Annotated in this window: 101 protein-coding genes, 1 tRNA gene and 1 pseudogene (1 of these 103 running past the window's edge); 52 read left to right on the forward strand and 51 right to left on the reverse strand. The window is 64.3% G+C overall.

Going from position 1 to position 115,343, the window contains the following annotated elements; genetic code table 11:
- Positions 1-131: 131 nt before the first annotated feature.
- Positions 132-1,331, reverse strand: a complete 1,200-nt coding sequence (gene tyrS, locus AC6H0R_RS00005) for a tyrosine--tRNA ligase (RefSeq protein WP_497579861.1) — start codon at positions 1,329-1,331, stop codon at positions 132-134.
- A gap of 109 nt (positions 1,332-1,440) precedes the next feature.
- Here tyrS and AC6H0R_RS00010 point away from each other — a divergent pair, with 109 nt between their 5' ends.
- Positions 1,441-2,781: a peptidoglycan DD-metalloendopeptidase family protein gene (locus AC6H0R_RS00010; RefSeq protein ID WP_497579291.1), complete on the forward strand. Its 1,341-nt coding sequence runs from the start codon at positions 1,441-1,443 to the stop codon at positions 2,779-2,781.
- Positions 2,782-2,841: 60 nt separating this feature from the next.
- On the opposite strand, the gene erpA is transcribed toward AC6H0R_RS00010, so the two are convergent.
- From erpA to rplM, 4 genes are all read right to left on the reverse strand, one after another.
- On the reverse strand, positions 2,842-3,192 hold the full coding sequence (erpA, locus tag AC6H0R_RS00015) for an iron-sulfur cluster insertion protein ErpA (RefSeq protein WP_497579292.1): 351 nt from the start codon (positions 3,190-3,192) through the stop codon (positions 2,842-2,844).
- Between the two features lie 118 nt (positions 3,193-3,310).
- Positions 3,311-4,339, reverse strand: a complete 1,029-nt coding sequence (argC, locus tag AC6H0R_RS00020; RefSeq protein ID WP_497579293.1) for an N-acetyl-gamma-glutamyl-phosphate reductase — start codon at positions 4,337-4,339, stop codon at positions 3,311-3,313.
- A 95-nt stretch (positions 4,340-4,434) separates the two neighbouring features.
- Positions 4,435-4,827, reverse strand: coding sequence for a 30S ribosomal protein S9 (gene rpsI, locus AC6H0R_RS00025; RefSeq protein WP_497579294.1), 393 nt, complete (start codon positions 4,825-4,827; stop codon positions 4,435-4,437).
- Positions 4,828-4,840: 13 nt separating this feature from the next.
- The gene (gene rplM, locus AC6H0R_RS00030; protein WP_497573997.1) at positions 4,841-5,269 is read right to left on the reverse strand and encodes a 50S ribosomal protein L13; all 429 of its coding nucleotides are present in this window, start codon (positions 5,267-5,269) and stop codon (positions 4,841-4,843) included.
- A 418-nt stretch (positions 5,270-5,687) separates the two neighbouring features.
- Between rplM and AC6H0R_RS00035 the strand changes: the two genes are divergently transcribed.
- Entirely contained in the window at positions 5,688-6,107 is a 420-nt protein-coding gene (locus tag AC6H0R_RS00035) for an OsmC family protein (protein WP_497579295.1), read from the forward strand.
- Between the two features lie 6 nt (positions 6,108-6,113).
- Here AC6H0R_RS00035 and coq7 read toward each other — a convergent pair whose 3' ends face one another.
- From coq7 to AC6H0R_RS00050, 3 genes are all read right to left on the reverse strand, one after another.
- On the reverse strand, positions 6,114-6,737 hold the full coding sequence (gene coq7, locus AC6H0R_RS00040; RefSeq protein WP_497579296.1) for a 2-polyprenyl-3-methyl-6-methoxy-1,4-benzoquinone monooxygenase: 624 nt from the start codon (positions 6,735-6,737) through the stop codon (positions 6,114-6,116).
- A 4-nt stretch (positions 6,738-6,741) separates the two neighbouring features.
- Positions 6,742-7,269, reverse strand: coding sequence for a CNP1-like family protein (locus tag AC6H0R_RS00045; RefSeq protein ID WP_497579297.1), 528 nt, complete (start codon positions 7,267-7,269; stop codon positions 6,742-6,744).
- 99 nt (positions 7,270-7,368) lie between these two features.
- Positions 7,369-7,899: an RNA pyrophosphohydrolase gene (locus AC6H0R_RS00050; RefSeq protein ID WP_497579298.1), complete on the reverse strand. Its 531-nt coding sequence runs from the start codon at positions 7,897-7,899 to the stop codon at positions 7,369-7,371.
- 149 nt (positions 7,900-8,048) lie between these two features.
- Here AC6H0R_RS00050 and AC6H0R_RS00055 point away from each other — a divergent pair, with 149 nt between their 5' ends.
- Positions 8,049-9,758 carry a proline--tRNA ligase gene (locus AC6H0R_RS00055; RefSeq protein WP_497579299.1) on the forward strand — a complete coding sequence of 570 codons (1,710 nt, stop codon included), beginning with the start codon at positions 8,049-8,051 and terminating at the stop codon, positions 9,756-9,758.
- Between the two features lie 14 nt (positions 9,759-9,772).
- Complete coding sequence (locus AC6H0R_RS00060) at positions 9,773-10,399, forward strand: lytic transglycosylase domain-containing protein (RefSeq protein ID WP_497579300.1); 627 nt, start codon at positions 9,773-9,775, stop codon at positions 10,397-10,399.
- On the opposite strand, the gene AC6H0R_RS00065 is transcribed toward AC6H0R_RS00060, so the two are convergent.
- The 4 genes from AC6H0R_RS00065 to AC6H0R_RS00080 all read right to left on the reverse strand — a co-directional run bounded on the left by AC6H0R_RS00065 (position 10,400) and on the right by AC6H0R_RS00080 (position 17,428).
- The gene (locus tag AC6H0R_RS00065) at positions 10,400-10,993 is read right to left on the reverse strand and encodes a bactofilin family protein (protein WP_497579301.1); all 594 of its coding nucleotides are present in this window, start codon (positions 10,991-10,993) and stop codon (positions 10,400-10,402) included. It abuts the gene before it with no gap.
- A 258-nt stretch (positions 10,994-11,251) separates the two neighbouring features.
- Positions 11,252-12,697 (reverse strand): metalloprotease TldD, encoded by a 1,446-nt coding sequence (gene tldD / locus AC6H0R_RS00070; RefSeq protein ID WP_497579302.1) that lies wholly within the window; start codon positions 12,695-12,697, stop codon positions 11,252-11,254.
- Positions 12,698-12,761: 64 nt separating this feature from the next.
- On the reverse strand, positions 12,762-13,589 hold the full coding sequence (locus tag AC6H0R_RS00075) for a carbon-nitrogen hydrolase family protein (RefSeq protein WP_497579303.1): 828 nt from the start codon (positions 13,587-13,589) through the stop codon (positions 12,762-12,764).
- Entirely contained in the window at positions 13,586-17,428 is a 3,843-nt protein-coding gene (locus tag AC6H0R_RS00080; RefSeq protein WP_497579304.1) for a YhdP family protein, read from the reverse strand. The genes AC6H0R_RS00075 and AC6H0R_RS00080 overlap by 4 nt, the downstream gene beginning before the upstream one ends.
- A 217-nt stretch (positions 17,429-17,645) precedes the next feature.
- On the opposite strand from AC6H0R_RS00080, the gene glnE reads away from it, so the two are divergent.
- From glnE to AC6H0R_RS00105, 5 genes are all read left to right on the forward strand, one after another.
- On the forward strand, positions 17,646-20,342 hold the full coding sequence (gene glnE / locus AC6H0R_RS00085; protein ID WP_497579305.1) for a bifunctional [glutamate--ammonia ligase]-adenylyl-L-tyrosine phosphorylase/[glutamate--ammonia-ligase] adenylyltransferase: 2,697 nt from the start codon (positions 17,646-17,648) through the stop codon (positions 20,340-20,342).
- Positions 20,332-21,864 carry a CYTH and CHAD domain-containing protein gene (locus AC6H0R_RS00090; protein ID WP_497579306.1) on the forward strand — a complete coding sequence of 511 codons (1,533 nt, stop codon included), beginning with the start codon at positions 20,332-20,334 and terminating at the stop codon, positions 21,862-21,864. Before glnE ends, AC6H0R_RS00090 begins: the two co-directional genes overlap by 11 nt.
- A gap of 59 nt (positions 21,865-21,923) precedes the next feature.
- Positions 21,924-22,376: a SixA phosphatase family protein gene (locus tag AC6H0R_RS00095; protein ID WP_497579307.1), complete on the forward strand. Its 453-nt coding sequence runs from the start codon at positions 21,924-21,926 to the stop codon at positions 22,374-22,376.
- Between the two features lie 95 nt (positions 22,377-22,471).
- Positions 22,472-23,026 carry a DUF2062 domain-containing protein gene (locus tag AC6H0R_RS00100; protein ID WP_497579308.1) on the forward strand — a complete coding sequence of 185 codons (555 nt, stop codon included), beginning with the start codon at positions 22,472-22,474 and terminating at the stop codon, positions 23,024-23,026.
- 67 nt (positions 23,027-23,093) lie between these two features.
- Positions 23,094-24,023, forward strand: coding sequence for a hypothetical protein (locus AC6H0R_RS00105; protein WP_497579309.1), 930 nt, complete (start codon positions 23,094-23,096; stop codon positions 24,021-24,023).
- A gap of 74 nt (positions 24,024-24,097) precedes the next feature.
- Here AC6H0R_RS00105 and mnmA read toward each other — a convergent pair whose 3' ends face one another.
- The 3 genes from mnmA to AC6H0R_RS00120 are packed head-to-tail and all read right to left on the reverse strand — an operon-like array spanning position 24,098 to position 26,212.
- Positions 24,098-25,198: a tRNA 2-thiouridine(34) synthase MnmA gene (gene mnmA / locus AC6H0R_RS00110; RefSeq protein WP_497579862.1), complete on the reverse strand. Its 1,101-nt coding sequence runs from the start codon at positions 25,196-25,198 to the stop codon at positions 24,098-24,100.
- Between the two features lie 16 nt (positions 25,199-25,214).
- Positions 25,215-25,745 (reverse strand): hypothetical protein, encoded by a 531-nt coding sequence (locus AC6H0R_RS00115; protein ID WP_497579310.1) that lies wholly within the window; start codon positions 25,743-25,745, stop codon positions 25,215-25,217.
- Between the two features lie 14 nt (positions 25,746-25,759).
- A complete protein-coding gene (locus AC6H0R_RS00120) occupies positions 25,760-26,212 on the reverse strand; it encodes an NUDIX hydrolase (RefSeq protein WP_497579311.1) in 453 nt (150 codons plus the stop codon).
- 301 nt (positions 26,213-26,513) lie between these two features.
- Here AC6H0R_RS00120 and AC6H0R_RS00125 point away from each other — a divergent pair, with 301 nt between their 5' ends.
- From AC6H0R_RS00125 to AC6H0R_RS00180, 12 genes are all read left to right on the forward strand, one after another.
- A complete protein-coding gene (locus AC6H0R_RS00125; protein WP_497579312.1) occupies positions 26,514-27,878 on the forward strand; it encodes a Na(+)-translocating NADH-quinone reductase subunit A in 1,365 nt (454 codons plus the stop codon).
- Entirely contained in the window at positions 27,878-29,089 is a 1,212-nt protein-coding gene (locus AC6H0R_RS00130) for an NADH:ubiquinone reductase (Na(+)-transporting) subunit B (RefSeq protein ID WP_497579313.1), read from the forward strand. The genes AC6H0R_RS00125 and AC6H0R_RS00130 overlap by 1 nt, the downstream gene beginning before the upstream one ends.
- Entirely contained in the window at positions 29,076-29,906 is an 831-nt protein-coding gene (locus AC6H0R_RS00135) for a Na(+)-translocating NADH-quinone reductase subunit C (protein WP_497579314.1), read from the forward strand. Before AC6H0R_RS00130 ends, AC6H0R_RS00135 begins: the two co-directional genes overlap by 14 nt.
- Positions 29,907-29,909: 3 nt before the next feature.
- Entirely contained in the window at positions 29,910-30,569 is a 660-nt protein-coding gene (locus AC6H0R_RS00140; RefSeq protein ID WP_497579315.1) for an NADH:ubiquinone reductase (Na(+)-transporting) subunit D, read from the forward strand.
- Positions 30,569-31,177, forward strand: coding sequence for an NADH:ubiquinone reductase (Na(+)-transporting) subunit E (gene nqrE, locus AC6H0R_RS00145; RefSeq protein WP_497579316.1), 609 nt, complete (start codon positions 30,569-30,571; stop codon positions 31,175-31,177). Before AC6H0R_RS00140 ends, nqrE begins: the two co-directional genes overlap by 1 nt.
- 19 nt (positions 31,178-31,196) lie before the next feature.
- Entirely contained in the window at positions 31,197-32,417 is a 1,221-nt protein-coding gene (gene nqrF, locus AC6H0R_RS00150) for an NADH:ubiquinone reductase (Na(+)-transporting) subunit F (RefSeq protein WP_497579317.1), read from the forward strand.
- Between the two features lie 54 nt (positions 32,418-32,471).
- The gene (gene nqrM / locus AC6H0R_RS00155) at positions 32,472-32,666 is read left to right on the forward strand and encodes a (Na+)-NQR maturation NqrM (RefSeq protein ID WP_497579318.1); all 195 of its coding nucleotides are present in this window, start codon (positions 32,472-32,474) and stop codon (positions 32,664-32,666) included.
- Between the two features lie 21 nt (positions 32,667-32,687).
- Entirely contained in the window at positions 32,688-33,083 is a 396-nt protein-coding gene (locus tag AC6H0R_RS00160; protein WP_497579319.1) for a CBS domain-containing protein, read from the forward strand.
- A 155-nt stretch (positions 33,084-33,238) separates the two neighbouring features.
- Entirely contained in the window at positions 33,239-34,159 is a 921-nt protein-coding gene (locus AC6H0R_RS00165) for a branched-chain amino acid transaminase (protein ID WP_497579320.1), read from the forward strand.
- Between the two features lie 16 nt (positions 34,160-34,175).
- Complete coding sequence (locus tag AC6H0R_RS00170; protein WP_497579321.1) at positions 34,176-35,135, forward strand: hydrolase; 960 nt, start codon at positions 34,176-34,178, stop codon at positions 35,133-35,135.
- Positions 35,136-35,182: 47 nt separating this feature from the next.
- Positions 35,183-36,565: a phosphomannomutase/phosphoglucomutase gene (locus tag AC6H0R_RS00175; protein WP_497579322.1), complete on the forward strand. Its 1,383-nt coding sequence runs from the start codon at positions 35,183-35,185 to the stop codon at positions 36,563-36,565.
- A 14-nt stretch (positions 36,566-36,579) separates the two neighbouring features.
- Positions 36,580-37,830, forward strand: coding sequence for an EAL and HDOD domain-containing protein (locus AC6H0R_RS00180; protein WP_497579323.1), 1,251 nt, complete (start codon positions 36,580-36,582; stop codon positions 37,828-37,830).
- A 36-nt stretch (positions 37,831-37,866) separates the two neighbouring features.
- Here AC6H0R_RS00180 and alaS read toward each other — a convergent pair whose 3' ends face one another.
- Complete coding sequence (gene alaS / locus AC6H0R_RS00185) at positions 37,867-40,491, reverse strand: alanine--tRNA ligase (RefSeq protein WP_497579324.1); 2,625 nt, start codon at positions 40,489-40,491, stop codon at positions 37,867-37,869.
- A 169-nt stretch (positions 40,492-40,660) separates the two neighbouring features.
- Here alaS and AC6H0R_RS00190 point away from each other — a divergent pair, with 169 nt between their 5' ends.
- The 5 genes from AC6H0R_RS00190 to AC6H0R_RS00210 all read left to right on the forward strand — a co-directional run bounded on the left by AC6H0R_RS00190 (position 40,661) and on the right by AC6H0R_RS00210 (position 46,569).
- Positions 40,661-41,347 (forward strand): response regulator transcription factor, encoded by a 687-nt coding sequence (locus tag AC6H0R_RS00190; RefSeq protein WP_497579325.1) that lies wholly within the window; start codon positions 40,661-40,663, stop codon positions 41,345-41,347.
- Positions 41,344-42,630, forward strand: a complete 1,287-nt coding sequence (locus tag AC6H0R_RS00195) for a HAMP domain-containing sensor histidine kinase (protein ID WP_497579326.1) — start codon at positions 41,344-41,346, stop codon at positions 42,628-42,630. The genes AC6H0R_RS00190 and AC6H0R_RS00195 overlap by 4 nt, the downstream gene beginning before the upstream one ends.
- Positions 42,631-42,656: 26 nt before the next feature.
- The gene (locus tag AC6H0R_RS00200) at positions 42,657-43,214 is read left to right on the forward strand and encodes a cob(I)yrinic acid a,c-diamide adenosyltransferase (RefSeq protein WP_497579327.1); all 558 of its coding nucleotides are present in this window, start codon (positions 42,657-42,659) and stop codon (positions 43,212-43,214) included.
- 115 nt (positions 43,215-43,329) lie between these two features.
- Entirely contained in the window at positions 43,330-45,513 is a 2,184-nt protein-coding gene (locus tag AC6H0R_RS00205) for a TRAP transporter permease (RefSeq protein WP_497579328.1), read from the forward strand.
- 48 nt (positions 45,514-45,561) lie between these two features.
- Positions 45,562-46,569, forward strand: coding sequence for a TAXI family TRAP transporter solute-binding subunit (locus AC6H0R_RS00210; protein WP_497579329.1), 1,008 nt, complete (start codon positions 45,562-45,564; stop codon positions 46,567-46,569).
- A gap of 104 nt (positions 46,570-46,673) precedes the next feature.
- On the opposite strand, the gene aroG is transcribed toward AC6H0R_RS00210, so the two are convergent.
- From aroG to yjgA, 3 genes are all read right to left on the reverse strand, one after another.
- Positions 46,674-47,762 carry a 3-deoxy-7-phosphoheptulonate synthase AroG gene (gene aroG, locus AC6H0R_RS00215; RefSeq protein ID WP_497579330.1) on the reverse strand — a complete coding sequence of 363 codons (1,089 nt, stop codon included), beginning with the start codon at positions 47,760-47,762 and terminating at the stop codon, positions 46,674-46,676.
- Between the two features lie 85 nt (positions 47,763-47,847).
- A complete protein-coding gene (mog, locus tag AC6H0R_RS00220) occupies positions 47,848-48,435 on the reverse strand; it encodes a molybdopterin adenylyltransferase (RefSeq protein WP_497579331.1) in 588 nt (195 codons plus the stop codon).
- Positions 48,432-48,998, reverse strand: coding sequence for a ribosome biogenesis factor YjgA (gene yjgA, locus AC6H0R_RS00225; protein ID WP_497579332.1), 567 nt, complete (start codon positions 48,996-48,998; stop codon positions 48,432-48,434). The genes mog and yjgA overlap by 4 nt, the downstream gene beginning before the upstream one ends.
- Positions 48,999-49,058: 60 nt before the next feature.
- Between yjgA and pmbA the strand changes: the two genes are divergently transcribed.
- The 10 genes from pmbA to ribD all read left to right on the forward strand — a co-directional run bounded on the left by pmbA (position 49,059) and on the right by ribD (position 59,961).
- The gene (gene pmbA / locus AC6H0R_RS00230; RefSeq protein WP_497579333.1) at positions 49,059-50,399 is read left to right on the forward strand and encodes a metalloprotease PmbA; all 1,341 of its coding nucleotides are present in this window, start codon (positions 49,059-49,061) and stop codon (positions 50,397-50,399) included.
- 139 nt (positions 50,400-50,538) lie between these two features.
- Positions 50,539-51,621 carry a TRAP transporter substrate-binding protein gene (locus AC6H0R_RS00235; protein ID WP_497579334.1) on the forward strand — a complete coding sequence of 361 codons (1,083 nt, stop codon included), beginning with the start codon at positions 50,539-50,541 and terminating at the stop codon, positions 51,619-51,621.
- A gap of 82 nt (positions 51,622-51,703) precedes the next feature.
- Positions 51,704-52,294, forward strand: coding sequence for a TRAP transporter small permease subunit (locus AC6H0R_RS00240; RefSeq protein ID WP_497579335.1), 591 nt, complete (start codon positions 51,704-51,706; stop codon positions 52,292-52,294).
- A complete protein-coding gene (locus AC6H0R_RS00245) occupies positions 52,294-54,078 on the forward strand; it encodes a TRAP transporter large permease (protein WP_497579336.1) in 1,785 nt (594 codons plus the stop codon). The genes AC6H0R_RS00240 and AC6H0R_RS00245 overlap by 1 nt, the downstream gene beginning before the upstream one ends.
- A 31-nt stretch (positions 54,079-54,109) precedes the next feature.
- Entirely contained in the window at positions 54,110-54,757 is a 648-nt protein-coding gene (locus tag AC6H0R_RS00250) for a histidine phosphatase family protein (RefSeq protein ID WP_497579337.1), read from the forward strand.
- Between the two features lie 73 nt (positions 54,758-54,830).
- Complete coding sequence (locus AC6H0R_RS00255) at positions 54,831-55,916, forward strand: TRAP transporter substrate-binding protein (RefSeq protein ID WP_497579338.1); 1,086 nt, start codon at positions 54,831-54,833, stop codon at positions 55,914-55,916.
- Between the two features lie 7 nt (positions 55,917-55,923).
- Entirely contained in the window at positions 55,924-57,009 is a 1,086-nt protein-coding gene (locus tag AC6H0R_RS00260) for a TRAP transporter substrate-binding protein (RefSeq protein WP_497579339.1), read from the forward strand.
- 80 nt (positions 57,010-57,089) lie between these two features.
- Positions 57,090-58,337: a serine hydroxymethyltransferase gene (gene glyA, locus AC6H0R_RS00265; protein WP_497579340.1), complete on the forward strand. Its 1,248-nt coding sequence runs from the start codon at positions 57,090-57,092 to the stop codon at positions 58,335-58,337.
- A gap of 24 nt (positions 58,338-58,361) precedes the next feature.
- Entirely contained in the window at positions 58,362-58,883 is a 522-nt protein-coding gene (gene nrdR / locus AC6H0R_RS00270) for a transcriptional regulator NrdR (protein WP_497579341.1), read from the forward strand.
- Entirely contained in the window at positions 58,864-59,961 is a 1,098-nt protein-coding gene (ribD, locus tag AC6H0R_RS00275; RefSeq protein ID WP_497579342.1) for a bifunctional diaminohydroxyphosphoribosylaminopyrimidine deaminase/5-amino-6-(5-phosphoribosylamino)uracil reductase RibD, read from the forward strand. The genes nrdR and ribD overlap by 20 nt, the downstream gene beginning before the upstream one ends.
- A gap of 9 nt (positions 59,962-59,970) precedes the next feature.
- On the opposite strand, the gene AC6H0R_RS00280 is transcribed toward ribD, so the two are convergent.
- Positions 59,971-60,846 carry an MBL fold metallo-hydrolase gene (locus AC6H0R_RS00280; RefSeq protein WP_497579343.1) on the reverse strand — a complete coding sequence of 292 codons (876 nt, stop codon included), beginning with the start codon at positions 60,844-60,846 and terminating at the stop codon, positions 59,971-59,973.
- 93 nt (positions 60,847-60,939) lie between these two features.
- On the opposite strand from AC6H0R_RS00280, the gene AC6H0R_RS00285 reads away from it, so the two are divergent.
- From AC6H0R_RS00285 to AC6H0R_RS00310, 6 genes and pseudogenes are all read left to right on the forward strand, one after another.
- On the forward strand, positions 60,940-61,257 hold the full coding sequence (locus AC6H0R_RS00285) for an ArsR/SmtB family transcription factor (RefSeq protein ID WP_497579344.1): 318 nt from the start codon (positions 60,940-60,942) through the stop codon (positions 61,255-61,257).
- A 2-nt stretch (positions 61,258-61,259) separates the two neighbouring features.
- Complete coding sequence (locus AC6H0R_RS00290) at positions 61,260-61,700, forward strand: YeeE/YedE family protein (RefSeq protein WP_497579345.1); 441 nt, start codon at positions 61,260-61,262, stop codon at positions 61,698-61,700.
- A 10-nt stretch (positions 61,701-61,710) separates the two neighbouring features.
- Positions 61,711-62,124 carry a DUF6691 family protein gene (locus tag AC6H0R_RS00295; protein WP_497579346.1) on the forward strand — a complete coding sequence of 138 codons (414 nt, stop codon included), beginning with the start codon at positions 61,711-61,713 and terminating at the stop codon, positions 62,122-62,124.
- Position 62,125: 1 nt separating this feature from the next.
- Positions 62,126-63,841: a SulP family inorganic anion transporter gene (locus AC6H0R_RS00300; protein ID WP_497579347.1), complete on the forward strand. Its 1,716-nt coding sequence runs from the start codon at positions 62,126-62,128 to the stop codon at positions 63,839-63,841.
- Between the two features lie 362 nt (positions 63,842-64,203).
- Positions 64,204-64,866: pseudogene (locus AC6H0R_RS00305) on the forward strand (DEAD/DEAH box helicase family protein); the annotation flags it as partial.
- Positions 64,867-65,236: 370 nt separating this feature from the next.
- Positions 65,237-65,572, forward strand: a complete 336-nt coding sequence (locus tag AC6H0R_RS00310) for a YegP family protein (protein WP_497579348.1) — start codon at positions 65,237-65,239, stop codon at positions 65,570-65,572.
- Positions 65,573-65,878: 306 nt separating this feature from the next.
- Here AC6H0R_RS00310 and AC6H0R_RS00315 read toward each other — a convergent pair whose 3' ends face one another.
- The 9 genes from AC6H0R_RS00315 to AC6H0R_RS00355 all read right to left on the reverse strand — a co-directional run bounded on the left by AC6H0R_RS00315 (position 65,879) and on the right by AC6H0R_RS00355 (position 74,907).
- Complete coding sequence (locus AC6H0R_RS00315) at positions 65,879-66,082, reverse strand: cold-shock protein (RefSeq protein ID WP_497574059.1); 204 nt, start codon at positions 66,080-66,082, stop codon at positions 65,879-65,881.
- 320 nt (positions 66,083-66,402) lie between these two features.
- A tRNA-Ala gene (locus tag AC6H0R_RS00320) sits at positions 66,403-66,478 on the reverse strand.
- Positions 66,479-66,526: 48 nt separating this feature from the next.
- Positions 66,527-67,513, reverse strand: coding sequence for an L-threonylcarbamoyladenylate synthase (locus AC6H0R_RS00325; RefSeq protein ID WP_497579349.1), 987 nt, complete (start codon positions 67,511-67,513; stop codon positions 66,527-66,529).
- The gene (locus AC6H0R_RS00330) at positions 67,510-68,649 is read right to left on the reverse strand and encodes a 5-(carboxyamino)imidazole ribonucleotide synthase (RefSeq protein WP_497579350.1); all 1,140 of its coding nucleotides are present in this window, start codon (positions 68,647-68,649) and stop codon (positions 67,510-67,512) included. Before AC6H0R_RS00330 ends, AC6H0R_RS00325 begins: the two co-directional genes overlap by 4 nt.
- Complete coding sequence (gene purE / locus AC6H0R_RS00335) at positions 68,646-69,143, reverse strand: 5-(carboxyamino)imidazole ribonucleotide mutase (RefSeq protein ID WP_497579351.1); 498 nt, start codon at positions 69,141-69,143, stop codon at positions 68,646-68,648. Before purE ends, AC6H0R_RS00330 begins: the two co-directional genes overlap by 4 nt.
- Before the next feature lie 2 nt (positions 69,144-69,145).
- Entirely contained in the window at positions 69,146-70,018 is an 873-nt protein-coding gene (gene folD / locus AC6H0R_RS00340) for a bifunctional methylenetetrahydrofolate dehydrogenase/methenyltetrahydrofolate cyclohydrolase FolD (RefSeq protein WP_497579352.1), read from the reverse strand.
- A gap of 82 nt (positions 70,019-70,100) precedes the next feature.
- On the reverse strand, positions 70,101-71,834 hold the full coding sequence (locus AC6H0R_RS00345) for a potassium/proton antiporter (RefSeq protein WP_497579353.1): 1,734 nt from the start codon (positions 71,832-71,834) through the stop codon (positions 70,101-70,103).
- An 81-nt stretch (positions 71,835-71,915) separates the two neighbouring features.
- Positions 71,916-72,554, reverse strand: a complete 639-nt coding sequence (locus AC6H0R_RS00350; protein WP_497579863.1) for a response regulator transcription factor — start codon at positions 72,552-72,554, stop codon at positions 71,916-71,918.
- Positions 72,547-74,907, reverse strand: a complete 2,361-nt coding sequence (locus AC6H0R_RS00355) for a PAS domain-containing sensor histidine kinase (protein ID WP_497579354.1) — start codon at positions 74,905-74,907, stop codon at positions 72,547-72,549. The genes AC6H0R_RS00350 and AC6H0R_RS00355 overlap by 8 nt, the downstream gene beginning before the upstream one ends.
- A 246-nt stretch (positions 74,908-75,153) precedes the next feature.
- Here AC6H0R_RS00355 and aceE point away from each other — a divergent pair, with 246 nt between their 5' ends.
- Genes aceE through lpdA form a run of 3 tightly spaced genes read left to right on the forward strand, consistent with a single transcriptional unit; the run spans position 75,154 to position 81,314 of the window.
- Entirely contained in the window at positions 75,154-77,835 is a 2,682-nt protein-coding gene (aceE, locus tag AC6H0R_RS00360) for a pyruvate dehydrogenase (acetyl-transferring), homodimeric type (RefSeq protein WP_497579355.1), read from the forward strand.
- A gap of 13 nt (positions 77,836-77,848) precedes the next feature.
- Positions 77,849-79,525 (forward strand): dihydrolipoyllysine-residue acetyltransferase, encoded by a 1,677-nt coding sequence (aceF, locus tag AC6H0R_RS00365; protein ID WP_497579356.1) that lies wholly within the window; start codon positions 77,849-77,851, stop codon positions 79,523-79,525.
- 13 nt (positions 79,526-79,538) lie between these two features.
- Complete coding sequence (gene lpdA / locus AC6H0R_RS00370) at positions 79,539-81,314, forward strand: dihydrolipoyl dehydrogenase (RefSeq protein WP_497579357.1); 1,776 nt, start codon at positions 79,539-79,541, stop codon at positions 81,312-81,314.
- A 56-nt stretch (positions 81,315-81,370) separates the two neighbouring features.
- Here lpdA and AC6H0R_RS00375 read toward each other — a convergent pair whose 3' ends face one another.
- The 12 genes from AC6H0R_RS00375 to ppsA form a co-directional block, all read right to left on the reverse strand.
- The gene (locus tag AC6H0R_RS00375; RefSeq protein ID WP_497579358.1) at positions 81,371-82,813 is read right to left on the reverse strand and encodes a 4Fe-4S binding protein; all 1,443 of its coding nucleotides are present in this window, start codon (positions 82,811-82,813) and stop codon (positions 81,371-81,373) included.
- Between the two features lie 11 nt (positions 82,814-82,824).
- Positions 82,825-84,741, reverse strand: coding sequence for a TonB-dependent receptor plug domain-containing protein (locus tag AC6H0R_RS00380; RefSeq protein WP_497579359.1), 1,917 nt, complete (start codon positions 84,739-84,741; stop codon positions 82,825-82,827).
- 195 nt (positions 84,742-84,936) lie between these two features.
- Positions 84,937-85,326, reverse strand: coding sequence for a DUF2946 family protein (locus AC6H0R_RS00385; protein WP_497579360.1), 390 nt, complete (start codon positions 85,324-85,326; stop codon positions 84,937-84,939).
- 29 nt (positions 85,327-85,355) lie between these two features.
- Positions 85,356-85,847, reverse strand: coding sequence for a copper chaperone PCu(A)C (locus AC6H0R_RS00390; RefSeq protein WP_497579361.1), 492 nt, complete (start codon positions 85,845-85,847; stop codon positions 85,356-85,358).
- A 117-nt stretch (positions 85,848-85,964) separates the two neighbouring features.
- The gene (locus AC6H0R_RS00395) at positions 85,965-86,348 is read right to left on the reverse strand and encodes a DUF2946 family protein (RefSeq protein WP_497579362.1); all 384 of its coding nucleotides are present in this window, start codon (positions 86,346-86,348) and stop codon (positions 85,965-85,967) included.
- A gap of 115 nt (positions 86,349-86,463) precedes the next feature.
- Entirely contained in the window at positions 86,464-86,628 is a 165-nt protein-coding gene (locus AC6H0R_RS00400; protein ID WP_497579363.1) for a DUF1328 domain-containing protein, read from the reverse strand.
- Positions 86,629-86,640: 12 nt separating this feature from the next.
- Positions 86,641-86,925: a hypothetical protein gene (locus AC6H0R_RS00405; RefSeq protein WP_497579364.1), complete on the reverse strand. Its 285-nt coding sequence runs from the start codon at positions 86,923-86,925 to the stop codon at positions 86,641-86,643.
- Positions 86,926-87,025: 100 nt separating this feature from the next.
- Complete coding sequence (gene purL, locus AC6H0R_RS00410; protein WP_497579864.1) at positions 87,026-90,955, reverse strand: phosphoribosylformylglycinamidine synthase; 3,930 nt, start codon at positions 90,953-90,955, stop codon at positions 87,026-87,028.
- A gap of 119 nt (positions 90,956-91,074) precedes the next feature.
- Positions 91,075-91,671 (reverse strand): bactofilin family protein, encoded by a 597-nt coding sequence (locus tag AC6H0R_RS00415; RefSeq protein ID WP_497579365.1) that lies wholly within the window; start codon positions 91,669-91,671, stop codon positions 91,075-91,077.
- A 23-nt stretch (positions 91,672-91,694) separates the two neighbouring features.
- On the reverse strand, positions 91,695-92,072 hold the full coding sequence (locus AC6H0R_RS00420; protein ID WP_497579366.1) for a hypothetical protein: 378 nt from the start codon (positions 92,070-92,072) through the stop codon (positions 91,695-91,697).
- A gap of 6 nt (positions 92,073-92,078) precedes the next feature.
- Positions 92,079-93,056 (reverse strand): M23 family metallopeptidase, encoded by a 978-nt coding sequence (locus AC6H0R_RS00425; protein ID WP_497579367.1) that lies wholly within the window; start codon positions 93,054-93,056, stop codon positions 92,079-92,081.
- A 236-nt stretch (positions 93,057-93,292) separates the two neighbouring features.
- Positions 93,293-95,659, reverse strand: a complete 2,367-nt coding sequence (gene ppsA / locus AC6H0R_RS00430; protein ID WP_497579368.1) for a phosphoenolpyruvate synthase — start codon at positions 95,657-95,659, stop codon at positions 93,293-93,295.
- Between the two features lie 120 nt (positions 95,660-95,779).
- Between ppsA and ppsR the strand changes: the two genes are divergently transcribed.
- Genes ppsR through msrB form a run of 3 tightly spaced genes read left to right on the forward strand, consistent with a single transcriptional unit; the run spans position 95,780 to position 98,257 of the window.
- Entirely contained in the window at positions 95,780-96,613 is an 834-nt protein-coding gene (gene ppsR, locus AC6H0R_RS00435; protein WP_497579369.1) for a posphoenolpyruvate synthetase regulatory kinase/phosphorylase PpsR, read from the forward strand.
- Positions 96,614-96,670: 57 nt separating this feature from the next.
- Positions 96,671-97,840 carry a DUF2863 family protein gene (locus tag AC6H0R_RS00440; RefSeq protein WP_497579370.1) on the forward strand — a complete coding sequence of 390 codons (1,170 nt, stop codon included), beginning with the start codon at positions 96,671-96,673 and terminating at the stop codon, positions 97,838-97,840.
- Positions 97,841-97,852: 12 nt separating this feature from the next.
- Positions 97,853-98,257, forward strand: a complete 405-nt coding sequence (gene msrB / locus AC6H0R_RS00445) for a peptide-methionine (R)-S-oxide reductase MsrB (RefSeq protein ID WP_497579371.1) — start codon at positions 97,853-97,855, stop codon at positions 98,255-98,257.
- Between the two features lie 15 nt (positions 98,258-98,272).
- Here the strand turns inward: msrB and AC6H0R_RS00450 are convergent, their stop codons facing one another.
- Positions 98,273-100,603 (reverse strand): DNA internalization-related competence protein ComEC/Rec2, encoded by a 2,331-nt coding sequence (locus AC6H0R_RS00450; RefSeq protein ID WP_497579372.1) that lies wholly within the window; start codon positions 100,601-100,603, stop codon positions 98,273-98,275.
- Between the two features lie 66 nt (positions 100,604-100,669).
- On the opposite strand from AC6H0R_RS00450, the gene AC6H0R_RS00455 reads away from it, so the two are divergent.
- Entirely contained in the window at positions 100,670-101,218 is a 549-nt protein-coding gene (locus tag AC6H0R_RS00455) for a DUF2062 domain-containing protein (RefSeq protein ID WP_497579373.1), read from the forward strand.
- Here AC6H0R_RS00455 and lolD read toward each other — a convergent pair.
- Positions 101,209-101,898: a lipoprotein-releasing ABC transporter ATP-binding protein LolD gene (gene lolD, locus AC6H0R_RS00460; protein ID WP_497579374.1), complete on the reverse strand. Its 690-nt coding sequence runs from the start codon at positions 101,896-101,898 to the stop codon at positions 101,209-101,211. The two genes, AC6H0R_RS00455 and lolD, sit on opposite strands and share 10 nt — an antisense overlap.
- Positions 101,891-103,144 carry a lipoprotein-releasing ABC transporter permease subunit gene (locus AC6H0R_RS00465; RefSeq protein WP_497579375.1) on the reverse strand — a complete coding sequence of 418 codons (1,254 nt, stop codon included), beginning with the start codon at positions 103,142-103,144 and terminating at the stop codon, positions 101,891-101,893. Before AC6H0R_RS00465 ends, lolD begins: the two co-directional genes overlap by 8 nt.
- A gap of 162 nt (positions 103,145-103,306) precedes the next feature.
- On the opposite strand from AC6H0R_RS00465, the gene recJ reads away from it, so the two are divergent.
- Entirely contained in the window at positions 103,307-104,998 is a 1,692-nt protein-coding gene (gene recJ, locus AC6H0R_RS00470) for a single-stranded-DNA-specific exonuclease RecJ (protein ID WP_497579376.1), read from the forward strand.
- Between the two features lie 85 nt (positions 104,999-105,083).
- On the forward strand, positions 105,084-105,746 hold the full coding sequence (locus AC6H0R_RS00475; RefSeq protein WP_497579377.1) for an OmpW family outer membrane protein: 663 nt from the start codon (positions 105,084-105,086) through the stop codon (positions 105,744-105,746).
- 64 nt (positions 105,747-105,810) lie between these two features.
- Here AC6H0R_RS00475 and AC6H0R_RS00480 read toward each other — a convergent pair whose 3' ends face one another.
- A complete protein-coding gene (locus AC6H0R_RS00480) occupies positions 105,811-107,442 on the reverse strand; it encodes a methyl-accepting chemotaxis protein (RefSeq protein ID WP_497579378.1) in 1,632 nt (543 codons plus the stop codon).
- A gap of 174 nt (positions 107,443-107,616) precedes the next feature.
- On the opposite strand from AC6H0R_RS00480, the gene prfB reads away from it, so the two are divergent.
- A protein-coding gene (gene prfB, locus AC6H0R_RS00485; protein WP_497579379.1) for a peptide chain release factor 2 occupies positions 107,617-108,721 on the forward strand; the annotation gives its coding sequence in 2 pieces (ribosomal slippage) (positions 107,617-107,697 and positions 107,699-108,721; 1,104 coding nt in all).
- Positions 108,722-108,789: 68 nt separating this feature from the next.
- Here prfB and AC6H0R_RS00490 read toward each other — a convergent pair.
- The 6 genes from AC6H0R_RS00490 to AC6H0R_RS00515 all read right to left on the reverse strand — a co-directional run.
- Complete coding sequence (locus AC6H0R_RS00490) at positions 108,790-109,068, reverse strand: hypothetical protein (RefSeq protein WP_497579380.1); 279 nt, start codon at positions 109,066-109,068, stop codon at positions 108,790-108,792.
- A gap of 176 nt (positions 109,069-109,244) precedes the next feature.
- Positions 109,245-110,624, reverse strand: coding sequence for a DEAD/DEAH box helicase (locus AC6H0R_RS00495; RefSeq protein ID WP_497579381.1), 1,380 nt, complete (start codon positions 110,622-110,624; stop codon positions 109,245-109,247).
- Between the two features lie 780 nt (positions 110,625-111,404).
- The gene (locus AC6H0R_RS00500) at positions 111,405-111,842 is read right to left on the reverse strand and encodes a hypothetical protein (protein ID WP_497579382.1); all 438 of its coding nucleotides are present in this window, start codon (positions 111,840-111,842) and stop codon (positions 111,405-111,407) included.
- 160 nt (positions 111,843-112,002) lie between these two features.
- Complete coding sequence (gene yoaA / locus AC6H0R_RS00505; RefSeq protein ID WP_497579383.1) at positions 112,003-113,982, reverse strand: DNA repair helicase YoaA; 1,980 nt, start codon at positions 113,980-113,982, stop codon at positions 112,003-112,005.
- 114 nt (positions 113,983-114,096) lie between these two features.
- Positions 114,097-114,810 carry an SDR family NAD(P)-dependent oxidoreductase gene (locus AC6H0R_RS00510; protein ID WP_497579384.1) on the reverse strand — a complete coding sequence of 238 codons (714 nt, stop codon included), beginning with the start codon at positions 114,808-114,810 and terminating at the stop codon, positions 114,097-114,099.
- A gap of 107 nt (positions 114,811-114,917) precedes the next feature.
- Positions 114,918-115,343 carry the 3' portion of an L-histidine N(alpha)-methyltransferase gene (locus tag AC6H0R_RS00515; protein WP_497579385.1) on the reverse strand. It continues 549 nt past the right edge of the window, so the window shows 426 of its 975 coding nt (coding positions 550-975); its start codon lies off the right edge, out of view; the stop codon is at positions 114,918-114,920.

Consider the following 115,343-nt stretch of genomic DNA (forward strand, 5'->3'; position numbering starts at 1 on the left):
AAGCACTTCAGCGAAAAATCTTAAACCGCCGAAACACCCCTCAAATCTCCTCAACCCCGCTAAACACAACACTTCCAGCGGCGAAGAGGGGCGCAGTATATAGACCAAAAAGCGCGTGTCAATGGGCAAGCTCAAACAATTTCAACCGCGGCAAAACGGCGCTTCCCCACTTGCAGGACAACCTTGCTGCCAACCGCCACGATCACCCCGCGATCTTCGACCTTGTCTCCATTCAGACGCACGCCTCCCTGCTCGATCATGCGAATCGCCTCGGACGTACTGGCAGTCAGCCCGGACTGCTTCAGCACCTGAACGATTGCAAGACCGCCACCCTCGCCCTGCAACACAAGCTCCGGCATGTCTTCAGGCAAGGCTCCGCGACGGAAACGCGCATCAAACTCTTCAAGTGCATCCTCCGCAGCCCGGCGGTCGTGGAAGCGTTCAACGAGTTCCTGCGCAAGCAGCACCTTGACGTCGCGCGGATTGCGACCACCCGCCACCTCTTCTCGCAAACGGGCTATTTTCTCGGAGGAGCGGAACGACAGAAGGTCGTAGTAGCGCCACATCAAGTCATCAGAAACTGACATCAGCTTGCCGAATATCTCGCGCGCCGGCTCTGCGATCCCGATGTAATTGCCAAGCGACTTGGACATTTTGTTCACGCCGTCCAGACCTTCAAGCAGCGGCATCGTCAGGACACACTGAGGCGCAACACCATAGTGGCGTTGCAACTCCCGCCCCACTAGAAGATTGAACTTCTGATCGGTACCGCCCAGCTCTACATCGGCCTTCATGGCAACGGAGTCATAACCCTGGCACAACGGGTACAGGAACTCGTGAATCGCAATCGACTGACCACCGGCGTAACGCTTCGAGAAATCATCCCGCTCCAGCATCCGGGCAACGGAATAGTGGGACGCCAACCGAATCATCCCGGCGGAACCAAGCTGCTCCATCCAGGTGGAGTTGAAACACACCTCGGTTCGATCAGGATCCAGAATCTTGAAGACCTGGTCGCAGTATGTACGGGCGTTGTCCTCGATCTGCTCGCGCGATAGCGGCGGACGCGTCGCGTTCTTCCCGGACGGATCACCGATCATTCCGGTGAAGTCGCCAATCAGGAACATGACGTGATGCCCCAGCTCCTGAAAGTGTCTGAGCTTGTTGATCAGCACCGTATGACCGAGGTGAAGATCCGGCGCCGTAGGGTCAAAACCCGCCTTCACCCTGAGCGGACGACCACTCTTGAGCTTGTCCACCAACTCACTCTCGACGAGCAATTCTTCCGCCCCACGCTTGATGTAATCGAGCGAGGCTCCGACATCGACCATGAAAATCTCCGATTTACCTTCTGAAACGCCGCGAACGACTTGATTGCTTTGTACTTTTAGCCATGCGTTTGCTAGACTGCACAAAATTTTTTTGCCTGAAAGGATTCTCATGCGGCTCGAGAAAGACGGGATTCTAACGGAATCGACCCAACTGCCCAGCAGACCCAAGCGGATTCCACTCTCGATCGCGTTTTTCATCGCTTCCGCACTTGCCGTCGTTGCGGCAACAGCCGACCCTACGGGCGAAGGCACCCTGCCCTTTGAGCCGAAAACAATTGTCGAGCAGCTCGGTGCTCCGGGCACCGAAGCAATTGCCGTCAGCTCGACCCTCCCGTATGTCTACAACGAACGGATTTTGCCGGGTGACACGCTTCAGTCCATCTTCCGCCGTCTCGGAGTGGATGACAGCGAAGCCTGGACCTTCCTCAACAACAACAACGAAATGCGCAGCGTGCTGCGCCAGTTGCGCGCCGGCCGATCACTGGTCGCAATGGTCGCCGCTGACGGCGGGCTCGTCTCGCTGAATCTGCCGATCTCGCGCGGCAGCGAGCGTTTCATCGTAAAGCGCGACGACACGGGCTTCAGCGTCTCGGGCGGAGAGGCCATCGAAGTCGAGACGCTGGTCGAAATGCGCTCCGGCATGATTACGCACTCGCTTTTCGGGGCCACCGATGCTGCTGGCGTCCCGGATAGCGTCGCCGGCCGCTTTGCGGAAATTTTCGGCACCCAAATCGACTTCTCCCGCGACATCCGCAGCGGTGACCAATTCAGCGTGGTCTACGAAACGGTCTACGACAACGGCGTTCCGATCCGGACAGGCCGTATTCTTGCCGCAGAGTTCAGGAACCAGGGCAAGGCACACCGGGTGATTCTGCATCGCGAGGCTGATGGCAACGAGGCGTACTACACACCTGACGGACGCGGCCTGAACCAGGCTTTCCTTCGTTATCCGCTCGAATTCACGCGCATCTCGTCGAACTTCGGGCGCCGCATGCACCCAATTCACAAGCGCTGGCGCAGTCACAACGGGACCGACTTCGCAGCCCCGACCGGCACGCCGATCATGGCCTCATCGGACGGGCGAATCCGCTTCGTCGGCAACCAGAACGGCTACGGCAAGACGATCATCGTCGAACACCGCGACGGTTATTCCACGCTGTACGCACACCTCAACGGCTTCGCACGCGGCCTGAAAAGCGGGCAGCGGGTCCGGCAAGGCGACATGATCGGCTATGTCGGCATGACCGGCTGGGCCACAGGCCCTCACCTGCACTACGAAATCCGAGTCAACAACGTGCCGCGCGACCCCTTGAAGGTCGCCCTCCCCCCGGTCAAACCGCTCGAAAAGAAGGAGCTTGCCGCCTTCAAGCGAGAAGCCCAACTGATGCTCTCGCGCCTTGACCTGCTCAACCACGAGCCAACGCGAGTTGCAGCAAACAGCCCTCGCTGAAATCGAAGGGCAAAAAAAAGAGGGCCTAGGCCCTCTTTTTTTTGTACTAGCGCGGAACGCTCACACCGAAAATGACGAACCGCAGCCGCAAGTACTCGTCGCGTTAGGATTGCGGATCACGAACTGAGCACCCTCCAGACCCTCCGAGTAATCAATCTCGGCACCGGTGAGATACTGATAGCTCATCGAGTCTATCAGCAGGGTCACGCCATTCTTCTCCAGCGCTGTATCGTCTTCAGCCACTTCCTCATCGAAGGTGAAGCCGTACTGAAACCCAGAGCAGCCGCCCCCCGAAACGAAGACACGCAGCTTGAGATCCGGGTTGCCTTCCTCGTCAATCAATTCACGAACCTTGTTGGCAGCGCTATCGGTGAATACCAGCAACTCCGGCATGTCGGTCGTCGTACTCATATGCTCTCCTGGGGAACCACGGCGTCGCGCAAATTCGCAGACGCTCTGTTTGTGCTTTCGATACTGACCACGGCGGCAAGTTCCTGGGCCGCTCATCAATGCGTCTAGCTTACGCTTGTCAGGGACTGACGGGAACCACTTCCAGCCCGCTTCGTTCATCAAAGCCGAACATGATGTTCATGTTCTGCACCGCCTGCCCTGCTGCGCCCTTGACCAGGTTATCGATCACTGCCAACACCACCACCACGTCACCACCCTGAGGACGATGGACGGCAATTCTGCAGATGTTGCTCGCACGCACGGAGCGGGTTTCTGGGTGCCGCCCCGCTGGCAGCACATCCACAAATGGCTCGTCCCGGAAGCGCTCTTCGAACAGCGCCTGCAGGTCGACATCGCGAGTCAGACGGCCATAGAGGGTGGCATGAATACCTCGAACCATCGGAACAAGGTGGGGCACAAAAGTAAGCCCAACCGAGGCTCCTGCGGCCGCGGCGAGCCCTTGACGAATCTCTGGCAGATGTCTGTGCCCGGCAACCCCGTATGCCTGGAAGTTGTCAGCCGCCTCGGCAAACAAGGTACGCACTTCAGCCTTTCGACCCGCCCCTGAAACTCCCGACTTTGAATCTGCTACCAGGCTTCCAAGCTCGATCACACCGTTCTCAACGAGAGGCAAAAACCCGAGCTGAACAGCGGTCGGATAACAACCGGGATTCGCGAGGACTCGCGCAGAGCGAATGGCCTCGCGGTTGACTTCGGGCAGACCATAGACCGCTTCGGCCACAAGGTCCGGCGAGGCATGCTCCATGCCATACCACTTCTGCCACTCAACCACATCACGAATCCGGAAGTCGGCAGCCAGGTCAATGACACGCACCCCCGCGGCAACCAACTCGGCCGCCTGCTGCATTGCAATTCCGTTTGGCGTCGCGAAGAACACCACATCACAACGATCAAGCCGAGCTTCCTGAGGTGTTACAAAAGCCAGATCGACCCGCCCACGCAAACTCGGGAACATGTCCGCTACAGGCATCCCCGCCTCGCCACGCGACGTGATCGCGGTGAGCTGAACGTCCGGATGCATGCTCAGCAACCTGAGCAGCTCCACACCGGTGTAGCCCGTACCCCCGACAACCCCAACCTTGATCATTGCCCCTCCTGTCTTCGCTTAAAGCGGAAACTACGCAAATCCGAAAAGACAAAGGCCGCCCACAGGGGCGGCCTTTGACAAGCATCCAGACGCGATTATCGCTTGGAGAACTGCTTGCGGCGACGCGCCTTGCGGAAGCCGACCTTCTTACGCTCAACCTCACGCGCATCACGCGTAACGAAACCAGCCTTGCGCAGCACCGACTTGAGCTCCGCATCGAACTCGATCAGTGCGCGAGTGATGCCGTGGCGAACGGCACCCGCCTGCCCGGACTCACCACCACCGGTGACGTTCACCATGATGTCGAAACGCGTAGCGTTGTCAGTCAGCACCAGCGGCTGACGCACAACCATACGACCGGTTTCGCGCGAGAAGAATTCATCAACCGGCTTGCCGTTGACAACGATGCTGCCGGAACCCGGCTTCATGAAAACACGCGCTACCGCAGTTTTGCGGCGACCGGTGCCGTAATTGTAGCTCACAGCCATTTATGGGCTCCTGTCAGATCTCGAGAACTTTGGGCTGTTGCGCGGCATGCGGGTGCTCAGCACCGGCATAGCACTTCAGCTTCTTCAGCATGGCGTAGCCCAGAGGGCCCTTCGGCAGCATGCCTTTGACAGCTTTCTCAAGCGCACGGCCGGGGAAACGCTGTTGCATCTTCGCAAAAGTGGTTTCGTAGATACCGCCCGGGAATCCACTGTGGCGGTAGTACTTCTTGTCTTGGGCCTTGTTGCCGGTCACGCGCAGCTTGTCCACGTTTACGACGACAATGAAGTCACCGGTATCAACGTGAGGCGTGTAGATCGCCTTGTGTTTGCCGCGCAGGCGACGAGCAACTTCAGCCGCAAGACGACCAAGCACCTTGTCTGACGCATCGACAACAAACCAGTCGCGCTTGACCTCATGCGGCTTGGCAGAAAACGTTTTCATTCGAATCCTCGATTCTTGTCCGGCCACGCGAGGGCCATCAAACGGAAAGCACGGGATGATATAGGACTCTGGAGCCTGATGTCAAACCACTCCTGCGTCCGAACACAGGTAAAAAAAACGCAGTCCGGAGTTTACCGGACTGCGTAAATCCACACCAAAGGAGGAGGGTGGAGGAGACACCGATCGAGACGGGACGAACCCGATCTCACTGGGACCGATTATCCGCACTCCACCGACCGGTAGCAAGCGAAATTTGTGCAATGCACAACAAATGTTCTGATGTAAATATAAGAGATATTTATTGAACCCACAAACACCCTCCGTACCGTCGCCGTCCGTAGCCATACACCCGTCTTCCGCTAGAATTGCACCCCTCAAGAGCCCTCCTTCAGGGCGCACAACCAAAGAGGAAGCAGGAATGGAGTGCACGATCAAATGGCTTGATGGCGCGAGTTTCATCGCCGAGACCGGCTCTGGCCATCTTGTCACGATGGATGGCGCGCCAGACGCAGGGGGGCGCAACCTTGCCCCCCGGCCGATGGAGATGATGCTGGTTGGTGCAGGCGGCTGCAGCGCTTTCGACGTCGTAATGATTCTGCGCCGGGGGCGCCACGATATTCGCGGATGCACCGCCAAACTGATCGCCGAACGCGCCGACAGTGATCCGAAGGTCTTCACCCGAATCGGCTTTCACTTCACCATCACGGGCAAGAACCTGAAGCCCGAGGCTGTCGAGCGTGCGGTGCACCTGTCGGCGGAGAAGTACTGCTCCGCGTCGGTGATGCTCGGCAAAACCGCCAGCATCGAACACACATGGGAAATCGTCGAAGCTGACTGATGTAGGTCAGATATGGTGGGCCAAGCTTGTCATGATGCGGCCCATCCAGCGCATCCCGGCCTTCACCGAAGCCGGCAGCTCGGCAGCGCCAAGGCGCGTTGCGGTTTGCGCGTGATTCGCTTCATCCTTGGCCATTTGCTCCAGGATCGCCCTGGTACGACGGTCATCCTGCCGGACACGCCCAAGGTGCCCTTTCAGGTGCGCTTCAACCTGGCGTTCCGTTTCGGCGAGAAAACCAAGGTTCCAGCGATCGCCGGCGCGGCCAGCGAACATTCCCATCGCCAATGACCCCGCATACCAAAGCGGATTCAGCAGGCTCTTGCACCCTCCGAGTTCGGCAATGCGATGCTCGGTCCAAGCCAGGTGCTCCGTTTCCTCTGCAGCAGCCCGCTCCAGCTCGGCACAGATGGACGGGTCGCGGGCGGTCATCGCCTGCCCCTGGTACAAGGCCTGCGCACACACTTCACCACAGTGATTCACCCGCATCAGGGCCGCGGTCAAGGCGCGCTCCTGGTCCGACATCTCGACATCCGGGAACTCCGCTCCTGGCTGCGGGCGTATGCTCGCTGCCGGTGCGCCGAGCGTACGCAGGATCTTGTCAAAATGCAGGATGAAACTGTCGACACCCATGAATTCAGCTCCGCCACCGATCAACGCCATTTCTCAGGCCCCGCAACGCGGCGTCACGCGACCGTGGCGGCGCGACTCCGTCACACAGGTAATTGTGGGCCAGTGCTGCCTGAGGCAAGTGTGAGCGCGCCGAGCGCAATGGCTTCCACTCCGAACGCCGGGGCGGCACCCACTCGCCATCGGCACGCCCATGGGCGTACAGCTTGTACTCCGCGGTTGTACAACGGATACCCTCATAGGTCACCGTCTCTGCACCGCCACTACCCCGGATGAGCATCACAAAACGCACGACATAGTCGGCACCGACATCCAATGAGGATTCATCCACAAAGAACTGGTTCGAGGATGCCGCGCTGACCTCAAACTCTCTCAAATGATCCCGTTGCAGCGGGGGCGGCATCGGCACCTCAGCCTCCTGCCAGTTCTCATCCGGATCGACGAGAAACCCCTGCGCTGACAACGTCAGAGGCAACAACAAACCGCCCACAAGTAACAGGCTTACCAAGCCGCGTTTCGCACTGATAGCCAACATCCACAGCCCCTTTGTTCGCATCTTCGACGCCAGAACGAATCCGCACGCCCTTCTCGTCGTCACAGATCAACAGCCCCCCCTGCCGGGAACCCGGTCAGTTCAGGTCTGCCGTTCGATCGCAAAATCCCTGTACTCGGGCGGCAACTCCGGTACCGCCGGTCGAAACAGGACCGCAGACAGTTCGGACAAAGCCTGCTGATAGACCTGACGCTTGAATTCAATGACGGTATCCAGCGGCACCCAGTAGTCATGCCAACGCCAGGCATCGAACTCCGGGTGCTTGCTGGCTCGCAGCGACACGTCGCTGTCACGACCTGTCAGCCGCAACAGGAACCAGATTTGCTTCTGGCCACGGTAAGAACTACGCCATTCACGGCGTATCCAGTTTTTCGGGACGTCGTACCTCAACCAGCCACGCGTGCGCCCGAGAATCTTCACATGTTCGGGTTTGAGCCCGACTTCCTCGAACAACTCCCGGTACATGGCCTGCTGCGGACTTTCACCGTGCTTGATGCCACCTTGCGGGAACTGCCAGGAATGCTCGCGAATCCGCTTGCCCCAGAAAACCTCGTTACGCCCATTGACCAGGATGATGCCGACGTTTGGGCGATAGCCCTCGCGATCGAGCATGGCGGAACCCTTGATTCGTTCAGTTGGGTTGATTTTTCCACACTTACCGGGGCTTGGAAAGCGCGGAACCGTGCGGGTTCGGGCGATTGCTTCCGGGCCGCTGATAGAATGCCAGCGATTCACATAACCACTTTTTCCGGAAGCCCACGATGTTCGCCAGCAGGTTCTTCATTTCCACCCTCAAGGAAGCCCCTTCAGACGCTGAAGTTGCCAGCCACAAGCTGATGCTGCGCGCCGGCCTGATCCGCAAGGTCGCAGCAGGCATCTACACCTGGATGCCGATGGGTCTGCGCTGCCTGCGCAAGGTCGAGAATATCGTGCGCGACGAGATGAACCGTGCCGGCGCCATCGAGGTCCTGATGCCGGCCGTGCAACCGGCGGAGTTGTGGCAGGAGTCCGGCCGCTGGGCCCACTATGGCCCCGAACTGCTGCGCTTCAAGGACCGTCACGAGCGCGACTTCGTCGTAGGCCCCACGCACGAGGAAGTCATCACCGACATGGCGCGCCGTGAGCTCAAGAGCTACCGTCAGCTGCCCCGCCACTTCTATCAGATCCAGACCAAGTTCCGCGACGAGATCCGCCCACGCTTCGGTGTCATGCGCGGACGCGAATTCCTGATGAAGGACGGCTACTCCTTCCACGCCAACTACGACGACCTGGTGCGTGAGTACGGCAACATGTACGACACCTACCACCGCATCTTCTCGCGCATCGGTCTGCAGTTTCGCGCTGTCGCCGCCGACACCGGATCCATCGGCGGCACCGGCTCGCACGAATTTCACGTCATCGCCGAAACCGGCGAGGACGACATCGCCTACAGCCCGGATTCGGACTACGCCGCCAACGTCGAACTCGCCGAGGCGCTTGCGCCGACCACAGCGCGACCGGCTCCCGGCACAGGTCTCCAGAAGGTCCATACGCCGGGCGTCAAGACCATCGCCGAACTGGCCGACTTCCTCAAGATGCCGGCTGAGCGCACCGTCAAGGCGATTGTCGTTGAAGGTGATGACGAAACCGGCCGCGCCCCTGCACTGCTGCTGGTGCGCGGCGATCACGAACTCAACGAGATCAAGGCGCAGAAGCTCGACGGCATCGCCGACCCGCTAGTGTTCGCCAGTGCCGAGGCCATCCAGGCCGCCTTCGGCGCCGCTCCGGGTTCGCTCGGCCCCATCGGCTTCAAGGGTCGCGTGGTGATGGATCGCAGTGTCGCGCCCATGGCCGATTTCGTCGTCGGCGCCAACGAAGACGACTGGCACTACACCGGCGCCAACATCGGCCGCGACTTCAGCGAACCGGAAGTCGCCGACCTGCGCAATGTCGTGGCCGGCGACCCGTCACCCGACGGCAAAGGCGCACTGGCCATCTGCCGTGGCATCGAAGTCGGTCACATCTTCCAGTTGCGCAGCAAGTACGCTGCGGCACTGGACTGCAAGTTTGTCGATGAAAGCGGTCGTGAGCAGGTCATGGAGATGGGCTGCTACGGCATCGGCGTCTCTCGCATCCTCGGCGCCGCGATCGAACAGAACCATGACGAGCGCGGCATCATCTGGCCGCTCGCCATCGCACCCTTTGAAGTGGTGATCTGCCCGGTTGGTCTGGACAAGTCCGAAGCCGTGCGCGAAACCGCAACCCGGCTGTACGAGGAACTGCTTGCGGCCGGCGTTGACGTCATTCTCGACGACCGTGGCGAACGGCCAGGCGCGATGTTTGCCGACTGGGAATTGATCGGCGTGCCGCAGCGCATCGTCGTCGGTGACCGGGGCCTGAAGGAAGGCGTCGTCGAGGTTCAGGGGCGTCGCGATGCAGAAGCCCGACGCGTAGCGCCTGCCGACGCACTCGGGTGCCTGCGGGGTAACTGATCATGCTCCCGCGCATGCGCAGAGGCCTCCTCACCTTCAGCGCCGCACTGGCGCTGGGGTCAGCGTCTGCGCATGCCGGGCCGCAGATGTACGAGCCGATGTCGGAAAGCGTGCGCGCGGCGTTACACGCCTCGATCAGCGATCAACCCCCTGTCCTGGCGCGCGAGGACGACGACTACCGCCTGTGGCGCGCGGAAATGGCCGAGCGACTCAAACGCTGGCTGCCGGACGAAGCTGACCGGCTGGACCTGCTGGACACCGTGCATTACGAAGCCACGCGGGCCGGACTGGATCCGCAACTCGTGCTCGGCCTGATCCAGGTCGAGAGTGGATTCCGCAAATATGCGGTGTCCAGTGCGGGCGCCAGGGGCTACATGCAGATCATGCCGTTCTGGATAGACGTCATCGGTCGCCCCGCCGACAATCTGTTCCATCGCCGCACCAACCTGCGCTATGGCTGCACCATCCTCAGACACTACCTCGACATCGAGAAGGGTGACCTCTTCCGCGCCTTGGGGCGCTACAACGGCAGCCTCGGCAAGGCCGTCTATCCGAACAAGGTCCGCAGTGCCTGGGAAGGCGACTGGACCTTCGCCGAAGCGCGCGCGCAACAAGCTGCACGCGTTGCGGCCACGCCCTGATCAGACCGCCAGCGCGGCATTCTCCTGCGCATCCTCACGCGCGGCGCTTCGCTCAGCCCCACGCGCCGCGTTCTTCTCGGCTTCGGCCGCCATGATGTCGCCGCAGATCTGACCACCTTCCTCGATAAAAATCGAACCGTAGCGGATCTTGCCGCTGACACGCCCGCTGGCATGGATCACGAGCTGCTCGCGCACGGTCAGTTCCCCGTCGAAGCGACCATGGATCTCAGCCAAATCCACGCCGACCTTGCCTTCGAAAGCGCCCCCCTCTGCAATGCGCAGCACCCGGCTGTCCATCGTGGCATCAACCCGGCCTTCCACGACCAAGGTATCGCAGTCCAGAATCTGGGCACCCTTGAGCTTGACGTCCGGCCCGACGATCAGACGACTGTCGCGCTTGCCCTCGTCGTCACGCACTCGTCCCGAGGCCTCGGCCGCCGCACTGGAGGTCGGCGCGACCGGCGCGGCGGCTGCGCCCGTGGCCGGACGACGCTGCATGGAAGCATCCTGCGCAGGCACCGGATTGCGTTGAGCAGTAGTGCGGCTGGCTGCGCTCTCGGCGGCCTTGGGAAACAGATTGGGCTTGTTGAACATGGCAAACTCCTGACTGCGGTCACAAAGAACGCAGTCTAGAGGCCGCCTTCTGCCCCCAACGCCGTGACTTGTTTCAAGGTGGTAAGCGCTTGTGCAGGGTCAGAGCCGCGCTCGCTCAAGCCACTTCGCCGCCCCGCACCCATAAACACGGTGGATTCTGCCCAGGCAGGAGCCCCTCGGGCAGTCTGAATCAGGACATTGGCCTGACGCTTACAAACATCGGCTTACATCGCCCGTCCAGGCGCCCCGAGCCTTCACTCAGGCCGTGCCGCCCACGGTCAGCCCGTCGATGCGCAGCGTCGGCTGGCCAACACCTACCGGCACGCTCTGCCCGTCCTTCCCGCACGTGCCTACGCCGGGATCCAGCGCCATGTCGTTACCGATCATCGACACGCGCGTCAGCGCGTCCGGGCCGTTGCCGATCAGGGTTGCGCCCTTGACCGGTCGCGTCACCTTGCCGTCCTCGATCAGATAAGCCTCGGAGGCCGAGAACACGAACTTGCCGGACGTGATGTCGACCTGCCCGCCGCCGAAATTCACCGCATACAGGCCTTTCTTGACCGAACGCAGGATTTCCTCGGGATGTTTGTCGCCGCCGAGCATGTAGGTGTTGGTCATGCGCGGCATCGGCAAATGGGCGTAGGACTCGCGCCGGCCGTTGCCGGTGGGCGTGACGCCCATCAGACGTGCGTTGAGCATGTCCTGCATATAGCCGGTGAGGATGCCGTCTTCGATCAACACGGTACGGTTGGTCGGATTACCCTCGTCATCAACGGTCAGCGAACCGCGCCGATCCGTCAGTGTGCCGTCGTCCACCACGGTCACGCCGCGCGACGCAACCTGCTGCCCCATGCGCCCCGAGAAAGCCGAGCTGCCCTTGCGGTTGAAGTCACCCTCCAGCCCGTGGCCGATGGCCTCGTGCAGCAGGATGCCCGGCCAGCCGGACCCGAGCACAACCGTCATCGTTCCGGCCGGTGCAGCCACCGCGTCGAGATTGGTACGGGCCTGATGTACGGCCGCACGTGCGTATTCGCGCAGCCGCTCATCGCTGAAATACGCGTAGTCGAAGCGCCCGCCTCCGCCGGCACTGCCCTGCTCGCGCCGCGCGCCGTCTTCCATGATGACTGACAGCGAAACGCGCACCAGCGGACGCACATCGGCCGCCATGTGGCCATCGCTGCGCGCCACCATGACGACTTCCCACGAGCCGGCAACATGCGCCATAACCTGCGTCACGAGCGCATCTTCGGCGCGCGCAAAGCCTTCCAGCCGCTCCAGCAGACGCACCTTCTCGGTGTCGCCAAGCGACCCCAGCGGGTCGTCACCGCGGTACAGCGGTTGGCGGGCGGCAGCACGCCCCACCGCGATACGCCGCTCCTCGCCCGCATCGGCGATGGCTCGCGTAGCCTTCGCCGCAGCATCGAGTGCCGGCAGGGAAATGTCGTCCGAATACGCGAACGCCGTCTTCTCTCCGCTGATTGCGCGGACACCGACACCTTGCTCGATGTCGAAACTGCCCGACTTGACGATGCCTTCCTCCAGGCTCCAGCTCTCGGCGCGGCGATACTGGAAGTACAGATCTGCGTAGTCCAGGCGGTGGCCCATCAGGCTGTCCAACACGCGCTCGATGTCGCCATCGGCAAGGCCATAGGGTGCGAGAAGATGCTGTTCGGCGACCGCAAGGGCCGGAGTGGCAATGTTCATGTCTGTTCCGTGAAATGAATGCTTCGGCAGTGGACCACGGCGTGGCGCGATCGATCCCGTTGTATCAGTTTTGCGCATTGATCCGGCGGTGCGCCAGCGCCGGCAGCTGCTGACGAACGCTGGCGAGGCGCTGTGGATCAAGATCGGCCACGATCACGCCCGGCCCGTCTTCGGTCCGGCAGGCCAGGACTTCGCCCCAGGGGTCGATGATCATCGTATGCCCCCAGGTACGGCGCCCGCCCGGATGTTCGCCGCCCTGCGCCGGGGCGATCACATAGCACTGGTTCTCGATGGCACGAGCACGCAGCAGGACTTCCCAATGCGCGCGTCCGGTCGTCGCGGTGAAGGCCGAGGGCACAAAGATCATGTCTGGCGTTCCGAGCGAACGATACAGCTCGGGGAAGCGCAGGTCGTAACACACCGACAAGCCCATCCGGCCATGCGGCGTATCGAGTGCCACGCAGCCCGCTCCTGGCTCGATGGTACGCGACTCATCGTAACGCTCACCACCATTGTCAAAACCGAAGAGGTGGATCTTGTCGTAGCGGGCAGCCTGTCGCCCCTGATCGTCGAACACCAGCACGCTGTTACGCACCCGACCCGGCGCTTCAGCGGTCAGCGGCAAGGTGCCGCCAACAATCCACACTCCGTGCCGCTGCGCGGCAGCCGCCAGAAAGCGCTGGATCGTCCCCTGCCCTGGCTGCTCGCAAGCCCGTACCTTGGCCTGCTCGTCAGACGACAGCAGCGCAAAGTACTCGGGCAGAGCGACGACCTGGGCGCCCTGCCCGACGGCTTGCTCGATGAGCACCGCGGCCTGCTCCAGATTCGACCTGACCTCCGGTCCGGAAACGGTCTGCAGTGCAGCCACACGCACGGGATCAGACAAACTCATTCGGTCGCGCTCCCACCCTGCTTGCGTCGCCCCTTGCCGACCGGCAACTCCTCGATCTGCGGATCATCCCAGCGCCCGGTGATCGCATAACCATAGGCAAACATGCGCTCCACCGGGTCATTCATGATCTTCTGGGCAAGATAGGCGATCAGACCCGCCACCGGATTGACCATCCCGGCCGCCGCCCCGATGGCCACGGAGTCGGTCAGCGTCGGCTGCACGACAACCTTCAGATCCTGCGTTTCCGCGAGCACATCGGCCGTTCCGGCAATCCACACTCGCGCGGCCGGCCCCGCGATCTCGAAATCCTCGGACTCGAGAATGCCCGAGCGCAAACTCACGTTGCCGCCGATCCGGTCAAACGCAAAGCCTTCGCTGAAGACATCGCGGAAATCCAGCACCAGACGGCGCGGCAAGGCCTGCAGGCTGAGCACGCCGAGCAGCCGGCCAACGCCCGGCTCCAGCTGCGCAAACCGCCCTTTCTGCGCATCCACACGGAACGCGCCATTCAGGCTGGGGTAATCGATGCGCGTCGGCACACCGCGCCATTCGAGATCCCCGCTGAGCAAAGCCGTACCCTTGCGTACCATGTCCGGATACCCCATACGGCCCAGGAAAGCGCCCAGATCCGGACTCTCCAGCCGCAGCGAAAGCTGCGTCATCGGCTGCTCACCCGGCAACCAACGGCCGCGCGCCACGAGATGGGAATCACCGTTCTCGATGGACGCAGAATCGATCAGCCACTCCCCGCTCTCGTTGCGTGCCTGCAGATCCAGCCGACCCAGATTCCGCTCACCAAGCTGAAAGCGTTCGACAATCACGTCCATGTCAGGCAGCGAAGTCTGCGCGGCCTCTTCTCGCAGCAAGCGGACCAGTTCGGTCTCATTGGCATCCCGACGCCCCAGTTGCAGATGATCCAGGCGCAAAGCGAGCGTCCCCTGAGCGCCGCCATGCCAGGCAAATCCGCCTCTGATCAGATCGCTGGCGACCCGCCCGCCCCAGGCCCCGTCACTGGCACTCGCAGACAACCTGGCATCGGCAAGGCTGTATCCGAAGGCGCGCAAACGCGCCACGTCGATATCAAGCTCCGCCCACGGCAGCGCATCATTCGCGGCTGAATCACCTTGCAGCGCACGCCAGGCGTCAAGGTCGAGCTCATCGAGCTTCACGGCCAGCATCAAACCCTGCTGCGGCATTTTCAACGGCGCGTTGATCGCGACGCCGCCCCGAGACACACGAAACTGCTCCGCAGACCCCTTGCCGGAAATCGAGAACGCCAGCCGGTCGCCAAGGCGTCCGACGAAATCACGCGCCTCGCCTGCGAACCCGACCTCCACCCGCAGCGGCCATGCTTCGTTCGCGCGCTTGTTGAACGGATGCGGCAGGCTGGATGAGATTCCGGACAGATCCGAACGCACGTTCACCCGGGTCGTGCCGTCATCCACCGCCACCTCGGCCTGCCATCGCGTGGTGCCGGAGAGGTGCGACAAGGCCGGCCAGCCATACAGTGTGCCGAGTGAGCGGGACGACAAGCCCCCGTCGACCTTGAAGCGCACCTGACCCGGTGCGACGGTCTGCGCGGCAATGCGGACGGGCTGACCGAAAGCCTGGCCACGGGCGTCTTCGATACCGAACGTGCTCTCGGTAAAACGCACTACGCCGCTGGCGTTCTCGACCGGCGGCAGCCAGTCAGCCACGCCGATGCGGTTGCCCGAAAAACGGAAGTTGCCCTCGACCTGAGTCGCATCGACGTCATGCAGCGGCATGGTCAGCGTGAGCTCCAGCTCACCGTCGCCGTCCGCAGTCATGCCGTCGGTGAAACCATCGACACTCTGGCGCACCGGGCTGGCCGAAACAAAACGCAGGAAATCGGCGGTGGCTCCGCGCGCCACACCACGTATCGTCATCGGCTTGCGATGCCGCATGTCCAGATCCGGCAGATCAGCGACCACGTCGTGCAACTGCACGCCCAGAATGCTCCCCGCACTCGCGGAGATTCGAGCACCGGCCCCTTCGAAGCGCAGCGTCGCCGCAATCCCCTCGATCACCGGCCAGCCGGGCGCGTACTCGAGCAGGCCATCCCGCAGATCGACGGTGACGACAAACTCTCCCGAACCGTCCTCGAACGGAAAATCGGCCAAGCCGCCGCGCAGCGTCAGCCGCGCATCGTCCACCTGCGCTTCGCGAATGGCGCTTTGCAGCCACTCCCGCGTGTACTCGCCGACATAGTCCGGAACGTAGCGCCATACGCTGGGGCCCTCAGCGCGCGTCAAACGCGCAGCGATATCGACCTCGCCATGCTCGCCGACCGCCGGGCGGTAGACGCCGCTCGCCTGGCCCGTCACGTCGGCGTTCTCGAACGCACCGCGTTCCAGACGCACTTCCAGCCCCTGCGCGCCGCGGCTCCAGCCACCTTCGGCATCAAGACGATCAAACGCCAGCCGCGACTCCGAGAAAACCTGGGGAATGTCCAACGCGGCATTGCTGCTTGCCAGCGTAAAACGGCCCTGCTCTCCGTCACCGCGCACCTCGCCGCTGAGCCCCTCACCACCGGGCAGTGCCTCCGTGGGACGCAACGCGAGGTCGATGAAACGCGCTTCGAGTCGCGTCAGCGTCGGCACGCCGGCTTCGGCCCGCCAGTCCAGGCGTAGGTTCTCGACCCGCCCGCGCGGGTCATGGGCCGCAATGTCACGACGCATGTCCTGCGACATCGGCAGGTGCGCCGACAACTGCACAATCACGCCCAAATCGGCACTGCTCGCCTGCAAGGACCCGCCGCCGGACGCGGCCAGATGCAGGTCGACATCCGTCGGGCCGATGCGCAAGCCATCGCCTGCGTCCAGCTCAAATCCACGCACGCCCAGGCTTTGACCGTCTGCAGTTCGCGCACCGGTGAGACGGCCGCGCGCGCCATGCCCCGCAATCTCCGGCAGCTCGTCACTGAGCTGCATGGCGAAGTCCGTCAGCGAAAAGTCGATGGTCGCCGAGCGCAGTGCGCCGCCGGCGATGGACAACCAGGCTTCTACATCGCCGGCGCCGGACAAGGGCAAGGGGTAGTCGACCCAGGGCTTCAAGCCTTCCAGCTGCCCGTCGGCCAGCCGCGCATAGACCTGGCCTTCCCAGCGCGTTGCGTCGGCAGGCTGATCGGAGACCAGATCGCCACGCACATCCATCCTGCTCGCCAGCGAAGCATCCGGGCGCGCCTGCAGGCCGAAACGGTAGCGCCCCCCGGTGCGCTCCACACGCAAGCCAAAATCCTCCAGCTCGAGCACCGGCGCACCGCGCTGACGATCGTCCCAGGCAATGCGGGCATCCAGGATGGCAATTTCGCCCTGGCTGAACAGCCAGGCAAGCGCGCCGTCACCGCCCGCGCCGTTTCCGATGTCGACGTCGGCAATATGGATTTGCCCGTTCGGTTCGCGCACCACGGTGAGTTCGGGCCCGATCAGGGCCAGGCGACGGAAGTACGGCGTCCCGGTGAACAAGGATCTCCAGCCCAGATCGGCTTCGACCTTGTCGAGCCGCAACACCGACGCCCCAGAGCCGATCTCGATTGCACTGACGTGCAACCGCAAGCTCGGTCCCGGCAGTTCGGCGCGGAGCCGACCGATACGAACCTCGGCCCCCACCACCTGCGACAGGCGCTGGGCAATCCATTCGCGATGCTCGTCAATATTCGGCAGCACCAGCTCACGCAACGCCAGCACGGCAATGCCTACGACGAAGAACGCCAGCACCAACAGGCGAAGCAGCCAGCGCCCCGCAACGGCGTGCCGACGCCCGCCGGCGGCAGGAACCGCAGCATCGGGTGGGTCGGAAACAGGGGGACGATCGGTCATGGTCGAAGGGGCTGGCACGGTCCGGCCAATGCAAAAATGTAAGCGGCATCGGCTGCGCCGCTACGAAACGCCAGAAGCGGCCCTGCCCAAGCGTGCGCCATTCTAGCAGCGGTGGTCGCCTCAAGCGCGCGAAAGCCTGTCGGGACGCGCTTGTCGGCGCGACGGGCTAGCTGCATCATGACCGCTGCCCAGGCCCCCATAGCGCAGGATTTGCCCCATGCACGATCACCACATTGCTCACGCCGCCACACTCTCACGCTACCTCGCTCGCATGCTCGACAGCCGCCCGTGGCTGGCGGATAGCCTGAAGTCCTCGGTGAGCGTCGCACTCGACGCCGAGGCAATGCGGACCTTCCTTGGCGAGGAAGCGCGCAGCGAAGAGGCCTTGCCGTGCGCCTTGCGCCGGCTGCGCACCTGGGTGCTCAGCCATCTCGCCGTGCGCGATCTGAACGGACTGGCCGATCTCGCCGAAGTCACCGAAACCATGACCACGCTGGCCGAGATCGCCATCCAGATCAGTCATGAAGTGCATCTCGAAGCCCTCGTGGCGCGCCATGGCCGGCCGCTGTCGTCAGTGGGATGGGAGCAGGAACTCATCATCATCGGCATGGGCAAGCTGGGCGGGCGTGAGCTCAACGTCTCCTCCGACATCGACCTGATCTTTGTCTATCCGGAAGACGGCGATACCGGCGGCACCAAAGTCATCAGCAACTTCGAGTTCTTCGAGCGGCTGGGCAAGCGCATCATCAAGACGCTGGCCGATGTCACCGAGCACGGACAGGTTTTCCGCGTCGACATGCGGCTGCGCCCGAACGGCGACTCCGGACCGCTGGTGTGCTCCTTCGATGCGCTGGAAAACTATTTCATCACCCAGGGTCGCGAATGGGAACGCTACGCCTGGATCAAGGCCCGTGCGCTCAACGGCGAGCGCTTTCTCGAACTCGACGGCGTCGCCCGCCCCTTCGTGTTCCGCAAGTACCTCGACTACGGCTCGTTCAACGCCATGCGCAACCTGCATGCCCAGATCCGGCGTGAGGTCACGCGCCGCGACCGTGCCAACAACGTCAAGATCGGCCCCGGCGGCATCCGCGAGATCGAGTTCATCGCACAGGTCTTCCAGCTCATCCGCGGCGGGCGCGACCGCGCCCTGCAGATCCGCCCGACCCTGCGCGTGCTCGAACGGCTGGCCGAACGCAACATCCTGACGCAGACCACGGTCGACGAGCTGTCGCAGGCCTACGACTTCCTGCGCCGGCTCGAACACCGGCTGCAGTATCTCGATGACGCACAGACGCATGATCTGCCTGACTCTGCCGCAGACATGGAGATCATTGCGCATGCGATGAATTGCGAGTCTGTTTCAGCGCTGATGGCGCAACTGGACGCACACCGACGCATTGTCAGCCGCCACTTCGACGAAGTATTCAGCGACCCGACCGACCGGGAAGAAAAAGACGAACTCGGCGAAGTCTGGGCGTCCGGGCGCGAAGACGCCTTCGATCCCGTGATCGCCCAACTCGGCTATGCCGACCCGCAGGCTATCGCGCACAAACTTGCCGAGATCCATGAAAGCCCGCGCTATCAGCAGTTGCCAAGCGACATCCGCTGCCGACTCGACGCACTGGTGCCCCGCATCGTCGAAATGGCCGCCGGCACTGCGCAACCCGATCAGACGCTCACGCGCTGCCTCAAGCTGCTCGAAACCATCAGCCGTCGTGGCGCTTACCTGGCACTGCTGCAGCAATACCCTCACGCCCTCAAGCGCGTTGCCGACCTGATGAGCGCGTCAAGCTGGGCCAGCGATTACCTCACCCGCCATCCCATCCTGCTCGACGAACTGCTCGATGACCGCCACCTCGACGAGGAGCCCGACTGGCCTGGTTTCACGAGCGAACTGGGCGCAGCCCTCGACGCCATCGAACCGGACATGGAGCATCAGATGGACATGATGCGCGAGCACCACCACGCGCAGGTCTTCCGGCTGCTCACACGGGACATCGCCAGCAAGCTCACCGTCGAACGACTCGCAGACCATCTCTCCGCGCTCGCAGATCTGATCCTCGAACTCAGCCTGCCGCTGGTATGGCGCAAGATCCGCACGCGCCACCGGGACGATCCGGCCTTTGCCGTGATCGCCTATGGCAAGCTCGGCGGCAAGGAACTCGGGTACGCCTCGGATCTGGATATCGTGTTCCTGTTCGACGACGACGCACCCGAGGCCATGGAGGTGTATTCACGCTTCGCCCAGCGCGTGAACACCTGGCTGTCGACCCGCACCGCGGCCGGCATCCTGTTCGAGACCGATCTGCGCCTGCGGCCCAACGGCGACGCCGGACTGCTGGTGACTTCGATCGAGGCCTTCCGCAAGTACCAGCTTGAATCGGCCTGGCCGTGGGAGCATCAGGCCCTCACCCGCGCGCGTTTTTCTGCCGGCGACAAGCGCGTGGGCGAAGCCTTCGAACAGATCCGCTGCGAGGTGCTGCGTCAGCCTCGCGAACTCACCAAGCTGCGCGACGAAGTGCTGACGATGCGCCACAAGATGCGCGACGCGCATTCCGGCAAGGGCGAGGACTTCGAGCTCAAGCACGATGCCGGCGGCCTCGTCGACGTGGAATTCATGATCCAGTATCTGGTGCTGGGCCATGCCCACAAGCACCCGGAGCTCGCCCGCAACCTCGGAAACATCGCGCTGCTGCGCATGTGTGGTGAGCTCGGCCTGATCCCGCCGGAACTGGCCGAGCAGTGCAGCGACAGCTACCGACTGCTGCGCCGCCTGCAGCATCGCCAGCGCCTCAACGACCAGCACTCGCGCGCCAGAATGGCTGAAGTAGCCGATGCGCGCGAACCCGTACTGGCCCTGTGGAAAATCATCTTCGGCGACGCATCGTCGCGAAGCGAGCCCCATGCCGAATGAAATCGAACTCAAGCTGGCCATCCCGCAACGCAGCCTGACGCAGCTGCGACGTCATCCGCTGATCACCGCCTGCGCACAATTGGGCCGCGCCGTGACACTGGATAACGTCTATTTCGACACTCCGGCACTCGAGCTCAAGCAACAGCGCATCGCCGTGCGCACACGCAAGGCGGGTCGTCGCTGGCTGCAGACCGTAAAGGCTTCGGCCGTTTCCACCGGCGGGCTGTCGAGCCGCCCGGAATGGGAGCAGCCTTATGACGGTTCCTTTGATTTTTCGGCGATCGACAACCCGCTTATCCGCAAGCAACTTGCACGTCATGCGGGAGACCTCCAGCCGGTGTTCAGCACGCATTTCCGTCGCGAGACGCGTGTCTGGGCGCCAGACTCCCACACCCGCATCCTGCTCATGATCGACTCCGGCAAGGTCATCGCCGGCGAACATAGCCTGCCGATTTGCGAGCTTGAACTGGAACTGGCCCAGGGTACGCCGCGTGATCTGCTGCATTTCGCACGGCGCCTAGCCGGCGAGCTGTCGCTGCTTCCGGACGACGTCAGCAAGGCAGAGCGCGGCTTCCGGCTGCATCTCGGGCTGCCGCTCAAGGCCATGCGCGCGGCCGCATCGGACATTGCGCCAGACATGACACCCGTCGAGGCTTTCCAGGCCCAGGCTTTTGCCTGCGTACGACAGTGGCAGGCCAACGCCAGCGGGGCCGCACAAGGCGGCGGCGCCGAGTTCCTGCATCAGTTGCGCGTTTCGCAGCGGCGTCTGCGCTCGCTCCTGGGGCTGTTCGAGCCAGCACTGCCGGGCGACTTCGTGGCACGTTGGTCGCGGACGCTCAAGACCAATGCGGAGCGTTTCGGCGACGCCCGTGATCTGGACGTTCTGGCCGGCGAACTGCTGCCCGTGGTGCAAGGCTCCAACGCAGCCGAGAACGCACTGCTCGACCGACTGCGTCAGCGCCTCGACACCGAACACGCGACGGCCAGCAAGCACGTGCAGGCCGCACTCGACACGGCCGAACAGGGCCGGCTGCTGATCGACCTGATGTGCGATCTGTTCGACCTACCCAGCAACGACCTCATCGGCGCCGTCAACCTGCGTACCTTTGCCGCGCTGCAGCTCGAACGGCTGCGCAAGCGCGCCGCGAAGCGCCGGAGCACGGCACGCGATCTGGTACCGACGCACCTGCACGCCTTGCGCATCGCCCTCAAACAGCTGCGCTATGGAGTGGAGTTCTTTGCGCCACTGCTGCCGAAGAAAGCCGCTACCCGCTACCTTGCAAGCCTCGTGGGCACGCAGGATTCATTGGGCTTCGTCAATGATGTCGATGTCGCCCGAGCCCGCCTGAGCGCATGGAGTATCGATGATGCCGCCTTGCGCGAGGCCGCTGCGTTCGTATGCGGCTGGCACGGGCCCCGTTACGCAAAACTGTCCCGCCGCGGCCTGAACCAGGCAACGCCGCTGCTGCAGCGCGCCGATGCACCCTGGGCAAATGCCGTGCCGAAGCGGCGCGCGGCGTAACACCCCTGCAACGACGCTCACGGAGAATCCGCGCTTTGATTGAAACGGATACCTATCGGATGGACCTGCTTCTTTGGCGACACGCCGAGGCGATTGACGGCACGCCAGACCACAGCCGCGAACTGAGCCAGCGCGGACAAGAGCAAGCACTCGCAGTAGCTGCATGGCTCAAGGAACACCGCCCGCGCAAGCTGCGCGTACTGAGCAGCCCGACCACGCGCACGCTGCAAACCGTTCGGGCTTTTACCGACGATTTCGAGAAAGTGGCCGCACTGGGCCCGGACGGCAACGTGGCCGGCGCGCTGGCCGCGGCAGGATGGCCGGATTCCGGGGGCGCCGTGCTGATCGTCGGTCATCAACCCGCCCTCGGCCGTCTGGCCGCCCTGCTGCTGTCGGGCCAGGAAGCAGACTGGACGGTAAAAAAAGGCGCGCTGTGGTGGTTTACCAACCGCGTCCGTGACGGTGAGACACAGACCGTACTGCGCACCGTTCTGCCCGCCGACTTCGCCTGAACGGAACGGCCCGGAGGCCTTGGAAAGTACGTACCGGGAGCGCTGGGGCACGCTGCGTATTACGGGGTAGAATGCCCCACTCCTTGGCCTGCCCGATGATCAAACGTTACCTTCCGACCCGCGAGAGCCTCAAGCAGAACCGGCTGCTGCGCTGGCTCGGACCACGCATTCACGATCCACTGCTGTGGCACGTGAATCGCAACTCGGTAGCGCGCGGCGTGGCCATCGGCGTGTTTTTCGGCTTTCTCGTTCCGGTCATGCAGATTCCGGCCGCCGCCCTGGTGGCGCTTACGGTACGTGCCAACCTGTGGGTGGCCGCCATCGCGACGCTGGTCAGCAACCCCTTTACCTACGGCCCGATCTACATCCTCGCCTACCGCATCGGGGCGAGCATCCTGCCTCCCGTCACCGCCGCGAACCCTGCCTCCGACGACCACGCGACCACAGCACTGCAATGGCTCGTTGAAGCCATCAACTGGCTAACCGGCATCGGGCGTCCGCTGGTGCTCGGCATGCTGCTGATGGCCGTTGTGGGCGCGATCATCGGCTACTTTGGCGTGCTGCTGGGCTGGCGCCTGAACGTAATCCTCAAGCGAGGCCGGCAACGCCGGCAGCGCGCATCCGCACGTCGCGGGCCCGGCGGCTCGTGACTGAGAACCGATCTGTACGCTACCCTTGCCGCAATCTTGCTTGCGGCTCCGTAACATGTCCGACCCGATGAACGAAGCGCTTGAGAACGGCACGCTGCGCGTGATCGACGGCGTACGCCGTGTTTTCTACGACGGCTACTGGATCAAAGCCTATGATCCGCCGGCCGATTCGCTGAAGGAAAAACGTCACCTCATCGAGGCCCTGACGCGCAGGCTGTTCAACCATGTTGAGCATGGCATCAATGTGCCGGGCAACCGGCTGGATGAGGCCCGCGCCGCGTTTGACGCCGAAACGGAGCCGGAGCGCAAGCGCGTCAAGGGCGCGATGCTTGCCGGAGCGCTGTTCAACCGCGCAGCCGACAACTTCACCAAACTGGTGGATCGGCAGGCGAAGGGTCAGGACGCTGCGCAGGACAACGTGCTGATGCGCGAATGCGGCCGGTGCCTGCAGGAAGCGCTGTCGCTGGGACGGATGGTGCTGCACCGCAGCGGCGAGGAAGGTATCGATGAGCTGTGGGGCGAGCCCTTCCGCGCCTTCTCGATTCCCATCGAGGCCTTCTACGAAAGCCGCTACATCAAGATCGCCGAGGCCCTGCGCTGCATCGACCGCATTGCGGCCGCATTGACGGCGACCTTCGGCAACACGCTGCTGTTCCAGGGAATCGAACCGGCAATTGCCGAACTGAGCGCCGCCGCCAAGGTGAAATGCGAAACCCTGCGCACGGACGACGATGTGTTCGACATCTGGACTGACTTTGTCGTGGCCGGGGAACACCTCGCAGCTTTCTCGCCACGCATGATCAATACGCCGACGCTGGAGACCATCCAGTTCGCCGGCGAAGGGCGGCAACTGATCCTGCGGGGCCGCGACCTGATCGGCGACATCACGCGCGCACGCGTCGCCATGCCCAAGAGCACGCGGGATTTCATCGAGCGTTGTGAGCGCTACCGCGAACTGGCTCGCGCGCACCTCAATCCGGCGGTGCTCGGCGCCTGAAGCTTGCGCAGGCATGTGCCGGAGAAGCCTAGCGAGCCGAAGGCAAGGCACGCGCGGACTTCACCGGCGCACTCTCAGGCGATGATGCCGCCGCCCAGACACACCTTCGACTCGTACACCACCACGCTCTGCCCCGGCGTCAGCGCCCATTGCGGCTGCGCGAAGACGATCTCGGCACGCTCGGCATCCACACGATCGATTTCGCACGGTTCGTCCGACGCGCGATAACGCGGCTTGGCCGAATACACCCAGTGCGTGTGCGGGTCGCGCCCGGCAATCCAGTTCAGATCAATGGCGGTCAGACGCTCGCGCAACAAGGCCGGGTGATCGTGCCCCTGCACTACATGCAGCACGTTGGCCGCGACATCCTTGGCCGCAACGTACCAGGCCTCATGCTCTCCGGTGGCGGCATCCTGCCGCCCCTTCACACCGCCAATGCGCAGACCTTTGCGCTGACCGATGGTGTGGTACATCAGGCCATCGTGCTCACCGAGTACGCGGCCGTCGTCGAGCGAACGGATCTCGCCCGGCTGCACCGGCAGATAGCGCATCAGGAAATCGCGGAACGGCCGCTCGCCAATGAAGCAGATACCGGTCGAATCCTTTTTGGTCGCAACGTGCAGACCGGCCTCTACGGCCAGGCGACGTACGTCGCGCTTGTACAGCGCGCCCAGCGGAAACAGCGTCTTCGACAGCTGGGCCTGATTCAGGCGGTACAGGAAGTAACTCTGATCCTTGGTGCCGTCCTCGGCCTTGAGCAGCTGATAGTCGACGCGACCATCATTCTCCCAGCGCCGCACCTGGGCGTAGTGGCCGGTGGCGATGCGCTCGGCCCCCAGGCCCATGGCGTGATCGAGAAAGCAGCGGAACTTGATCTCGGAATTGCACAGGATGTCGGGGTTGGGCGTGCGACCGGCCTCGTACTCGCGCAGGAAATCGGCGAACACGCGCTCCTTGTATTCCTTGGAGAAATTGACCACCTCGAGGTCGATACCGATCACGTCGCACACCGACGCCACGTCGACCAGATCCTGGCGCGACGAGCAGTACTGATCGTCGTCGTCATCCTCCCAGTTCTTCATGAACAGGCCGGTGACGCGGTAGCCCTGCTGCTTGAGCAGCCAGGCCGTAACCGACGAATCGACACCGCCGGACATGCCCACCACAACGTGCATGCCTGCAGGATCTCGATCAATGGACATCCGGCCCCTCCCCACGCAACCAATTTTCCAGCGGCAGGATCACGGCCGCCTTGCCGGAGTCGACAAACCAGCTGTCGACAGCATGGCGCGCTCCGCCCTTCTCCTGAATCACCGCGCTCTTGTGCACAAAGTACATCGTGGACGGGCGTTCCGCGGGCGCTCGAACCACATGGAAACGCAGCCATCCGCGCTGCGCCAGCATTTCGAGCAGCGCGGTCGTGGTGATCGCATGGTCGGTACTGTCCATCCGGCCATAAACCCCCTCGTCGAGCAGGTTGCCGCCGCGATCAGCACCTACCGGCGTCTGCCGGCCTGCCTCCGCGTACAGCGCTCCGATCACGGCAGCGATCTGGGCTCGCTCATCCGCAGCATCGCGCGCACGCGCCAGACGGGCGCTCAATGGCGCGAGCGTCGCGTCCGCAAATCGCACAACCGAACGACTCGCGCAGGCATGGTTGAAGCACACCTCGACGCGGCTCTGCGCAAATGCCGGCACGGCAAGCAACACGCCCAGCAGCAATACGGTGATATGCCTCATGCCTGGTACCACATCAGATCAAGCGCATGGCGTCGCCCTGCGCACCAGTCGTCCAGCGAGCGCAGCACCAGCGGACTGCGATGCCGCGCGGCACTCTCGCGCAACTCGGCCTCGCTCATCCATAGCGCCCGTACGATGCCCTCGTCCAGCCGGGCGTCGGGCAAGGCCTCGCCCACCTGGCCGGTGTAGGTAAAGCGCAGATAGCTCACGTCGGTATCCGGCAGACGCCATTGGTAAATTCCCACCAGAGCTTGGGGCACCAACACGTGCCCGGTTTCCTCGCGCGTTTCACGCACCACGGCCTCAAGCAGCGATTCACCCTGGTCGAGATGCCCCGCCGGCTGGTTGAGCCGCAGGCCATTCTGCGTTTCTTCCTCTACCATCAGGAAGCGCCCCTCGCGCTCGATCACCGCAGCCACGGTGACGTTCGGTTTCCACCTGCCGTCCATACCCACATGCTCACGAAAAAGAGCGTGATTCTACAGCCGCCGCGGGGGTGCATGCGAGCCCGCTTATGCTGCACCGCAAGGGCTTTGGCTCAAATTGACCAAGGTCAAGGATAGGCAAACCTTCTACGACAAAAGTGGCATCAACATTTGATGTAATCAGCCCTAGCCAGTAACATTGATACGTTTTGTTCAGCCGACCAAAAACGCATCCAGACGCTGCCGACAGGCATCAGGGAGACTGGAGGCGTAGCAGTATCACTCGGGGTTCAGGTCGGCACCCGACAACCAGGATCAGACCTCTATGCTTATAAAGATCAAGAAAGGCCTGGATCTGCCCATCAGCGGAAAACCCGAGCAGCGCGTGGAAGACGCTCGGGCGGTCAGGCACGTGGCGGTCATCGGCGTCGATTACGTCGATCTCAAGCCCACCATGCACGTGGCGGAAGGTGACAAGGTCAAACTGGGGCAAGCCCTGTTCGAGCACAAGAAGCTGCCGGGCGTGGCCTTTACCGCACCAGGCGCAGGCGAAATCGTCGCGATCAACCGCGGCGCTCGCCGCATGCTGCAGTCCGTGGTCATTCGTCTCGATGACAGCGAAGAAGCCGTGGATTTCACCGCCTGTGCTGCCGACCAGCTGGCTTCACTGACGCACGAGCAAGTGCGCGAGAAGCTGCTCGCCTCAGGTCTGTGGACCGCGTTCAAGACCCGCCCTTTTGGCAAGATTCCGAACCCCGAGACGCGTCCGGCGTCGATCTTCATCACGGCGATCGACACCAACCCGCTCGCGGCTGACCCGCAAGCCATCATCAATGCCGATGCTGAAGCATTCAGCAACGGCCTGACCGTCCTGGGTCACCTTACCGACGGTTCGCTGTGGGTGTGCAAGGCCGATTCGGCCCGCCTCGACGGCGTTACCGACAGCGCCAAGGTGCGCGTCGTCAGCTTTGACGGCCCGCACCCTGCCGGCCTGCCCAGCACTCACATCCACCACCTTGATCCGGTCAGCGCAACCAAGACCGTGTGGCACCTGAACTATCAGGACGTCATCGCCTTCGGCAAGCTGTTCACCACCGGCAAGCTGCCGACCGAACGCGTCATCTCGGTCGCCGGCCCGCGCGCCAAGAACCCGCGTCTGCTGCGCACCCGTCTCGGCGCCAGCCTCGACGAACTGCTCGAAGGTGAAACCTCCGACGGCAGCAACGTTCGCGTGGTCTCGGGCTCGGTGTGGTCCGGTCGGCGCGTCAATGGCTGGTCGGCCTACCTTGGCCGCCACCATCTGCAGGTCAGTGTGCTGCAGGAAGGCACGCCGCGTGAATTCATGGGCTGGCTCAACCCGGCCGGCAGCACCAAGTTCTCGCTGCTCAACGTGATGCTGTCGAGCTTCTCGCGCAACAGTGACCGCGAGTTCGACTTCACATCCTCGCAGAACGGCAGCCCGCGTGCGCTGGTTCCGGTCACGACGTTCGACAACATCGTGCCGCTGGACATCCTCGTGACCCCGCTGCTGCGCTACCTCCTCGTCAGCGACACCGACATGGCCCAGAAATTGGGCTGCCTCGAGCTGGACGAAGAAGACATGGCACTGTGTTCCTTTGTGTGCGTCGGCAAGCACGATTACGCGCCGGTGCTCCGTCAAAACCTTAGCTTGATTGAGAGGGAAGGCTGATGTCAGGCATTCGACGCTTCCTCGACCGGATCGAACCGCAGTTCCATAAAGGCGGCCGATTCGAGAAGTACTACGCAATCTACGAGATGGTGGATACCTTCCTGTATTCGCCGCCCGATACCACGCGTACTGCGCCGCACGTGCGTGACGGCATCGACCTCAAGCGCATGATGAGCTATGTGGTCGTTGCCCTGCTGCCGTGCATCATCTGGAGCTGGTACAACAGCGGCTACCAGGCCAACCTCGCACTGAACGAGCTCGACATCGTTCGCGAAGACTGGCGTGGTGCCCTGCTCGCCTCCTTCGGCATCGGCTTCAGCCCCGACAGCATCTTCGCCAACCTGGTGCACGGCTTCCTGCTGTTCGTACCGATCTACCTGACGACGCTGATCGTCGGCGGTCTGTGGGAAGTGCTGTTCGCCACCGTGCGCAACCACGAAGTGAACGAGGGCTTCCTCGTCACCTCGATGTTGTACACGCTGACGATGCCGCCGGAAATGCCGCTGTGGATGGTCGCACTGGGCATCAGCTTCGGCGTCGTGATCGGCAAGGAGGCCTTCGGTGGCACGGGCAAGAACTTCCTCAACCCCGCACTGACCGGCCGTGCCTTCCTGTACTTCGCCTACCCGGCTGAAATCTCGGGTGACCAGGTGTGGGTGGCCGTCGATGGCTTCTCCTACGCCACCCCGCTGGGTCTGGGTGAGACCGGTGGCATGGCTGCCATCACGGAGAGCGTGAGCTGGACGCAAGCCTTCCTCGGCGTGATGCCGGGTTCGCTGGGCGAAACCTCGACGCTGGCGATCCTGCTCGGCGCGGCGTTCCTGCTCTACACCCGTATTGCCTCGTGGCGCATCATGGCCGGCGTGGTAGCGGGCGTGATCGCGACCTCGCTGCTGTTCAATGCGCTGGCTGGCGACGCCCGCCCGATGATGACCATGCCGTTCTACTGGCACTTCGTGGTTGGCGGTCTGGCTTTCGGTGCCGTGTTCATGGCCACCGATCCGGTCTCCGCTTCGATGACCAACGCCGGTCGCTGGGCCTTCGGCATCCTGATCGGCTTCATGACGGTCGTGATCCGTTGCATCAACCCGGCCTTCCCGGAAGGCATCATGCTGGCGATCCTGTTCGCCAACCTCTTCGCACCACTGATCGACTACGTGGTCATCCAGATGAACATCCGACGGAGGGAGCGCCGCCATGTCAGCGCCTGAGCAAAAATCCGCCGGCGGCCCGCTGGCATCCATCCTCGCCCTGCCCAACGATAGCGGCAAGAAGACGATTTTCATGGCCGTTGCCGTGTGTCTCGTCTGCTCGGTCGTCGTCGCCTCGGCAGCAGTTGGCTTGCGTCCGATCCAGGCTGCAAACCAGGAAGCGGACCGCATTCGCAACATCGTCGATGTTGCCGGTGTAGCCAAACCTGGCCAAACGGCAGCGGAAGCGTTCCGCCAGAACATTGAAGCCCGCCTGATTCAACTTGAGGACGGCTCGGAAAGCGACGCCTTCGATATCTCGACCTTCGATATCGAAAAGGCTTCGAAGGATCCGGCAATGTCCCGCGTGATGCCCAAGTCGGAAGACAAGGCCAACATCAAGCGCCAGCCGACCCACATGCCGGTGTACATCGTCAAGAACGAGGCCGGTGGTGTCGAACGCCTGATCCTGCCGGTGCACGGCGCTGGCCTGTGGTCGACGCTGTACGGTTTCCTCGCACTGGATGCCGACCTCAACACCGTCGGCGGGCTGAAGTTCTACCAGCACGCCGAAACCCCGGGTCTGGGCGGTGAAGTCGACAACCCGAACTGGCGTGCAATCTGGGACGGCAAGATGATCTATGACGATCAAGGCAAGCCCAGCATCCAGCTCGTCAAAGGCTCGGTGGACTCCTCGACGCCTGGTGCCGAACACAAGATCGACGGTCTTGCCGGCGCCACGCTGACCTCGCGCGGTGTCGAGAACCTGATCAACTTCTGGCTCGGTGACGCTGGCTACGGCCCGCTCATCGAACGCCTGCGCAACGAAAGAGGTTAAGCCATGGCCAACGATACGAAGAAAATCCTGACTGGCCCGGTCGTCGACAACAACCCGATCATCCTGCAGGTGCTGGGCATCTGTTCGGCGCTCGCGGTGACGACCAAAATGTCGACCGCCATCACGATGTGCATCGCGCTGACGCTCGTCACGGCCTTTTCGAACCTGCTGATCTCGATGATCCGGAACCACATTCCGGGCAGCATCCGCATCATCATCGAAATGACCATCATCGCCTCGCTGGTGATCCTGGTCGATCAGCTGCTCAAGGCCTTCGCCTTCGGCCTGTCGAAGGAGATGTCGGTGTTCGTGGGTCTGATCATCACGAACTGCATCGTGCTCGGCCGCGCCGAAGCCTTCGCCCTGAAGAACCCGCCGCTGCCCAGCTTCATGGACGGCATCGGCAACGGTCTGGGCTACAGCGCCATCCTGCTTCTGGTCGGCTTCGTGCGCGAACTGTTCGGTTCGGGTTCGCTGTTCGGCGTGCAGATCCTGTCGCTTGCCAAGGACGGTGGCTGGTACGTGCCCAACGGCATGCTGCTGCTGCCGCCCAGCGCCTTCTTCCTGATCGGTCTGATCATCTGGGCCGTGCGTGCTTGGAAGCCCGCACAGGTCGAGAAGCCCGATTTCCAGATCCAGGCTCACCGTGCTGAGGTGTCGTAATGGAAGCTTTGTTCAATCTCTTCATCAGTGCGGTTTTCGTTGAAAACCTGGCACTCGCGTTCTTCCTCGGGATGTGCACTTTCCTCGCCATCTCGAAGCAGATCGGTGCAGCCTTTGGTCTCGGCATTGCAGTGGTGGCCGTTCAGGTGCTCACGGTTCCCGCGAACCACCTGATCTACTACTGGTTGCTGCGTGACGGCGCTCTGGCCTGGGCCGGCCTGCCGGACGTGAATCTGAACTTCCTCGGACTGATCGTGTACATCGGCGTCATCGCCGCCATCGTGCAGATCCTCGAGATGTTCCTCGACAAGTACGTACCGGCGCTCTACAACGCGCTCGGCGTGTACATGCCGCTGATCACGGTGAACTGCGCCATCCTGGGCGGCACCCTGTTCATGGTCGAACGTGACTACAACTTCGCGGAATCCGTGACCTACGGCGTAGGTTCCGGCGTTGGCTGGGCTCTGGCGATCACCGCCCTTGCGGGTATCCGCGAGAAGCTCAAGTACTCCGACATTCCGGCCGGCCTGCAAGGTCTCGGCATCACGTTCATCGCAACCGGTTTGATGTCGCTGGGCTTCATGGCCTTCTCCGGCATCCAGCTCTGACGCGTCGAGGGTTTAACACATGACTGAAATCATTCTCGGTGTCTTCTTCTTCGTCGCGATCGTCATCGTACTGGTGTACGTGATTCTCGCAGCGCGCTCGAAGCTGGTCGCTTCCGGCAACGTGAAGATCACCATCAACAACGAAAAGACCATCGAAGTCCCGGTCGGCGGCAAGCTGCTCGGCGCACTGGCCAATGCCAAGCTGTTTGTTGGCTCGGCCTGCGGCGGCGGCGGCACCTGCGCCCAGTGCAAGGTCAAGGTCTTCGAGGGCGGCGGCGCCATCCTCCCGACCGAAACCGGCCACATCAACAAGCGTCAGGCCCGTGAAGGCGAGCGCCTGTCCTGCCAGGTTGCAGTCAAGCAGGACATGAAGATCGAGGTTCCGGAAGAAGTCTTCGGCGTCAAGAAGTGGAACTGCACGGTGCGTTCCAACGACAACGTCGCCACCTTCATCAAGGAACTGGTGCTTGAGCTGCCTGCCGGCGAAAACGTCGACTTCCGCGCTGGTGGCTACATCCAGATCGAAGCGCCCCCGCACGAAGTCGACTTCAAGAACTTCGACATCGCCGAGCGCTTCCGCGACGACTGGGACCGTTTCAACGTGTGGCAGTACAAGTCCAAGGTCGACGAAGAGACGATCCGCGCCTACTCGATGGCGAACTACCCGGAAGAGCGCGGCATCATCATGCTCAACGTCCGGATCGCCACCCCGCCGCCGCGCGCCGAAGGCGTCCCGCCGGGCAAGATGTCTTCCTTCATCTTCAACCTGAAGGCTGGCGACAAGGTCACCATCTCCGGTCCGTTCGGCGAGTTCTTCGCCCGCGAAACCGAAAACGAGATGGTCTTCGTGGGTGGTGGTGCCGGCATGGCGCCGATGCGTTCGCACATCTTCGACCAGCTGGGTCGCCTCAAGTCCAAGCGCAAGATCAGCTTCTGGTACGGCGCCCGCTCCAAGCGCGAGATGTTCTACGTCAATGACTTCGACACGCTCGCCGCCGAGAACGACAACTTCGTCTGGCATTGCGCGCTGTCGGACCCGCTGCCTGAGGACAACTGGACGGGCTACACGGGCTTCATCCACAATGTTCTCTACGAGAACTACCTCAAGAACCATCCGGCACCGGAGGACTGCGAGTTCTACATGTGCGGACCTCCGATGATGAACGCCGCCGTGATCCAGATGCTGCTCGATCTGGGTGTCGAACGCGAAAACATCATGCTGGACGACTTCGGCGGCTGATGCCGGAACCGCGCCCCGGCCTGTCCGGGGCGCTGCAACCCTCCAGGAGACTGCATGTCCATCTACGTCGTCACTTTCCTGATCATGGTCATTGCCGTGCTTGCCATGGCGGTTGGCGTTCTCGCCGGTCGCAAACCCATTGCCGGCAGCTGTGGTGGTCTTGGCAAGTTCAACATCGAGTGCGTCGCAGGCTGTGACAAGCCCTGCCCCAAGCGCGAAGCCCGCGCTCAGGCAGAACAACAACACTAAAAGAACGCGAAAGGGAGAAACATGCTCAAGTCGCTGCTCGTCAAAGACTACATGTCGGGTGATCCGCTGTCCTTCAAGCCGGACATGGACGTACTCGATGCCATTCACCTGTTGCTCAAGCACGAGATGACTGGCGCCCCGGTCACCGACCAGACCGGTCGCGTAATCGGCTTCCTGTCCGAGAAAGACTGTATCAAGGTAGCTGTAAGCGCCTCGTATCACGAGGAACGCGGCGGTCGCGTCAGCGAATTCATGTCGCCCAACGTCATCACCCTGGAGCCGGACTCCTCGCTGATGGAAGCGGCCGAGATGTTCGTCGTCAGTCCGATTCGCTGCTATCCGGTGGTTCAGGAAGGCAAACTGGTCGGCCAGCTCTCCCGCCGCAACATCCTGAAGGCGCTCGAAAAACTGTGGTGAGATCCTCGCCGCAGCACAGCTGAACACAAGCCGGCCTTGCGCCGGCTTTTTTCATGTCAGCAGCAGGCAACGCAGGCGCGCGATTGCGCTAGAATTCAGGCTTTTCCGCCCCCTTCGGGCGGTTCTGCCCCTGATCCCCGCTGGAGAGTTCGAACATGTCCATGGCCGACCGTGACGGTTTCATCTGGTACGACGGAAAGCTCGTGCCCTGGCGCGATGCAACCACTCACGTACTGACCCATTCGCTGCATTACGGCGTGGCCGTGTTCGAGGGTGTGCGCGCGTACCAGACCGAGCGCGGAACGGCGATCTTCCGTCTGGCAGAGCACACGCAGCGCCTGCTCAACTCCGGCAAGATCTACATGATGAACATCCCCTACAGCCGGGAAGAGCTGATGGAAGCGCAGTGCGAAGTGGTGCGCTCGAACAAGCTGAAGTCGTGCTACCTGCGCCCGATCGCATTCTACGGTTCGGAAAAGATGGGCATTTCCACACGCGGCGCCACGGTGCACGTGTCGGTCGCTGCCTGGCCGTGGGGCGCCTATCTGGGTGAAGACGGCATCGAGAACGGCATCCGCGTGAAGACCTCCTCTTTTGCACGTCACCACGTCAACGTCACCATGCCGCGCGCAAAAGTGGCCAGCACCTACGCCAACTCCATCCTGGCCAACCTCGAAGTCACGGCCCAGGGTTACGACGAAGCCTTGCTGCTCGACACCCAGGGTTTCGTTGCCGAAGGTGCCGGCGAAAATCTGTTCGTGATCAAGGACGGCAAGATCTATGAGCCCGAGATCGCTTCGGCACTGACCGGCATCACGCGCGATTCGGTCATCAACATCGCCCGCGAGTTCGGTCTCGAGGTACATTCCCGCCGCCTGACCCGCGACGACATCTATATCGCCGACGAAGCCTTCTTCACCGGCACGGCGGCCGAAGTCACGCCGATCCGCGAACTCGACGACCGCATCATCGGCAACGGCAGCCGCGGACCGATCACGCAGAAAATCCAGGCTCGCTATTTCGACATCGTCAACGGCCGTGCGCCCGAGTACGACCACTGGCTGACCTACGTCTGAGGATTCACTGCGCGCTGTGCCAAACCGCCTGAACACTCCATGGTGGCTGGCCGGCGCGCACCTGCAGACGATCTATCCCCTGCTCCGCAAGCCTGCTGCACTGCCGTTGCAGCGCGAACGGCTTGAAACGCCCGATGGCGATTTCATCGATTGTGACTGGCTCCGTGGCGCACCCGAGAACGCGCCGCTGGTCATTCTTTTCCACGGCCTCGAAGGCTCCAGCAATTCCCACTACGCACGCAGTCTGATGCACGCCCTGCGGCAACGCGGCTGGCGCGGTGTGGTGCCGCACTTTCGCGGCTGCTCGGGTGAGGCCAACCGACTGGCGCGCGCCTATCACTCCGGTGACAGCACCGAGATCGGCTGGATCATCGAGCAACTGTACGCCCGCACACATGGCGCACCCCTGTTTGCCGTGGGCGTATCACTGGGCGGCAACGCCCTGCTCAAATGGCTCGGGGAGCAGGAGCACACTGCCCGGCAGCGGCTTGCCGCAGCCATGGCCATCTGCCCACCGCTCGACCTGACCGTGTCCGGCCATGCGCTCGCGCGGGGCTTTAACCGCGTCTATACACGCCACTTCCTCGATACGCTCAAGCCCAAGGCGCTCGCAAAGCTGGAACGCTTTCCGGCCCTCTTCGACCGGCAGCGCATGATTGCGGCACGCACGCTGTACGACTTCGACGATGTGTATACCGGCCCGATCCATGGCTTCCTGGGAGCCGACGACTACTGGCGGCGCGCCTCGGCCCGCCCCTGGTTGCGCGGCATCGCCGTGCCGACCTTGCTGCTGACGGCCGCCAACGATCCCTTCGTACCCCCTGCCGCGTTACCAACCGTGACGGAATGCGCTGTGCACTTGCAGCATCATCACACTGATTCCGGCGGGCACGTAGGCTTCGTCACTGGCGCCTTCCCCGGAAGCCTCGCCTGGCTTGGGTTACGCGCGCTCGATTTTTTCGGGCGTACTTCCTAAGCGCAGGCCATCTGCGATTATCATTTCCACTTCCGCAAAGGCGCCCCATGACCTACCTCTTGCCTGCCCCTGAAATCTTCAAAGCCTACGATATCCGGGGGATTGTCGACCGGAGTCTCACCTCAGCATCCGTCAAGGCCATCGGACACGCGCTTGGCTCCGAAGCCGTTGCGCGCGGCCAGCAGGCCATCGCCATCGGGCGCGACGGCAGGCTGTCCGGCCCTGAGCTGGCCGGAGCGCTCGCCGACGGCATCCGCGCTGCCGGCGTCGATGTCATTGATGTCGGCGCCGTTTCCACGCCGCTCACCTACTTCGCTGCGCACCACCTGGGCGTGCACTCCTGCGTCAGCGTCACCGGCAGCCACAACCCGCCCGATTACAACGGCCTGAAGATGGTGCTCGGAGGTAAGACCCTGCACGGCGAACTGATCCAGGACCTGCGCCGCCGCATCGCCGAAGATGACCTGACCCACGGCAACGGCGCCTTCTCGCGTGCCGAGGTGGGCACGGCCTACATCGAACGCGTGCTGTCGGACGTCAAGCTCGCGCGACCGATGAAGATCGTCGTCGACTGCGGCAACGGCATCGCCGGCGCAACGGCGCCGCAACTGCTGCGCGGTCTGGGCTGCGAGCTGATCGAGTTGTTCTGCGACGTCGACGGCACCTTCCCGAACCACCACCCGGACCCGTCCAAACCCGAGAACCTTCAGGACGTCATCACAGCCCTGCGCAACTCGGATGCCGAGCTCGGCCTCGCCTTCGACGGTGACGGCGACCGCCTGGGTGTAGTCACCCGTGATGGCCAGATCATCTACCCCGACCGCCAGCTCATGCTGTTCGCCGCCGACGTACTGTCGCGCGTGCCGGGCGGCGAGATCATCTACGACGTCAAATGCACCCGCCTGCTCGACAGCTGGATCCGCCAGCACGGGGGCAAGCCGACCATGTGGAATACCGGTCACGCGCTGATCAAGGGCAAGCTGGCCGAAACCGGCGCACCGCTGGCCGGCGAGATGAGCGGCCACGTGTTCTTCAAGGAGCGCTGGTACGGCTTCGACGATGGGCTGTACGCCGCAGCGCGCCTGCTCGAAATCCTCTCCCGCCACGACGACCCCGGCGCGGTGCTGACTGCACTGCCGGACGCCTTGAGCACGCCGGAGCTGAATATCCGCATGGAGGAAGGCGAGCCCTTCGAGCTGGTGAGACGTCTGCGTGAGAACGCCCGATTCGACGGTTCCGAGCGCATCATCACGCTGGACGGCGTGCGCGTTGAGTACCCCGACGGTTTCGGTCTGGCACGCGCATCCAACACCACACCGGTTGTCGTCCTGCGTTTCGAAGCCGATGACCACGCAGCCCTGCATCGCATCCAGGCCGGTTTCCGCACGGCCCTGGAAGCCGCCTGGCCTGGCCTGACCCTGCCTTTCTGACCGGAACAAGACGCGTGGACGACGATCTCAACGACGAAATTTTCCTCGGCCGACAACCGATCCTCGATCTGCGCCAGCGCCTGTTCGCCTACGAACTGCTGTTCCGCAACGGCCGACTCGATTTCGCGAAAATCGAAGACAACGTCCAGGCCACCGCCACGGTCATCGTCAACACCTTCAACGGTCTGGGCGTGGAAGCTGCGCTCGGTGACCGGCGCGGCTTCATCAATGTCGACGAGGCCTTTCTGTTCAGCGATACGCTCGAATTGCTGCCGCCCCAGGCCGTCGTGCTCGAAATCCTCGAAACCGTGCCGGCTTCGGCCACGGTCATCGAACGCTGCCGCGAACTGCAGGCGGCCGGCTATACGCTCGCCCTCGACGACGTCACGCAGGTGCGACCCGACTACCAGGCACTCGTCGAGCTGGTCGACATCATCAAGGTCGATGTCACCCCACTCAACCGCGAAGAGCTCGCCAGCCTGGCGGCGAGACTGGTTCCGCTGGGCAAGCAACTGCTGGCGGAAAAGGTCGAATCACAGGAAGACGTCGATTTCTGCAGCGAGCTCGGCTTCACGCTGTTTCAGGGTTATTTCTTCGCGCGCCCTTCCGTCATCGCCGGCAAGCGTGTCGACTATGCGCGGCTGACGCTGGTGAGGCTGCTCGGCATGGCCATCGCCGAGGCTGAAACGGCCGAGCTCGAGAACGAGCTCAAGCACGAACCCGCGCTGGTCGTGAAGCTGCTGCGCATGATCAATTCGGCTGGCTCGGGCAACACCACGCGCATCACCTCGCTGCGGCATGCCATTACCCTGCTCGGCCGGCGTCAGTTGCAGCGCTGGCTGCAATTGCTGATCTTCGCCTCGGGCGGCAGCGCCGGTCAGGGCAACCCGCTGCTGATGATGGCCGCCGCACGCGGCCACATGATGGAGCTGCTCGCCGCGCAGATCGATCCGGCCGATCACGCACTGGTCGACCACGCCTTCATGGTCGGCGTCATTTCACTGATGCCTGCCGTGTTCGGCGTACTCATCGACGAGATCGTTGCCCCACTGAATCTTCCCGACCCGGTACAGGACGCCCTTTGCGGTCGCAAGGGCTGCCTCGGCAAGCTGCTCGACCTGGCCGAGAGCAGCGAGGGTGAAGAGCTTGCCGGCATCGCCGCGATCATGGCCGAACTGGGTATTCGCGCCGACGTGCTGAATGAGGCTCAAACCCGCGCCATGTCATGGGCGGCGCGCGTCGATGACGAAAACGGGGCGGTCTGAGCCGCCCCGTTCTTTCACTCCGGAGTCTGCCTCCGATCAGCCCATGCGCTGACTGATCCAGTCAGCAACCGAGGCCAGCGCCGCCGGCAAATTCTCCGGCTGGGTACCGCCGGCCTGGGCCATGTCCGGACGGCCACCGCCCTTGCCGCCGACCTGCTGGGCCACCATGTTGACCAACTCACCGGCCTTGAGCTTGCCGGTCAGATCAGCCGTAACGCCGGCAATCAGGCTGACCTTGCCTTCACTGGCAGATGCCAGCACGACAGCGGCCGAGCCGAGCTTGTCCTTGAGCTTGTCCATGGTCTCGCGCAGGGTCGGCACGTCCGCGCCTTCCAGCGTTGCCGCCAGCACCTTGACGCCCTTGACCTCCACTGCCCGGGACGCGATGTCGTCGCCCTGGCTGGAGGCGAGCTTGGACTTCAGACGTGCGATTTCCTTCTCCAGCGCACGCACGTTGTCCATGATCCCGGCCACGCGCGACACGACTTCGTCCGGCTGCACCTTCATCGTTGCCGACAGCCCCTGCACACGACGCTCCTGCTCCTGCAGATAACGCAGCGCGTTCTCACCGGTGATGGCCTCGACGCGCCGGATGCCCGCCGCCACACCGCCTTCGGACACGATCTTGAAGAGTCCGATGTCGCCGGTGCGCGCCACGTGGGTGCCACCGCACAGTTCCTTGGAGCTGCCGATGGAGAGCACACGCACCTCGTCTGCGTACTTCTCGCCGAACAGCATCACCGCACCGGACTGCTGGGCCGCATCGAGCGCCATGACTTCTGCATGAGTCGATGTATTGGCCAGCACCTCACGGTTGACGATCTCCTCGACCTCGCGGATTTCCTCGGCCGTCATCGGCGCGTTATGCGTGAAGTCGAAGCGCGTCTTGTCGGGGTCAACCAGCGAGCCCTTCTGCTGCACGTGCGCGCCCAGCACCTCGCGCAGCGCCTTGTGCATGATGTGGGTGACCGAGTGGTTGCGCGCCGTGGCCGCGCGCGCAACGACGTTCACGCGCGCCGCAACGCTCTGACCCTTGACGATGCGACCGGTGGTGACAATGCCGTGGTGGCCGAACACGGCCGCCTGGATCTTCTGCGTGTCTTCGACCGCGAAGATGCCGCCACCGCCGCGCAGTTCGCCGCAATCGCCGACCTGACCACCGGACTCGGCGTAGAACGGCGTCTCGTCGAGCACCACCACACCCAACTCACCCTCGTTCAGCGCATCGACCTCGGCGCCGTCACGATACAGCGCCAGCACCTTGCCCTGCTCTTCCAGGCTGTCGTAGCCATGGAAATGCGTCTCGGGGCCTGCATATTCCAGTGCGGCCGCCATGCGGAACTTGCCGGCGGCGCGGGCTTGCGCCTTCTGGCGCGCCATCGCGGCGTCAAAGGCTGCGGCATCCACCGCCACTTCACGTTCGCGACAGATGTCGGCGGTCAGATCCAGCGGGAAGCCGTAGGTGTCGTGGAGCTTGAAGGCGGTTTCACCATTGAAAGTCTGGCCGCCGGCCTGAGCGATGGCATCAAGCTCGCCTTCGACAATCGCCATACCGTTCTCGATGGTGGCAAAGAAGCGCTCCTCTTCCTGACGCAACACCGCCGTGATGCGCTGCTGCTCGGCCACCAGTTCCGGATAGGCCTGGCTCATCTCGGCCACCAGATCGGCCACCATGCGGTGGAAGAACGGTCCGCGCGCGCCGAGCTTCCAGCCATGGCGGATGGCGCGACGGATGATGCGGCGCAGGACGTAGCCACGGCCCTCGTTGCCCGGAATCACGCCGTCGGCGATCAGGAAGGAACAGGCGCGGATGTGGTCGGCCAGCACCTTCAGCGACGGCGAATCCATGTCGGCGGCGGAGGTTTCACGCGCTGCCGCGGCAATCAGCGTCTGGAACAGGTCGATCTCGTAGTTGGCATGCACGCCCTGCAGCACCGCCGAGACGCGCTCCAGGCCCATGCCGGTGTCCACCGACGGCTTGGGCAGCGGATGCATCACGCCCTTGTCGTCGCGGTTGTACTGCATGAAGACGTTGTTCCAGATCTCGATGTAGCGGTCGCCATCTTCCTCGGGCGAGCCCGGCGGGCCACCCCAGATGTGCTCGCCGTGGTCGTAGAAGATCTCGGTGCAAGGGCCGCAGGGGCCGGTGTCGCCCATCATCCAGAAGTTGTCGGAGGCGTAGCGCGCGCCCTTGTTGTCGCCGATGCGGATGACGCGCTCGGCCGGCACGCCGACTTCCTTGGTCCAGATGTCGTAGGCCTCGTCATCCTCGGCATACACGGTGACCCACAGCTTGTCCTTGGGCAGCTTAAAGACTTCGGTCAGCAGCTCCCAGGCATACGCGATGGCGTCGCGCTTGAAGTAGTCGCCGAAGCTGAAGTTGCCCAGCATCTCGAAAAAGGTGTGGTGGCGCGCGGTGTAGCCGACGTTCTCGAGGTCGTTGTGCTTGCCGCCGGCACGCACACACTTCTGCGAGGTCGTGGCGCGTGTATAGCTGCGCTTGTCGAAGCCCAGGAACACGTCCTTGAACTGGTTCATGCCCGCGTTGGTAAACAGCAGGGTCGGATCGTCATGCGGCACGAGCGAACTCGAAGCGACGATCTGATGCCCCTTGGAGGCGAAGAAGTCGAGGAATTTCTGGCGGATTTCGGCGCTTTTCATGGCGGATTCTGGCCCGGTAAACGAGGCATTCCGGAGTAGGCTGGAAAGCGCAGAAGTCTAGCATGAGCGGGCCTTACGAGGCCTTCGTGCAAACCACAGGCGAGCGGATTGACACCTTCTTGAGGCGCGCTGCGCTAGGCTTGCACCAACACATTCATCATCCGACTCCATGACCACGCGCGTCCTCATCGTCGAAGACCAGTCCGCACTGGCCGCCAACCTCGAAGAATTCTTCGACGAGCATCGCTATGCCCTCGATTTTGCAGCCGACGGGCTGACCGCCCTGCATCTGCTCGCCACGCAGGAGTACGACGTGGTCGTGCTCGACGTGATGCTGCCCGGCGTGAATGGCTTCGAACTGTGTCGCCGTATCCGCATGGATCTGGGCAGCACCGTGCCGGTGATCTTCATGACCGCGCGCGGTGATCTGTCCGACAAGGAGGAAGGCTTCTCGCTCGGCGGCGACGACTATCTGGTCAAGCCGTTTGCATTGCGGGAACTGCAGTTGCGCATCGACGCACTGACCCGGCGCGAAGGGGCCAGCCGTGACGGTGCCCTGCGCGCCGGCCAAGTGAGCTACGACCCCGGCACACAGATGGCGCGCCTAGACGGTCACGGAGAGGTCATGCTGGGCGGCACCGCCGCACGCATCTTCGAACAACTGGTGCGTACCCATCCGCGCATCGTCACGCACGAAATGCTCAATCGCAGCATCTGGGGCACCGACGAAGGCGACCCGCACACGCTGCGCACCCACATCTACGTGCTGCGCCGAACCCTGGAGTCCGCGCTGGGCGCCTCGCTGGTCGACACCGTGCATGGCCGCGGCTACCGTCTGAAGCTGCCCGAAGCATGAGCGGCCGTTCGCTTGCCCGGCGGATCTTCCGCATCATCTTCGCCATCGGGGCGATCAACGTGGCGGTGACCATGATCGCCACCGAAGTCATCTACGAGGACGTCGAAGACACCATCCTCAGCCTTGAGTTGGCCCAGGAGCGCGCCTTCATCGAAGAGCGCATCGAAGGCGAGCGCCCCTACATATGGAAGACCGCCTTGCTGACCGGACTGTACGTTCCGGACGGCCAAACGCCCGAGAACATGCCCGAGTTGTTCGTCGGGCGCCCCATCCCGTTCTCGGCCGAAGTCATCGAAGGCGACAAGAGCTATCTGATCTCCATCGAACGTGCTGGACATCACCCCGGCGTGCTGTACCTGGCGCAGGACATCTCCATCCTCGAAGACCGTGAGGACTTCGTGCAGATCGCCACGGCGCTGCTGTGCGCCGGCATGCTGCTGCTCGGCCTGCTGCTCGCGCGCCACGGCACGCGTCGGGTCGTACGCCCCCTGCACACGCTGACACAGGACATCCGGCGCATCGAGCCGGGCTCACAGATCAACCGTATCGAATCCGCCTACAGCGATCTCGAACTGGCCGAAATCGCCCGCACGCTCAATGAGCTGCTCGGCGCACTCGATGCCTACATCCGGCGTGAAAAATCGCTCATCAGCCTGGCCAGCCACGAACTGCGCACACCGGTTGCGGTGATCACCGGAGCGCTCGACGTACTCGAACAGCGCGATTCGCTCGGCGAAGCCGACCGCCGCACGCTGATGCGCATCCGCCGCGCCACCAACGAGATGCGCAGCGACGTCGACGCCCTGCTGAAACTTGCCCGGCGCAACACCGACCAGGACGAGAGCACCTCGGTCGACCTGGCCGCCTGCGTGGGCGAAGTGGTGGCCGACATCAAGACCTTCTCGCCCGACACCAGCGAGCGCATTGCCTGTCACGCGCCGGCGCTGCCGATCCGCGTCATGGCCGACCGGGCGCTGGTGCGCATGCTGCTGCGCAACCTGATCCAGAATGCGGTGCGCCACACCCGCGCAACCGTGGAAGTCCATATTCACGCCGACCGGCTGCTGATCTGCGATCACGGCGAAGGCCTGCCCGAGCACGCCCGAGCACGCCTGGGAGAACCATCTTCGAGCCAGCCGGTCCCTGAAGACGGACTCGGGCTGTTCATCGTACGGCTCATCTGCGAACGCCTGGGTTGGCGTATCGCGGCAGACAGCAGCGGGCCCTCGGGCACCAACATCGAACTGCGGTTTGACGCGCTTGCGCCGCCGACCCCCCTATAATTCCGCTCCCCGACCGGAGAAGCTTCATGGGCAACCGCCTCAGCAAGATCTACACCCGAACCGGCGACGCCGGCACCACCGGCCTTGGCAACGGCGAACGCGTCTCCAAGAACAACCAGCGCGTGCACGCCATGGGCGATGTTGACGAACTCAACGCCATTCTCGGCGTGCTGCTTTGCGAAACACTGCCTGAAGACGTACGCGACTTGCTGACCGGCGTGCAGCACGACCTGTTCGATCTGGGTGGTGAGCTGTGCATCCCGGAGATGAGCCTGATCACCGCGCACCATGTCGAACGCCTCGAACAGACGCTCGACCGCCTCAACGAACCGCTCGCGCCGCTCAAGGACTTCATCCTGCCCGGCGGCACCCGCGCCGCCGCATTGACACATCAGGCACGCACCGTCTGCCGACGCGCCGAGCGCATGGTGGTCGCGCTGGCCGAAGGTGTCGATGAGCCGGTCAATGACGCCCCGCGCCACTATCTGAACAGGCTGTCCGACCTGTTGTTCGTGCTTGCCCGCGTGCTCAACCGCGCCGAAGGACACCCCGACGTGCTTTGGCAGAAAGGCCGAAACGCCTGAACTCGAGCCTGCAGTCCGAACAATCCACAATATCCGCCCCACAGCCTGCGCCCTATTCTCCCGGCATCTGACGTGCATCCGCTTGCACGCAAAAATCACGGATCCTGGAGAATTCATGGCGGACGACGACAAGTCGCTCGACGCACTCGACGAAGAGCAGCGCAAGCAGATCAAGGAACTGGCCGAGAAGGAAGCCAAAGCCGAACGGCAGCCTCCCGGGCTGTGGCAGTGGCTGGTTTCCCTGCTCGGCGCCGCGCTGGTACTGATCTACTTCTACGGCGCCGGCTTCCAGGCACTGCCCACCGAATACCACCTCGGCGTGTATGTGCTGATCACCTTCATGCTGGTGTTCCTGCTCTACCCGGCCGGCAGTCGCACTGCGCTGGGCGTGATGTCGGCCTTTGCCGGCCTGTTGCTGTCCGTGCTGGCGTCGAGCTATCTGGTGTTCGATTCGCCCTTTGCGCTGTGGGACCAGCTCACCTATTTCCGCGAGACCTGGGAGTACGACGGCCTTTCGCTGGCCCTGAAACAGGATCTCGGCCTGCTGTGGGTGCCGCTGGTACTGGCCCTGCCTTTCATCGCCGTGCTGGTGCCGCTCGACCAGTGGCTGGCGCGCCGCTTTTCTCAGGCCCCGACCGCCAGTGACCTGATTCTGGTCGTCGCCACCGTGGTGTCGATCATCTACTGGCTCAGCCAGTTCGAAGCGCTGAACTACCGCGCCGGCGCCGAGAACCAGCTCGACAAGCTGATCGGCGTGGTCGGTGTGCTGCTGTCGCTGGAAGTGTGCCGCCGCGTACTGGGCTGGTCGATCACGCTGGTCGGTATCGGCGCCATCGCCTTCGCGCTGTTCGGCCCCTACCTGCCGGAGCTGTTCGCGCACCGCGGCTTCAGCTTCGATCGCCTCGCCATCTCGCTGTTCATCACCACCAACGGCGTATTCGGCGTGATGGCCGGCGTGCTGGCGACCTATGTCATCCTGTTCATCTTCTTCGGCGCCTTCCTGCAGAAATCCGGCGCCGGCAAATTCTTCATCGATCTGCCGCTGGCCATCGCCGGCCGCTCCACCGGTGGCCCGGCCAAGGTTGCGGTGATGTCCTCCGCGCTGTTCGGCTCGGTCTCCGGCAGCGCCATCGCCAACACCGTGGCATCCGGCGCATTCACTATCCCGATGATGAAGCGCGCCGGCTTCAAGCCGCACGTGGCCGGCGCCATTGAGCCCGCAGCTTCCATCGGCGGCGCCTTCCTGCCGCCGATCATGGGCGCCGGCGGCTTCCTGATGGCCGAGCTGACCGGCCTGCCCTACACCCAGATCATGCTGTATGCGCTGGGCCCGGCAATCCTCTACTTCCTGGCCGTGTTCTGCATGGTGCATTTCGATGCCGCCAAGAACGGCCTGCACGGCCTCGACGATGTGCCGGACTGGCGCGGCGTGCTGCGTCACGGCTGGTTCTACGCCTTGCCACTGGTGGTCATCACGGCACTCATGATGATGGGCCGCTCGCCCGGCAACGCGGCCTTCTGGGCCACGCTGTCGTGCATCGCCGTGAGCTGGGTGCACAAGGACACGCGTATGGGGCCCAAGGAGATCTGGGAAGCCATCCTGGTCGGTGCGCGCAACACGCTGGTGATCGGTTCGACCGTCGGCGTGATCGGCATCATCGTCGGCGTCATCTCGCTGACCGGCATGGGCCTCAAGTTCTCCGATCTCATCATCCAGATGGCGGGCAACAGCCTGCTGCTGGCCATCGCACTGATCGCCATCGCTTCGCTGGTGCTGGGTATGGGCGTACCGGTCACCGCCTCCTATCTGATCATCGCGGTACTGGCCGTGCCGGCACTGGGTGAATACGGGGTTTCAGCCATCGCCGCACACATGATCGTGTACTGGCTGTCGCAGGATTCGAACATCACCCCGCCGGTGTGCGTGGCGGCCTACGCAGGCGCAGCGATCGCCAAGGCGGATCCGTGGAAAACCGGATGGACGTCGTTCAAGTTCGCGAAGATGCTCTACGTCACGCCGCTGCTGTTTGCCTACGTGCCGGGCATCCTGCTTGAAGGCTCGGGCTTCGACATCTTCACGGCCTTCTTCTCGGCCACACTCGGCACCATTGCCTTCGGGGCACTGGCCATGGGCTTCCTGCGACGCAGCACGCGCATGCACGAGTGGGTCGTGCTGGCAGTAGCCACCCTGTTGCTGTACTGGCCGACTTTCATCACCGACATCGCGGGCGTTGCCCTGGTCGCGCTGGTGTGGTGGCTGCAACGCGATGCCCAGCCGGTTCCATCGGCCCGGGCCTGAAGATCCAAGCTTCACCCTAGCAACACAAACCCAGAGGAGACCATCAACATGATGAACAAATTCTTCAAACTTCCCGCCACCTTCGGCAGCCTTGCCGTTGCAGCGGTTGCCGCGGTCACGCTGACCGCCGCGCCGACGGCGGACGCTCAGACCGCCCGCCTCGGCTTCTCCGGCGGCCCGGACGGCGGCACCTTCCAGTACTTCTCCAACGGCGTCGCCACGCACCTGTCGCGCGTCCTGCCGAACGCTCAGGTGTCGAACATGGTGTCGGCCGGCTCGGTCGAGAACCTGCGCCGCGTGAACTCCAAGGACGCCGACTTCGGCATCGTCTACTCCGGTGACCTGTTCCTCGGCATGAACGGCCGTCTGACCAACGACCCCACCAAATACCGCAACGTACAAGTGGTTGCCCACCTGTACGGCGCTCCGGGTCACCTGATCGTGCGTGAAGACTCCGGCATCACCGAAGTTTCGCAGCTCGAAGGCAAGCAAGTCGCCGTCGGCCCCGCTGGCTCCGGTGCCGCCGCCTCGGCCCAGCGCTTCTTCGAAAGCCTCGGTCTGTGGGACAAGATGAAGCCCTCGTTCATCGGCTACTCGCAAGGCGCTTCCGCACTGGGCGACAAGCAGATCGACGCGCTGTGGGTCTTCGCCGGCTTCCCGAACGCTTCCGTGATCCAGGCCGCCACCAGCAACAAGGTGCGTCTGCTTCAGGTGTGGGACGCCGCTCAGAAGGGCACGCTGCCGACCGACCACCCGTACTACGCCAAGACGACCATCCCGGCCGGTACTTACCCGGGCGTCGACTATGACGTGCATTCGATCTCCGACTCCGCCCTGTGGGTGGCTGGCCGCCATATTTCGGCTGACGACATGTACAAGTACACGTCCGAAATCTACTCCGACGCCGGTCTGAAGTTCATGCACTCGGTGTCCAAGGCTGCCAAGTCCATGACCGTCGACAACGCCCTGCTCGGCGTCGTGACCCCGGTGCACGCCGGCGCGGCCAAGTTCTGGGAAGAGAAAGGTCTGAAGCTGGACGACAAGCAGAAGCCGTAAGCCTGCGCGGGGCTCTGCCCCGTTTGCAGAACGCAAAAAGCCCGACCTTGCGGTCGGGCTTTTTTATTTGCACTACAGACAGGCCATCGCAGCCCGCCAGTGCCTCACTCCAGTTCGGAGGCCTTGCGCACGCGCCGGTTGCGCACCCCTTCGGCGAGCGTTTCGAGCACCGGAACGGTGTCCTCCCAGCCGATGCAGGCATCGGTGATGCTCTTGCCGTATTCCAGCGTCTGATCCGGCACCAGATCCTGACGGCCTTCCTTGAGGTGCGACTCGATCATCAGACCGATGATGCGATCCTCGCCGGCCGTCATCTGGCCCGCCACGTCTTCCGCCACCTCGATCTGCAGCGCGTGTTGCTTGCGGCTGTTGGCATGCGAGCAGTCGATCATCAGCTTGGCCGGCACACCCGAGGCGGCCAGCGCCTTGCAGGCAATATCGACGCTGGCGGCATCAAAGTTGGGGCCGCTGCTGCCACCGCGCAGGATGACGTGACAGTCTTCATTGCCTTTGGTCGACACGATGGCCGAATGCCCGGCCTTGGTCACCGACAGGAAATGGTGCGGCGACTGCGCCGCCTTGATGGCATCCACCGCAATACGCACATTGCCGTCGGTGCCGTTCTTGAAGCCCACCGGGCACGACAGGCCGGATGCCAGCTCGCGGTGCACCTGGCTTTCGGTGGTGCGCGCGCCGATAGCGCCCCACGAGATCAGATCCGCCACGTACTGCGGTGTGATCATGTCGAGGAATTCGGTACCGGCCGGCAAGCCCAGCTCGTTGATTTCCCACAGCAACTTGCGCGCAATGCGCAGACCTTCGTTGATGCGGAAACTGTTGTCGAGGAAGGGATCGTTGATCAGTCCCTTCCAGCCCACGGTGGTGCGCGGCTTCTCGAAGTACACGCGCATCACGATCAACAGGTCTTCGGACAGGCGATCGGCCTCGGCCTTCAGGCGGCGCGCGTACTCCATGGCCGCATCGGTATCGTGGATCGAACACGGCCCGACCACCACCAGCAGACGGTCATCCGCGCCATACAGGATGCGGTGAATGGCCTGACGCGCCTCAAAGGCCGTGCGCGCAGCAGCTTCCGTGGCCGGAAACTCGCGCAGCACGTGCGTCGGAGGCACCAGCTCCTTGATTTCCTGGATGCGGGTATCGTCAATCGGGGTCTTGGACGTTGCAGACATCATGTGCACCAACACAATTTCGGGGAAGACGGATTCTACTCCGTCGGCACAACCCGGCGCGAACCGGGTTTTCCGCAATGCATCATCAAGCTTTGGGACGCAGCGCGTGCTTGGGCCGGAAGACCTTGATGACCTTCTCGTCGGCTTCCACGTAGGGGCCGCCAATGAGGTCGATGCAGTAGGGAATCGCCGCAAATACGCCGGTGTGCACCACCTTGCCGTCTGCGTCACGCAGCCCTTCCAGCGTTTCTCGGATGGCGCGCGGCTGGCCCGGCAGGTTCACGATCAGACAGGTGCCGCGCACGACCGCCACCTGACGCGAGAGGATCGCGGTCGGCACGAAGTTCAGGCTGATGCGGCGCATCTCCTCACCAAAGCCCGGCATTTCCTTGTCACCCACCGCCAGCGTGGCTTCCGGCGTGACATCACGCAGCGCCGGGCCGGTACCGCCGGTGGTCAGGATCAAGCCACAGTTGTGGGTATCGGCCAGCTCCTTCAGCGTCGCCTCAATGATCGGGCGCTCGTCGGGAATGAGGCGAGTCTCGGCGCTCCACGGCGAGGTCAGCGCACTGCCCAGCCAGTCACGCAGGGCCGGAATGCCCTGATCCTCGTAGGTGCCTTCGGAAGCCCGGTCGCTGATCGAAACCAGGCCGATGGTGATGTGATCGCTCATGCAGTCTCCGTTTCATCGGGTTCTTCGTCGTCGCGCACCGGCGCGCCATCGAGCTCGCGAAGGATGCGGAAGATCTCGCGGTAGGCGCGCGGCGGCTTGTTCTGTTCGCGTTCTTTCAGCGCATTGCGGCGCTGCGTGCGCAGGTGCTGCAAGTCGGCATGCGGCCACTGCTCGACGATGCGGCCGGCCACTTGCTCGTCGGCCAGAAAATCGTCGCGCAGGCGCTCGAGCCGGTGATGGCGTGCGATCTCTTCCTTCGACACATTCTTGAAGGCGTCCAGCGCCGCGCGGATGGGCTCGGCCTCGACGCCGCGCATCAGCTTGCCGATGTACTGCATCTGGCGTCGACGCGCCTCGTGTTTGGTGATGCGACGCGCATCCATCACCGCTGCACGCAGGTCTTCGGGCAGATCCATGCGCTTGAGCCGGTCGGCCGGAAGCTCGACCAGTTCGACACCGATTTCCTGCAGCGCATGCATCTCGCGCTTGCGCTCGCTCTTGCTGGGGGGGCCGTCGAAAGCGTCTTCGGCCGCGTCGTCATGGTTTCGCCAAGCGTTGCTCATCGGGAGGTCGGGTGCTGGATCGGGTTAAGATTATAGCCTTTCACCGCCAGCAGCCCGCCCATGTCCGACTCCGGTTTCTCCTTCTCCCACGATCGTCTGCGCGAAATCGCCGCCCGTGTCGTCGAACTGGCCCGCGCACGCGGCGCCGACGCCTGCGAGGCTGAAGTCTCCGAAGGCTTCGGCCAGACCGCCAGCGTACGCAAGAGCGAGGTCGACACCATCGAGTACAACCGCGACAAGGGCGTCGGCGTCACGGTGTATCTCGGGCAGAGCCGCGGGCACGCCAGCACCTCCGATTTCGGCGATGCCGCGTTGGCCTCGACGGTAGACGCCGCGTTGTCCATCGCACGCTTCACCGCCCCCGACCCGGCCGCCGGCCTGCCCGAGGCTGCGCAGCTGGCGCAGGACTGGCCCGATCTCGACCTGCACCACCCGTGGCCGCTGGCCATTGAAGAGGCCATCGAGCTGGCGCGCCGATGCGAACAGACCGCCTATGCCGCCGGGCCGCAGATCACCAACTCCGAAGGCGCCAGCGTGTCCACGCAGCAGGCGCATTTCGTGCTGGCCAACAGCCTGGGTTTCCTCGGCGGTTATGCTTCCTCGCGCCACAGCGCCTCGTGCTCGGTCATCGCCGGCAAGGGCGACGGCATGCAGCGCGAATTCTGGTACGACTCGCGCCGCGACGCAGCCGACCTGGACAGCATCGAATCCATCGGCCGCAAGGCCGGTGAACGCGCCATCGCCCGCCTGGGCGCACGCAAGCTGTCCACCTGCGAGGTGCCGGTGTTGTTCGAGGCGCCGGTGGCGCTGACGCTGCTCGGCAATTTCACGCATGCCGTGAGCGGTGGCGCGCTGTACCGCAAATCCAGCTTTCTGCTCGACTCGCTGGGCGAGCAAGTGCTCTCGCCGCTGGTATCGATTTCCGAGCGCCCGCATGACCGCAAGGTCTTCGGCTCCGCACCGTTCGACAGCGAAGGCGTGGCGACCACGCCGCGCGACGTGGTCGCCAAGGGCGTGCTGCAGGGCTATTTCCTGTCGAGCTATTCGGCGCGAAAACTCGGCATGCAGACCACCGGCAACGCCGGCGGCTCGCACCATCTGGTAATGACCGGCGGCGACGAAGGCTTCGACGCACTGGTGAGGCGCATGGGCCGCGGCCTGATCGTCACCGAATTGCTCGGCCAGGGCGTCAACTACGTCACCGGCGACTATTCGCGCGGCGCTGCAGGCTATTGGGTCGAGAACGGCGAAATCCAGCACGCGGTCGAGGAAGTGACCATTGCCGGCAATCTGCGCGACATCTTCCGCAACATCGTGGCGGTCGGTAACGATGCCCTGCCGCGCAGCGCCAAGCGCTGCGGTTCGGTGCTGATCGAGCGCATGACGGTGGCCGGCAGCTGACGGTTCAGCCTACCGCTTTCGGGCGAGCGGCCGCCCACCCGGCGGCGTGGGCGCAATACGGGTTATCCGAGGTTCCAGCCCCACGGGCCATCCATATAATCCGGCGCACCATTCAACCCGGTAAAGGGAAGGAGTCGAAGTGGAACGTCGCAAATTTCTGAAGCAGGCCGGCATCGCCGGCATCGTCGCCAGCGCCGCCGCGCCGGCCATCGTCAGCGCTCAGCAGAACATCCGCTGGCGTCTCGCCTCCAGCTTCCCGAAGTCGCTCGGCACCCTGTTCGGTGGCGCCGAAGCCTTCGCCAAGAGCGTGACGGAAGCCACCGGCGGCAAGTTCGAGATCTCGGTGCATGCAGCCGGTGAGCTGGTTCCGGCCTTCGGCGTGCTCGACGCCACGCAGTCCGGCACCATCGAGTGCGCGCACACCGCGCCGTACTACTTCTTCGGCAAGGACGAGACCTTCGCGCTCGACTGCTCCATCCCCTTCGGTATGAACTCCCGCCAGCAGACGGCGTGGATGTACGAAGGCAACGGCCTCAAGCTGATGCGTGAGTTCTACGCCGCGTACAACATCATCAACTTCCCGATGGGTAACTCGGGCGCCCAGATGGGCGGCTGGTACCGCAAGGAAATCAAGTCGGTTGCCGACTTCGACGGCCTGAAGATGCGCATCGGTGGCTTCGGCGGCCGCGTGTTGGCCAAACTCGGCGCCCTGCCGCAGAACATTCCGGCCGGCGAGATCTACCAGACCCTGGAAAAAGGCACCATCGACGCCGCCGAGTGGATCGGCCCGTACGACGATCTGCGCCTGGGCCTGCACAAGGTTGCGCCGTACTACTACTTCCCGGCCTGGTGGGAAGGCAGCACGCAGTTCACGCTGTTCGTCAATGACAAGGCCTTCAACGCCCTGTCGCCGGAGTACAAGGCCATCGTCCGTCAGGCCGCCAGCGACGCCCACGTGCGCGTGCAGGCCCGTTACGACGCCCTGAACCCGACCTCGCTCAAGCAGCTGATCGCCGAAGGCGCCAAGCTCAACCGCCTGCCCAAGGACGTCATGGACGCCGCCTTCAAGGCTCGCAACGAGGTGTACGCCGAGCTGAACGAGAAGAACCCGAAGTGGCGCAAGATCTACGCCGACTACTCGGCCTTCATGCGTGACGCGTTCCAGTGGGAAGGCATCGCCGAGGGCAGCTACAACCAGTACATGGCCGCCCAGAAGCTGTAAGCCTCACCCGGCCGCCCGCGCTCACCAGCGCGGGCGGCTTTTTTTTGCCGCCGGGCTTTCCAGCCCTCTTCAGGGAGTCCCGATGGGATTTCTGCTCAAGATTTCCGCGCTCATTGATTCGCTCAACCGTCTGATCGGCAAAGCCATGATCTGGTTGATCCTTGCTGCTGCCGTGATCAGTGCCGGCAACGCCATAGCGCGCAAGGCCTTCAGCCTGGGCTCCAATGCCTGGCTGGAGATCCAGTGGTATCTGTTCGCGGCCGCCTTCATGCTCGGCGCGGCAGCCACCTTCCTGAACAATGGCCACGTGCGCATCGACGTGCTGGCTGGCAAGCTCCCGGGGCGCAAACGCGCCCTCATCGACATCGGCGGCATCCTGATCTTTCTGCTGCCCCTGTGCTGGTTCATGATCGATTTTTCGTGGCCCATCGTGTCGCGCGCATACGAATTCAAGGAAATGTCCTCCAACGCCGGCGGCCTGATCCGCTGGCCCGTCTACGCCATGTTGCCGGCCGGCTTCGCGCTGCTCGGGCTGCAGGCCATTTCGGAACTGATCAAACGCATCGGCTTCCTCACCGGGCAGGCGCCCGACCCGCTGGCGCAGGATGACGCCCACGCGCCGGCTGCCATTCCGGACGGCGCCGCGGATAGCATCGACGGGGGGCACCGCTGATGGAGTTCCTCGCCACCAACCTCGCGCCGATCATGTTCGGCGCGGTCGTGCTGTTCCTGCTGTCGGGTTTCCCGGTGGCCTTCGCGCTGGCCGCCTGCGGCCTGTTCTTCGGTTTCATCGGCATGGAACTGGGCCTGCTGCCCGGCACCATGTTCCAGGCCCTGCCGTTGCGCGTGTTCGGCATCATGCAGAACGAGACGCTGCTGGCGATTCCGTTCTTCACGCTGATGGGGCTGATCCTCGAACGTTCCGGCATGGCCGAGGACCTGCTCGACACCATCGGCCAGGTCTTCGGCCCGGTGCGCGGCGGCCTCGCGCTGGCAGTGATCTTCGTCGGCGCCCTGCTCGCGGCCACCACCGGCATCGTCGCCGCGTCGGTGATCTCGATGGGTCTGATCTCGCTGCCGATCATGCTGCGCTATGGCTATTCGCGTTCGCTCGCGGCCGGCGTCATCACCGCATCCGGCACGCTGGCCCAGGCACTGCCGCCGTCCATCGTGCTGATCGTGCTGGCCGACCAGCTCGGCCGCAGCGTCGGCGACATGTACAAGGGCGCTTTCCTGCCGGCCTTCATCCTCGTCGGCATGTACGTGCTGTACGTGGTCGCGCTGTCGATCTTCTCGCCCAAGTCGGCACCGGCCCTGCCCCCCGAAGCGCTCAAGTACAAGGAGCCGGACGGCAGTGCCGGCATGCGCTCGCTCGGCGTGCTGATGGCCGTGCTGGCCCTCACCGGCGTCGTCTTCGCCCACTTCTACGGCGACCTGCTCGGCTGGATGCAGGGCGCGCCTGCCAACCCGGCGACAGACGAAACGGTGGTCGTCGCGCTGACAGTGTCCACCGCGCTGGGCCTCACGCTGGCTCTGCTCAACAAGGCCTTCAAGCTGGGCCTGCTGTCGCTCATCGCCGAGCGCGTGGTGTTCGTGCTGATTCCGCCGCTGGCGCTGATCTTCCTAGTGCTCGGCACCATTTTCATCGGTATTGCGACACCGACCGAAGGCGGTGCCATGGGCGCCGTCGGCGCGCTGCTGATGGCCTGGGCACGCCGCCGCCTCGACTGGCAGCGCCTGCGCGACGCACTCGAATCGACCACCCGCCTGTCGGTGTTCGTGATGTTCATCCTGATCGGCGCGACGGTGTTCAGCTTCACCTTCACCGCCGCCGACGGCAAGGAATGGGTCGAGCACCTGTTCGATCAGTTGCCCGGCGGCCAGCTCGGCTTCCTGATCTTCGTGAACGCGGTGATCTTCTTCCTCGGCTTCTTCCTCGATTTCTTCGAGATCGCCTTCATCCTGATCCCGCTGCTCGCACCGATCGCCGACAAGCTCGGCATCGACCTGATCTGGTTCGGCATCATGATCGCGATCAACCTGCAGACCTCGTTCCTGACGCCCCCCTTCGGCTTTGCGCTGTTCTACCTGCGCAGCGTCTCGCCGGTCACGTCCTACCTCGACCGGATCACGAAGAAGCGCATCGAGGGCATGCGCACCTCCGACATCTACCGCGGCTCGATTGCCTTCGTGGTCATCCAGCTCACGCTGCTGGGCCTGCTGATGGCTTTCCCGCAACTGGTCACCGGCAACCTCGACGCCAAGGTCGAAGTCGATCTGGACACCATCCAGATTGCACCGGAAGGTGGCGGCGGCTGGGGCGACAGTGGCGGCAGCTCCGGTGGTTGGGGCGATACCGGTGGCGGCTGGGGCACCTCCCCCGAAGTACCGGCTTCACCGGGTGAAGAAGCCCCGGCCGCGCCGGCCGAAGACAACTGGGGGCGCAGCGCCTGGTGATCCACACGTGTGCTCATTTACCATTACGTAAATGAGCACACGACCGACCACTTTCTGCCTCATCCGTCACGGTGAAACCGCGTGGAATGCCGAGCGCCGCATTCAGGGCCAGATCGACATTCCACTCAACGCCGTCGGCGAAGCCCAGGCGCTGGCCACTGCTGCGGCACTGCAAGCACAGCACTTCGATGCCGCTTTCTGCAGTGACCTGGGCCGTGCTCACGCCACGGCGCAAGCCACCACCAGCAAGCTCGGCATCACGCTGAACCCCGATCCGCAGCTGCGCGAGCGCCACTACGGCATCTTTCAGGGCCTGACCTACGCCGAGGCGGAGCAGCAGTATCCGCAGGACTTTGCGCGCCACCGGGCGCGCGATCCGGACTACGCGTTCCCGGCCGGCGGGGAGAGCCTTGCGCTCTTCTCGGCACGCATTCATGCCGTCATCGAACGCATCGCCGCAGCCCACGCCGGCGGTCGCGTGCTGGTCGTCACGCACGGCGGAGTACTCGACATCCTTCATCGTCTGGCCACCGGCAAGTCGCTCAGCCAGCCGCGCGATTTCACCATCCCCAACGCTGCGCTGAACTGGATTGCCCATGAACCGGGCGGCTGGCGGATGCTGGCCTGGGGCGAACAGGATCACCTCGAACACACTCGCGACGAACTACCGCGTAGCTGAGCGGCCGCGCTTCCGGTAGGCTTGCCGCCCATCGTGCGCCCGCGCACCCGGAATGCATTGGAGAAAAATCCGCATGAGCAACCGTCGCCAGTTCCTGAAAGGTTCCGGCCTCGCCGGCATTCTGGCCGCCGGCACAGCGCCCGCCATCGTCATGGCGCAACAAAACGTGCGCTGGCGTCTGGCTTCGAGCTTTCCGAAGTCACTCGACAACCTGTTCGGCCCGTCCGAACTGTTTGCGCGCAACGTGAGTGACGCCACCGGCGGTCGTTTCCAGGTGTCGCTGTACGCCGCCGGCGAACTGGTGCCGGCGTTCAGCGTGGTGGATGCGGTACAGAACCACACCGTCGATTGCGCCCACACCGCGCCGTATTACTTCTTCGGCAAGGACGAGACTTTCGCCTTCGACACCGCCATCCCCTTCGGCATGAACTCGCGCCAGATGACGGCCTGGATGTACGACGGCAACGGCATGAAGCTGATGCGCGAGTTCTACGCGCAGTACAACATCGTTAACTTCCCGCTGGGCAACACCGGCGCACAGATGGGCGGCTGGTACCGCAAGGAAATCAAGTCCGTTGCAGACCTGAACGGCCTGCGCATGCGCATCGGCGGCTTCGGCGGGCGCGTGCTGGGCAAGCTCGGGCTGCTGTCGCAGAACATTCCCGCGGGTGAGGTGTATGCCGCGCTGGAGAAAGGCACCATCGACGCCACCGAGTTCGTCGGTCCCTACGACGACCTGCGCCTGGGCCTGTTCCGCGTGGCGCCCTACTACTACTTCCCGGCCTGGTGGGAAGGCGGCGCGCAGGTCTGCCTGTACATCAACAGCAAGGCCTGGGCTGCGCTGTCGCCCGAGTACCAGGCCATCGTGCGGCTGGCCGCTAGCGAATCGCACATCTCCATGCAGGCACGCTACGACGCCCGCAACCCGGCCGCGCTCAAACAGCTCATTGCCGAAGGCGCCAAGCTCTCGCGCATGCCGCGCGACGTGATGAACGCCGCCTTCAAGGCCTCACGCGAGGTCTATGCCGAGCTCAACGACACAAACCCCAACTGGCGCAAGATCTACGGCGACTACGCGCGCTTCCACTCCAGCCAGATCCAGTGGGAGCCCGTCGCCGAGGGCAGCTACAACCAGTACATGGGTTCGCAGAAGCTCTGAGGCCGGCATGAGCACGCGCCGCGCACTGCTCAAGAGCGCCGGTCTGGCCGGCATCCTCGCCACCGGCGCCGCACCGGCCGTGGTCATGGCCCGCCGCAACATCCGCTGGCGACTGGCATCGAGCTTTCCACGCTCGATGGACGCGCTGTTCGACGCCGGCGAGCGCTTCGCCCGCAATCTGGCCGAGGCCACCGACGGCCGCTTCACCGTCACCCCCTATGCCGCCGGCGAAGTCGTGCCGGCCTTCAGCGTGGTCGACGCAGTGCACGACCGCACGGTGGACTGCGCCCACACCGCGCCCTACTACTTCACCGGCAAGAACGAGGCCTTCGCGTTCGACTGCGCCATCCCCTTCGGCATGAATTCGCGCCAGATGACGGCCTGGATGTATGACGGCAACGGTCTGCAGCTGATGCGCGAGTTCTACGCCCAATACGACATCGTGAATTTCGTGATGGGCAATTCCGGCACGCAGATGGGCGGCTGGTTCCGCAATGAAATCCGCTCGCTGGCCGAACTGCGCGGCATGCGTTTTCGGATCGGCGGTTTCGGCAGCCAGATCTTCGAACGCCTGGGCGCCGTGCCGCAGACCATCCCGCTGGCCGAGGTGTATTCGGCCATGGAGCGCGGCGCGCTCGACGCCGTGGAGTTCGTCTCGCCCTATGACGACCTGCGCCTCGGCCTGCACAAGGCCGCCCCCTACTACTACGCGCCCGCCTGGTGGGAGGGCAGCGGCCAGCTCTCGCTGTACGTCAATGCCCGCGCCTGGGCCGAGTTGCCGGACGACTACAAACGGCTGGTGCAGCTTGCGGCATCGGACGCCCACGTATCAGTGCAGGCGGCCTACGACGCGCGCAACCCGCCGGCCATGAAACAGCTCATCGCCGAAGGCGCAAAGCTCGTGCGCATGCCGCGCGAACTGATGGATGCCGCCTGGCGCGAGGCCGAAGCCCTGTATGCCGAACTTCACCAGCGCAACCCGCAGTGGCGCCGCATCTTTGCCGACTACCGTCGCTTCCAGCGCGACCAGGTGCAATGGCATGGCGTGGCCGAAGACAGCTACAACCAGTACCTGAGCAACGCACGCCTGTAACGCCCGAGGCGTAAGGGGCCATACAGGGTCTGCGTGCTAAACTTGCGGCCTGTTTTCATCACGCAAGCGAGCGCCACCGAATGTTCTCTGCGAAAGACACCCTGGCCCTGACCGACCCGGAACTGTGGGCTGCCGTATCCGCCGAAAACCACCGTCAGGAAGAACACATCGAACTGATCGCGTCGGAGAACTACGTCTCCCACGCCGTGATGGAAGCGCAGGGTTCGCAGCTCACCAACAAGTACGCCGAAGGCTACCCCGGCAAGCGCTACTACGGCGGTTGCGAGTTCGTCGACGTGGCCGAGCAGCTGGCCATCGAGCGCATCAAGAAGGTCTTCGGTGCCGAAGCCGCCAACGTGCAGCCCAATTCCGGCTCGCAGGCCAACCAGGCCGTGCTGATGGCCTTCGCCAAACCGGGCGACACCGTGCTCGGCATGAGTCTGGCCGAAGGCGGTCACCTCACCCACGGCATGAAGCTCAACATGTCGGGCAAGTGGTTCAACGCCATCTCCTACGGTCTGAACGACAAGGAAGAGATCGACTACGACGCGATGGAACGCCTGGCCCACGAGCACAAGCCACGCATCATCATCGCCGGCGCTTCGGCCTATTCGCTGCGCATCGATTTCGAGCGTTTCGCCAAGGTGGCGAAAGACGTCGGCGCGATCTTCTGGGTCGACATGGCGCACTACGCCGGCCTGATCGCCGCCGGCCTGTACCCCAACCCGGTGCCGCACGCCGACGTCGTCACCTCGACCACCCACAAGACGCTGCGCGGCCCGCGCGGCGGCATCATCCTGATGAAGGCCGAGCACGAGAAGGCGCTGAACTCCGCGATCTTCCCCGGCCTGCAGGGTGGCCCGCTGATGCACGTCATCGCCGCCAAGGCCGTAGCTTTCAAGGAAGCGCTTGAACCGGGCTTCAAGGCCTACCAGCAGCAAGTCATCACCAACGCCCAGGCCATGGCGCGCACGCTCACCGAGCGCGGCCTGCGCATCGTCTCGAACCGCACCGAGAGCCATGTCTTCCTGCTCGACCTGCGCGCCAAGAAGATCACCGGCAAGGACGCCGAAGCGGCGCTGGGCCTGGCCCACATCACCGTGAACAAGAACGCCATCCCGAACGATCCGGAGCGCCCGATGGTCACTTCCGGCATCCGCATCGGCTCGCCGGCCATGACCACGCGCGGCTTCGGTGAAGCCGAATCGGTGCAGGTCGCCCACCTCATCGCCGACGTGCTCGAAGCCCCCGCCGACGAGGCCGTGCTGGCCCGCGTGCGTGCGGCCGCGGCGGTGCTGTGCAAGCGTTTTCCGGTGTATGGTGCGTAAGCTCAACCACCCGGAACTGCGCGCATGAAATGCCCGTTCTGTGGCGATCCCAATACCCAGGTGACCGACACCCGGGAAAATGACGAAGGCGACGTCGTACGTCGCCGTCGTCGTTGCGTGGCCTGCGACAAGCGCTTCACGACCTACGAGCGCATCGACCTCAAGATGCCGCAGATCATCAAACGCAACGGCGTACGCACCGAATTCGACCACGACAAGCTCGCTGCCAGCTTCAAGCTCGCGCTGCGCAAGCGCCCGGTCGCACTGGAAGCCATCGAAGCCGCCATCGACCGCATCGAGAGCCGTCTGCTGTCGCTGGGCGAACGCGAGATCGCCAGCGCCAAGCTCGGCGAACTGGTCATGGACGAACTGCGCAACCTCGACCAGGTGGCCTACGTGCGCTTCGCCTCGGTGTATCGCAACTTCACCGACGTCGACGCCTTCGCCGACCTCATCAAGGAGGTCAAGACCCGCCCGCGCCGCGGCCGCCCACCCGGCAAGGCCGGCGCCACCACCCCGGTCGAAGATGACCTTTTCAACGACTGACCACGCAATGATGGCGCGCGCGCTGCGGCTTGCGGCGCGCGGTCTGGAAACCACCACGCCCAATCCGCGCGTGGGCTGCGTCATCGTGCGTGACGGCCACATCCTTGCCGAAGGCTGGCACGAACGCGCCGGCCAGGCTCACGCCGAAGCCGCCGCCCTGGCCGTAGCCGGCGAAGCCGCCCGCGGCGCCACCGTCTACATCACGCTCGAACCCTGCGCCCACCACGGCCGCACCCCGCCCTGCGCCGAGGCGCTGGTACGCGCGGGAGTCGGTCGCGTCGTGGCCGCCATGTCAGACCCCAACCCAAAGGTCTCCGGCCGCGGCTTCGCGTTGCTGGAGGATGCCGGCATTCCTTGGCAGGTCGGTCTGCTGGAGGCGGAAGCGCGCGAACTGAACATCGGCTTCATCTCGCGCATGACGCGCGGCCGCCCCTGGCTCCGCCTCAAGGCCGCCAGCACGCTGGACGGCAAGACCGCCCTGGAGAACGGCGTGAGCCAGTGGATCACCGGCCCCGCCGCCCGACGTGACGGACACCAGTGGCGCGCTCGCGCCTGCGCCGTGCTCACCGGCTTTGGCACCGTCAAGGCCGACGACCCGCAGCTCACCGTGCGCGATGTGCCGTGCAGCCGCCAGCCGCTGCGCGTGGTGGTCGACGCCCGCCTGGAAACCCCGCCCACCGCACGCATCCTGCAAGGCGGCAATGTACTCATCGCCTGCGCCGCGCGCGACGAAGCCCGCGCGGCCGCACTGGAAGCCCTCGGCGCCGAAGTCGTGGTGCTGCCCAACTCCGCCGGCAAGGTCGATCTGCCCGGCCTGCTGGCTGAACTGGCCAACCGAGGCATCAACGAAGTCCACGCCGAAGCCGGCTTCAAGCTCAACGGCTCACTGCTGCGCGAAGGCTGCGTGGACGAGCTGCTGCTCTACATGGCCCCGATGCTGGTCGGCGACGCCGCCATGGGCATTTTCAACCTCGCTCCCTTCACCAGCCTCGACCAGGCGCTGCGTCCGAAGCTGCATGATGTGCGCCGCATCGGAGACGACATCCGCATCATCGGGCGGCTCTCTCCGCTGCCCTGACCCAACGTCTCACAAGGCGTTGAGCGGAATCTTCAGGTAGGACACCCCGTTTTCCTCGGCCGGCGGCAGTTCGCCGGCGCGGATATTCACCTGCACCGACGGCAGGATCAGCACCGGCATGTCCAGCGTCGCGTCACGTTTGGTGCGCATCGCAACGAATTCGTCCTCGCTGATGCCATCATGCGCGTGGATGTTGCCGGCACGCTGATCGGCCACCGTGCATTCCCACTTCGGCGTCCGATCATCCGGCGGATAGTCGTGGCACATGAACAGCCGCGTCTCGTTCGGCAGGCTCAGGATACAGCGCGTCGAGGCGTATAGCGCACGCGCGTCACCACCGGGGAAGTCACAGCGCGCCGTACCCACATCCGGCATGAACAGCGTGTCGCCGACAAACACCGCGTCGCCCACGTGATAGGCCACGCAGGCCGGCGTGTGGCCAGGCACATACAGGATCTCGGCCTCCAGCTCGCCGATACGAAAACGCTCACCCTCGGCAAACAGGTGGTCGAACTGCGAGCCGTCCATGCGGAACCCTGGCTCGAGATTGAAGACGCCCTTGAACACCTTCTGCACGCGCGTGATGTGGCTGCCGATGCCGATCTGCCCGCCCAGATGCTTGCGCAGATACGGTGCGGCCGAGAGGTGATCGGCGTGGGCATGGGTTTCGAGAACCCACTGCACGCGCAGATCGTTTGAACGCACATAGTCGATCACCCTGTCGGCGGACTCAAAGCGCGTGCGGCCGGACTTGGGGTCGTAGTCGAGCACCGAATCGATGATGGCGCACTGGCTGCCCCGCCCGGCGTGCACGATGTAGGTCACCGTCCAGGTGTTCGGGTCGAACAGACCATGGACTTGTGGGCGCGGGCTGTCGGCGTTCATCTGTCGCTCCTTGTGCATCAGTAAATGCGAATATATTGACGAATACTTTACAGGTCAATATATTGTTGTCAGCTAATTTTGCCAGCCCGCCCGATGACACCGGACACCCTTGAACTCGAATCCATGCACTGCTCTGCCGAGCGTGCCTGCGCGCTGATGAAGGTGCTCTCCAACCCGGACCGGCTGATGGTGCTGTGCCGTTTGTCGCAGGGCGAACTCAGTGTCGGCGAGATCGAGGCCGCGCTCGGCATCCGCCAGCCCACCCTGTCGCAGCAACTTACCGTGCTGCGCGAGCAAGGCCTGGTCGCCACCCGCCGCGATGGCAAGAACATCTATTACCGCGTCGCCAGCGATGAGGCGATGGCCGTCATCCGCGTGTTGTACGAACAGTTCTGCAGCAAGGGAGCGTAATCATGAGCATCGACTGGGCCAACTTCACCCCCTGGGCATCGCTTTCCGGGGGCATTCTGATCGGCGTAGCCGCCGCGCTGTTCGTGCTGCTCAACGGTCGCATCCTGGGCATCAGCGGCATTCTCGGCGGGCTGTTCCAACCCAAAGCCGGGGACGCCAGCTGGCGCATCGCCTTCCTGCTCGGCCTATTTGCTGCGCCCTTTGCCTACGCCCTGCTCGCCCCGGCGGACTTCATCACCGCACCCACCATCGACGCCAGCTGGGGCCTGATCGTGCTAGCCGGCCTGCTGGTGGGCATCGGGACGCGCTACGGCTCGGGCTGCACCAGCGGCCACGGCGTGTGTGGGCTGTCGCGCCTCTCCCCGCGCTCGCTGGTCGCCACGCTGGCCTTCATGGGCGCGGGCTTCGCAGTCGTGTTCGCTGTTCGTCATGTTTTCGCCTGAGGAGCCGGCCATGCACAGACTCACCGAATTCCTTGTCGGCCTGATCTTCGGTCTCGGCCTGATCCTGTCGGGGATGACAGACCCCGCCAAGGTGCTGGGCTTCCTCGACCTGTTCGGCCACTGGGATCCGTCGCTGGCCTTCGTCATGGGCGGCGCCATCGCCGTCGGGCTGTTCGCCTTTGCCATCGCCAAGAAGCGTACGAAGAGCTTTCTCGGCAGCGCCATGCAGCTGCCCAGAGCCACACAGATCGACAAACGTCTGGTCATAGGTGCGCTGGTCTTCGGCGCCGGTTGGGGTCTGGCCGGCTTCTGTCCGGGCCCGGCATTGGTCACCATGGCCTCGGGCGAGCTCAAGGTGCTGGTTTTTGTCATCGCCATGCTCGCCGGCATGGGCATTTACTCCCTGCTCGAAAAGCGCGCCTGACATGCGCTGGCTGCCGCGCCTGACCGTACTCGACTGGGGGCGCGGCTACAGCCGCCAGACCCTGCTTGGCGACGGCATGGCGGCCGTCATCGTCACCATCATGCTGATCCCGCAGAGCCTGGCCTACGCCATGCTCGCGGGCCTGCCACCCGAAGTCGGGCTGTACGCCAGCGTCGCACCACTCGTTGCCTACGGGCTGTTCGGCACCAGCCGCGTGCTGGCCGTCGGCCCGGTAGCGGTGGTGTCGCTGATGACCGCCACCACCATCGGCACGTTTGCCGCCGCCGGCTCCGAGGCCTACTGGGCCGCCGCGATCACGCTGGCTTTTCTATCCGGCCTGATGCTGCTCGCCATGGGCCTGCTGCGGCTGGGCTTTCTCGCCAGCTTTCTGAGCCACCCGGTGATCGCCGGCTTCATCTCGGCCTCCGGCCTGCTGATCGCCGCCGGGCAACTCAAGGTTGTGCTGGGCATCCGTGCCGAAGGCCATACCTTCATCGAACTCGTCCCGTCGCTGCTCGCGCAACTGGGCAACACCCACTGGCTGACCGCCGCCGTAGGGCTCACGACGCTGGCCTTTCTGTTCTGGGCGCGCAGCCGGCTCAAGCCGCTGTTGCTGCGCATCAAGCTGCCGCCTCGGCTGGCCGACCTGATCGCCCGCGCAGCACCGGTGTTCGCCATCGCCACCACCACCGTGCTGACCTGGCAACTGGGCTGGAATGAGGCCGGCGTGAAGATCGTCGGCACCGTGCCGCAAGGCCTGCCGCCGCTCACGCTGCCGGTTTGGGACTTCGCGCTGTGGCAGCAATTGGCCGTGCCCGCGCTGCTGATCAGCGTGGTCGGCTTCGTCGAATCCGTGTCAGTCGGGCAAACGCTGGCCGCCAAACGCCGCCAGCGCATCGAGCCCGATCAGGAACTCGTCGCGCTCGGCGCCGGCAACCTGTCGGCGGCCTTTACCGGCGGCTACCCCGTCACCGGCGGCTTCGCACGCTCGGTGGTCAATTTCGACGCCGGTGCACAAACACCGGCTGCCGGCATGCTCACCGCCGTCGGCATCCTGCTCGCCGCCCTGCTGCTCACGCCCGCGCTGTACTACCTGCCACAGGCCACGCTGGCCGCCACCATCATCGTCGCCGTGCTGTCGCTGGTGGATTTCGGCGTACTGCGCCGCACCTGGGCGTATTCAAAGCCGGACTTCGCCGCTGCGCTGGCCACCCTGCTCACCACGCTGACGCTGGGCGTGGAAACCGGCCTCATCGTCGGCGTGGCCGTGTCGCTCGCGCTATTCCTGTTCCGCACCAGCCGCCCGCACATCGCCGAAGTCGGCCTCGTGCCCGGCACCGAACACTTCCGCAACATCCACCGCCACCAGGTGCTGACCACGCCCGAAGTGCTCAGCCTGCGCGTGGATGAAAGCCTCTACTTCGCCAACGCCCGGGCGCTCGAAGACCGCATCAACGCCGCTGTTGCCGCCAACCCCAGGCTGCACCACGTCGTCCTGCAATGCTCCGCCATCAACGACATCGACGCTAGCGCGCTGGAGAGCTTGGAGACCATCAACCGCCGCCTGCACGACGCCGGCATCCTGCTGCACCTCTCCGAAATCAAAGGCCCGGTCATGGACCACCTGCAACGCAGCGACTTCCTCGAACAACTCTCCGGCAAGGTCTTCCTCACGCACTATCAGGCCATTCAGGAACTGGCCCCGGAGTTGGGCTGAATCGCATTCGCCGCCAAAGGCGCCTACGATACTGATGTCACTTTGAGGTAAAGGAGCCCCCGCTGATGAAGCACCTTTCGCCCGAACAATCCTTACGATTGCTGCAGCGCCTGTGGGACAGGCGCCTGGTGCCGCTCAACGCCCCGGGTGCAGGAGAGCGTCTGCGCTCGGTCATGACGCAGGCCGCGAAACGTGCCCGAGTGCGGCCAAGACAGGACTGAATAGCACCGGCCCACCCGCCCGGCATCGCCGGGCTTTCTTTTGCCGTTCATTCGCGAATGGTCGCCATGCGGCGCATCTGGTACCTTCCGGTGCATTCGCACAGCATTCGCCGGCATGCAAGCGCAGGCGCACCTTCCGACATGAAGCTTTCCGAACGGGACGTCTGCACCAAGTTCATCACGCCGGCGCTGGTCAGCGCAGGATGGGACATCCAGACGCAGGTGCGGGAGGAAGTCAGCTTCACCAAGGGCCGCGTCATCGTGCGCGGGAAGCTGCACAGCCGGGGGCAAGCCAAGCGCGCCGACTACGTGCTGTACGCGCGCCCCAACCAGCCCGTCGCACTCATCGAAGCCAAGGATCAGGGCCATTCGCTCGGTGCCGGCATGCAGCAGGCGCTGGATTATGCCGACGCACTGGATGTGCCTTTCGTCTTCTCAAGCAACGGCTCAGGCTTTCTGCTCCACGACCGCACGGGCAGCTTCAGCAAGACCGAAAGCGAACTGAGCTTGAGCAAATTCCCGTCGCCCGAGCTGCTGTGGCAGCGCTATTGCGAGTGGAAAGGGCTTGCCGGCCAGGCGCTGGAGACGGTCGAGGCGCCCTACTTTGACGATGGTTCCGGCCGCGCCCCGCGCTACTACCAGGCCAACGCCATCAACCGCACGGTCGAAGCCGTCGCACGCGGCCAGCAGCGCATCCTGCTGGTGATGGCCACCGGCACCAGCAAGACCTACACCGCCTTCCAGATCATCTGGCGACTGTGGAAGTCGCGCGTGAAGAAACGCATCCTCTTCCTCGCCGACCGCCTGCAGGCCGACCTCGCCACCGCCCGCGACCACCGCACCCGGCTGGCCGACACGCTGGTGCAGGCGGCGCTGGCGGCGCTGGCGGCGGCCTGAGGCGGGTGCCGCAGTCGTAGGGCGTCAATAAGCGCAGCGCATTGCGCCGAATGGGCTGAATGGACCAAAAACGCAGCGAATTTCGCTGTGCTCACCCCCTGTGAAACTCAACACCCCGAACGCAGCCAAGCTCCGCCGCCCTGTCACGAGAAGGCGTGCGAAACGCCTCGCGTCGCTCCGCGGCAATGAATCTCGCGCCGGTCGTACGCATCACACACGATACTGCTAACCTGAAAGCGAGACCCCACCCGATCACAGCACAAGAAGGAGCACACTCATGGCCGGTAAATTCGAGGTGTACAAGGACAAGGCTGGTGAATTCAGATTCAGGCTGAACGCATCGAACGGGCAGACCATTCTGGCGAGCGAGGGCTACAAGACCAAGACGTCGTGCATGAACGGCGTCGAGTCGGTCAGGAGCAACGCACCAGACGACTCGAAATACGAGCGCAAGGACTCACAATCGGGAAAGTTCATGTTCAATCTGAAGGCCAGCAACGGCCAGGTGATTGGCACCAGCCAGATGTATGAAAGCGCGGCCTCGCGCGACAACGGTATCGAATCGGTGAAGAAAAACGCTCCAGACGCCGCCATCGACGACACCACGGGCTGACCCTACCCGGCGCTGCTTCCCGACAGCGATTCAATCCCGCGGCCATACGTGCGGCACAAACAAAAAGCCCGACCTCTTCAGGTCGGGCTTTTTGTTTGATGTGCGTGGTGGCCGAATGAGGATCGAACTCACGACCTCGGGATTGCGAACGCGGCGCTCTCCCATCTTCGCGCTGCAGTGGCACAACATCCGGCGATGACACCGCGCCAATCCACCCTGCGCCACCGCCCGCATACCAAACTGCCGCGGCTGAACGTAAAAAAGCCCGGTTTCCCGGGCTTTTCTGCAACCTGCTTCGAGCTAGGCTCAGGCGGGCTGGATGTTTGCTGCTTGCTTGCCTTTCGGGCCATTCACGATGTCGAAAGACACAGCTTGATTTTCTGCGAGGCTCTTGAAGCCGCCGCCCTGGATCGCGGAGAAGTGAGCGAAAAGGTCGTCACCGCCGTCAGACGGGGTGATGAAGCCAAAACCTTTTGCGTCGTTAAACCACTTTACGGTACCTGTTGCCATGATTGCTTCCTTGCAATGATTGGTGATGGGCGAAATGCCCGCTGACGAGGATCAAGGCGAGAAGCTGACTAACAAGTTACCGTTTTAAGGGCTGCTGTGCTGCTGCTACTGACGTTCTTCATACACCCGCTGCACGCAGTATCCGGGGATGAGCGGGCAATAGCAAGAAACATCTGAAATTAAATGAAAAGCCTGACTGATCTTACCCGCTTGAACGGCCCCGCTTTCTTGCTTTTGGGATATTCATGGGTTTCGCATTTCACTGCGCGTTCAAGCAAAAAGCCCGACCTCTTCAGGTCGGGCTTTTTGCTTGGTATCTGTGGTGGACCGAATGAGGATCGAACTCACGACCTCCGCATTGCGAACGCGGCGCTCTCCCAGCTGAGCTATCGGCCCACGAAGGTCGCGATTATAAACATGCCTCCGGGCTTTGGGAAGCCGGACTCAGGGCTGTTCGGACTCGCCGGAGCCGGTGGCAGCGCGGCCGAGGCGGTCGGTGACGGCTTGCCAGTCGGGCGTGGCGGGCGGGGCTTCTACGAGGATCAGATCGGCACCGAGCGCGTCGAGCGTGCGCAGGCTGGCGTAGAGGTCGTGGGCGTAACCGGCAGGGTCTTGCGAGGCGGCGTGCCAGTGGAAGGCGGTTTGAGGGGCGACGCTGCGGGCCAGCACGGCGATGCGGCCGTTACGGGCGATCAGCTCGGCGGCGAGGCGGCTGGCCGGCACGAGGACGAGCGGCGTGCGCGGGGCGTAGTGGGCGGCGAGTGCACCGGACACACGCGGGGTGTCGCCCTGCTCTTCTTCACGCTGGCGGGGGCAGCGGCCGATGACGGCCGCGATGGCGTCTGCCGAAATGGCGCCGGGGCGCAGCAGCACGGGGGCGTCGCGCGACAGATCCAGGATGGTGGATTCGATGCCGACCTCGCAGGCGCCGCCATCGAGCACCACACTCACCTTGTCGCCCAGCTCTTCGACCACATGCTGCCCAGTGGTGGGGCTGATGCGGCCGAAGCGGTTGGCGCTGGGGGCGGCGATGCCGGAATCGAAGGCCTTGAGCAGCGCGAGTGCGACCGGATGGTCGGGCACGCGCAGGCCGACGGTGTCCTGCCCGCCGGTGACTTCGTCCGGCACGTCTGCGGCGCGGCGCAGGATCAGCGTCAGCGGGCCGGGCCAGAAGGCGGCGGCCAAGGCGATGGCGTCTTTCGGGATGGCGCTGGCCCACTGCGGCAGGTGCTCGGCCGAGGGCAGATGCACGATCAGCGGGTGATCGGCCGGACGGCCCTTGGCGGCGAAGATGCCGCGCACGGCGTCGGGGTTGAGCGCGTCGGCGGCCAGGCCGTAGACGGTTTCAGTGGGCATGCCGACAAGACCGCCGGCACGCAGCACGTTGGCCGCGCGGGCGATGTTCTCGGGCGTGGCCGCGAAAACCGTCATTCGTCAGTGATGCCGATGGCAGCGCGGGCGCGCATGGCGCGTTCGAGCACGTCGACGGGGTCGGTGCCGACCACGGTGAAGTGGCCCATCTTGCGGCCTGGACGCGCCTGGTGCTTGCCATACAGATGCACGCTCAGGCCAGGCTCTCGGTGCAGCACGGCCCAGTCGGGTTCGCGGTACTGCTCGCCGTCGAACCACAGATCGCCCAGCAGATTGACCATGACTGCCGCCGAATGCTGGCGCGGCTCGCCCAGCGGCAGGCTGGTGAGCGCCCTGACCTGCTGCTGGTACTGGCTGGTGACGCAGGCGTCGATGGTGTGGTGGCCGCTGTTGTGCGGGCGCGGCGCCATTTCGTTCACGACCAGGCGGCCACCGGTGACGAAGAACTCCACACCCAGCGTGCCGATGTAGCCGAGCTTCTCGGCGATGGCCGCGGCGGCTTGCTGTGCCTCGGCCGCGAGCGCGGCATCGACGCGCGCCGGCGCGATGGTGACGTCGAGAATGCCGTTGCGGTGGCGGTTCTCGGAGGTCGGGAAGCACGCGACGTTGCCGGCCTCGTCGCGCGCGAGCACGACCGACACTTCGCAGTCGAGCGGCAGCATCATCTCCAGCACGCAGTCGTCGCCAAACTGGTGGAAGGCGTGCAGCGCCTCGGCGTGGCTGGTGACGCGGGCCTGACCCTTGCCGTCGTAGCCGAAGCGGGCAATCTTGAGGATGGCCGGGAACAGCTCGGCGGGCGCGTTGCGCACGTCGTCATCGTTGCGGATGACGGCAAACGGGCCGTGCGGCAGGCCGTTTTCGGCCAGGAAGGTCTTCTCGCGGATGCGGTTCTGGCACACCGCCACAGCGTCGGCACGCGGATGCACCGGCAGGAACTTGGAGAGGTATTCCAGCGTGGCGGCGGGCACGTTCTCGAATTCAGTGGTGACGGCAGCGCATTCGCCGGCGAGGCGATCCAGCGCGGCGAAGTCATCGTAGGAGGCGACCAGGTGGTGATCCGCAATGAGGCCTGCCGGGCTGTGCGGATCGGGGTCGAGCACCCACACCTTGAAGCCCATTTCGTGTGCTGCGGTAACGAAGAAGCGGCCAAGCTGGCCGCCTCCGAGCATGCCGAGGGTGGCGGGAGGCAGAATCATTGCGGCTCCAGCTTCATGGCCAACACGATCTGCGTCTGGCGCTCGCGGAAATCGGCGAGCTTCTGTGCCAGCGCAGCGTCTTCGTTGGCCAGCAGCGACACCGCGAACAGACCGGCGTTCGCCGCGCCGGCTTCACCAATGGCGAAGGTCGCGACCGGAATGCCCTTGGGCATCTGCACGATGGACAGCAGCGAATCCTGACCCGACAGCGCCTTGGACTGCACCGGCACGCCCAGCACCGGCAGCGTGGTCTTGGCGGCCACCATGCCCGGCAGATGAGCCGCGCCGCCGGCACCGGCGATGATGGCCTTGAGGCCGCGCGCACGGGCGGTTTCGGCGTACTCGAACATCAGGTCGGGGGTGCGGTGGGCGGAGACCACGCGGGCCTCATACGGCACACCGAACTCGTCCAGCACCTTGGCCGCGGCCTGCATGGTGGGCCAGTCGGAGTTCGACCCCATGATGATGCCGACGACGGGTTTCTTGTCGCTCATTGTTACCCCTTCGCGCGTGCAACGCGCTCGGCTGACTCGAGGGTGTTTTCGAGCAGCATGGTGATGGTCATCGGGCCGACGCCGCCGGGCACCGGCGTGACCAGCGAGGCCACTTCCGACACCGAGGCGAAATCAACGTCGCCACACAACTTGCCGGCATCCGGGCCGGATTCGATACGGTTGATGCCCACGTCGATCACGACTGCGCCCGGCTTGACCATGTCGCCGGTGACAAAACGCGGTTTGCCGATGGCGGCCACGACGATGTCCGCACGGCGCGTGTGGAAAGCCAGATCGCGCGTCTTGGAGTGACACACGGTGACGGTGGCACCGGCGTTGGTGAGCAGCATGGCCATGGGCTTGCCGACGATGTTGGAGCGGCCGATGACGACGGCCTCGGCACCCTGCAGCGTGACGCCTTCGGCCTCGAACATCTTCATCACGCCGTGCGGCGTGCACGGAATGAAGGCCTCGCGCCCCTGCGAGAGCAGGCCGACGTTCTCGGCGTGGAAACCGTCGACGTCTTTCTCCAGCGCAATGGCTTCGAGCACGGCTTGGTCGTCGAAGTGCGGCGGCAACGGCAGCTGCACGAGGATGCCGTGCACCGATGGGTCGGCGTTGAGTTCGGCAATGCGCGCGAAGACTTCATCCGGAGCCACGTCGGCGGCGTAATCGAACTTGAGCGAGCGGATACCGGCCGAGGCGCAGGCGGCGACCTTGTTGCGCACGTACACGGCCGACGCGGGGTTGCCGCCGACCAGGATTACCGCCAGACAAGGTTCGACGCCGTGCGCCTTGAGTGCCGTGGCACGGGTGGCGATTTCGCCACGGACGCGGTCGGCCAGCGCCTTGCCGTCGAGAGTGCGAGCCGTCATGGTCTCGGGGCTCCGAAAAAGAGCGTGATTTTACAGGAGCATCAGCGGCTTGTGCGAATGCGTGGGCAGGCTGGCGCCGGCCTCACAGACGCGGGCACTTGAGACCGACCTGATCGACGTCGCCACGCTCGTTGGTGTGGCGCACGGTCAGCTCGAAGGCGCCGATGCGCACGCGGTCACCCTCGACCGGATGACGGCCCAGCCGGCGCGTGATCAGCAGGCGCAGCGAGATACCCTCCTCGCCCGGCGCCAGCTGCAGGCCGTAGGCCATGGCCAGATCACCGGCAAGGCAATCGGCGGCCACGGTGAATTCGCCGAAGAAGGCGGCGTTGACGGCGAGTTCGTCGTCGCGACCGGCCTTGAAGGCCTTGGCCAGACGCTCGCCCATGGCTTCGGGCGCAATCAGCCAAACCGAATCGCCTTCGCCCAGACGCGTGTCGGCATCGAGCGCAATCAGCTTGCCTTCGCGCAATACGGCGGCGCAGCGCACTTCCTCGCCAGCCTCGGCGCGCACCAGATCGTCGGGCTGCATGCCGTCCGCGCGCGACTTGCGGCCCACCTCGTACTCGGTCAGCTCCAGCGCGGCGCGCTCACCCACCCACACCTCGATGCGGTCAACCGGCTCGTCACGCGGCGGCACAACCACCCCCAGTGCCTTGGCGGCGCCGGGCACGGTGGCGCCCTGCACCAGCAGCGACACCAGCACCACCGCAAAGGCCACATCAAAGAGCAACCCGGAGTGCGGCACTTCCATGATCAGCGGATAGATGGCCAGCACGATGGGCACCGCGCCGCGCAAACCCACCCACGAGATGTAGGTCAGCTCCCGCGTGGAAAAGCGGAACGGGAACAGGCAGGTAAACACGGCCAGCGGGCGGGCGACGAACATCAGGAAGGCCGCCATGGCCATCGACAACGGCGCATGCTCGACCAGATGCGAGGGCGTCACGAGCAGGCCCAGCGTCAGGAACATACCGGCCTGCGCCAGCCAGGCCAGACCGTCCATCACGCGCAACACGTGTTCGGTGGCGTGTGAGCGGCGGTTGCCGACGATCAGGCCCGCCAGATAGATGGCCAGAAAACCGCTGCCACCGATGCTGTTGGTGGCGCCGAACACCATCAGGCCGCCTGACAGGATCAGCAGCGCATACAGGCCTTCGGCCAGCCGCAGCTTGGCTAGCAGGCGCGACAGGAACCAGCCGCCGATGCCCCCTGCGACCAGACCCAGCACGAACTGTTGCAACAGCATGGTGATGATGGCGACCGGGCCGGTGTCGCCCGGCAGCATGACCGCCTGTACCAGCACCGCGACAAGCAGGATGGCCATCGGGTCGTTGGCGCCGGATTCGATCTCCAGCGTGGCCTTGACGCGGTCGTTCAGGCGCACGCCGCTGTTGCGCAGCAGCGAGAACACCGCCGCGGCGTCGGTCGAGCCGACGATGGCCGCCAGCAGCAGACCCACCCGCCAGTCCACCTCGAACAGCCAGATGGCGAACACGCCCAGCAACAACACCGTGGCCACGACGCCCCAGGTGGCCAGCACCGCCGCTGGCGCGAAGGCCACGCGAAACGAGGCCAGGCGTGTGCGCAGACCACCGTCGAGCAGGATGATGGCCAGCGCGAGCTGACCGATGAGCATGGCGGTGCCGAAATCGTTGAACTGGATGCCGCCGACGCCCTCCTCGCCGGCCAGCATGCCGACCACCAGGAAGAGCAGCAGCAGAGGCAGACCGAGCCGCGCCGAGAGGGTGCTGGCCAGCACGCTGACGAAGAGCAGCAGCGCGAGCAGCAGCAGGATGGTGTTGATGTATTCCATTCGGGCGGGGAAAGCAGGAGGCGTGGCTACCCGCCGACGATAGCAGAAAAGCCCGCCAGAGGCGGCGCCTGGCGCTGCGGGTCAGCCGCGGCCGACGGCAGGGTCGACGGTCAGCACATGCTGGACCAGTTCGGCCAGCGAACGCACGCCCATTTTTTCCATGACGCGGGCGCGGTGCACTTCTACGGTCTTGATGCTGATGCCGAGCACATCGGCAATCTGCTTGTTGAGCTTGCCGGCCAGGATCTGCTGCAGCACTTCGTATTCACGCTGCGTGAGGTCGGCCAGACGGCGCGACACGTCGGCCTTGAGCACGCGTTGCTGACGCTCGTCGCGCTCGCGCGCCAGCGCGGACTCGATGACGGCCAGCACTTCGCGGTCACCGAAGGGCTTTTCGATGAAATCCTGGGCACCGCGCTTGAGCGCCTCGACCGCCATCGGTACGTCACCGTGGCCGGTGATAAAAATCACCGGAAGACCGGTGTTGCGGGCATGCAGCAAACCGAACAATTCGAGCCCGCTGATGCCGGGCATGCGCACGTCGAGCAGCACGCAGCCGGTCATGGCTTCGCTGAACATGGCGAGAAAGTCTTCGCCAGAGGCAAAGCTGCGCGTGCGGTAACCGTTCGATTCGAGCAACCACGCGAGGGAATCGCGCAGCGCCTCATCGTCATCGACGATGTGGATGACCTGCTCGGGGGATTCGGACGATTCAGGCAACTTGCTCACGCGCAGCTCCGGTAGGAAGTACGAAGCTGAATACGGTACCACCTCCCGGATTGTCGGCAACCTCAAGGTGACCGTCGTGGAACTCGACAATGGAGCGGCAGATGTTCAGGCCCATGCCCATGCCCTCGGGCTTGGTGGTGTGGAAGGGCATGAACAGCTGCTCGCGCTCGGCCACGGCAATGCCCGGTCCGCGGTCGGCCACGGAGATCTCGACGGCCTCGCCATCCAGCGCACGCGCCCGCACGACCACCACGCGCCGCCCCACCGCCATGCCGGCAGCGGCTTCAAGTGCGTTGCGCACGAGGTTGATGACGACCTGCTCGATCATGATGCGGTCGGCGAACACCGGCAGCAGATCGGGCTCGACCTGCAGCACGATGCGCCCGCCGCTGCGCCGCGCGTCGATTTCGGCAAAGCCGATGGCGTCTTCCAGCGTGTCGGCCACGCTGATGGCGGTGCGACGTGGCTCACTCTTGCGCACGAAGTCGCGCACACGCCCGATGATCTTGGCTGCGCGCTCGGCCTGCAGGCTGGCCTTGGTCATGGCGGCGAGCAGCTCTTCGCTGCGGTAGTTGCCGGCTTCGAGCCGGGTCACGCAGCCCATGCAGTAGTTGGCGATGGCGGCCAGCGGCTGGTTGAGCTCATGTGCCAGCGTCGAGGCCATCTCACCCATGGTGATCAGACGCGCGGTGTGCTGCAGGCGCTCTTCCTGTGTGCGGGCCATGTCTTCGGCGGCGCGGCGGTCGGTGATGTCGGTGGCGATGCCCATGCGCACGACACGTCCGTCGACCCAGCGCGAGGCGTGTTCGCGCAAGTGGTACCAGCGCCCGGACAGGCGGTGCTGCACCTCACCGTCGAACAGCTCGCGCGGCAAGGTGGCCGGGTCGAGCCGGCTGGCGTCCGCCTTGTAGGCCTCGCTGTCGGGCTGCGGCGCCGAAACGCCGGCAATGGTGCGGCCGACCACGTCGTAACCGTGCATGCTCTTGAACACGCGGTTGGCGTACAGGATGGTGTCGTCGTGGGCGTCGGCCACAAACACGGCGGCATCCAGGCCGTCGAGCACCGCCTCGAAGCGTTTCTGCGAGGCTTCGAGCGCAGCGCGCACGCGCTTGGGTTCGGTAATGTCGGCCACCGAAGCCATCCAGCCGGTCTGGTGTCCGTGGACATCAATCAGCGGCGACAGGTAGAAGCGCACATCCAGCCGCTCGCCGCTGCGGCGCTGGATCGACATTTCGAAACCACTGGTCGTGGCACGACCGGCAGACGACATCTCCAGCTCACGCCGGCAGTCATCGTGGGCGTCGTCGGGCCAGTACGGAAACGGCGGCATGGCGCCGAGCAGGATTTCCTCGTCGAAACCGACCAGCCGGCAGAACGCCGGATTGACGTAGATGATGCGGCCCGACAGATCGATGGCCCGCAGACCGGTGATGACGGACTCCTCCATCGCCTTGCGGAAGGCGGACTCCTCGCGCAGCGCGTCCTCGGTGGCACGCCGGCGCGCCATGTGCTCGCGCAGCAGCCAGAAGCTCCACAGGATGATCAGCGACAGGCCGGCAATGACGATCAGGAAGATCGCGTAAGGCGCGGGGTCGGTGATCTTGAACGCCACCGCGCGCAGCACCAGACCCGCACCGGGCAGATCGAGCGGCACTTCGAAGGCAATGCGCTCGTCGAGCGGCAGCGAGCCGCTATTGACCGCCACCGACTGACCGCGCGCGTCGACCAGACTGATCTGATAGCGCTCGGCAAACCAGTCCGGCACCAGCTCGGCCACCATACGTTCGGCCGAGAACACGCCGACGATGGTCCCAACAAAGATCTCGCCGGCGCGCGCCGGCACGTGTACCTGCACGATGGTGCTGCCCGAGCTGGTGGTGCGCGGAACACCGTAGCTGATCACCCCCAGATCCTCGGCGCGCCGGAACGGAGTCATCTGCTCGGATTCAAGCAGGTCGGCCAGACGCAGACTCGCCGTAGACACCGGCGCGGCCCAGCGCACACGTCCGTCCTCGCCGATCCAGGCCACCTCGACGAGTTGCCCGTGCACGGCGATGTGGCGGGTCACCCGCTGGTCAAAGGTCTCACCATCCATCGTCCCCGCAGCCAGATCGTTGGCCAGTTGCAGCAAGAAGGTCTCGGCACTTTGCTTGTGCAGGCGGATGGTCTTCTCGGCCCACTGCACATCGCGCACAACCATGCCGCGCAAGGCCTCCGCCTCGCGCTGCTGCAGCGACCAGACGATTGCGCTGGCAGTCACCACCAGCAACGCGATGGCGACATAGGGCGCAGTCCAGTACCAGCGCTGGGAGGAACTGGAGCCGAGGTTCGGCAAGGTAGGCATCAATCAGCCGGAAGCATTGTTGGAGTTTCAGTGTGGCAGCCGGGCGTCTTGGACGGAATCGGGTTTTTCCCCTACGCTTGCAAGGCCTCTCGGGGAATGCTGCGGCGCACGATTGCGCCTTACGAAACATCGTTTTATATTACGAAACACAAGAAGGGTCGACCTACCCGACCGACCATTCGCAGAACAACGCTTGGCCCGATCAGGGCCGAGTCCGCAAAACAGAACGGCATGAGGAGACAATCCATGACCGCCAAGCAGAACGTTTTCCTGCAAACCGACCCCGATACGCAGGAAACCTCCGAGTGGCTCGAAGCACTCGACGGCGTAATCGCCGCTGAAGGCCCCGAGCGCGCGCACTACCTGATCGAACGTCTGATCGACTCTGCGCAGCAGCACGGCGCCGACATCCCCTACTCGGCCAACACGCAGTACCTCAACACCATTCCAGTCGATCTCCAGCCGCCGTATCCGGGTGATGCGGACATGGAACTGAAGATCCACTCGTATATCCGCTGGAACGCCATGGCGATGGTGGTGCGCGCGAACAAGCACACCAACGTCGGCGGCCATATCGCCAGTTTTGCTTCTGCCGCCGCACTCTACGACGTCGGCTTTTCGCATTTCTGGAACGCTCCGAACGGCAAGCACGACGGCGACCTGATTTTCTTCCAGGGCCACGCCGTGCCGGGTGTGTACGCCCGCGCCTACATGCTGGGCCGTTTCAACGAAGAGCAGATGGACAATTTCCGCCAGGAAGTCGACGGCAAGGGCATCTCGTCCTACCCGCACCCCTGGCTGATGCCGGATTTCTGGCAGTTCCCGACCGTGTCGATGGGTCTGGGCCCGATTCAGGCGATCTATCAGGCGCGCTTCATGAAGTACATGGCCAGCCGCGGCCTGATCGACGCCGAACGCGCAGCCAAGCGCAAGGTCTGGGCCTTCCTCGGCGACGGCGAGACGGACGAAGTCGAATCGCTCGGCGCCATCGGCATGGCCGCGCGCGAGAAGCTCGACAACCTGATCTTCGTCATCAACTGCAACCTGCAGCGCCTGGACGGCCCGGTGCGCGGCAACGGCAAGATCATCCAGGAACTCGAAGGCGAGTTCCGCGGTGCCGGCTGGAACGTGCTCAAGGTGGTGTGGGGCACGCACTGGGACACGCTGTTTGCGCGTGACAAGGACGGCATCCTCAAGCGCCGCATGCTGGAAGTGGTCGACGGCGAGTACCAGACCTACAAGTCCAAGGACGGCGCCTACGTGCGCGAGCACTTCTTCAACACGCCGGAACTCAAGGCGCTGGTGGAAGACTGGACCGACCAGGAAATCTGGAACCTCAACCGCGGCGGCCACGACCTGTTCAAGATCTTCGCGGCCTACAACGCCGCCGTGAACAACGTCGGCCAACCGACCGTGATCCTTGCCAAGACCATCAAGGGCTTCGGCATGGGCTCTGCCGGCGAGGCGATGAACATCTCGCACCAGCAGAAGAAGATGGACGTCGACGCGATCCGTCGCTTCCGCGACCGCTTCGACCTGCCGGTGCCGGACGATCAGCTCGAAAAGATCCCCTACCTGAAGTTCGCCGAAGACTCGCCCGAGTACAAGTACATGCTCGAGCGCCGGCAGAACCTCGGCGGCTTCCTGCCGCAACGCCGCCGCAGCGCCGATGCGCTGCCGGTGCCGGCACTGGATGCCTTCGACGCACTGCTGAAGGCTTCGGGTGAAGGCCGCGAACTGTCCACCACGATGGCCATCGTGCGCATCATGAACACGCTGCTGCGTGACAAGCAGATCGGCAAGCACATCGTGCCCATCGTGCCGGACGAATCGCGCACCTTCGGCATGGAAGGCATGTTCCGCCAGTACGGCATCTGGAGTCAGGAAGGCCAGAAGTACCTGCCGGAAGACCACGACCAGCTGATGTTCTACAAGGAAAGCGTCGACGGCCAGGTGCTGCAGGAAGGCATCAACGAAGCCGGCTCGATGTCGGACTGGATCGCCGCCGGCACCGCCTACAGCGTGCACGGCGTGCAGATGGTGCCGTTCTACATCTTCTATTCGATGTTCGGCCTGCAGCGCACCATGGACCTGTGCTGGGCCGCTGGCGACCAGCGCACCCGCGGCTTCCTGATCGGCGGCACGGCTGGCCGCACCACGCTCAACGGCGAAGGTCTGCAGCACGAGGACGGCCACAGCCAGATCCTCGCCGGCGCCATCCCGAACTGCGTCACTTACGACCCGACCTTCCAGTACGAAGTCGCTGTCATCGTGCAGGACGGCATGCGTCGCATGTTCGCCGAGCAGGAAGACGTCTTCTACTACCTCACGGTGATGAACGAGAACTACGAACATCCCGAGATGCCGAAAGGCGCCGAGAAGGACATCCTCAAGGGCATGTACGCCTTCCGCAAGGGTGGCAAGGGCAAGGGCCCGCGCGTGCAGCTGCTGGGCTCCGGCACGATCTTCAACGAAGTCATCGCCGCCGCCGAACTGCTCAAGAAGGACTGGGGCGTCGAATCCGACATCTGGGGCTGCCCGAGCTTCAACGAGCTGGCCCGCGACGGTCAGGCCACCGCGCGCTGGAACCTGCTGCACCCGACCGACAAGCAGAAGAAGTCGCATGTCGAGAGCTGCCTCGAAGGCGTCAAGGGCCCGGTCATCGCTGCCACCGACTACATCAAGCTGTTCGCCGAGCAGATCCGCCCCTATGTGCCGGGCCGCTACACGGTGCTGGGCACCGACGGTTTCGGCCGCTCGGACACGCGCGAGAAGCTGCGTCACTTCTTCGAGGTCAACCGCTACTGGGTCACCGTCGCCGCGCTCAAAGCACTGGCCGACGATGGCACCATCGAAGCCGCCAAGGTTGCCGAGGCCATCAAGAAGTACGACCTCGACCCGAACAAACCCAACCCGATGACGGTTTGAGGAGAACGCCGCGATGAGCCAGTTGATTGAAGTGAAGGTTCCGGACATCGGCGATTTCGACGAGGTCCCGGTCATCGAACTGTTCGTGAAGGTTGGCGACACGATCAAGGAAGAAGACGCCATCTGCACGCTCGAGTCCGACAAGGCCACGATGGACGTGCCCTCGTCGGCCTCGGGTGTGGTCAAGGAAGTGCTGATCAAGGTCGGCAGCAAGGTGGCCGAGGGTTCGGTGCTGATCAAGCTTGAAGCGGCGGGCGCCGAAGCCGCCAAGCCCGCCGAAAGCAAGGCTGCGGCGCCTGCTCCGGCCGCGCCTGCCGCGGCCCCGGCGGCGGCTGAGAAAACCTCGGCACCGGCCAGCACTGGCGGCATCGTCGAGGTCAAGGTGCCCGACATCGGCGACTTTGACGAAGTGCCGGTCATCGAGCTGTTCGTGAAAGTCGGCGACACCATCAAGAAAGAAGACGCGATCTGCACGCTCGAATCCGACAAGGCCACGATGGACGTGCCCTCCTCGGCCTCCGGCGTGATCAAGGAAGTGCTGGTCAAGGTCGGCAGCAAGGTGGCCGAAGGCACGGTGCTGATCAAGGTCGAAGAGGCCGGCGCTGCCGCCAGCGCGCCGACCCAGACTGCCGCACCTGCCGCTCCGGCACCTGCAGCCGCCCCCGCCGCTGCCCCACAGGCAGCACCTGCCGCGGCTCCCGCAGCAGCACCTGCTGCCGCCGCAAACACCCCGACCCCGGTCAAGATCGGTGGCACGGTACACGCCAGCCCGTCGGTGCGCGCCTACGCCCGCGAACTGGGCGTCGACCTCTCGCAAGTGAAGGCCACCGGCGACAAGAATCGCATCCTGCGTGAAGACGTCATCGCCTACATCAAGGGCGCCATGACCACCGGCGTCGTGCCGGGCAAGACGCCGGCTCCGGCCGCTGTGGCCGGCGGTGGTGGCGGCGGGCTCGACCTGCTGCCGTGGCCGAAGGTCGATTTCGCCAAGTTCGGTGAGGTCGACGTGCAGCCGATGAAGCGCATCAAGAAGATCTCGGGCGCCAACCTGCACCGCAACTGGGTGATGATCCCGCACGTCACGCAGTATGACGAGACGGATGTGACCGAACTCGAAGCGCTGCGCAAGGAACTCAACGAAACGCGCGAAGCCAAGGCCTCCGGCGTGCGCTACACGATGCTGGCCTTCGTCATCAAGGCCTGCGTCGCTGCGCTGAAGAAGTACCCGCAGTTCAACACCTCGCTCGACGGCGACAATCTGGTATTCAAGAAGTACTTCAACATCGGTTTCGCGGCGGACACAGAGAACGGCCTGGTCGTGCCGGTGATCAAGAACGCCGACCAGAAGAGCGTCACCGAGATCGCGCTGGAAATGGCGGAGCTGTCCAAGAAGGCGCGCGACGGCAAGCTCGGCTCAGCCGACATGCAGGGCGGCACCTTCTCGATCTCCAGCCTCGGCGGCATCGGCGGCACCTACTTCACGCCGCTCATCAACGCGCCGGAAGTGGCCATCCTCGGCCTGTCCAAGCTCAGCATCAAGCCGCTGTGGGACGGCGAGAAATTCGTTCCGCGTCAGGTGCTTCCGCTGTCGCTGTCGTATGACCACCGTGTCATCGACGGTGCCGAAGGCACGCGCTTCATCGACTACATCAGCAAGGCGCTGGCCGACATGCGTCGCACGCTGATCTGACCGGGAGCCCCTCATGGCAATGATTGAAGTGAAGGTCCCGGACATTGGCGATTTCGACTCCGTGCCGGTCATCGAGCTGTTCGTGAAGGCGGGCGACACGCTCAAGAAAGAAGACGCGATCTGCACGCTGGAATCCGACAAGGCCACCATGGACGTGCCGTCGCCGGAAGCCGGAACGGTGAAGAAGGTGCTGATCAAGGTCGGCGACAAGGTTGCCGAAGGCAGCGTGTTGCTGGAACTGGAGGCAGCAGGTGAATCTGCTGCCGCGCCGTCTGCCCCGGCTCCCAAAGCCGAGGCTCCGGCACCAGCCGCGGCAGCACCTGCACCCACCGCGGCCAGCCATTCCGGCAGCGCCGACATCGAATGCGATGTGCTGGTGCTCGGCGCCGGACCCGGTGGGTACTCGGCCGCTTTCCGCGCCGCCGATCTGGGCCTCAAGACCGTCATCGTCGAGCGTTACCCGACGCTCGGCGGCGTATGCCTGAACGTCGGCTGCATTCCGTCCAAGGCGCTGCTGCACGTGGCCGGGGTGATGGACGAAGTCAGCCACTTTGCCGACCTGGGCGTGACCTACGCCAAGCCCAAGCTCGACATCGACAAGCTGCGCGGCCACAAGGAAAGAGTGGTCGGCAAGCTGACCGGCGGCCTGGCCGGCATGGCCAAGGGCCGCAAGGTTGAGGTCGTGCGCGGCTACGGGGCCTTCCTCGATCCGAACCACGTCTCGGTCGAACTCACCAGCGGCGACGGGCAGGACAAGACCGGCGACAAGAAGGTCATCAAGTTCAAGCAATGCATCATTGCCGCCGGCAGTCAGGCGGTGAAACTGCCCTTCATGCCGCAAGACCCGCGCGTGGTGGACTCCACCGGCGCGCTGGAACTGAAGTCTGTGCCCAAGCGCATGCTGGTAATCGGCGGTGGCATCATCGGGCTGGAGATGGCCACGGTGTATTCCACGCTGGGCGCGCGCATCGACGTCGTCGAGATGCTCGACGGCCTGATGCAGGGTGCCGACCGCGATCTGGTCAAGGTGTGGGAGAAGGTCAATGCGCCCCGCTTCGACAACGTGATGCTCAAGACCAAGACGGTCTCGGCCGAAGCCAAGAAAGACGGTATCTGGGTCAAGTTCGAGGGCGAGAAGGCTCCGGCTGAAGCCCAATGCTACGACCTGGTGCTGGTCGCGGTAGGCCGCAGCCCGAACGGCGGCAAGATTGCCGCCGACAAGGCCGGCGTGGCGGTCACCGAGCGCGGCTTCATCGAAGTCGACAACCAGATGCGCACCAACGTGAGCCACATCTTTGCCATCGGCGACATCGTCGGTCAGCCGATGCTGGCGCACAAGGCGGTGCATGAAGGGCATGTGGCGGCGGAAGTCGCGGCCGGCCAGAAGTCGAGCTTCGATGTGCTGCAGATCCCGTCGGTGGCTTACACCGACCCGGAAGTAGCATGGGCCGGTCTGACCGAGCTCGAGGCCAAGGCCAAGGGCATCGAGTACGAGAAGGCCGTGTTCCCTTGGGCCGCATCGGGCCGCGCGATTGCCAACGGCCGCGACGAAGGCTTCACCAAGCTGCTGTTCGACAAGAACACGCACCGCATCATCGGCGGCGCGATTGTCGGCACACACGCCGGTGACCTGATCGGCGAGGTGTGTCTGGCGGTCGAAATGGGCGCGGACGCAGTGGATATCGGCAAGACCATCCACCCGCACCCGACGCTGGGCGAATCCATCGGCCTGGCGGCCGAGGTGGCCCACGGCAGCTGCACCGACCTGCCGGCACCGCGCAAGCGCTGATCGGAGACGCAAAGAAAACGGGGCGCCAAGGCGCCCCGTTTTTCATTTACGTCGACTCAGTGCACGTGCCCACCGACTTGCGGCATCCACACCATCGCGGCGAGCTTGATCGCGAACACGCCGATGTACAGCCACACCGGCGCACCGCCGATGGCCCACACCTGCCAGCGTGCCCGCCCCGCCTCGACCAATAGACCGGCACGTTGCCACACCAGCCACAGCGTCCACGCCATCGCCAGATACGGCAGCACATTGAGCCATGCCAACCAAGCGTCGCCTCTCTGGGCCAGCGGCGCGACGTTCCACACCGCACCGAACAAGGCACCGCTTTCGTTGGCGAGCACATGAGCATTGCGCGTGGCAAACATCAGCACCGCATGCGGGATCAAGCCAAGCACGGCCAGCGGTGCCAGCGCACAGGCCAAAGTGTTGGCGCTGGTTCGCCAGTCAGTACCGGTGAGGCGTGCCACGCGACCATACGCCCAGAGAGCAGTCGCCACGGTCAGCACCAGACCGGACACCAGCGCCAGCAGCCGACCGATGTCGAACACCTGGGGATCCAGCGGCAATCGGGCATGCAGCCAGTCGCCCGCCAGCAACCACGGGAGATGGGGCTTGAGCGGTGTGTGCTGCAGACCGTGCAGGAACTGGATACCCACCCCCGCCACCGCAAGAATGACGATGAACAGCCAGGCCTCATGGCGATCCTGCCCGAGGATCGGACGAGCCATGGTCTTGCCGGGTTTCTGCACCGTCAGATGAGCGCTATCGCAAGCTGTCACGCAGTCGGCACACAGTGTGCACGAGCCCATGTCGTTGCGCGCCTCGAAGCGGAATGGCGACAGGTGGTAGCTGCAAGCCTTGGCGCAATCGAAGCTGCGACACTGGGTGCAGGCCTCTTGCTCGGTGGTGATGACCAGCACCCCGACCCTGCCATGGCTTGCCAGCACCCGCCCGAGCGGACACAGATGCTTGCACCAGGCCATGTCCTTGAACACGTAGAACACGCCAAAAGCCGCAACGGTGAAGCCCAGGAAGTACCAGGCCGTGGTGCGCGTGGAACTGCTCAAGGCACCCGGCATGGCATAGGAAATCACCCAGTAGCCCAGCACCAGCGCCACCAGGCCGACCCAGATGCCCCGCCAGCGCGTCGGGAAACTGCGGCGCAGGCCGATACGACTGAGCCATTTACCGACGAAACCATGCGGGCAGACCGAGCAGAAGGCATTGCCCAGCGTTGGCGTGACGACACTCGTGAACAACGGCCAGAACACCCCCCACATCAGCAACACACTGAGACCGACCTTAGCATCCTCCGCTACGAGACCGGTGACGATGGCGAGCGCCAGCAGCCCCAGCGTGAGTACGCGCAGCCCGGTCATCAGCCAGCCACGTCGCAAGAGGTAGCCGAGCACCGGCCACTGCGTAAGATTCGCCGCCCTGCCCATCTGCCGCGGCGCGCTCGGTAGTTCGCTCACAATCGGAATGATCCTGCTCATGTCCGTTCTCCTCAGAATTCAATCCGCGCACCGACGTAGCCGTAGCGGGCATCGGGGTCGTTGCTATGGGTGCCCGTCGAGGTGACGGTGAAGTTGCTCGGGTCACGCTGGTCAAAGACATTCTCGATACCGGCCACGAGCTTCACGCTCTTGCTCCAGGCATAGGTCACGCCCAAGTCGACGCGTGTCAGGTCGGTGTTGTACGGCGGACTGCCGCGTGGCGCGTCGATGCCGGTGGCGAGGTAGTCCTGCAGGTAGCGAGCCCGCACCGCGACTTCGAGTGGACCACGCGAGTGGATCAATTCAAGCCGCCAGGTGCGCTTGGCACGCCCAGTCAGCCGCTCGCCAGTTTCCGAGTTGCGTGCGTTGATCAGGTCCAGTCCCCCGCCGAGCGACCAGTTCGGGCTGAACTGCCACAAGGCCTGCAGCTCCGCACCGTCGATCTTGGCTTTGTTGACGTTCTGGTACTCGATGACTGAGAGGCAGGACGAGCCCGGGCAGGTGCCGACGCGCTCGCCCGTAGTGATCGACTCGATCAGCTGATCGATGCGGTTGCGGTGCAGCGTCAGCTCCACATGGCCTCGCGCAAACTCGCGGCGCAGCATTGCCTCCCAGGTGGTGGACTCTTCCGGATCGAGATCGGGATTGCCGCGGATCAGCGAGCGCCCGCCACGCACGAAACTGGCGTACTGCTCAAGCAGAGACGGCGCGCGGAAACCCGTGCCGTAACCGACGCGGGCGCTCCACGGCCCATCGCTCCAGCCCAACGAAACGCGCGGGTTGACGGTGCTACCAAAGTCATCGAATTCATCCACGCGCACGCCGGCGACCAGTTGCCAGTGCGGATTGATCTGCCATTGATCCTGCACCAGCGCGAAACGGTTGCTGCGGCTGGCCTCATCGCTGTTGATGCTCACATCCAGCTCGTCTAGCAGCGCACCCGCGCCGATCGACACCAGATGCGCGTCATGCGGCGAGAAGTGATACACCGCATCGCCCTGGTATTGGCGGTAATCGGTTTTCTCAACCGTAGGGTAGCTGCGCGTGGTTTCGCCCTTGCTGCGTCCGACACTTGCGCGCAGCACCAGCTCGCCTTCGCCAAGCTGCCGACGGTAATCGATGCTGCCAAAATGACGACGCTCGTCCTCGATACGGGCGTAGTCGCCAGCCGGGTCATCGACATCGGTACGCCCGTCGCGGTCAAACACCTCGACGGCCCAACTCAGACTTTGTATGGCATCCGGGCTCCAACGACCGCGATAACTACCGGCCCAGTTGCGCAAGCGCGGCTTGTCGTCGGACACCGAACCACGATGACGCAGCGCATCGCGGTAGTTCTGTTCAAGCGTGAAGCTGTGGCCCAGCGTGGCGTCGCCGGTACGCACATTGACGCCGCTGGTGAGCGTGTCGCGACTACCCTCGGCCGCGCCAGCCGTAACAAACACGGTGGCACCGGGATTCTTGCCCGGATGGCGCGTGATCACGTTCACCACGCCACCCAGCGCCTCCGAGCCATACAGGGACGACAGCGGCCCACGAACGATCTCGATACGCTCGGCATCGAAGAACGAGATCTGCGCCGGATTGTTACTGCCGTAGTTGTTGGTGCGGCGAAAGCCATCCACCAGCATCAGCGTGTGATTGCGGTTGAAACCGCGGATGGCGATATCGCCTGTCGCCCCGCCATTGGAGGCCTGTACGCCAGCGGCGTGCTTGAGCGCCTGCGGCACATTGCCGTCGCCATAGCGCTCAAGGCGAGTACGGTCGAGCACCTCGACACTGGCCTGCACATCGCGCACGGCCGACTCCTGCCCTGTCGCCGTAACCACCACGCTGTCGAGTTGCGTGAGCGGTGCCTGGTCCTGCGCGGCGGCCGGCACTGCAAACGCCGCGCTGCTTGCCAACGCGACCCAGAAAAAATTCTTCATCTGACTGATCCTCGCGCAAGGGCCGGGGGGCACACGGGCGCCACGTTCCAGGCCTTTGCTTCCTGACTGCACGTAAAAAAACCGACGCATCGACACCTGCTACGACCGCCTCATATCCGTCACACGGGGAGAGAACGGGCATGCGATGACGGCCGAACGCGATGCGTCGGCAAAACGGGAAATGCGGAAAAGACGTCAGGAGCGCGCGGGTGGCGCGCGAGGGCTGGCCGGCTGCCAGTCCGATGTGTGTTCAGGCAGTACAGAGCCGAGATGAAGCGCTGTGGAAAGACATCGCACCCACGGAGAACATACTGTGGGCGGCAAGGCAAGAATCGCAGGTACTACGTTCTGCAGGCGGCACCAGTCGCAGGTTTCCCCGCGCGACGGAGTCTCGTCACCTGATGCATCCGCATCCGCGGCAACGCGCTGGATACCGTACGCCGTGCAGATCTCCAGCCATACCTCACCCCCCGGCCCGCGCGCTGCTGCCGCCGCAAAAGCAGGTAGCAGCGCGCCGAACACGACGGTCAGCGCCACCAGCCAGGCGACGCAGCGTCGACGACCGAAGGGGAGCATGGTCAGCATGCGTGGACGCTCAAGGCGCGTGTAGCGTGTCAGTGGTGCTTATGACCACCGGCCGCGCCATGCCCGTGCGTTAGGGTGCGAGCCTCTGCCTCGACTGCGATGGACTCGCGTTTGCCGTCGGCCGTCTCGACTGTCAGCGTCAGCGGCACACGATCGCCCTCCTTCACCTGCGCGGAGAGGTCAATCAGCATCACGTGGTAGCCGCCCGACTTGAGCTCCACCGGCTGGCCAGCCGGCAGGTCGAGCCCTTCGATGGCGCGCATGCGCATGACGTTGTCGGCACTCATCGTCATCTCATGCACCTCGACCACCTTGGCTGCCGGCGAGGCAACGCCGACGAGGCGCGCATCACTCTTTGCAGTCAGGGTCATGAAGGCCCCCGTCGCACGCTGCTGCGGGACGGTTGCACGCACCCACGGATCGGCAACCTGCACCGCGGCGTGCGCGTGGGCCGGATCATGTGCATGGACGGAAAACGGCAGGACGAAGGCAAAAGCAGAAAGGACAAACAGCTTCTTCATGGTGGTGACCTCACGACAGTTGAAACGCGTACGCGTATGGCCGCGCGCAAAGCGCACGAACAGCCATGACAGCGGGAATCAGGGGAAAGCGTCGGCCCGCAGGCGGGCCCGGTGACTTCAGGAGGCTGCGGGGGGTGCGCGGGGGTGCGCGGCAGGCCAGTTCGAAAATGAAGTACCGGTGGAGATCAGCGGGGGAAAGGCCGTGTCGAAAACGCCGGCCGGAACGACGGCCGCAGCGGAAGCAACGGGAAGCGCATCGTCAGGCGACGACACAAGGCAGTACGGACAGTGTTCGACCAGCAACGCCGGCGAGGAAGGCACGGAGTCGCCGGCAGCGACATTGCGAACCTCAACGCCACCGACGGTGCACACCTCGATCCAGTCAGCGGCCCCTTTGCCGGACGTGAATGCATGGCCCAGCGCCGGAAACAACGCCGCGGCCAGCATCACGAGGATGACCAACCGGGATACCGAGCGTTGCAGGGAGACGAAACGGCGCATGGCTACGAATCAAGCACGGGACCGAGGCATTCTAACCGAATGCGGGCGCCATGCTGCAAGCACAAAAAGCCCGCGCCCGGTCAAGCCGGGCGCGGGCTTTTTCATTGAAGTTGGATCAGGGTACGACGCTCTGGCCAGTCAGCAAGGACACCACGAACAGGATCAGGAAGATGAAAAACAACACCTTGGCGATCCCTGCAGCGGTTCCGGCAATGCCGGTAAAACCAAGCAGACCGGCTACGAGCGCTACACCCAGGAAGATCAATGTCCATCCGAGCATTGGCGCCTCCTGTTAGTTGTTGTCCTTCGCGCCCTCAACAGCGTCGTCGATTTTCTCACCGGCATTTTCGGCCGGGCCATCGTTGTCCAGAGCATTCTTCATGCTATCGACAGCGTCATCGACCTTCTCGCCGGCATTCTCGGCAGGCCCCTGGGGATCGAGCTTGTCACGAACGTCCTCGACCGCCTTGTCGATGGTCTCACCGGTCTTCTCCGCCGGCCCAGGCTCCGAGCAGCCGACCAGGACGAAAAACGGGATGGTCAGCAGCATCGGCAGAACGCGGGTTTGGTTTCGCATTACTCGCTCCTTGTTGTTAGCGAGTCTGCAGTCTACCGACGTGCAAACCGTTTAAGGGCGGGGCTTACAAACCGATCCGCTTGCTTACATTTCGCATAAATTAGTCAAGCCATACGCGGGCATTGCGGAACATGCGTGCCCACGGCGAATCCTCGCCCAGCGACTCCGGCGCCCAACTCATCTGTACCGTGCGGAAGCTGCGCTCGGGGTGCGGCATCATGATCGTGAAACGTCCATCGGGCGTGGTACAACCCGCCAGGCCATCGGGCGAGCCGTTGGGGTTGGCCGGGTAGCGCGTGGCGACCGCGCCGCGATTATCGACGTAGCGCAGTGCAGTCAGCGCCGCAGCACGATCCGCGTCAGAGGCGAACGCGGCGCGGCCCTCGCCATGACTCACGACGATGGGCATGCGGCTGCCGGCCATGCCCGCAAACAGGATCGACGGGTTGTCGACGATCTCGGTCATCACGAAGCGCGCCTCGAACTGCTCACTGCGGTTGCGCTGGAAGGTCGGCCAGTGTTGAGCGCCGGGAATGATTTCGGCCAGGTGCGCCATCATCTGGCAGCCATTGCAAACGCCCAGCGCAAAGGTGTCGTCACGCCCGAAAAAGGCCTCGAACGAGGCGCGCAGCGCCGGGTTGAACAGGACGGACTTGGCCCAGCCCTGCCCCGCTCCGAGCACGTCGCCATACGAGAAACCGCCGCAGGCTGCGAGTCCGTGGAAGTCCTCCAGCTTGTAGCGGCCGGCCTGCAGGTCGGACATATGCACGTCGTAGGGCGCGAAGCCGGCGCGCTCGAAAGCGGCGGCCATCTCGACCTGCGAATTGACGCCCTGCTCGCGCAGCACGGCAATCCTCGGCCGGCTGCCGGCAGCAATCATCGGAGCGGCGACGTCCTGCGCCGGGTCGTAGCTGAGCACCACCGACAGGCCGGGGTCGGCGACATCGGCCAGCGCCTCGAACTCTTCGCGCACGCAATCGGCATCGTCGCGCAAGCCGGCAATGCGGTGACTGGTCTCGGACCAGGCCTGCAGCAGCTCGACACGCGGCGCCTCGAATACCAGTTTGGCGTTGCGGCGCACGCGAATGGCATCCAGGTCATTGGGCTCGCCGATGAAGTGGCAGGCCAGTCCGGCGTCGCGCAACACGCTGGCGACGCGCGAGCGGTCGGCACGGCGAATCTGCACGACGGCACCGAGTTCTTCGGCGAACAAACCCGCAAAGATCCGGTCGTTGAAGCGCCCCTTGAGGGTGTCAGGATGCTTGTCGAGGCCATCGACATCGTTGGCGCCGGCGTCGTAGCACACGGTATCGAGCACGACCGACAGGCCGCACTTCGACGCGAAAGCCATCTCGCACAGCGTGGCGAACAGGCCGCCGTCACTGCGGTCGTGATAGGCCAGCAGCAGATCGTCCCGGCGCAGCAACTGGATGGCGCCAAAGAAGGCCTTGAGGCTCTGCGCGCTGATATCCGGTGCATTCTCGGCAACCGAGCGATACACCTGCGCCAGCGCCGAGCCGCCGAGGCGGTTGGCTCCGTCACCGAGGTCAATCAACAGCAGTTCGGTCTCTACGCCGTCTTCGAGCTTGAGTTGCGGCGTCAGCGTGCGGCGCACATCCTCGACCGCGGCAAACGACGTGACGATCAGCGACAGCGGCGAAACAACCTGTTTGTCGGCACCGTTCTCGTTCCAGGCGGTGCGCATTGACAGCGAATCCTTGCCGACCGGAATCGACAAGCCGGCGTCCTGGCAGAAGCGCGACACGGTGGCGACGGTATCGAACAGACGCGCGTCTTCGCCCTTGTGGCCGGCTGCGGCCATCCAGTTGGCGGACAGCTTGACCTTGCCCAGATCGGCAATATCGGCCGCGGCAATATTGGTCACGGCCTCGCCCACCGCCATGCGGCCGGAGGCCGGTGCGTCGAGGCAGGCCAGCGGCGTGCGCTCGCCCATGGCGAAGGCTTCACCCTTGTAGCCGTGAAAATCCAGCGACGTGACGGCCACATCCGCGACCGGAATCTGCCACGGGCCGACCATCTGGTCGCGTGCCGTCAGCCCGCCGACCGAGCGGTCGCCAATGGTGATCAGGAAGTTCTTGCTCGCCACCGCCGGCAGGCGCAGCACGCGCAAGGCAGCCTCACGCAGATCGATGTCGGTCAGGTCAAACGGGGGCAGATGCGCCGCGCGGCGGGATACCTCACGCGTCATCTTCGGCGGCTTGCCGAGCAGCACCTGCATTTCCATGTCGACCGGCTTGTTGCCGAAATGGCGGTCGGTGACGGTCAGATGACCGTCGTCGGTAGCCTCGCCCAGCACCGCGAAGGGGCAGCGCTCGCGTTCGCAGATGGCGCGGAAATCGGCCAGACGCTCCGGCGCGATGGCCAGCACATAGCGCTCTTGCGACTCGTTGCTCCAGATTTCGCGCGGGCTCATGCCCGGCTCTTCGATGTGCACCTCACGCAGTTCGAAACGCGCGCCGAGATGCGCCGAGTCCGCGAGCTCCGGCATGGCATTCGACAAGCCGCCCGCGCCGACGTCGTGAATGGCCAGGATCGGGTTGCTCTCACCCTGCTGCCAGCAGGCGTCGATGACTTCCTGACAGCGGCGCTCGATCTCCGGGTTGCCGCGCTGCACCGAGGCGAAGTCGAGATCCGCGGTGTTGGTGCCGGTTGCCATACTGGAAGCCGCACCGCCGCCCAGACCGATCAGCATGCCGGGGCCACCGAGCTGGATCAGCAGCGTGCCGGGCGCGAATTCGATCTTGAAGGACTGCTCGGCCTGAATGTTGCCCAGACCACCGGCGATCATGATCGGCTTGTGATAGCCACGCACCTCGCCCTCGACCGTCTGTTCGAAGGTACGGAAATAGCCCGCCAGGTTCGGGCGGCCGAATTCGTTGTTGAAGGCAGCGCCGCCGAGCGGGCCTTCGATCATGATGTCCAGCGCCGAAGCGATGCGCTCGGGCTTGCCGTAGGCTGCTTCCCACGGCTGGACGAAATCGGGAATGTTCAGATTCGACACCGAGAAGCCGGTCAGGCCGGCCTTGGGGCGCGAGCCACGACCGGTAGCACCCTCGTCGCGAATCTCGCCACCCGCGCCGGTGGACGCGCCCGGAAACGGCGAAATGGCCGTCGGGTGGTTGTGCGTCTCGACCTTGGTCAGGATGTGCGTCAGCTCACGGTGGTAGGCCCAGCGCCCGTCCGCGTCCGGGTACAGGCGGTCACCCTCGGCGCCCTCGATGATCGAAGCGTTGTCGGAATAGGCCACCACCGTACCTTCCGGGTGCGCCTTGTGCGTCTCGCGGATCATGCCGAACAGCGTCTTGCCCATGGCCTGACCATCAATCACCCAGTCGGCATTGAAGATCTTGTGGCGGCAGTGTTCCGAGTTGGCCTGCGCGAACATCATCAGTTCGACGTCGGTCGGGTCGCGCTGGATGCGCGTGAAGTTGTCGACCAGGTAGTCGATCTCGTCGTCCGACAGCGCAAGACCCAGCTCGGTATTGGCGGCCACCAGCGCAGCACGGCCACCCTTGATCACACCGACCGTGGTCAGCGGTTGTGGCTCGTAGTGATGGAACAGCGCTGCGACCTCATCGAAGCCGGCCAGCACCGATTCGGTCATGCGGTCGTGCAGTAGCGGCGCGAGCGCGGCGCGATCACGTTCGGCGAGCGACTTGAACCCTGCGAAAAACCAGGCCGTACCGCGCTCGATGCGCACGATCTTGTCGAAACCGCACTGGTGCGCGATGTCGGTGGCCTTGGACGACCACGGCGAGATCGTGCCCAGACGCGGCACGACCAGCAGCATGGGGTCGGAAGTACTGTCGGCAACCGCATCGGCCCCGAGCAGATCGATCAGACGCACGCGCTCGGCATCCGACAGCGGCGCGGTCAGTTCAACGAAATACCAGTGGAGAGCAACGACCGAGCGGGCCGAAGGAAGCCGCCCGGCGAGTTCAGGCTGAAGTCGTGCAAGACGGGCGGGAGACAACGCCGCGCTACCGCGCAGCTTGAGGATTTCGGCCATGGACATGCTATCGGAGAGGGGTTGGAGCAGGAATACCGACCTGCCCTGGAAAGGGTCGCATTATAACCGACCCCACCCCCTTCCATCCGCCGCCTGGCTGGTGACAACGGCAGAACGCGTCAGCGCGATACGGTGGCCTTGTCCTTGTCGAGCGATGTTGCAGCAGTCGGCGCGTCCGGACGCGGCACAGCCGGAGCCGGAGAGGCCGGACGCGGCGCGACCGGAGCACGCGCCTCGGCACTCGTGGCGGAAGGCAAAGGCGGTTCGCCGCGCATTGGCATCGGCGCCGGGGCCGGACGTACCGGCGGCGGAGGCACCTCGACCCGCGCCGCGGCACGCTCTGCCGCATCTTCGTAAATGCGCACCAGCTTGCCCTCGACAGTGGAACCGCAGTCCATCTGCAACTGGCGATAACGGACGTTGCCCACCACGTTGGCGCTGATCTGCAGCTCGGCGAAATGCTCGACCTCCAGATCACCGGTGATGTTGCCGTTGATCACGGCGTCGTAGGTATGCACCTTCCCGGTGATGATGCCCTTCTCGCTGAGCACCAACAGCCCCTTGGTACCGGGCTTGCCGAAGACGTTGCCTTCGACATGACCATCAATGCGCAGGCCACCCGAAAAATGCACATCGCCGACGATGTGAAGATTGTCGGCGATCAGGCTGGACAGCTTGCTGACCTCGATACCGCCCTTCTTTTTCTTGCCGAACATCTGTTACCCCCGTTGCGGCGAAATCAGCGACCTTGCCCCTGGCCGGTCGCTGATCGTACGAATTCGAGTTCCTCACGCATCTGCTTGTGCTGCTCGTTGAGCACGGCAAGCTGACGCTCCAGCTCGGTACGCGTGACCAGAGAAATCTCAAGGTCCATCCGTGCAGACTGCAACTCCGCGCGCGTGCGTGCGAGCTCTTCCTCAATTTCGGAAATGCGCGCATCAAACGGCAGCATCGCAGTGCCCTGCGACAGGTAGTACAGGCCACCGGCTCCGATCAACGCCGAAACCACGAATATCTTCAGGAAACGGAATACGCCGACCTTGCCTTGACCGGGCGTCGCAAGAACGAACTTGCCGGTAGTGAGGTGACGGTTTGCGGTATTGGATCGGGAATGCATCGCCAATCAGATCGTGCGGAACTGTGCGAGGTAGACCTTGGGATCGACAAAGCGACCACCGCGAAGAATTTCGAAGTGCAGATGCGGCCCCGTGGAGCGGCCGGTACTGCCGATACGTGCAATCTGCTCTTCCGGCATCACGACCTGCCCGACCTTGACCAGAACAGCCGAAGCATGCGCGTAGCGGGTAACGAGACCGCCACCGTGATCAATCTCGACCGTGCGACCGTACTGAGCGCGATAGCCTGCGAAGATCACCCGACCGCCGGCGCTGGCATAGATCGGGGTGCCGGTCGGCGCGGGATAGTCGATGCCGCTGTGAAAGGCACGCTTGCGGGTAAACGGGTCGATTCGGTTGCCGAAAGAGGACACCACCGGACGATCCCGCACCGGCTCGCGCCCGGGACGGGCCATGTGGGCAAGATTGAGCGCCACCACGCTCTGGTCGAGCTCATCCATCAGGGCAGAGAGCCGTTCCAGACCGCCTTCGACATTGCTCAGGTCATCACGGCCCGAGGCACCGGGACCGATCATGGAGGTGGCTTCGTCGAAATCAGGCGCTTCGGGATTCAGCAAGGGGCCACCGGACGGCTTACCGGGCTGCGTCTTGGCCAGGCGCCCTTCACGTGCGGCGTCTGCAGCACTGGTGCGCTCTTCCATTTCCTTGAGGATGCCCACACGGAAGGCCAGATCACGCGCCTCCGTTTCGAGCTGGGCCATACGGCCGGTCAGCTCCCCGATCCGATCGATCAGTATCCGGTTCTCGGAGGAAGACTCGCCTGTCAGGCTGGACGCCGGATTCGATGCATCCACAAAGTGCGGCGCGGACATGGAAGACATGCGGCTGACGCCATAGCCGATGGCAATTCCGGCAGCCAGCAGCATCAACGTGCCCAGCAGCAGGATCGCGACAGCGGAGCGCATGCTCATCGAGCGCGCACGCGAGGTGGCCAGCGAGCCTTCAGAGTGGATTACAAAAGCCACCCACGCCCTCCATGGATAACTGCGGAGTCATTCGACCCAATGTATTCGGACAGTGAAACGGCATGTCGATTCGTGCGAACCGGCCTCTGCCGCAACAATAGTGCCGCAGTCTAACACTTGCAATTGGAGGGGTTACAAGCGCAATTATTGCGGGAGGTTTCGAATGACAGCAGCAAACACCCCGGGCAGGCCGCAACCAGGCGCCTGGGCGCCCGGTTGCGGGACATCTGCAACGCTCAATGCTTGCGATGGGCCGCCAATGCAAGCCAGGTATCGACAACCGTATCGGGGTTCAGCGAAAGACTGCGAATGCCTTCATCCATCAACCATTCTGCGAAGTCCGGATGGTCGGATGGCCCCTGCCCGCAGATGCCCACATATTTGTCGGCCTTGTTGCAGGCACGGATGGCCATCGACAGCAGCATCTTCACGGCCGGGTCGCGCTCGTCGAAGGCATGCGCGACCAGTCCGGAGTCGCGATCCAGCCCGAGCGTGAGCTGGGTCAGGTCGTTGGAGCCGATCGAGAAGCCGTCGAAACGCTCGAGGAAGGCGTCGGCCTGCAGCGCGTTGGAGGGGATCTCGCACATCATCACCAGCCTGAGACCGTCCTTGCCGCGCTCGATGCCATGCTCGGCAAGTAGTTCGATGACCGCATCGGCTTCGCCCAGCGTACGCACGAAGGGAATCATGATCTCGACGTTGGTCAGGCCCATCTCGTTGCGCACCTTCTTCAAGGCGGCGCACTCCATCTCGAAGCAGTCGCGGAAGGTCTGAGCGATATAGCGCGAGGCCCCACGGAAGCCGAGCATGGCGTTCTCTTCCTCGGGCTCATAAATGTCACCGCCGAGCAGCTTGCGATACTCGTTGGACTTGAAGTCCGAGGTGCGCACGATCACCGCCTTGGGCCAGAACGCCGCAGCGATGGTGGCGATGCCTTCGGCCAGCTTGTCGATGTAGAACTGACGCGGACTGGCATAGCCACGCGAGCGGCGCTGGATCTCTTCGCGCAGGCTGGCCGGCACACGGTCGATGTCGAGGATGGCTTTGGGGTGGATGCCGATCATGTTGTTGATGACGAACTCCAGCCGCGCCAAGCCCACACCGTGGTTCGGAATCTGCGCAAACTCGAAAGCCAGCTCCGGGTTACCCACGTTCATCGTGATCTTGAGCGGGATGTCGGGCAGGCTGCCGGTGTCGGTGGTGATGACCTCGAAGTCGAGCTTGCCGCGGTACACATAGCCGGTATCGCCCTCGGCGCAGGAAATCGTGACCTCCGCGCCCTCCTCCAGCACTTCGGTCGCGTTGCCGCAGCCGACAATGGCCGGGATGCCCAGCTCGCGGGCAATGATCGCGGCGTGGCAGGTGCGCCCGCCACGGTTGGTGACGATGGCCGCGGCGCGCTTCATGACCGGCTCCCAGTTCGGGTCGGTCATGTCGGTAACCAGCACGTCGCCAGCCTGCACGCGGCTCATCTCGGCGGCACTAGCCACCACACGCACGGTGCCGGCGCCGATCTTCTGGCCGATTGCGCGGCCGTGCGTCAGCGCCTTGCCGTACTGCTTGAGCCGGTACTTCTCCAGGACATGCGCAGAAGCCTGCGACTTCACCGTCTCAGGGCGGGCCTGCAGGATGTAGAGCTTGCCATCCTCGCCGTCCTTGCCCCACTCGATGTCCATCGGGCGGCCGTAGTGCTGCTCGATGATCACGGCGTAGCGGGCCAGCTCCAGCACATCGGCGTCGGACAGCGAGAAGCGGTTGCGGTCTGCATCCGGAACGTCGATGGTGCGCACCGATTTGCCCGCCTCACGGGCATCGGTGAACTCCATCTTGATCAGCTTGGAACCCAGGCTGCGACGCACGATGGCCGGCTTGCCTTCGGCCAGCTTGGGCTTGTGCACATAGAACTCGTCCGGGTTTACCGCGCCCTGCACCACCGTCTCGCCCAAGCCATACGAGGCGGTGATGAACACCACTTCCTTGAAGCCCGATTCGGTGTCGATGGTGAACATCACACCGGAAGCGCCAGTGTCTGAACGCACCATGCGTTGCACGCCGGCCGACAGCGCCACCACGTCATGCGCAAAATCCTTGTGCACGCGATAGGCAATGGCACGATCGTTGTAGAGCGACGCAAACACCTCTTTCATGGCGTGCAGGATCTGCTCGTAGCCGTGGATGTTCAGGAAGGTTTCCTGCTGACCGGCAAAGGACGCGTCCGGCAGGTCTTCAGCCGTGGCCGAGGAGCGCACCGCGAAGCTGCCCTCGCCGTCGGAGGTAAGCGCCTCGTAGGCGGCGTGGATTTCCTGCTCCAGACGTTCCGGAAACGGCGTATCGACGATCCAGCCGCGGATCTCGGCGCCGACCTTGGCCAGCTCCACCACATCATCCACGTCCAGCGTGGCCAGCCGCGCGCGGATGCGCTCGGCCAGCCCCTGATGGGCGAGAAAGTCGCGATAGGCCTGCGCCGTGGTCGCAAAACCGCCCGGCACGCGTACACTGTCGGGCAGCTGACTGATCATTTCCCCCAGGGACGCGTTCTTGCCGCCGACCTGTTCGACGTCAGTCATGCGCAGCTCGTTGAAGGGGATGACGTAGCGGGTCATGTAGACTTCCTCGCTTGCGGTTGGACAAAGTGCCAGTTGGCGCGGATTCTATTCAGATTTGTTGCAGCGCAGTACGGTAGTCTTCCTTATTGACCTAGGTCAATTTTTTTGAGCCGATCGATGGCAAACCCCACCAAGCGCACCGCCTTCTTCATCTCGGGCAGCACCGGCATCACGGCCGAGACCTTGGGCCACAGCCTTCTCACGCAGTTTCCGGACGCCAAGGTGCACGGCGTACGCATTCCGTTCGTGACGGATCGCGACCGCGCCGCCGCCTGCGTAACCCAGATCCGCGCGGCAGCCGAGCGTGACGGCGTGCGGCCCATCGTGTTCAGCACGCTGGTCGATCCCAATATCGTCGACGCGCTGCGCGTTGCCGACGCGCTGTACATCGACCTTTTCGACCGCTTCATCGGCCCGCTCGAAACCGAACTCGACATGCGTGCCTCGCATACTGCGGGGCTTTCCCACGCCATCACCGGCAGCGGCAACTACCAGGCGCGCATCGAGGCCATCAACTACGCAATGGCCCACGACGACGGCGTGTCGTCCGACGGAGAACTCGACGCAGCCGATGTCATTCTGGTTGGCGTATCGCGCTCCGGCAAGACGCCGACCAGTCTTTACCTCGCGATGCAGTTTGGCGTCAAAGCCGCCAACTACCCGCTGATTCCCGAAGACTTCGAGCGCAACCGCCTTCCCCGCGCAATCGAGGCCCAGCGTGGCAAGCTGTTCGGCCTCAACATCGCGCCCGAACGCCTCTCGCTGATCCGCGAAGAACGCCGTCCCGGCAGCCACTACGCCTCCCTCAACAACTGCATGCATGAAATTGCTGCAGCGCAGAAACTGATGCGGCGCGAGAACATTCCGTGGATCGACTCGACCACGAAATCCATCGAGGAAATCTCCGCTACCATCCTGCAAGCCATCGGACTGGAAGGCCACGCCTGGTAATTCCGACAACCGACCGTAGCGCATTGCGCCCGCCTGGCGGGCAACACGAAGGACATCATGACAAGAACACGACCCAAACGCCGCGGCGGCCTCAGCCGCGACACCGAACACCTGATCTGGTTGGCCACCGGTCTGGCCGAGTCCGGCAGCCTCGCCGAAGATCGCTACTGGGAACACCAGCTCGTCGAGAACGTCGACCGGCTCATTGCCGATCACGACGAAGAAGCCCTCAACGTCGCACTCGACCAGCTCTACGCCAAGGACGCTCGCGGCTACGAAGAGCTCGCCGACTTCATCGAGTCGCGCACCGAAACCGCCATGGCGCTCGACGAGGGTCATGAAGTCCTGCTGATCGGCGCACCGATCCTCGCGTGGTCGCGCTTCCGCATCCCGTCGAGCACCATCCCGCCGGCCGTACTCGCCAATCTGCGTGTGCACCTGCAGGCCCACATCCTCGCCTCGGACGCAAAACTCGCGCTGGCCGACTACCTCTTCAGTCCCGACCAGCTGCCGCGAGGCTATTGCGCCACCAGCGAGTTCGCCGACGCCATCGGCAAGGCCGCGCTGAGCGCCGGCACGCTGCACATCGAAACGGAAGGCATGCCGGAAACGGCACACTTCCTGTCCGACACGCGCTATCTGCTGGCCGCCATCGCAGTACCGAAGGGCAAGCCCTTCTTCAGCTGGCAGGAACCCGGCGCCAGCCGCGACGACGCACTCGACCGCTGGCGCAGCCAGGGCGGCGCCAGCCTGGCCCCGCTGCTGCCCGGTTGCGCCACCGAAGTCGTGCTGCCGGAGGCCTACTTCGCCGCCAGCCGCGAGGCCGACCGCGAGAGCCGACCCTATGCGATTCGCGCCTCGGTGGCCTTCCTCGGTGCCGAACTGGAAACGCCGGCCACCAATCTGCGCGCCGTCATTGCGCCCTTCCACGACCGCGATCTTGAGGAATACCGCATCGGTTTTGCGCGGCGCGATGACGACACGGTCGTGCACGGCGTGGTGTGGCCGCTGCTAGGCGCGGAAGATGACCAGTCCGACATCCCGTCACAGATCGAGGCGGTATTGCGTGATTGCGGCGTCGGCGACGTCATTTTCCTCGACCACCGCTTCCCGCTGGAATTCTGCGACGACTGCGGCGCGCCGATGTACCCGTCCGCCGACGGTGAAGTCGTGCACGCCGAAATGCCGGACGGGCACGGTGAACAGACTCCTCGCCACCTGCATTGAACGGAGCACTTCATGAGCCGCAAGATCGAAAAGAGCGAAGCCGAATGGGCCGAGCAACTGGACCCTGAGCAATTCCGCGTCACACGCCACAAGGGCACGGAGTTCTCGTTCTCGGGCAAATACTGGAACCACTGGGAAAAGGGTGAGTACCGCTGCGTATGCTGCGATGCCCCGCTGTTCCACTCCGAGCACAAGTTCGACGCTGGCTGCGGCTGGCCGAGTTTCTGGATCCCGTCAGCGCCGCAGAACGTCGAGGAAGACCGCGACATCAGCCACGGCATGATCCGCACCGAAGTGCTGTGCGAACAGTGCGGTGCGCATCTGGGCCACGTCTTCGAGGACGGCCCGCGCCCGACCGGCCTGCGCTACTGCATCAACTCGGCGTCGATCAACTTCAAGCCCATCGGCAGCAAGTAGCCGGGGTCTGCCCCGCTACCTGCCGTGCCAATAGCGTGGCGCCTGCTCGCGCCACGCCTCCACCCGCAACCCCTGGGCAGCGAAGGACACCAGCACGGCGCCCTGGCCGTCGGTGCGCCAGTTGCGCGCTCCTGCGCGCGCCCAGCGCGACCACACATCCGGGTGCGGATGCCGGTGGGTATTCAGGTTGCCGACCGGGTGAATGACATGCGCAGCGCCCACCGCCTCCACCAACCTTGGCGTGGAGGAACCGCGACTGCCGTGGTGCGGCGCAACGATCACGTCTGCCCGCAAGGCTTCAGGCTCACGGGCGACCAGCGTGTGTTCGCTCGGCGCGCCGATGTCGCCGGGCAGGAGCAGGCTGCCGTAGCGCGAGCTCACCCGCAGCACACAGGACTGCTCGTTTCGCTTGCGGCCCACGGCATCGCTATTCGCCGGATGGATGAAGTCGAAACGCACCCCGTCAACATTCCACGAGGCTCCGGCCAGACACGCGGCAGGCCCGACCGGCAAGGGGCCGAGCTTCACGTTGTCGCTTCCCAGCCCGGACCAGATCCGCGTCACCGGCATCGCCGCCAGCACCGTCAGCGCGCCGCCGATGTGGTCGTTGTCGCCGTGCGAGAGCACCATCGCATCCAGCCGCTGCACGCCCAGCGCGCGCAGATACGGCACAAGCACTCGCCCGCCGGCATCCGCTTCCGGCCCATAGCCCGGCCCGGCGTCGTACAGCACGTCATGCGTGGCCGTCTGCACATGGACTGCCAGCCCCTGCCCCACATCCAGCACGTTTGCGCGAAACGCGCCCGGCTCCGGACGCTGCGGCGCCCACACCAACAGCGGCACAATGGCCAAGGCACCCGCCGCACGCGCAGGCGTACCGCGCGGCATCAACACCCACACGGCGCCGATCAGGGCGCACAGGATCAGCAACAGCGGCACCTGCGGGCCATGCCACAACGCCCACGGCTGCCCGGCCAGCCAGCTCAGTGCGCTCATCATCATGCTGGTCACGGCATGCGCGGCTTCGAGCAGCCAGGGCCATGGCAGCACGATGGCCAGCAGCACCAGCGGCGCGATGACGAAGCTCACCAAGGGAATCGCCAAAGCGTTGGCCAGCGGTCCGGCCAGCGAGAAGGCGCCGAACAGCATGAACAGCACCGGGGCCAGCACCAGCGTGATCGCAAGCTGGATGCGCACGGCGCCACGCCACACGCCCTCGCTTGCCAGGCGCCCGCAAGCCACCAGCACGATGACGGCCACCGCACCGAAAGACAGCCAGAAACCGGCCGACAGCACGGCCCAGGGGTCGATCAGCAAGACGCAGAGCATGGCCAGCGCCAGCACTCTGGTCGGTTCGGACTGGCGCCCTTGCGCAATGGCAAAGGCTGCCACCGCGAGCATGATCAGCGCGCGCTGCGTCGGCAGACCGAGTCCGGCGAGCAAAGCATAGGCGCTTGCCGCGAACAGCCCCGAAAGCACCGCAATGCGACGTGCCGGCACGCGCAGGACGAGGCGCGGTACCCTGCGCCAGATCCACCCGACCAGACCACCGACCGCCAGCGCCACGAGCGAAACATGCAGGCCCGAGATCGCGACGAGATGCCCGACCGCTGTGCGCCGGAACACCTCCCACTGCGCCTGCGTAATGGCCCGCTGATCGCCGATTGCCAGCGCCGTCAGGATGCCCGCGTAGGGGCGATCTCCCAGCGTTGCGTCAAAACGGTGGCGCAGATCGTCGCGCACCCGATGCACGGCGTTCAGGAAGCCGGGCACGAAGGCATCGACACGGCGGTTGCCGGGATCGTCCCGCACATAGCCGGTCGCGCGGATGCCACGCTCGAGCAGCCAAGCCTCGTAATCGAAGCCGCCGGGGTTGCTGAAACCGTGCGGGCGCTTGAGGCGCACGACCAGCGCGTGACGCTCGCCCGGCCGCAGGGTTTCCGGCACATCCCCCCGGCCGCGAAAAGCGTACCAGCCCAGCTGGATGCGGGCGGGCACCGGTGCGTCGGCCGCTTCGACGGCCAGCACAAAACGCCACGCGCCACCTTCCAGACGCTGTGGCAGCCCATCGATAACGCCGGTCACCGAAACGTCACGCGCCTCGGCCACCATCGGCAGACTGTCGGCCAACCGCCACTCGGCCCGCCATGCCGCCCATGCAAATCCCGCGGAGAATGCAGCCCCCAGCAGCAGCGACAGTCTCCAGCCGCGTGACAGGAACACGCCCCCCGCAACCGCGCCAGCACATAGAATCGTGATCGTGAGCAGCAGGTCATGACCCGGCAGGGTCGGCGACCACTGCAAGGCAAGCACGCCAAAAAGGAACAGGATGATGGCCGCACGCATGACGACATCATCATTCAGACATTCATCCCGAACAAGTACCGGCAGCGACCGGCCCGACGAGACACCATGCGAAAAACATTCCGCCGCCTGCTGCCCAGCCACGAGACGGTAAACGGCAACCGCTGGTTACGCCCGTTCTCGAATTCGCTGCTGCACCCGCGGCTATGGCACCTGAACCGTCATTCGGTGGCGGGTGCCGTGTCCGTCGGCCTGTTCTGCGGGCTGATTCCCGGCCCCTTGCAGATGTTCTGCGCCGCACTGGCCTGCATGGTGCTGCGCGCCAACCTGCCGCTGGCACTGGTCACCACGCTGTACACCAACCCGCTGACCATCGTGCCGCTGTACTTCGCGGCCTACTTCATCGGGGTTTTCGTGACCGGTGGCAGCATGGAGGGCTTCGTCGACCCGCCCACCATGGACGGCCTGGGCTTCATGCCGTGGGCGATGGCCTTTCTGGAATGGACTGCCGGGCTCGGCAAACCGCTGGCCATCGGGCTGCTGGTGCTCGCCAGCAGCCTGTCCGTTGCGGGCTATTTCGTCGTACGCGGCATCTACCGCTGGCGGCTGATCCGGGCCTGGCACCGGCGCAGCGAGAAGCGCCGCAATCAGTCCTGAAACTGGCCGTCCACCAGACGCATGGTGCGCTCGGCACGGGCTGCCAGGGCTTCGTCGTGGGTGACGATGACAAAGCTCGTACCGAGACGCTCGTTCAACCCCAGCATCAGGTCAAACACCGATTCGGCCGTCTTGCGGTCGAGGTTGCCGGTCGGTTCGTCCGCCAGCACGCAGGCCGGCGAGGTCACCAGCGCACGTGCAATCGCGGCACGCTGACGCTCACCGCCGGACAGCTCGCCCGGCGCGTGGTCGAGCCGCGCCCCCAGCCCCACTTCCTTGAGCATCGCAGCAGCCTGCGCGTTGGCTTCTTCACGCGCCATGCGGCGGATGTAGAGCGGCATCGCAACGTTTTCCAGCGCCGAGAACTCCGGCAGCAGATGGTGGAACTGATACACGAAGCCCAGCACCTGGTTGCGCTGGTGGCCACGCTCGGCATCACTCATGCTGGAGAAATCGCGGCCGTTGATCGTCACGCGTCCTGAGGTGGGCACGTCCAGCCCGCCGAGCAGATGCAGCAGCGTGCTCTTGCCTGAGCCGGAAGCGCCGACGATGGCCACGCGCTCACCACGCGCCACCGACAGGTTCACATCCCGCAGCACGGCCAGCGCGCCCGGACCTTCGCGGAACACCTTGTTCAGCCCTTCGCAGGCCAGCACAGCGTTGTTCATTGCATCACTCATAGCGCAGCGCCTCCGCCGGATTGACGCGCGACGCGCGCCAGCTCGGATACAGCGTGGCGACCAGAATCAGCACGAAGGACACCGACACGATGGTAATCACGTCGCTCGCCAGCACCTTCGAGGGCAGATCCTGGATGTAATAGATTTCCTTGTTCCACAGCGTCGCGCCAGTGACGGTTTCGAGCCACGGGATCACCACGTCAAGGTTGTTGGCCAACAGCAGACCGCCGATCACGCCGCCGATCAGGCCGACGAAGCCGATCACCGCGCCCTGCAGCACGAAGATCGCCATGATCGAACCGGGGCTCGCGCCCAGCGTGCGCAAGATGGCGATGTCGGCGTTCTTCTCCTGCACCGCCATGACCAGCATCGACACGATGTTGAAGGCCGCCACCGCGACGATCAGGAACAGGATGATGGTCATCATCGTCTTCTCAAGCTGCACCGCGCGGAAAAAGTTGGCGTGGCTGCGCGTCCAGTCCGACACCAGCGCCGGCACCGTGATGGATGCAGCCAGTTCGCGTACCACACGCGGCGAGGCGAACAGGTCGTCGAGCTTCAGTCGCACGCCGGTTACCGCGTCGCCCATGCGGTACAGCACCTGTGCGTCGCGCATGTGGATCAGGGCCAGCGTGGAATCGTATTCATGCATGCCGGCCTCGAAGATGCCGACCACTTCGAACTGACGCACGCGCGGCATCACCGCCGCCGGCGTGACCATGCCCTGCGGCGCGATCAGCGTGACCTTGTCGCCCATGCGCACGCCCAGCGCAAAGGACAGATCGCGCCCCAGCACGATGCCGTAGCGGCCCGGCTGAAGATCTTCGAGTGCGCCCAGCCGCATGTACTCCGAAAAATCGGCCACGCCCTCTTCGTCCGCCGGCAGCACACCGCGCACCTGCGCACCACGCACCGTCTGGTTGTACGAGAGCATGCCCTGCTCCTGCACGTACGGCGCCGAGGCCAGCACCGACGAATTCCGCATGGATTCGTCCGCCACTTGCTGCCACGCATCCAGGCCGCCGCCGTGGCTGGTGATCTGCACGTGCGAAGCCACGCCGAGGATGCGTGTGCGCAACTCCTCCTGGAAGCCGTTCATGACCGACAGCACGACGATCAGCGCCATCACACCCAGCCCCGTGCACAGCATCGACACCAGCGAGATGAAGGAGATGAAGCGGTTGCCGCCCTGCGCGCGCTTGCGGGAGCGCGTGTAGCGCAGACCGACCAGAGTTTCGTAGCGCATCCGTACTCGCATTCGTGGAAAGCCGCCATTGTGCCGCAAGCCCGCGGGCTGCGCCCGGCAAGGATTTGCAAGAACCTCTGCAGGCCCGGAGCGGGTCGGGCCACATGCTAGACTCCGGCGATTCCCGCACCACCCATTCTCTTCAGCCCCAACCGAGCACTCATGCCCGTCATCCAGCCCCGTCAGGCGCATTTCCCCATCGTGCAGGCCCTTGTGGATTCCGGCGTGCATCCGCTGCTCGCGCGCATCTACGCCGCGCGTGGCGTGAAGCGGCGCGACGAACTGGATTACAAGCTCTCCGACCTGCTGCCGCCCGACGCCCTCACCGGCACGCGCGAAGCCGCCCAGCTGCTGGCCGACGCCATCGAGGCCGGTGCGCGCATGGTCATCGTCGCCGACTACGACTGTGACGGCGCCACCGCCTGCGCGGTCGGCCTGCGCGGTCTGCGCGCCATGGGCGCCGACGTGCATTACCTGGTGCCCAACCGCTTTGAGTACGGCTACGGCCTGACGCCGGCCATCGTCGAACTGGCCGCACGCATGGAGCCGGAACTGCTGATCACCGTGGACAACGGCATCGCCAGCGTCGACGGCGTGGCTGCGGCGCGCGCGCTCGGCATCGCCACGCTGATTACTGACCACCACCTGCCGGGCGACACGCTGCCCGAGGCCGACGTGATCGTGAACCCCAACCAACCGGGCTGCGATTTCCCGAGCAAGTCGCTGGCCGGCGTCGGCGTGATGTTCTACGTGCTGCTCGCCTTGCGCGCCGAAATGCGCGAGCGCGGCGCCTTCGGCGAACGGCCGGAGCCGAATCTGGGCGACCTGCTGGATCTGGTCGCACTCGGCACGGTGGCCGACGTGGTCAAGCTCGACCGCAACAACCGCATCCTCGTCTCGCAGGGTCTGGCGCGCATGCGTGCCGGGCGCATGCAGCCGGGTGTGCGCGCGCTGTTCGCGGCGGCCGGACGTGATCCGGCGCGCGCGTCGAGCTTTGACATGGGCTTCGGCCTGGGCCCGCGCCTGAACGCCGCCGGACGCCTGTCCGACATGAGCCTGGGCATCGAATGCCTGATCACCGACGACACGGCCCGCGCACTCAACATCGCGCAGGAGCTCGACAAGCTCAACCGTGAGCGGCGCAGCATCGAACAAGGCATGCAGGAAGACGCACTGGCCCGGCTGATGGAATTCGACCCCGGCAACTCCATGTCGGTCAGCCTGTATGAGCCGGACTGGCACCAGGGCGTGATCGGCATCGTCGCCGGCCGCATCAAGGAAAAGCTCAACCGCCCCACCTTTGCCTTCGCGCGTGGCAACGACGGCGAGCTCAAAGGCTCCGGCCGCTCGATTGCCAACCTGCACCTGCGCGACGCGCTCGATCTGGTCAGCAAGCGCCGGCCCGAACTGCTGCTGCGCTTCGGCGGTCACGCCGCCGCGGCCGGCGTGACCATCCGCGAAACCGACCACGCCGAGTTCACCTCGGTATTCGAAGACGTCGTGCAGGAGCTGCTCGGGGACACCGATATCACCCGCTGCATCGACACCGACGGCGGGCTGGAATCGGCCTGGATGAGCCTCGACGCCGCTCGCATGCTGGAACAGGACGTATGGGGTCACGGCTTTCCGGCGCCGGTCTTCAGCGACGTGTTCCGCGTCGAGAACCAGCGCCTGCTGAAAGAAAAGCACCTGAAGCTGCAGGTCTCCAAGAACGGCCAGCGCTTTGACGCCATCCAGTTCAACTTCGCCGACAGCGCGCCGGGCGAAATCCACGCAGCCTATCGCCTGTCCACCAACGAGTACAACGGCGTCACCAGCCTGCAGCTGATGTTCGAGCACTTCGAGCCGGCGTGATTCGCGTGTTGTTTGATCTGGATCAGCACCCGAAATAACCGTCTCCATATCATGGGCTTTCCCGTAACCCAGTTGGAAAGCCACCATGAAGAAGGCACTGGTTCTCGCTGCGGCACTCGCCGCCGCCACTCCCGCCCTGGCCCACGAAGCCGGCAGTTTCATCGTTCGCGCCGGTGCGGCGCAAGTTGCCCCGAATGACAGCAGCTCGAACGTCAGCATCGCCGGCTCGGCGGTTGCCGGCACCAAGGCCACGGTCGGCAACGATACCCAGCTCGGCCTGACCTTCGCCTACAAGCTCACCGATCACATCGGCGTCGAACTGCTCGCCGCCACACCGTTCAGCCACCGTGTCGGACTCGGCGGCTTCGGCGCGCCGGTGGATGGCAAGCTGGCCGAGGTCAAGCACCTGCCCCCGACGCTGACGCTGCAGTACTACCCGATGGCCAAGGAATCGCGCTGGCAGCCGTACATCGGCGCCGGTATCAACTACACGACCTTCTTTGACGAGAAGCTCTCCAGCGCGCAGAAGGCCAATGGCTTCTCCGGTCTCAGCCTGAGCGATTCCTGGGGTCTGGCCGGACAAGTCGGCATGGACTACATGATTACCGACCGCCTGATGTTCAACGTTGCGGCCTGGTACATCGACATCGACACCACGGCCAGAGCGCGCCTGAACGGCGACCGCGTCAAGGTTAACGTCGATATCGACCCGTGGGTGTTCATGGTCGGCCTCGGCTACAAGTTCTGAGCCTGCCACGCATGCAAAAAAGCCGGGACGCGTCCCGGCTTTTTGTTTGTACGCTGCAGCCTTTTCAACGCAGACGGAAACGGCTCACCGCTGACTTCAGGCTGCGACCAAGCTCCTCAAGATTGCGCACCGTCTCCACAGTCTCGCGCACCGAACGGTTGTTCTCGTCGGCCATCTGCGCAATGCGCTCGACGTTGCCGGCCACATCGTTGCTGGCCACGGTCTGCTCCTTGAGCGCGTCCGAAATACTCGTGGCGTGACTCACCACATCCCGTGCGCCCCCGGCGATCCGCACGATCACCTCGCCCGCCTCGTTGGCCAGCTCAACGCCCTCGCTGACCTGCGTAATGCTGGCGCGCATGGCTTCCACCGCGCGGCCGGTGCCGCCCTGAATCTGCGCAATCATGCCGCCGATCTCCTGCGTCGACACCGCGGTACGCTCGGCCAGCTTGCGCACCTCGTCGGCCACCACCGCAAAACCACGGCCGGATTCCCCCGCGCGCGCCGCCTCGATGGCCGCGTTGAGCGCCAGCAGATTGGTCTGCTCGGCGATTTCCTTGATGACATTGACGATCGACGAAATCTCGTCGGACTGCTTCACCAACGCCTCGATATCCTGCGAGGTGACCGAGACGCGCTGCGAAATCTGCTGGATGCTCGCCACCGTGCGCTGCAGCACATCGCTGCCTTCACCGGCGATGCGATCGGACTCACGCGCGATGGTGGCCGTCTCGTTGGCGCCTTCGGCAACGTGGTTGATGCTGACCGTCAGCTCCTCGACCGCCGCGGCCATGCTCGATGAGGCCTCGCTCTGCTGGCCGGAGGATTCCTCCAGCGAATTGGCCGTGGAGGACAATTGCACCGCAGCGCTGGCGAGTTGCTCCGCACCGCTGGCGATCTGCCCCAGCATCTCGCGCAAACGCCCCTGCATGGACGTGATCGCCTGCATCAGCGCGGCCACTTCATCCGAACCGTCAGCGCGCACCGATACCGTCAGGTCGCCCTGGGCAGTCGCCTCGGCCACCTCGACGGCCTCGCGCAGACGACGCGACAGATTGCCCGAGATCAGCATGGCCATCGCCACCGCGATCAGCACTGCCAGCACGCCGCTGCCGATCAGCACGTAGATGGCCTGACGCTGCTGCGCCTCCTGAGCCGCCTGACGGACCTCCAGAAGATGATGCTCTTCCGCCACGATCTGCCCGGAAATGTCACGCAGCAGGTTCATGCCCTCGCGCCCCGTCCCCTTGCGCACGAAAGCCTCCATGCTCTGCATGATGTCGAGGCCGGAGGTGACCTGCTCGCGGATGGTCATCATCGGAACGACCGTGTCTTCCTGCCATTCCAGCATCAGCATTTCGAGATCGGCAACACGCGCCAGTTGCGCGGCGTTGGTGGAGAGCAGCTCCTTGAGCTTGGCCACTGCATCTGTGTATTCGCTTTGCCCCAAGTCATAGGGCGCAAGAAACGCATCCTCGCCCGACAGGGCAAACCCGCGGATACCGGCCTGCATGTTGCCCAGGCTGATGCGCAGTCGATCAACCTGCCCGATCACCTCGTAAGTCTGTTCGGTCAATTCGGTCGCCGCATCGGAGCGCTTGAAGCTGAAGAGCGCGATACCGATGACCAGGATGATGATCAGCACAACGACGCCAAACGAGAGTGCCAGCTTGCCGCGCACGGACAGATTGTTCATGAAACGTCTCCGGGGGTTGGAGGGATGCCGGACTGCATCTTCGGGTGACTGTCCGTATTTTCGTATCGGCCGGAATCTTACAGACTTGAGCCCCGGATCAAGCGCTGTGTTCGCTTCGCGCATCGGCTGCCGGTATACTCGCCCTCCTGCCCAAACACAGCGAAAAGACCCCCGATGGAAGCCGAACGCATCAACGCCCTCGCCGAGAAACTCACCGACCTCGCGGCTCGCGGGGCGGAACTGCGGAGGTATCTTTGACTACGATGAGAAAGCTACCGATCTGCGCGAACTGAACCTCGCACTGGAAGATCCGGACGTCTGGAACAACGCCGAACGCGCGCAGGAGCTCGGCAAGCAGAAGCGTCAGCTCGAAGATGTCGTCGTGATGCTCGACGACATCGCGCGCATGTCGCGCGACCTGAAAGACCTGTTCGAGCTGGCCGAAGCCGAGAGCGACGAGGAAACCGTCGAAGCCGTCGAAGCCGACATCGTGGTGCTGGAATCCAAGGTCCATGGCCTGGAGTTCCGCCGCATGTTCTCGAACCCGATGGACCCGAGCTCGTGCTTCATCGAAATCCAGTCCGGTGCCGGCGGCACCGAAGCGCAGGACTGGGCCGGCATGCTCGAACGCATGTACCTGCGCTACTGCGAGCGCAAGGGCTTCGACGTCGAGATCATGGAAGAATCCGAAGGTGAAGTCGCCGGCATCAAGGGCGCCACCATCAAGGTCAGCGGCGACTACGCCTACGGCTACCTGCGTACCGAAACCGGCATCCACCGCCTCGTGCGCAAGAGCCCCTTCGATTCGAACGCGCGCCGCCACACCAGCTTCTGCTCGGTGTTCGTCTACCCGGAAGTCGACGACTCGATCGAGATCGAGATCAACCCGGCCGACGTCCGTGTGGACACCTACCGTGCCTCAGGCGCGGGCGGTCAGCACATCAACAAGACCGACTCCGCGGTGCGCCTGACGCACGAGCCCACCGGCATCGTCGTGCAGTGCCAGAGCGACCGCTCGCAGCACAAGAACCGCGCCGAAGCCAACTCCATGCTCAAGGCGCGTCTGTACGAGCTGGAACTGCGCAAGCGCCAGAGCGAGCAGCAGGCGCTGGAAGACTCCAAGAGCGACATCGGCTGGGGTCACCAGATCCGCAGCTACGTGCTCGACCAGTCGCGCATCAAGGATCTGCGCACCAACTTCGAGGTCGGCAACACCCAGGCCGTGCTCGACGGCGACCTGGACGACTTCATCGCCGCCAGCCTCAAGCAGGCCGTATAAGCCTTCACCGGCTGCAGCAAAAAGGGCGCCCTCGTGAGGCGCCCTTTTTGCGTCCTGCCTGTCCGCGCTTACTTGGCGAGGTAGGCGTCGATCACCGCCGGGTCGTTGGACTTCACGGTCATCTTGTTCGGGCCGGCCGCGATACGCGTCACGACGACCTTCGGTTCCTTGTTCTGCGACACCAGCGCAACATCCTTGTCGCCTTCCTTCAGCACCCACAGACGGTTGTCGTGCACGTGCGTGTAGAAGCCCTTCTTGGCGTAGGCATCCTTGCCGCCCGAGGTCGCACAGGCACCCAGAGCCAGGCTGGCAGCCAGCACGGCAATCGCAAGCTTCATCTTGTTCATGGCAGTCCTCCCGTTGAAAGCCGGAGGCGAGTTTGCGCAGGCCGCGTGACGCTGCCGTGACACGCGGGTTACCGGCCCGTGACATCGGAGGCAGCGGCGGTCGGCCTGACGCGCAGGGCACAAAAAAACAGGGCGCCCCGAAGGGCGCCCTGCTTCATTCAAGCGATGCGAACAACTCAGCCGCGCGGGCCGAAGCTGCTGCGCGGGCGACGAGCGCCGTCGCTGCGACCGGCGTTGCCGCCATTGCCGCCGCCATTCCCATTACCACGGGACTGGCCGTTTCCGTTACCTGCAGCACGACCTGCACCCTGACCATTGCGCGACTGCCCCTGGCCCGGACGGCCGTGGGTACGCGGGCCGGGACGCGGCGGACGGGCGTCCGACACTTCCACGTGCGTACCCGGCGCAGCCGGCACAAAGCCGGTTGCCTCGGCGCGCTCGATGCGGCGCTTGATCAGACGTTCGATACCGGCCAGCAGCTTGGTCTCTTCACCGTCAACCAGCGAGATCGCAGCACCCGAAGCGCCCGCGCGGCCGGTACGGCCGATGCGGTGCACATAGTCTTCGGCCACGTTCGGCAGCTCGAAGTTAACAACCTGCGGCAGCTGGTCGATGTCCAGACCACGCGCGGCAATGTCGGTCGCAACCAGCACCGGCAGCTTGCCTTCCTTGAAGTCACCCAGCGCACGCGTGCGCGCCGTCTGGCTCTTGTTGCCGTGAATCGCGGCGGACGGAATGCCGTTCTTTTCGAGGTACTCGGACAGCTTGTTGGCGCCGTGCTTGGTGCGCGTAAACACCAGCACCTGTGCCCAGCTGTTCTGGCGGATCAGCCAGGCCAGCAGCTCGCGCTTCTGCTTCTGACCAACCATGTAGACCGACTGGTCGACCAGCTCGGACGCCGTGTTGCGGCGTGCAACCTCGACGCAACCCGGGTTGGTCAGCAGGCCGTTGGCGAGCTGACGGATTTCGTCGGAGAAGGTGGCCGAGAACAGCAGGTTCTGACGCTGCTTGGGCAGCAGGGCGAGCACTTTGCGGATGTCGCGGATGAAGCCCATGTCGAGCATGCGGTCGGCTTCGTCCAGCACCAGAATTTCAACGCCGGACAGGTCCAGGGTTTTCTGACCGATGTGGTCGAGCAGACGGCCCGGCGTGGCGACGAGAATGTCGACGCGCTTGCGCAGGGCATTGATCTGCGGGTTGATGCCAACGCCGCCGAACATCACCATCGAAGTCAGATCAACGTGCTTGCCATAGGTCTGCACGGACTCCTCAACCTGCGCGGCGAGTTCGCGCGTCGGGGTCAGGATCAGGCAGCGCGGGCGGCCCGGCTTGCTGTTGGCAGCCGGATTCTCGAGCAGGCGATGCAGCACCGGCAGCGTGAAGCCGGCGGTCTTGCCCGTGCCGGTCTGAGCGGCGGCAAGCAAGTCGCCCCCGGCCAGTACCAGCGGAATGGCCTGCGCCTGGATCGGCGTAGGCGTGGTGTAACCAGCTTCGGAAATCGCACGCAAAAGGGGAGCGGCCAGTCCGAGACTGGTGAAATCGTTTTGAATCGTCATGTAGCGGAATACTCGTGCCGGGCCTGTCGCGCGTCTGCGACGACACCAATCTGAGGCTGGCGGGAAGTCGGGGATCCGTTGCGGATCGTCCGGATAGGAAAGTTGCGCCCGCGCCGATTGGAGACACGAACGGGGCGAATGATAACGTACTTCACCCACCCCTCCCCGACTTTCTTTCCGGAAACACCGTCTGGACGGGGTTTCGCGAGGCGTCGTTTCGCGCTGTGTGAGCGGGTCGGGGTGAGGATGGTAGAGCTCCCTCTCCTTGAAGGGGGCGAGCGATCCTCCCTCCCCTTCAAGGGGAGGGCCGGGGTGGGGATGGGTCACTGGGCTGCAACCCATCCCCCTCCTAACCGGTAGTCTCGGCTGCGCCTCGCCGCTCCGCAGGCAGCGAGCATGCTCGCTGAAACCTCTGCTCCGCCCCCCTTGAAGGGGGAGGAACAAGTCCTTTCGCCTCCGCGCACGCGGAGCAGAGCACCAGCACCAAGCCACTTCCAAAAGGCCAGGGATGTCGCAGCGCCGTCCGACTTAAGGTGGCGAGCAATCCTCCCTCCCCTTCAAGGGGAGGGTTGGGGTGGGGATGGGTCACTGGGCTGCAACCCATCCCCCTCCTAACCGGTAGTCTCGGCTGCGCCTCGCCGCTCCGCAGGCAGCGAGCATACTCGCTGAAACCCCTGCTCCGCCCCCCTTGAAGGGGGAGGGACAGGCCCGCCTACCGTCAGCGCGCCCCTCCTAACCGGTAGTCTCGGCTCCGCCTCGCCGCTTCACCGTCCAGCCTCCCTAGCGCGCATCATTGAGCACCAGCTCGAACTCCGGCCTGGGCCGCAGCAAGGCGCGCTGGCGTGGCGTTGCCCGCATCTGCAGGCGGATGTACTCCCCACCGCCCACCGACGCGTGCAGGCGCATGCAGTATTCGACGATCTCCATGCGTGCGGCCAGCGGCACTTCGTTCATGCGGTCGAGATACAGCAGGTACGACACCTCGCCCACGCCGATGAAGTTGAGCATGGGCGCAACGCTGAACCAGGGGTTCTCGCCGTCGTGGCTGAGCGGCATGCCGTGCCGCATCAGGATCTCGCGCACCTCATGGGCGATCTGCATCGACAGTTCGGGAAACTGCCGCGCCTTGTCGCGCTCGCCGGCTGCGGCCGGCATACAGGCGACCAGAAGCGCGCAGCACAACCACACACGCCCCCGCCGCAGAATAGACTGATTCACGCTCTCTCCTCCTCGTTCGGGGCGGCGACGGCTTCTGTGAGCATCGTCCGCATCCGTGAGACCAGCATGAACCGGCTCGGAGAATGAAGTCCAGCGGCGGCAGGCCTGCGCGTGCGCAAAAGTCCCTGCAGTGGGTCAGGAAGGCAACACAGGGGGCAACTCAGGCTGCGGGCGCAGCCTCGGCATCCGGCACCACCGGCGGCGGCAAGGCTTCCAGCCACTCCACCGCTTCAGCCTCGACGCGGGTGCGGCGCATCGGCGGCAGGCTGCGCCACACCATCTTGCCGTAGGGCTTGCCGATCATGCGCGGGTCGCACACGCACAGCAGGCCGCGGTCGGTCTCGCTGCGGATCAGCCGCCCGGCGCCCTGCTTCATGCTGATCACCGCGCGCGGCAACTGGTAGCTCATGAACGGGTTGTGGCCGGCCTTCTGCAGGTGTTCGATGCGCGCGGACAGCACCGGATCATCCGGCGGCGCAAACGGCAGACGGTCGATGATCACCAGGCTTAGCGCATCGCCCGGCACATCCACGCCTTCCCAGAAGCTCTGGCTGGCCACCAGCACCGCGTTGCCCAGCATGCGGAAACGCGCCAGCAGCTCGGTGCGCGAGCCCTCGCCCTGCAGCAGCATGGGCAGATTGTCCCCGGCGGCCGCCAGTCCATCGGCAATCAGAGCATGCACGCGGCGCATCGCGCGCAGCGAGGTACACAGCACGAAGGCCCGCCCACGCGCGGCGCGGATCAGCGGCAGCGCGGTGCGCGCCACGGCGTCAACGTAGTCCGGGTGATTGGGGTCCGGCATGTCGCTCGGCGCGTAGAGCACGGCCTGCTCGGCATACTCGAACGGGCTACCCCACACCGCCGTGACCGGCGGCTTTTCGAGCCAGGAGAGGCCCATCTCGTTGCAGTAGTGCGAAAAATCATTGCCCACGGCCAGCGTGGCCGAGGTGAAGATCCAAGCCCGCAACTGGCCTTCAAGCTGGCGCTTGAACACGCTGGCCACATGCAGCGGCGTGGCGTTGAGCGATACCGACTGCGAGAACACCTCAACCCAACGGATCATCTCGGCGTCTTCCGGCCCGCGCCAGCGCGCCAGCCGCTCACGCATCTCCTGCGTGCGGCGCAGGCAGTTGGCCAGCCCTTCGGAGCGCTCGGCCTGGGTTTCCAGCACGGTCTCGAAGGCCACGACGGCCTCATCCACGCCATTCACCGCTTCATCAAAGCCCTCGCGCCCCACTGCCTGACTCCAGCTCATGCGCGCCGATTCGGCGCCAAAAGCCAGCCGCAGATCACGCGCGGCCTTCTCCAGCAAGCGGGTGGCGTCCACCAGATCACGGCAGTCGGGGGCGGAGGCTATGGTTTCCGTGCGGGTATCGCGCGCGAGTTCCAGAATCTGCGCGCTCGACACGCTCTCGCCAAAGAACAGGCTGGCCGTCTCCGGCAACTGGTGCGCCTCGTCGAAGATCACCGCATTGCAGGCCGGCAGCAGCTCGCCCATGCCCACGTCGCGCAGCATCACGTCGGCAAAGAACAGGTGATGGTTCACCACCACCACATCCGCATCCATGGCCTCGCGCCGAGCCGCCATCACGAAGCAGTCCTTCACGTTCGGGCATTCCTGCCCCAGGCAGTTGTCGCGCGTGGACGTGGCCGCAATCCAGGCCGGCGAATCCTCGCGCACGTCGGTGCATTCGGCCTTGTCGCCGGTGTGGGTGATCTGCGCAAAGCGCACGATCTTGCGCAGGTCCGCCGCGTCCTGCGGGCTCTGGAAACGCCCTTCCTTGGCGTTGCGCTCCAGGTGGTACGGGCACACGTAGTTGGCGCGCCCCTTCAGCAAAGCCATGCGCACCGGCACCTTCAGCGCATCGCGCACGGTTGGCAGATCGCGTTTGAACAGCTGATCCTGCAGCGTTTTGGTGCCGGTCGAGACAATCACCTTGCCGCCAGCCAGCAGCGCCGGCACCAGATAGGCAAAGGTCTTGCCGGTGCCGGTGCCGGCCTCGGCCACCAGCACGCCGTAACTTTTGAGCGCTTCCTCGATCCGCCCCGCCATCTCCACCTGCTGCGGCCGCGCCCGGAAGCCCGGAATCGCGCTGGCGAGCGGCCCGTCGGGCGAAAAGGCGTGGGTAAGGTCGGTCATGGGATGCTGAGGTGCGTGAAAGACGCAATGGTAGCAAGCGTCAGTATCGTAGGGCGCAATAAGCGCAAGGCATTGCGCCGCATGACGCGAGAAACCGGACAAGCCACCCCACGGTCACCAGGGGAGTTTTTCACCGCTGTAGGCGTAGAAGCTGCCGGTTTCCTCTGCCCCCAAGCCGTCCAGCACCCGCAGCAGGTCACCCGCAGCGTCGGTGGCTGGGCGGCCAATCTCGGCGCCGTTGAACGGGGCGGACAGGCCTGAGTTGACCGTACCGGGGTGCAGCGCCACCAGCACGGCCTGCCGGTGGGTGCGCGCCACTTCAATCGATGCGGTCTTGAGCAGCATGTTCAAGGCAGCCTTTGAAGCGCGGTAGCTGTACCAACCGCCCAGACGGTTATCGCCGATGCTGCCGACCTTGGCGGACAGCACAGCCAGCAGGCCACGCTCCTTCGGGGGCAACAGCGGTGCAAAGTGGGCGAGCACCAGCGCAGGGCCGAAGGTGTTGATACGGAAGACGGCTTCCATCTGCGCACGGTGCATCTGGCCCAGGCGCTTTTCTGGCATGCCGTGGTCGCCATGCAACACGCCGGCAGCAAGCAGGATGCAATGCCACGGCCCCTGCGCCTTCAATTGTTTCGCGGCATCGACGATGGAGGCTTCGTCCTCCAGATCAACCGCCGGATCGGTGCTGCGGCCCAGGCCCACGGCCAGCGCGCAGCGTGGGTCAGCCTGCAGGTGCGCCAGCAAGGCACTGCCGATGGCGCCGGAGGCACCGATAACGAGGGCGCGATAGCCCTGGGGAAGTGACTGAAGGGAAGGCGTGAGCATCGGCGCTCGCTATGAGGTCAAGGCGACCAAGCGTAGCCCGACCGTCGAGCCCGCACAAAGAAATCGCATCCGACACAGCCCTCCGTCACGCCGGGCTCGGGCGGGGCTCACCCACCCTGCACCGGCTTGCAGCCGGCCAGCGCCAGCGCGAAGCCGTCTTCGCTGTTCTCCCAGCAATCCTGCTCGACAAAGCCCGCCTCACCGAGCAGCGTGAAGATGCCTTCGCGGGTGTATTTGTGGGCGCTCTCCATCCAGATCGGCTCGCCCTCGGCCAGCGTCAGCTCAAGCTCGGCGGCGGCGATGTGCACGGTCTGAGCCTTGCGGCTGACCAGCCAGGCTTCAACGCGGGAGGCCTCGGCATTCCAGAGCACGCGGTAATCGAAGGCCGACAGGTCGAAATCGCCACCGAGTTCGCGGTTGATGCGTACCAGCAGGTTGCGGTCGAAGGCGGCGGTGACGCCGAGCGGGTCGTCGTAGGCGAGCAGCATGTCGCGCTCGGCCTTGACCAGATCGGCGCCGAGCAACACCCGGTC

The sequence above is a fragment of the Pseudazoarcus sp. NS36 genome (assembly GCF_059703705.1).

Excerpts from the sequence above, each read along its gene's own strand:
- AC6H0R_RS00380 (WP_497579359.1), bottom strand. The coding sequence starts at position 84,741 with ATGAAGAATTTTTTCTGGGTCGCGTTGGCAAGCAGCGCGGCGTTTGCA.
- yjgA (WP_497579332.1), bottom strand. The coding sequence starts at position 48,998 with ATGAGCAACGCTTGGCGAAACCATGACGACGCGGCCGAAGACGCTTTC.
- AC6H0R_RS00465 (WP_497579375.1), bottom strand. The coding sequence starts at position 103,144 with ATGCGCTACGAAACTCTGGTCGGTCTGCGCTACACGCGCTCCCGCAAG.
- erpA (WP_497579292.1), bottom strand. The coding sequence starts at position 3,192 with ATGAGTACGACGACCGACATGCCGGAGTTGCTGGTATTCACCGATAGC.
- AC6H0R_RS00240 (WP_497579335.1), top strand. The coding sequence starts at position 51,704 with ATGGGATTTCTGCTCAAGATTTCCGCGCTCATTGATTCGCTCAACCGT.
- AC6H0R_RS00125 (WP_497579312.1), top strand. The coding sequence starts at position 26,514 with ATGCTTATAAAGATCAAGAAAGGCCTGGATCTGCCCATCAGCGGAAAA.
- AC6H0R_RS00300 (WP_497579347.1), top strand. The coding sequence starts at position 62,126 with ATGCGCTGGCTGCCGCGCCTGACCGTACTCGACTGGGGGCGCGGCTAC.
- ppsA (WP_497579368.1), bottom strand. The coding sequence starts at position 95,659 with ATGACCCGCTACGTCATCCCCTTCAACGAGCTGCGCATGACTGACGTC.
- AC6H0R_RS00055 (WP_497579299.1), top strand. The coding sequence starts at position 8,049 with ATGTTCGCCAGCAGGTTCTTCATTTCCACCCTCAAGGAAGCCCCTTCA.
- AC6H0R_RS00450 (WP_497579372.1), bottom strand. The coding sequence starts at position 100,603 with ATGCGTGCGGCCATCATCCTGTTCCTTTTTGGCGTGCTTGCCTTGCAG.
- AC6H0R_RS00405 (WP_497579364.1), bottom strand. The coding sequence starts at position 86,925 with ATGCGAAACCAAACCCGCGTTCTGCCGATGCTGCTGACCATCCCGTTT.
- tyrS (WP_497579861.1), bottom strand. The coding sequence starts at position 1,331 with ATGGTCGATGTCGGAGCCTCGCTCGATTACATCAAGCGTGGGGCGGAA.
- AC6H0R_RS00250 (WP_497579337.1), top strand. The coding sequence starts at position 54,110 with ATGAGCACACGACCGACCACTTTCTGCCTCATCCGTCACGGTGAAACC.
- AC6H0R_RS00390 (WP_497579361.1), bottom strand. The coding sequence starts at position 85,847 with ATGAAGAAGCTGTTTGTCCTTTCTGCTTTTGCCTTCGTCCTGCCGTTT.
- AC6H0R_RS00280 (WP_497579343.1), bottom strand. The coding sequence starts at position 60,846 with ATGAACGCCGACAGCCCGCGCCCACAAGTCCATGGTCTGTTCGACCCG.
- AC6H0R_RS00495 (WP_497579381.1), bottom strand. The coding sequence starts at position 110,624 with ATGACGATTCAAAACGATTTCACCAGTCTCGGACTGGCCGCTCCCCTT.
- glnE (WP_497579305.1), top strand. The coding sequence starts at position 17,646 with ATGCACGATCACCACATTGCTCACGCCGCCACACTCTCACGCTACCTC.
- nqrM (WP_497579318.1), top strand. The coding sequence starts at position 32,472 with ATGTCCATCTACGTCGTCACTTTCCTGATCATGGTCATTGCCGTGCTT.
- AC6H0R_RS00255 (WP_497579338.1), top strand. The coding sequence starts at position 54,831 with ATGAGCAACCGTCGCCAGTTCCTGAAAGGTTCCGGCCTCGCCGGCATT.
- AC6H0R_RS00060 (WP_497579300.1), top strand. The coding sequence starts at position 9,773 with ATGCGCAGAGGCCTCCTCACCTTCAGCGCCGCACTGGCGCTGGGGTCA.
- msrB (WP_497579371.1), top strand. The coding sequence starts at position 97,853 with ATGAGCCGCAAGATCGAAAAGAGCGAAGCCGAATGGGCCGAGCAACTG.
- AC6H0R_RS00130 (WP_497579313.1), top strand. The coding sequence starts at position 27,878 with ATGTCAGGCATTCGACGCTTCCTCGACCGGATCGAACCGCAGTTCCAT.
- AC6H0R_RS00175 (WP_497579322.1), top strand. The coding sequence starts at position 35,183 with ATGACCTACCTCTTGCCTGCCCCTGAAATCTTCAAAGCCTACGATATC.
- mnmA (WP_497579862.1), bottom strand. The coding sequence starts at position 25,198 with ATGCACGTTGTGGTGGGCATGTCCGGCGGTGTCGATTCGTCGGTTACG.
- AC6H0R_RS00200 (WP_497579327.1), top strand. The coding sequence starts at position 42,657 with ATGGGCAACCGCCTCAGCAAGATCTACACCCGAACCGGCGACGCCGGC.
- AC6H0R_RS00120 (WP_497579311.1), bottom strand. The coding sequence starts at position 26,212 with ATGGACGGCAGGTGGAAACCGAACGTCACCGTGGCTGCGGTGATCGAG.
- AC6H0R_RS00385 (WP_497579360.1), bottom strand. The coding sequence starts at position 85,326 with ATGCTGACCATGCTCCCCTTCGGTCGTCGACGCTGCGTCGCCTGGCTG.
- aroG (WP_497579330.1), bottom strand. The coding sequence starts at position 47,762 with ATGTCTGCAACGTCCAAGACCCCGATTGACGATACCCGCATCCAGGAA.
- AC6H0R_RS00095 (WP_497579307.1), top strand. The coding sequence starts at position 21,924 with ATGGACCTGCTTCTTTGGCGACACGCCGAGGCGATTGACGGCACGCCA.
- aceE (WP_497579355.1), top strand. The coding sequence starts at position 75,154 with ATGACCGCCAAGCAGAACGTTTTCCTGCAAACCGACCCCGATACGCAG.
- pmbA (WP_497579333.1), top strand. The coding sequence starts at position 49,059 with ATGTCCGACTCCGGTTTCTCCTTCTCCCACGATCGTCTGCGCGAAATC.
- recJ (WP_497579376.1), top strand. The coding sequence starts at position 103,307 with ATGCCCGTCATCCAGCCCCGTCAGGCGCATTTCCCCATCGTGCAGGCC.
- AC6H0R_RS00190 (WP_497579325.1), top strand. The coding sequence starts at position 40,661 with ATGACCACGCGCGTCCTCATCGTCGAAGACCAGTCCGCACTGGCCGCC.
- AC6H0R_RS00035 (WP_497579295.1), top strand. The coding sequence starts at position 5,688 with ATGGAGTGCACGATCAAATGGCTTGATGGCGCGAGTTTCATCGCCGAG.
- AC6H0R_RS00330 (WP_497579350.1), bottom strand. The coding sequence starts at position 68,649 with ATGATTCTGCCTCCCGCCACCCTCGGCATGCTCGGAGGCGGCCAGCTT.
- lolD (WP_497579374.1), bottom strand. The coding sequence starts at position 101,898 with ATGAGTGATGCAATGAACAACGCTGTGCTGGCCTGCGAAGGGCTGAAC.
- AC6H0R_RS00475 (WP_497579377.1), top strand. The coding sequence starts at position 105,084 with ATGAAGAAGGCACTGGTTCTCGCTGCGGCACTCGCCGCCGCCACTCCC.
- AC6H0R_RS00395 (WP_497579362.1), bottom strand. The coding sequence starts at position 86,348 with ATGCGCCGTTTCGTCTCCCTGCAACGCTCGGTATCCCGGTTGGTCATC.
- AC6H0R_RS00455 (WP_497579373.1), top strand. The coding sequence starts at position 100,670 with ATGCGAAAAACATTCCGCCGCCTGCTGCCCAGCCACGAGACGGTAAAC.
- AC6H0R_RS00315 (WP_497574059.1), bottom strand. The coding sequence starts at position 66,082 with ATGGCAACAGGTACCGTAAAGTGGTTTAACGACGCAAAAGGTTTTGGC.
- AC6H0R_RS00050 (WP_497579298.1), bottom strand. The coding sequence starts at position 7,899 with ATGCTCGATCGCGAGGGCTATCGCCCAAACGTCGGCATCATCCTGGTC.
- folD (WP_497579352.1), bottom strand. The coding sequence starts at position 70,018 with ATGACGGCTCGCACTCTCGACGGCAAGGCGCTGGCCGACCGCGTCCGT.
- AC6H0R_RS00415 (WP_497579365.1), bottom strand. The coding sequence starts at position 91,671 with ATGTTCGGCAAGAAAAAGAAGGGCGGTATCGAGGTCAGCAAGCTGTCC.
- AC6H0R_RS00045 (WP_497579297.1), bottom strand. The coding sequence starts at position 7,269 with ATGTTGGCTATCAGTGCGAAACGCGGCTTGGTAAGCCTGTTACTTGTG.
- tldD (WP_497579302.1), bottom strand. The coding sequence starts at position 12,697 with ATGAACATTGCCACTCCGGCCCTTGCGGTCGCCGAACAGCATCTTCTC.
- AC6H0R_RS00345 (WP_497579353.1), bottom strand. The coding sequence starts at position 71,834 with ATGGAATACATCAACACCATCCTGCTGCTGCTCGCGCTGCTGCTCTTC.
- AC6H0R_RS00090 (WP_497579306.1), top strand. The coding sequence starts at position 20,332 with ATGCCGAATGAAATCGAACTCAAGCTGGCCATCCCGCAACGCAGCCTG.
- AC6H0R_RS00440 (WP_497579370.1), top strand. The coding sequence starts at position 96,671 with ATGACAAGAACACGACCCAAACGCCGCGGCGGCCTCAGCCGCGACACC.
- nrdR (WP_497579341.1), top strand. The coding sequence starts at position 58,362 with ATGAAATGCCCGTTCTGTGGCGATCCCAATACCCAGGTGACCGACACC.
- AC6H0R_RS00135 (WP_497579314.1), top strand. The coding sequence starts at position 29,076 with ATGTCAGCGCCTGAGCAAAAATCCGCCGGCGGCCCGCTGGCATCCATC.
- AC6H0R_RS00510 (WP_497579384.1), bottom strand. The coding sequence starts at position 114,810 with ATGCTCACGCCTTCCCTTCAGTCACTTCCCCAGGGCTATCGCGCCCTC.
- coq7 (WP_497579296.1), bottom strand. The coding sequence starts at position 6,737 with ATGGGTGTCGACAGTTTCATCCTGCATTTTGACAAGATCCTGCGTACG.
- purL (WP_497579864.1), bottom strand. The coding sequence starts at position 90,955 with ATGGCCGAAATCCTCAAGCTGCGCGGTAGCGCGGCGTTGTCTCCCGCC.
- AC6H0R_RS00205 (WP_497579328.1), top strand. The coding sequence starts at position 43,330 with ATGGCGGACGACGACAAGTCGCTCGACGCACTCGACGAAGAGCAGCGC.
- purE (WP_497579351.1), bottom strand. The coding sequence starts at position 69,143 with ATGAGCGACAAGAAACCCGTCGTCGGCATCATCATGGGGTCGAACTCC.
- AC6H0R_RS00140 (WP_497579315.1), top strand. The coding sequence starts at position 29,910 with ATGGCCAACGATACGAAGAAAATCCTGACTGGCCCGGTCGTCGACAAC.
- AC6H0R_RS00160 (WP_497579319.1), top strand. The coding sequence starts at position 32,688 with ATGCTCAAGTCGCTGCTCGTCAAAGACTACATGTCGGGTGATCCGCTG.
- lpdA (WP_497579357.1), top strand. The coding sequence starts at position 79,539 with ATGGCAATGATTGAAGTGAAGGTCCCGGACATTGGCGATTTCGACTCC.
- AC6H0R_RS00480 (WP_497579378.1), bottom strand. The coding sequence starts at position 107,442 with ATGAACAATCTGTCCGTGCGCGGCAAGCTGGCACTCTCGTTTGGCGTC.
- ribD (WP_497579342.1), top strand. The coding sequence starts at position 58,864 with ATGACCTTTTCAACGACTGACCACGCAATGATGGCGCGCGCGCTGCGG.
- AC6H0R_RS00290 (WP_497579345.1), top strand. The coding sequence starts at position 61,260 with ATGAGCATCGACTGGGCCAACTTCACCCCCTGGGCATCGCTTTCCGGG.
- AC6H0R_RS00325 (WP_497579349.1), bottom strand. The coding sequence starts at position 67,513 with ATGACGGTTTTCGCGGCCACGCCCGAGAACATCGCCCGCGCGGCCAAC.
- AC6H0R_RS00165 (WP_497579320.1), top strand. The coding sequence starts at position 33,239 with ATGTCCATGGCCGACCGTGACGGTTTCATCTGGTACGACGGAAAGCTC.
- AC6H0R_RS00080 (WP_497579304.1), bottom strand. The coding sequence starts at position 17,428 with ATGACCGATCGTCCCCCTGTTTCCGACCCACCCGATGCTGCGGTTCCT.
- AC6H0R_RS00420 (WP_497579366.1), bottom strand. The coding sequence starts at position 92,072 with ATGCATTCCCGATCCAATACCGCAAACCGTCACCTCACTACCGGCAAG.
- aceF (WP_497579356.1), top strand. The coding sequence starts at position 77,849 with ATGAGCCAGTTGATTGAAGTGAAGGTTCCGGACATCGGCGATTTCGAC.
- AC6H0R_RS00245 (WP_497579336.1), top strand. The coding sequence starts at position 52,294 with ATGGAGTTCCTCGCCACCAACCTCGCGCCGATCATGTTCGGCGCGGTC.
- AC6H0R_RS00375 (WP_497579358.1), bottom strand. The coding sequence starts at position 82,813 with ATGAGCAGGATCATTCCGATTGTGAGCGAACTACCGAGCGCGCCGCGG.
- glyA (WP_497579340.1), top strand. The coding sequence starts at position 57,090 with ATGTTCTCTGCGAAAGACACCCTGGCCCTGACCGACCCGGAACTGTGG.
- rplM (WP_497573997.1), bottom strand. The coding sequence starts at position 5,269 with ATGAAAACGTTTTCTGCCAAGCCGCATGAGGTCAAGCGCGACTGGTTT.
- mog (WP_497579331.1), bottom strand. The coding sequence starts at position 48,435 with ATGAGCGATCACATCACCATCGGCCTGGTTTCGATCAGCGACCGGGCT.
- ppsR (WP_497579369.1), top strand. The coding sequence starts at position 95,780 with ATGGCAAACCCCACCAAGCGCACCGCCTTCTTCATCTCGGGCAGCACC.
- AC6H0R_RS00490 (WP_497579380.1), bottom strand. The coding sequence starts at position 109,068 with ATGAACAAGATGAAGCTTGCGATTGCCGTGCTGGCTGCCAGCCTGGCT.
- AC6H0R_RS00010 (WP_497579291.1), top strand. The coding sequence starts at position 1,441 with ATGCGGCTCGAGAAAGACGGGATTCTAACGGAATCGACCCAACTGCCC.
- AC6H0R_RS00400 (WP_497579363.1), bottom strand. The coding sequence starts at position 86,628 with ATGCTCGGATGGACATTGATCTTCCTGGGTGTAGCGCTCGTAGCCGGT.
- AC6H0R_RS00285 (WP_497579344.1), top strand. The coding sequence starts at position 60,940 with ATGACACCGGACACCCTTGAACTCGAATCCATGCACTGCTCTGCCGAG.
- AC6H0R_RS00075 (WP_497579303.1), bottom strand. The coding sequence starts at position 13,589 with ATGAGTTTGTCTGATCCCGTGCGTGTGGCTGCACTGCAGACCGTTTCC.
- AC6H0R_RS00105 (WP_497579309.1), top strand. The coding sequence starts at position 23,094 with ATGAACGAAGCGCTTGAGAACGGCACGCTGCGCGTGATCGACGGCGTA.
- nqrE (WP_497579316.1), top strand. The coding sequence starts at position 30,569 with ATGGAAGCTTTGTTCAATCTCTTCATCAGTGCGGTTTTCGTTGAAAAC.
- AC6H0R_RS00195 (WP_497579326.1), top strand. The coding sequence starts at position 41,344 with ATGAGCGGCCGTTCGCTTGCCCGGCGGATCTTCCGCATCATCTTCGCC.
- AC6H0R_RS00310 (WP_497579348.1), top strand. The coding sequence starts at position 65,237 with ATGGCCGGTAAATTCGAGGTGTACAAGGACAAGGCTGGTGAATTCAGA.
- nqrF (WP_497579317.1), top strand. The coding sequence starts at position 31,197 with ATGACTGAAATCATTCTCGGTGTCTTCTTCTTCGTCGCGATCGTCATC.
- AC6H0R_RS00355 (WP_497579354.1), bottom strand. The coding sequence starts at position 74,907 with ATGCCTACCTTGCCGAACCTCGGCTCCAGTTCCTCCCAGCGCTGGTAC.
- yoaA (WP_497579383.1), bottom strand. The coding sequence starts at position 113,982 with ATGACCGACCTTACCCACGCCTTTTCGCCCGACGGGCCGCTCGCCAGC.
- rpsI (WP_497579294.1), bottom strand. The coding sequence starts at position 4,827 with ATGGCTGTGAGCTACAATTACGGCACCGGTCGCCGCAAAACTGCGGTA.
- alaS (WP_497579324.1), bottom strand. The coding sequence starts at position 40,491 with ATGAAAAGCGCCGAAATCCGCCAGAAATTCCTCGACTTCTTCGCCTCC.
- AC6H0R_RS00260 (WP_497579339.1), top strand. The coding sequence starts at position 55,924 with ATGAGCACGCGCCGCGCACTGCTCAAGAGCGCCGGTCTGGCCGGCATC.
- AC6H0R_RS00065 (WP_497579301.1), bottom strand. The coding sequence starts at position 10,993 with ATGTTCAACAAGCCCAATCTGTTTCCCAAGGCCGCCGAGAGCGCAGCC.
- AC6H0R_RS00210 (WP_497579329.1), top strand. The coding sequence starts at position 45,562 with ATGATGAACAAATTCTTCAAACTTCCCGCCACCTTCGGCAGCCTTGCC.
- AC6H0R_RS00295 (WP_497579346.1), top strand. The coding sequence starts at position 61,711 with ATGCACAGACTCACCGAATTCCTTGTCGGCCTGATCTTCGGTCTCGGC.
- AC6H0R_RS00100 (WP_497579308.1), top strand. The coding sequence starts at position 22,472 with ATGATCAAACGTTACCTTCCGACCCGCGAGAGCCTCAAGCAGAACCGG.
- argC (WP_497579293.1), bottom strand. The coding sequence starts at position 4,339 with ATGATCAAGGTTGGGGTTGTCGGGGGTACGGGCTACACCGGTGTGGAG.